The organism is Streptomyces sp. NPDC043876 (genome assembly GCF_056435825.1).
The window spans coordinates 1-113,585 of sequence record NZ_JBWKDV010000014.1 but is presented as its reverse complement, the minus strand read 5'-3'; the positions used below and the strand labels follow the sequence as shown (position 1 = coordinate 113,585).

Sequence of the window (113,585 nt, the reverse complement as noted above, 5' to 3'; positions counted from 1 at the left end):
AGGACGGTGAGCACGCGGGGCCCTCCGGAGGGGGTGAGGCGGGACCAGAGGTGTCCGGCCGCGTGCGCGAACGGCGGCTCCGGGCCCCCGTTCGCCGGGGTGCCGGTCGGCGGACGCCCCAAGATAACGACACCCCCGCCCTCACGGACGGAAGATCCCCGATGTGATCGGTCCCCCTCCGGATGTGGACGGCCCGGTCCCTGGGCGACGGGCGGTTCAGCCCGTACGCCAGGTGCCCGCCGGCCGGAACGCCCCCATCCTGGCGCGCCCCCAGCCGACGGGTTCGGCGCGCACCGCCTCCGCCTCGGCCGGCGCCCCCTGCCGTCCCGCCAGCAGTGCCAGCACCACGGCCACGGCCGCCGTCTCCGCCGCGTCGGGGCGGCCCTTGACCACCCGCCAGAGCGGGCTCCCCCGCTCCGCGCTCCCCTGCCCCCGGCTTCCCTGCTCCCCGGCGGTCATACCGGCGGGTTCCCGTGCTTGCGGGCGGGCAGGTCGGCGTACTTGGACCGGAGCATCGACAGCGATCGGATGAGGACGGCGCGGGTCTCCTGCGGGTTGATGACGTCGTCGACGAGGCCGCGTTCGGCCGCGTAGTACGGGTGCATCAGCTCGGTCGTGTACTCCTTGATCTTCTGCGCGCGCATCCCCGCCGGATCGTCGGCGGCCGCGATCTCGCGCCGGAAGATGACGTTGGCGGCGCCCTCGGCGCCCATCACCGCGATCTCGTTGGTGGGCCAGGCGAGCGCCAGGTCGGCGCCGATGGAGCGCGAGTCCATGACGATGTACGCGCCGCCGTAGGCCTTGCGCAGCACGAGCGAGATCCGGGGGACGGTGGCGTTGCAGTAGGCGTACAGGAGCTTGGCGCCGTGCCGGATGATGCCGTTGTGCTCCTGGTCGACGCCGGGCAGGAAGCCGGGCACGTCGACGAGGGTGACCAGCGGGATCGAGAACGCGTCGCAGAACTGCACGAAGCGCGCGGCCTTCTCGGAGGCGTGGATGTCCAGGACGCCGGCGAGGGCGGCGGGCTGGTTGGCGACGAAGCCGACGACGTGGCCGTCGAGCCGGGCGAGCGCGCAGACGATGTTCTGCGCCCAGGCGGGCTGGACCTCGAAGTACTCGCCGTGGTCGACGGTCTCCTCGATGACCTTGCGGATGTCGTACGCCTGCTGCGGGTTGGCCGGAACGATGTGCTCCAGCGCGTCGTTGGTCCGGTCGGCCGGGTCGTCGCAGGCCTCGCGGGGGGCGCTCTCGCGGTTGTTGGAGGGCAGCAGCGAGAGCAGGTGGCGCACGTCCTCCAGGCAGCCCTCCTCGTCGTCGTAGGCGAAGGCGGCCACGCCGGAGACGGAGGCGTGCACGTCGGCGCCGCCGAGGCCGTTCTGGGTGATCTCCTCGCCGGTGACCGCGCGGACCACGTCCGGGCCGGTGATGAACATCTGCGAGGTCTCGCGGACCATGAAGACGAAGTCGGTCAGGGCCGGGCTGTAGGCGGCGCCGCCCGCGCAGGGGCCGAGCATCACGGAGATCTGCGGGATCACGCCGGAGGCGCGGGTGTTGCGCTGGAAGATGCCGCCGTATCCGGCGAGCGCGCTGACGCCCTCCTGGATACGGGCCCCCGCGCCGTCGTTGAGCGAGACCAGCGGGGCTCCGGCCGCCTCGGCGAGGTCCATCACCTTGTGGATCTTCTCGGCGTGGGCCTCGCCCAGGGCGCCGCCGAAGACGCGGAAGTCGTGCGCGTAGACGAAGACGGTGCGTCCGTCGACCGTGCCCCAGCCGGTGATCACGCCGTCGCCGTAGGGCTTCTTGTCCTCCAGCCCGAACCCGGTCGCGCGGTGCCGCCGCAGGGCCTCGACCTCCTGGAAGGAACCCGGGTCGAGCAGCAGGTCGATGCGCTCGCGCGCGGTCAGCTTGCCCTTGGCGTGCTGGCGCTCGGTGGCCCGCTCGTCGGGCCCGGCGAAGGCCTGGGCTTTGATCTCGGCCAGTTCGGCGGCTCGGTCCAGAACCGGTATGGGCGGGGCTTCGGGAGCCATGGTCATGTGGATCCTCCAGGTCTGAAGGCCGGATCCAGCCACCGTCGCCCCGCCCCCTCAAGAGGTCTTGGAGACTTGCTGGAACCGTGGGCGGGAACCGGGGTCCCATGCGGGACCGGTGCGGGTTGCCGACGCCGTCTCCCGCGCGGGGAAGGGGAGTAGCGTTCTGGGTGTCCAGGCCAGAACGGAGTCCCGCATGCACGAGCAGCACGGCCCCGCACCCGACCGGCAGACACCCGCCCCTCAGACGTTCGCCCAGCGCGCCCGCACGGCCCGGGACCGGGCGGGTCTGACCAGACCCGTCGCGGGGGGCCTGGTGGGCCGCTCCCCGGAATGGATCAAAGGCATCGAGTCGGGCGCCATCGGGATGCCCCGGCTGCCCATGCTCATCCGCCTCGCCGCCCTCTACGAGTGCGATGTCGCCGACCTCAACGGTGACGACCGGATCGCCGCCGCCACGTACACGAAGTCCGCGCACGCCACACTGCCCGCCGTGAAGCGGGCGCTGACCACGTACCGGCTCACGCCCGCCGAAGCCGAGCCGCAGTCCGCCGAGATCCTGCACGCACGCGTGCGGCAGGCCTGGAAGCTGTGGCACGGCGAGGGCGACCACCGCTCCCGCGTCGCCGCCCTGCTGCCGGACCTGCTCTCCGACACCGGGCACGCGGCCCGGGCCCTCGAGGGCGTGCACCGTCGGCAAGCCCTCGTCGCTCAGGCCCAGACCTACCACCTGGCACAGCTCTTCCTCGCGTTCCAGCCGGCGCCGGAACTCGTCATGATGACCGGTGACCGGTCGATGACCGCCGCACAGGACGCCGACAGCCCGCGCGCCATCGCGGGCGCCGCCTGGTACATGAACCACTTCTACCGCGATGCCAACGACGCAGCCGATGCCCGCGTCGAACTCGCCGAGCAGGCCGCCTCGTTGCTCCGCCAGGACGATGAAGAGGAACTCGCCCGCTGGGGCCTTCTCCAGCTCGCCGTGGCCCTCAGCTTCGCGAAGGTCGGCCGCGCCGGGCTCGCCTGGCGCTACTGGGACCGTGCGAACGACGCCGCCGGACGCCTCGGCGAGGACTACGCACACCCGTGGCTGATCTTCGGCCGGGGCGTGGTGGACGCGTACGCCCTCACGATGCACAACGACCTGGTCCAGCCCGGCAAGGCCCTGGAGGTCGCGGCGGCCCTGGACCTCGGCACGCTCCCCTCCCGGACCCGCCGCTCCTACCACCTGATCGAGATGGCGCGGGCCCATGGCCTGCGCGGTGAGGGCGTGGCCGCCGTCGCCCTGTTGCAGAAGGCCAGCTCCACCTCGCCCGAGACGGTTCGCTTCAACATGCACGCGCGCATGGTCCTGCCCGAACTGGCCAGGACGGGCCCGCGCGCGGTCCGGGACGACGCCCGCTCCCTCGCCCGGGAACTGGGCATGGCCGGGTGAGCCGCCGGGGGGCAGGAACCCCGCCATGGAGCAGACGCACGACCCCGTACGGGCCGCCGCCGCGGAGCTGGTCGCCCGGGCTCTCGTTCCGTACGCGGAGCGGCCCTCGGCCGAGGAGGTGCGGCGGCTGCTGGAACAACTGACCCGTTACGGCTGGGCGTTGCACGGCGCGGTGCTCGCCGTCCCGGAGCCCCGGCGGTCCCTGCGGGCGACCGGCGGTCTCTCCGACTGGTCGTACCTCGTCACCGACCCGCCGCGCGGCATCACGGACAGCACCCGGTGGAGCTACTGCCGCGCCGTGGCCCGCGCCCTGCGCACCCTGCTCCGGGCGCTGGAGGAGCACGCACAGAGCCCGGCGGGGACCCGGTGACCGGCGCCCCCCTCTGCGCGAGGTGCGACCGTACGATCGAGGGGGCGGCCGAGACCGTCACGGTGGACGGCGGCTCCGGCGCCCGCCCCGATCAGCACACTCATCCCTACGGGGACCCGGCGTGCAGGCCGACGGACAGGGGCCGTGGGGAGCACCGGCTCGCGGCGGACGCCGCCCGCGTCCTCGCGACGGCGGCCGCGGCCGCGCGGTCGGCCCGTGGCCGGTCGAGGGGCGGGCGGTGACCGAGCGGCTGCGTCAGCTGCTGTTCGTGCTGATCGTGCTGATCGTGCTGAGAGCTCGTAACACGATCTTGTTGAAGCTTCCTGGTCGGGGTGACCAGTGTGGCGATTCGGCAGTTCGTTACGCTGGTGCCGTGATGATCAAGGGGGGCAGGATGGGGATAGCCGGACGGTGGTTCGTCGCTGTACTGGCCGCTTCTTCGGTACTCGTCTCAGGGTGTGCGAACTCGGTCGACCCCGACGAGCTTCCCGGCGTGTACCGCAATGGCAAGACCGGCGGCGAGATCACGCTCGATTCCGACGGCACATTCACCGCCACTGATCTGTCGACGGACGAGCACTCCGACCCCGCCGATTTCCACGGCCAATGGGAGTTCGTCGACAGCAGCGGCAGCGACTTCGTCTACCTGGACATCGAAGAGCGTGGCATCGGTGAGGTCTCCGGTGTCCAGCTCTACGCGCGCGGCGGAGGGAAGGTAGCGTTCAGCCTTCCGGATGGGTCGTGGTCCCTGGTGCTCACCAAGGTGTCCGCCCAGTAGATCAGTGTGCCCAGTCCGGCGTGTGGTGGCACCACACCCGGCAGCGGCCGATCCGGGAGCGGCAACTCCGGGTGGCGACCAATGCGTTGACGAATCTGCAAGGCTGCCTCGAGCTCCGAACTGCGTCGTGTGAGCCTGAAACACGATCATGGTTGGGGTTTCTTGATCCGGCGCCAGCAGATGAGGCTGCATGCCAACGCGATGAAGGCGTTGTGGAGTTCGAGGCGCCTTTCCCAGCGCACAGCAAGGCGTTTGAACTGGTGGAGCAGGGCGAAGTTCTGCTCCACGACGTAGCGGAGCTTGCCCAGGCCCTTGATGTTCGGGGCGCCCCTGCGGGAGATCACCGGCATGATGCGTCGGCGTCGCAGCTCGCGGCGCACAGCCGTCGAGTCGTACGCCTTGTCGCCCAGGACGGATTCGGGGCGCCGCCGCGGGTGTCCAGGCCGTCCGGCCACCGGCTGGATGCCGTCGACCAGGGCGAGGGTCTGGGTGATGTCGTTGACGTTCGCTGCGGTGGTGATGACGTGCAGTGGGGTGCCGCGTCCGTCGCAGATCAGGTGGTGTTTGCTGCCCGTCTTGCGCCGGTCGACTGGTGACGGACCGGTCGCGGCTCCCCCTTTTTCGCGCGGACATGGGAGCCGTCCATGCAGGCGCGTGACCAGTCGAGCTCGCCGGCCGCGTTCAATTCGGCGAGCAGCAGGCGGTGCAGCTGGTCGAAGACGCCGGCCTGCTGCCATCGCTCCAGCCGCCGCCAGCAGGTCTGTCCGGAGCCGAACCCCAGCTCCAGTGGCAGGAGTTGCCAGGCGATGTCCCGATGCAGGACGAACAGGATGCCCTGCAGACACCGCCGATCATCCACCGGCTTCGGGCCTGGCGACCGCTCCGGCCAGGGTGGCAGCAACGGTTCGATCAGCGCCCAAAAGTCGTCATCCACGATCCGCGGTCGAGTCGTCACACACCACGAACGGCCCGATCGTCACACAAGTCACGCCCCACCAGGACCGTTCAACAAGATCCTGTTACGAGCTCTGAGTGTCTTCGCCGTCCTGGCTTTCGGCTTCCGACCGGGCTGAATTCGTTATCGCATCATCACCCGCGGGCACTTCCGATATTGATGCTTTTGTGATATTGTGTCAAAATCTACCGGTACCGTCTGACCGCATGCAGAACCATGGACAGCCCAGCCCCACAGCCCTCATGGCGGCCGCGGCGCGTGCCGCGCATCTCCTCGTCGACGACGACCCGCCGGTCTTCGTCGATCCCCTGGCACTCACCCTCCTGGGGCAGCGCGCCGATGAACTCCTCGGCTACCACCGGTCCTACGGCGCCCACCCCGTCCTGGCCGGTGCGCGCACGACGGCCGTGGCGCGCGGCCGCTACACGGAGGACCTGCTGGCCCGGCTGGCCGAGGAGGGCGTCGACCAGTACGTGATCCTCGGCGCGGGGCTGGACTCGTTCGCCTACCGGTCGGAACTGGCCGCCCGCGTCGATGCGTACGAGGTCGACCTGCCCGCGACCCAGGAGTGGAAGCGGGAGCTGCTGGCCAGGGCGGGGATCAAGGTCCCCTCGTCCACGGCCTTCGTCCCGTTCGACTTCGAGCGGGAGTCCGCGCAGGCGCTGACCCACCACCTGGTGGCGGCGGGCTTCGACCTCGGCCGGCCCGCCCTGGTCAGCTGGCTCGGGGTGACGATGTACCTCACCCCGGAGGCGATCGGGCAGACGCTGGACGTCGTCAGCGGCTTCGCCCCCGGCACCGAGCTCGTCGTCGAGCACCTGCTGCCGACCGGCCTGCGCGATGAGGCGGGGCAGGCGTACGCGGAGGCGGTCATGGCGGCGGCGGCCGGACAGGGCGAGCCGTGGCGGACGTTCCTGAGCGTCGAGCAGATGGACGCCCTCCTGCGCGAGCACCGACTGGATCCGGTCGCGTCCGTCCAGCAGCGCGAGGTCATGGACCCGGCGGGGTGGGAACGCACCGACGCACTCCGTCCGTTCACCCTGTCCGTCCTCACCCGCGCGAACGTTCCCCCGCGCCCGGGGCAGCTGCCAGCGCCGCCGCCGTGTGCCAGGCGGTGATGACCGCCGCGCGGGCCTGGGCGGTGCGTTCCGTGACGTCGCCGGTCAGCTGCACGGGAGCGCCCACGTGCACGTGCAGCGACGGGCGGCGCAGGGGCGCGGTGGCCACTCCCGCCAGCTGCTTGGCGGTGCTGCCGGCCGAGAGCCGGCGCGAGCCCGCCTGACCGACCGGCACGACGAGGGCGCCGGTGCGTTCGGTCAGCCGGGCCAGTCCGCTGCGGAAGGGGCCGGGGGCCGATTCCGCAGCGTCCCGGCGCGCGGGCAGGCACCCCTCCGCGTACATCAGCAGCACCCGCCCCTGCGCGAGCGCTTCGGCGGCCGCGTCGAGGGCGGCCGAGGCGCGGGCCGTGCCGCGCGCGACCGGTATGTGTCCCTCCCCGGTGAGGGCGCGCCCGAGCCACGGCACGCGCCAGAGGCCCGCGGTCGCCATGACGACCGGACGGACCCCGAGGCGGTGCAGCGCGGCGAGCACCACGGCCGGGTCGGTGAGCGACGTGTGGTTGGCGACCAGGACCGTGCCGGGGCCTCCGGTGTGCGCGAGCGTCCCGGTCACGGACAGCCTGCCGAACACGGGGATCAGCGCTGCGGCGGTACGGCTGAGCAAGGGAGCCTCCGGGACGGGGTGCGGGGCGCGGGCGCGGGGCGCGGGCGCGTGATCACCATCGTCCGGTCGGCGCCACCACCCCGTCCTGAGTGATCGTGCTCATCTCGCTGGGGTCCCGTACCTGGTTTTCCCGGCAATCGATTGACAGTAAGCTGTCGAATTGACAGAATCCTGTCATAGGGACAACAGTCCGGCAGTGACCTGGAGGACGCCATGACCCGCACCGTGCACCTCGCCGTTTACGACACCCTCGCCGACTGGGAGACCGGGTACGCCACCGCCTGGCTGGCCCGCACCGGCCACGAGGTGCGGACGGTCGGCCTCTCCACGGACCCCGTCCGCAGCACCGGCGGCCTCCGCATCACCCCCGACCTCGCGCTCGACGACCTCCGCCCCGCCGACAGCGCCCTGCTCCTGCTGCCCGGAGCCGACCTCTGGGACGCGGGCGACGGACTGGCCGCCTTCGCCAAGGCCGCCCGGGCCTTCCTGAACGCGGGCGTCCCTGTCGCCGCCATCTGCGGAGCCACGGCGGGCCTCGCCCGCGAGGGGCTGCTCGACGACCGCGCCCACACCAGCGCCGCGCCCGAGTACCTCGCCGCGACCGGCTACCGGGGCGCCGCCCACTACGCCGACACCGACGCCGTCACCGCGGGCGACCTCGTCACCGCGGGACCGACCGAGCCGGTGGCCTTCGCCCGCGAGGTCCTCGGCAGGCTCGGCGCGTTCGAGGGCGCCCGGCTCGACGCCTGGTACCGGCTCTTCCACGACTCCGACCCGGCCGCGTACGCGGAGCTCAACGCGTGAGCCGGGCCGCGCAGGACGCCCTGTCGGGCACCGCGCTGTCGGTCTTCCGGCTGAACGGCCAGTTCCTCGCCGTCTCCGAGGAACTGGCCGCGCCCGTCGGACTCACCGCCTCCTGGTGGCAGGTGCTGGGCGCCGTGCTGCCCGAACCGCTGCCGGTCGCCGGGATCGCCCGGGCCATGGGCATCACCCGCCAGAGCGTCCAGCGCATCGCCGACCTCCTGGTCCGCCAGGGCCTCGCCGCGTACGCGCCCAACCCGGCGCACCGGCGCGCCAAACTCCTCTGCCCCACGGCCGAGGGGCGCGCGGCGATCGCCCGGATCCAACCGGGCCACGCGGACCTGGCGGCGCGGCTGCTGCACGAACTGGGCGGCCAGGACGCCTTCGACGAGACGGTACGGGTGCTACGACGCCTCAGCGCGGCGCTGGACGCGATCGCGGCGGACCCGGCGCCGTAACGGGCCGGCCCACCCGGCCACCCCATTAGGCTTCCCGCGGCACCACCCGGCACCGGCACCAGGAGCGCGCACCGTGTTCGACCCCGCAGCCCAGCACCCGTACCCCGACGCCCACCGGCCGGACGAGGCGCCCGCACCGCATCCGCTGCTGGGGCCGGTGCTCGGGCTGCTCGGGACCTGGTACGGACGGGGGCGCGGCGAATACCCCACGCTCGCCCAGGAGTTCACGTACGCGCAGGAGGTCTCCTTCAGCCACGACGGCCGGCCGTTCCTGCACTACGAGACCCGGGCCTGGCTGCTCGACGCCGACGACGCGCCGCTGCGGCCCTCCGCCCGAGAGAGCGGCTGGTGGCGGCTCCAGCCAGACGGCCGGGTGGAGGCGCTGATCACCCAGCCCACCGGCATCGCGGAGATCCTGGTCGGCCGGGCGGACGGCACGGCGGTCGACCTGGCCACCCACGAGGTGGCCCTCGCGCCCACGGCCAAGGAGGTGAGCGCCACCCGTCGGCGCTACACCCTGGCCGACGACGGCGCGCTCGCCTTCGTCCACGACCTCGCGGCGGTCGGACAGCCGCTCCAGCACCACCTCTCGGCGCGGCTGCGGCGCCGGGAGGCGTAAGCGTAAGCCGCTACAGCTCAGCCCGCGACGAGGGTCAGGTGGCCGCGGCGGGCCGGGGCGCGGCCCGGGGCGGCCGGGCCGGTGGAGACGGGGCCGAGCGTACGCACCGGGGCGGTCCGCTCGGCCGCGCGCCGTTCCGCGCGCAGTTCCGCGATCGCCTCGCGCAGGGCCTCGTCGAAGCGGGCGATGTCCTCGGGGGTGTTGTCGTAGTGGACGCTGGCCCGCAGGGCCGTGGTGACCTCCGGACGCGGCCGGTGGAGCGGAGTCTCCTGCGCCACCGTCTTGCGCACGACGACCCCGCGCCGCGCCAGGGCGCGCCGGACGAGCCCGGCGGGCAGGTCGGCGTGGCGGAAGGCGAGGATGCCGGACCGCTCCCGGGCCGGGGTGAGGACTTCGATGCCGGGCGTGCGCTCCAGGGCCGCGCGCAGCTCCGCCGTCAGGTCCCGGCGCGGGAGCCGCGCGGCCGCCGCGTGGTGGGCGAGGGCCGCGTTCAGCGCGGCGACGGCCGCCGGGTGGGGCAGCGGGTGCGCGCGGCCGGCGAGCGAAGCCCTCAGCGCGGGGGCGACGTACGCGAAGCCGATGGAGTCGGGGCCGCGCAGGAACCGCCAGCCGTCGGCGGTGAGCAGGTCGCAGCCGAGGGCCGCGGCGTCGACGGGCAGCCGTCCGACGGAGTGCGAGGCGTCGACGGCGTACCGGGCCCGGTGGCCGGCCAGCAGCCGGCCGACGGCCTCGACCGGGGTGACCGTGCCGAGGGTCGGGGCGACGTGGGTGACGGAGACCAGGGCCACGTCCTCGTCGAGGTGGGCGCTCATCCACTCCAGGTCGAGGCCGCCGTCCGCGCGCAGCGGGACGACCTCCAGCGTGCAGCGCGTACGGTCGCGCAGGTCGTGGAGGGTGCCGAGGCGGGCCACGCCCTCGTACGGAGTGGTCCAGACGCGGTCGTCGGGGGTGAGGTCGAGTCCCGAGACGCACGCCTCGAAGGCGGCGGCCGCGCCGGTGAACAGGACGGTGTCGGCGGCCGGGACACCGAGGAGGTCGCCGAGGCGGGCGTAGACCTCGGTGTGCAGGACGGCGCCGAGGCGCTCCTCCAGGTCGTAGGGGCCGTAGAGGTCGTCGCGGGTGGTGGCGTCGGCGAGTACGGCGCGCACGGCGGCCGGCATGCGGCCGGTGCCCGCCGTGTCGAGGTGAGCCGTGTTCATTTCAGGGGCCTCCCCCCACAGTTGGGGTGTACCAGGTCTTGCCAACTTGCTTGGCAATATGTTGCCCACCTCTGAAGCTGCCTGGCAATGCTTGGCAACGCCCGCTCAGGCGGGACTCTAGGCGGCAGACCCGGCAACCCCTTCCTGGCAAGACTTGGCAACATTCGCCGCCGCCTTGCCCGTTCTTGACTATCCGCAGGTCAAACGGCTGCACACGGGCAATGGCCGGGGCCTCCGAGGGCACATGCGGGCCCTTTTCCTCGGTTCTCCACTCCTTCTCCAGCGGATTCCGAGCGGATTTCCAGGGAGGGTTGCCAATCTTCTTGGCAGAGAGGTTGCCAAGCAGGATGAAACAATTGCCACGGAGGACACCATGAAGAACATCGCCCGCCTCATCGCCAGTGCCGCCCTCGTCAGCGCCGCGGTCCTCACCGTCGGCGGAGTCGCCCACGCCGACGGCGGCACCGACATCGGCTGGCCGGTGGCCCCGCCCACCGGCGTCACGGCCGTCGCCGACGGCGCCGCCACGGACATCGGCTGGCCGGTCGCCCCGCCCACCACCCCGGCGCCGACCCCGGCCCCCACCACCAACATCGGCTGGCCGTAACCTCCACGGCGGCTCTAGCCGGATGCGGCACGGTGCTGCGAGGAGCACCCGCACCGCCGCCCCGGAAGGAAGTCCCCGATGGCCAAGTCACCGATGGCCCACGCACCGTGGAACGCGAAGTTCGAGAACGTCCTGCGCCAGGGCCTGCCCGGGCTCGGCACGGACGGGAAGCCCGCGGCCGACGTCCCGATGGACGCGTACGGGCTGGACTCCATGGCCCTCATCGGCATCGTCAGCGGCCTGGAAAAGGCGTTCGGCACCACCCTCGCCGGACAGGTCGTCATCCCCGTGCACTCCCTCACGGCCGGCCAGCTGTGGGGCATACTCTCCACCGCGCTGCAGCCCTCCTGGGACCAGGAGCGCCCGCTCGCGGCAGGCCACCGCACCCGGGACCTCGGCCCCTGGGCCGTCGCCTGACCCACCCGACACACCCGCCACACCCGACCCATACCGCGAAGCCCCCGCCGGTCAGCCGACCGCGACGGGGGCTTCGGTCGTGCCCGGGACCCGGCGCGCGGGGCCTCCCGTAGGACCACTGCCGCTCAGGCCGTGCGCAGCACCGAGTAGATGAGCTGGTCGTGCCAGGCCCCCGCGCGCCACTGCGCCCGGCGGATGCGGCCCTCCAGCTCGAACCCGGCCTTCTCGGCGGCCCGTTGCTCGGCGATGTTGTCCGCGTCGGTGCACAGCTGGACCCGTTCCGCGCGGGTGTGCGCGAAGAGGTACTCCACGAGCTCTCGCTGCGCCCGGGTGCCGGTGCCCCGGCCGCGGTGCGCGGCGAACAGGCCGATCGCGATCTCCCAGCAGGACGAGGTGTCCGCCCGCCCCCAGGAGCGGCGCAGCCATTCGACGCGCCCGACGAGTGCGCCGCCCGCCGTGACGGACAGCATGTTCTCGTCCCCGCCCAGCAGGCCCCGTTCGGCGAGCGCCTGCCGCGCGCGCAGGGCCGGCGTGTGCCCGTACCACTGGTAGGGCCCGGGGCCCTCGGGGCCGGCGAACTCCGCCTCGAACCGGTCCAGGTCCGCGGCCGTCACCGGCCGCAGTGCCACCTCGTGGGCGTCCGACGCCCCGGCCCCCGCCCTCGTATCCGTCATCGGGGGATCGTACAAGATCACCGGCGCGCCGCTCCCGACCTGCGGTTCCACCAGTCTTCATGCGTTCTTGGACAGAGGCTCAGGATCCGCTTGCCAACATCAAGGCAAGGTTTTGCCAAGCCCCAGCCCGGTCGCCGCCAGCCCGGTCGCCGCTGTCGAAGGAGCTACCGCCTTGATGTCACTCTCCGGCCTCATCGAACAGCACGTGCTCGCGCGGCCCGAGGCGACCGCCGTCACCCACCCCGCCGGTGGGGGCGACGAAGTCTCGCTCTCCTACCGGGAGTTGAGCCGCGCGGCCAACCGCCTCGCCGCCCACCTCGGCGCGCACGGCGTACGTCCCGGTGACCGCGTGGTGACCGCCCTGCGGCCGGGGCCCGACCTGGTGACCGCCTTCCTCGCCGTCATCCGGGCGGGCGCGGCGTACGTCCCCGTCGACCCGGCGCACCCCGGCGAGCGGCGGCGGCTGATCGTCCGCGACAGCGCGGCCCGCGCCGTGGTCACCGAGGGCGCCTTCGCCGCCGACTACGCGGACCTGGGCGCCGCCGTGATCGCGGTGGACACCGACGCCACCCTGATCTCGGAGCGCCCCTCCGCGCTCGGCGCGCTGACCGCTCCCGTGCCGGGCCCCGAGGACACGGCGTACGTCTGCTACACCTCCGGAACCGGCGGCGCCCCCAAGGGGGTCGTCGTCCCGCACCGCGCGGTCCTCGATCTCGTCGACTCCGGGGATTTCCTGCGCCTGGGGCCCGACGACGTGGTCGCCCAGGCCGCCAGCCCCGCCTTCGACGCGGTCACCTTCGAGATCTGGTCCACCCTGGCCGCCGGGGCCCGCCTCGCCGGGCTGCCCCGGGACATCGTCACCGACCCGGCCCGTTTCGAGCGGGCGGTCCGCGACCAGGGCGTGACGGTCGCCTTCCTGACCACCCCGCTCTTCCACCGGATCGCCCGCGAACGCCCGGCCGCCTTCGCCCCGCTGCGCGCGCTCCTCTTCGGCGGCGAGCCGTGCGACCCGCGCCTGGTGCGCGAGGTGTTCCGGGCCGGGCCGCCGAACCGGCTGCTGCACATGTACGGGCCGACCGAGGCGACCGCCTTCGCCACCTGGCACGAGGTCACCGAACCGGCCGAGGACGCCCGGACGATCCCGATCGGGCGGCCCGTCGGCGCCACCGTCGCCGTGGTCGTCGGGCACGACGGCCTGCGGGTGGGCCCGGGCGGCTCCGGCGAACTGCTGCTGGGCGGCCCGGGACTGGCCACCGGCTACCTCGGCGCGAGCGAACCCGGCCCGCGGGGGCGGCTCACCGCGGAGCGGTTCGTCGAGGACCGCTTCACCCCCGGCGGCGGCACGCTCTACCGGACGGGCGACCGCGTACGGCTGCGCGAAGACGGCGAGCTGGAGTTCCTCGGCCGGGTCGACAAGCAGGTCACCTTGCGCGGCTTCCGGATCGAGCTGGGCGAGATCGAGGCGGTGCTCGGCGCGCATCCGGCCGTCGCCGAGTCCGTCGTGTCGGTGCACCGCACCACCGGGGGCGGCGATGGCGACGGCGGCGAGCGCCGGCTGGTCGCGCACGTCGTACCCGCCCCGCTCACGCCGCCCGCCGCCGACCCGGCCGGTCAGGTCACCGCCTGGCGGGAGATCTTCCAGACCCTCTACCAGGACGCCCGCGCCGGCGGCCTCGGCGAGGACTTCACCGGCTGGGACAGCGGTTACGACGCCCTGCCGCTGCCGCTGTCCCAGATGCGCGCCTGGCGCGCGGCCACCCTCGACCGGATCCGCGAGCTCGGCCAGCGCCGGATCCTGGAGATCGGGGTCGGCACCGGCCTGCTGATGGCCCCCCTCGCCCGGTCCGCGCGGTGCGAGGAGTACTGGGCCACCGACTTCTCCCCCGCCGTCATCGACACCCTGTACGCCCAGACCCGGGCGGACGGGCGACTGCGCGGCAAGGTACGGCTCGGCTGCCGGGAGGCCGAGGACACCGCCGGGCTGCCCACCGGCCACTTCGACACCGTCGTCCTCAACTCGGTGGCGCAGTACTTCCCCGACCTGGACCGGCTGCGCACCGTCATCGCCCGCGTCCTGCCCCTGCTCGCCCCCGGCGGCTCGATCCTGCTGGGCGACCTGCGCCACCTGGGTCTGGCCCGCCCCTTGCGGACCGGGATCGAGCTGGCCCACCGGGAGGGGCGCTCCGGCGACAGCGCCTCCGTGCTGCGCGCCGTCGAGCGGCGGGTGGCGCTGGAGACGGAACTGCTGCTGGATCCGGGCCTGTTCACGGCGCTGGCCGCGGAGTTCCCGCAGATCCGGGCGGTCGACGTACGGGCCAAGCGCGGCGCCGACCACAACGAGCTCACCCGCTACCGCTACGACGTCGTCCTCACCACCGCCGAGCCCGTCGCCGACCTCGCGGCGGTCCCCGCGCTGCCCTGGGGGCGCGAGGTGAACGGCGCCGCACCGCTGGCCGCCCACCTCGCGGAGCACCGCCCGGCGGCGCTGCGGCTGACCGGCATCCCGAACGCGCGGCTGCACGGCGAACTCGCGGCCCTGCGCACCCTGGAGGCGGCGGGCAGCGTGGCCGAAGCCCTGGAGCGGCTCACCGAGACGGGCGGTGCGCCCGATCCGGAGGAGCTGTGCGCGGCGGCGGAGGGCGCGGGCTACCGGGCCCTGCCGACCTGGTCGGCCGGGCCCGACGGGGCCCTGGACCTGCTCCTCCTGGACCCGGCGCGGATCCCGTACGGCCCGCTCACCTCGGTGTGCGCCGCCCCGGCGCCCACCGGCACGGGGGCCAACACCCCCACCGCCTTCGGCCACGGGGTGGACGTCGAGGTGGTGCTGCGCGCCCACCTCCAGGAGCGGCTGCCGGACTACATGGTCCCCTCCGCGCTGGTGGTCCTGGACGCGCTGCCGCTGACCCCCAGCGGCAAGCTCGACCGGGCGGCGCTGCCCGTCCCGGCCTTCGGCGGGGAGCGGCCGGGCACCCCGCCGGGCACGCCCGTGCAGGAGATCGTCCGCGACCTGTTCGCCGAGGTCCTCGGCCTGCCGCGGCGGGCGGTCAGCGCGGACTGCGACTTCTTCGCCCTGGGCGGCCACTCGCTGGCCTCGGCGCGGCTGCTGGCCCGGGCCCGGCACGCGCTCGGCGTCGACCCGGGCCCGCGCGCCCTGTACGACGCCCCGACCCCGGCGCTGTTCGCCGCGCTCGTCGGGGACAGCCCGGCCGGCGCCACCGGCCCGGGCGGCAGCGCCACCGCGAGCGCGGTGCTGCCGCTGCGGCTGCGGGGGGCGCTGAGCGTGCGCGCCCTGGAGGAGGCGCTGCGGGACCTGGGCGGGCGGCACGAGGCGCTGCGCAACAGCCGGCTGGGCTCGGCGGGCACCCGGCTGCGCGCCCTGGCCGCCGACGACCACGTGCTGGAGCTGACCCTGCCGGGCGAGTCGGTCGACCTGTGGTCGCACACGCCGCTGGCCGCCGAACTCGCCCTGGCCTACGGGGCCCGCGCCACCGGGGACTCCCCGCGCTGGCCGGCCCCGGCGCCGCAGGGCGCGCCCCGGGCGATGTACGGGGACCTGGCGCCGACCCCGGCGCCGGGCAGCGGTCCCGAGCGGCCCGATTCCACGCTGGGCTCCCTGACGGGCGAGCTGGGGCCCGTGCTGCACGAGCGGCTGTCCCTGCTGGCCGCCGAGCACGGGGCCACGCTGTTCATGGTGGTCCACACGGCGCTGGCGGCGCTGCTGACCCGGCTGGGCGCGCCGTCCCCGGTCACGGTGGCCGCTCCGGTGCCCGCCCGGGACAGTGCGGCGCTGCGGGGCGCGGTGGGTCCGTACGGGCGGGTGCTGGCCCTGTCGGTGGACACCTCGGGCGACCCGGCGTTCGCCGAACTCCTGGCGCGGGTGCGGACGGCGGACCTCGCGGCCTACCGGCGGGGGGACGCGGCCCTGGCGCTGCCGGGCGGGATCGCGCTCGCGCTGCTCCAGGAGACGGGCGGCGAGTTCGAGGGGGCCGGGCTCACCGTCTGCGCCGAGAACCCCGAACTACCGCAGATGGCGGCGGCGTTGGGGCTGACCCTGACCGAGCGGCAGGGCCCGGCCGGGGCGCCCGCCGGGCTGGCGCTGAGCGCCGCCTTCCAGCACGACGCGATCGGCGAGAGCGCCGCCGGCTACCTCGCGGGGCAGCTGCTCTCGCTCCTCGAAGCGGCGGTGGACGCGCCGCACACCGCGCTGAGCCGGCTGCGGCTGCTGCCGGGCGAGGTGTCGGCGGAGACCGTCGGCCCCTGGCTCGGGGAGCACCTGGAGCTGCCGGTGCGCAGCGCGGCCTCGCTGTTCGCGGCGCAGGTGGCCCGTGCGCCCGGCGCCCCGGCCCTGTCGGGCGGCGCGACGGCGGGCCCCGCGGGGCTGACGGACCTGAGCGGTCTCGCGCCGCTGGCCGGTCCGGCCGGGATCGCGGGGCTGGCGGGCCTCGCGGGCCTGACCGGCATCGGCGGCGCCGGGGGCGCGGGGTTGCCGGGCGCCCCGGGGATGCCGGGGGCGGCCCCCGTGGCCGGCATGGACTACGCCGAACTCGACGCCCGGTCCGATCTTTTGGCCCACGCCCTGATCGCCCACCAGGCGGGACCGGGCACCACGGTGGTCACCGCGATCGCCTCGCCGACCGGTTTCGCGGTGGCCGCGCTCGCCATCGCCAAGACGGGGGCCGCCTGCATGCCGGTGGATCCGCTGCGCGGGCTGCCCGCCGCCGTGTGGCCCGTCGTCCTGCTGCTGGACGAGGCCGCCGACCGGCTGCTGCCGCCGGTGGCGGGGGCGGCCCGGCTGGTGCGGGACCCGGCCGCCGACCTGCTGCCCGCCGACGGGAAGTGGCCGGTGCGCTCGGCCGACCGGACGGGCCCGCTCGACGCCGCGGCCCCCGTGGTGCTGGCGGGCACCGCGCACGCCACGGTCGCGATCGGCGCCGGGCCGCTGGCCGCCGCGAGCCTGGGGCGCGGCGAGCGGGCCGACGCCGCCTGGCTGGTGACCGGTTATCCGGACGCGGACGCGGCGGTCGGTCTGCTGGCCGCCTTCGTCTCCGGGGCCCGCGTGAACGTCCCCGACGCGGCCCTCGCCCATCTGGGCACCCCCGCCGAAGTGCTGGAATGGCTGCGCGAGCACGGCGCCCCGGCGGTCCTGGGCCGCGCGGACGACGCACTCGTCGCCCTGGCCCGGGCCGAGGGGACGGCCCTGACCTACAGCGCCGGGTGGGCCGAGGGCCGCCTGGTGATCGAGCAGGGCCCGGACGGGCGGACCCGGCCCGCGCCGGGCTACCGGGCGTACGTCCTGGACGCGCGGCTGCGGCCGGTGGCCACCGGGAGCACCGGTTCGCTGTACGTGGCGGGGGTCGGCGTGGCCCAGGGCTACCCGGGCCTGCCGGGCGCGGGCGGGGCGAGCTTCCTGCCCGACCCGCTGGCCGGCGGGCCGCAGGGGGCCACCGCCCGGATGTGGCGCACCGGCCACGCGGCCCGGGTGGACGCCGACGGGAGCCTGCAGGTCCTGGACCACCCGTGGGCGGACGACCCGTTCGCCGACGAGTTCGCGACCTTCGTCATCGTCGCGGACGGCGCCGGGCACCGCGCGCTGTGGCCCGCGGGGGCGCCCGTACCGCAGGGATGGCACCAGACGCACGCCGAGGACGTGTACGAGCTGTGCCTGGAGCACCTCGGCGACGCCCCCGCCGAGGACCGGGGCGAGAGCGCCGGCGACCTGGGCGACGTGAAGGGCAGCAACGGCTCCTCCGGCCCCACCGACCACTTCTAGAACGCTTCCCGCCCCTTCAACCCACCATCACCCCCAGGGAGACCGAGATGAACGCGATCCTGCTGGCCGAGAGCCCCCGCACCGCCTTCGCCGAGAGCGTCCTCGGGCGCGGCGAGGTGCGGGTCGTCCTGCTGCGCACGGCCGGGATGCCGCTGAGCCGGGCGTACCTGCGGCGCACCGCGCGGGTGCCCACCTTCACCCTCGACCCCGCGGCGGCGCCGATGGACGAGGCGGCCCGCTATCTGCGCTGGGTGAAGGGGACGAAGGGGCTGCCGCGCCCGTGGTTCGTCTCGGGCGGCGACGCGGAGGCGGGGGAGGTGGCCCGGCGGTTCGGGGCGCTGGTGGACCTGCCCGAGCTGACCCCCGAGCAGCTCGTACCGGCGCCCGGTCCGGTCCCGGCCTTGGCGCGGGAGCCGTGGTGGAGGGACGGTCGAGCCGTGCTGGAAGGGGACTTGAGCGATCCGGACAATTCCGCGAGGAGCCTTGCGCCGAGTGCTTGAATGATCCCGTCGGGGACGGATGTGATCATCAGGGGAGCGGGGCAGGGGCATGCGGAAGACGTTTCATGCGGCACACGTCTACATGATCGTCGGAGTGATCTCCGGCCTGTACTACCGGGAGATCACCAAGGCCAACGACTTCACCGGGGACACCCAGCTCGCGGTGGTGCACACGCACCTGCTCGCGCTCGGCATGCTGGGCCTGCTGATCGTCCTCGGCCTCGACAAGGTGTTCTCGCTGTCGGGGACGAAGCACTACGACTACTTCTTCTGGTTCTACAACGCGGGCATCGCCATCACCTGCGCGAGCATGACCTACCGCGGCACCCAGACCGTGCTCGGGCACCAGGTGCCCGAACTCTTCTCGCTGGTGGGCGGCCTGGGGCACATCATCCTGACGGTCGGCCTGATCCTGCTCTTCACGCTGCTGGGCAAGCGCGTGAAGGAGCACGTGGACGGACAGGCCGCGCAGGCGGCCCGGGCCGCGGTGCCGGGGCAGGCCGCGGGCGGCGCGGAGTCCGAGAAGGTGTCCGGCTGAGCACCTGAACCAGCAGGGCTTGCGGCCCGGCGGTCAGCCGACCCGGGCCGCCGGGCCGGTCAGGATGCCCGTCAGGGCGGCGAGCCGCTCCCGCGTCAGGTCCGGGCGCAGCCGCCCGCCCCGGGTGAGGGTGGCCAGGCCGTGCCAGGTGCTCCACAGCACCTCGGTCAGCAGCTCCGGATCGCGGCCCGCCGCCACCGGTTCGACGGCCAGCCGGATCTCCGCGAGGGCGTCGAGCAGCGGCTGCGGGGCGGCGCGTCCGGCATCCGCCGCGCCGTCAGCCGCCTCCGGGGCGCCCGCGGTACCGGGGTCGAGGGTGAGCATCGCCTGGTAGAGGACCGGCCCCTTGGCGGCGAAGTCCAGGTACGCGCGCGCGACCGCGTCCAGCGCCTCCAGCGGATCCGCCTCCGCGTGCCGTACGCGCGCGGCGTGCAGGGCGCCCGCGAGTTCGCCGAAGCCCTCCAGGGCCACCGCGTGCACGATCGCGTCCTTGTTCTTGAAGTGCTGGTAGAGCACCGGCTGGCTGTACTCGATGCGCTCCGCGAGACGCCGGGTGGTGACGAAGTCCCAGCCTTCGGCCTCGGCCATCTCGCGGGCCGAGGTGAGGATCAACTGGCGGCGCTGGCCCTGCTCACGAAGCCGTCGCTCTCGGGGAGTCATGGCGCTCACGGTACCACTTTCGGTGCAATTGAAGCGGTCAGTGATAGCGTTCCTGCCTTTGACAGCGGGTGCGGGCCCCGGCCCGGAACAGCCCCCTGACCTCATCGTCTAGTCGCCTTCGAGGCATGGTCGGCAGCATCGGGGTAAGTCCGCCCACAGAGAGGGCCACCCCATGCAGACCCCGACTCCCCTGGAGGAGCTGCTCGACCTCGCCGCGGACGTCCTGTGCCGCGACCGGCGCACGCTGCCGGCCGGGGCCTCGGGTTCGCCCTTCCTCACCCTGGGCGGTGGCCTCGGCCAGGCCCTTCGGCTCCAGGCGCGCGCCGACGAACAGCTCGGCCTGCTCCTGGACGTGGCCCAGCTGCTGGGCCCCGCCCCGCTGACCGACGTACTGGCCCGGGCCGTGGTCCCGGCGCCCGCGGCCGTGCGGCCTGCCCCGGCTCCCGGCCGGGGTGCGCGCGATCTCGCCCTGCTGCCCGGGCAGTCGGCTCCGCTCACCGCGCAGCGCTACGTCGGCCCCGGCGCGGTGCACCGGGTGCTGAGCGCCGAACTGGCGGGGCCGCTGGACCCCGCCGCGCTGCGGGCCGCGCTCGCCGGGCTGGGCGCGCGGCACGAGGGGCTGCGGACCGCGTTCCCGGTCTCGGCGGCCGGGCCCGTGCGGCGGGTGCTCGACGCGTACGCCCCGCCGCTGATCACGCTGCCCGAGCTGCCGGGCGCTCCGGCCGCGAGCCGCGGGGCGGCCGTCGACGCCGCCCACGCGCGGCTCGCGGACGAGGTGGAGCGGCTGATCGGGCATCCCGACCGGCCGCCCTTCGCCTTCGTCCTGACCCGGCTGGCGGCGGACCGGCACCTGCTGTCCTTCCTCTGCCACGACGCGGTGGCGGACGCCTGGTCGGCGGCGCTGGTCTGGCGGGAGCTGCTCGCCGACTACGCCCGCGCGGCGTCCGGGCAGCCACCGGCCGCCCGGTCGGCCGCGCCCGGGGTGGAGCCGACTACCGAGGCGGATCCGCTCCTTGGCGCGGGACCGCTCGCCGAACGGATCGACCGGATACGGGAGTTCCCCGCCGTCGTGGACCTGGTCCCGCCCGGCCGGCGGCCCGCCGTCTTCGACTTCCGGGGCGAGCGGCTGGCCGTCGCGCTGGACACGGAGCTGCGGGACGCGGTCGATGCCACGGCCGCGCGGGCCGGCGTACCGCACGGGACGGTGCTGCTCGCGGCCTGGGCGCTCGCCGTGGGGCGGCGCTCCGGGCACGAATGGCTGCTGGTGGGCGCCGAACTGCCGAGGCTCCGCGCCGGCGCGCCGCTGCGGACGGTCGCGCCGGGTTCGACGACCGTACCGGTGTGCTGCGAACTGGAGGGCGGCGTCGACTACTTCCTGCGCGGGGTCGCCTGCGCGTTCGGCGAGGCGCTCGCGTGCTCGGCGCTCGATACGGAGGCGCTCGTACGGGAACTCGGGCTGCGCGGGGACCGGTCGCGCACCCCGCTGACCCAGGTCGCCTTCGCGGACCACGACGGCCTGCTGCCCGCCCGCGCGGCGGCGGGCCCGCTGACGGCCCGTTTCCACCACGGCCACCTGGGCGGGGCCACGGCCGACGCGGCGCTGACGGTGCTGCGCTGGCGCGAAGAGCCGCTGCTGGCGCTGGACTTCGCCTCCTCGGTACTGGACCGCGCGCAGGCGGAGCAGCTGGCCCAGGAGCTGCGCGGCGCGCTGGCCGCGCTGGCCTCCGCCGGTGAGGCGGACCCGGTGGAGGACCTCCTGCCGCACACCCTGACGGCCTGCGCCACGCCGCTGACCGCCGCTCCCCTGTCCGCGGCGGCTTCGGCCTGACGTCGGCTTCGAACGGGCCGGTCCGAATCCGGTGAAAGATCCGGTGCGCGCGCCGCGCGGGGGAACGGAAGGCGCGCGCACCGGATTCGGGCCCGGGCAGCCGGAGGGGGGCCGGCGCCCGGGAGCACGGTGGGCCGATGGCCACGGCCATCGCCCCGGTCTGTGGTGACGGGCCCGCGCCCGGGCCGTGGAGGCCCGGGGCCCGGGGGCCCGTGACGCGGCGGGTCAGGCCAGGTCGGGGAGGCGCGCCGCGATGTCCTCCGGGGCGGGCATGGCGGCGATCTCGGCGGCGATCTTGCGGGCCGCGTCGCGGTAGCCGGGGTCGCCCAGGATCTTGCGGGCGTACTCGGTGACCGCCTCGGCGGTGAGGTCGAAGAGGACCTCGCCCGCGCCCGCGTCCCGTACGGCCTGGCCGTTGGCGGGACCGTCCGCGCCCTGCGGCACGATCAGCTGGGGCAGGCCCGCTTCGAGGGTGGCGAGCGTGGTCCCGCTGCCGCCGTGCTGGACGACGAGCGCGGCGTGCGCGAGGACGGCGGACTGCGGCAGCCACGGGGCCACGGTCACGTGCTCCGGCAGCTCCCCGAGGTCGGCGATCTGCACCCGGAAGCCGGCCGCGACCAGGACCGGCACGCCCAGCGGGGCGAGCCCGTCGATCACGGTGCGCAGGTTCTCGGCGGAGCCGAGCGCGGTGCCGAGGGTCAGGTAGACGAAGGGTTCGCCCGAGGTGGCGAGCCCCGCGGGCAGTTCGCCCGGCTCGACGAAGGCGACGGGCCGCTGCTCGATGCGCGCCTGGCCCGACTCGACGAAGGCCCGGTCCTGGAGGGACGGCGGGCAGATGTCGATGTAGGTGTTGCCGAGGGTGAGCGCCTGCCCGGCGGGCACGGTGACGCCCAGGTCGGCGGCGGTCGCGAGGATCTCCTGCTGGAGCCGCTCGGCCTCGTGGTCCTGCGAGAGCAGGCCGACGCCGTGCGCGAGGGCGGGTACGCCCGCCAGTTGGGCGGCGAACCCGGCGCCCGGGTTGAGCACTTCGTGCACGACGAGGTCGAAGCGCCGGCTCTCGAAGACCGGCGCCAGGTCGGCCGCGACCCAGCGCGGCAGGACCGAGCCGAACACCTTGATGTGCAGGTTCGCGAGGACCTCCGGCGGGACGTCCTGGGCGCCCACCTCGCCGCCGTGGGCCTCGAGGAAGGCTCGACCGCCCGCTGCTTCGATGAATGCCTCGGGCACGGACCGGCCTGCCGTCACCGGCTCGAAACCAGCCTCCCGGAGGGTCTGGTGGAACTGCTCACCCGTTGCGAACGCGACCTCGTGGCCGGCGGCTCGCGCCGCCCTCGCCAAGGGAAGCAAGGGAAAAATGTGCCCGAAGTTGCCCACGCTGGCAAAGAGGATTCTCATGAGGCCCAACCCTAGGGGCGCCGACCGCGATTGTCTAGTGTTGCTAGATATTCTAGCAATGAACGGATCGAGGTGAGTGCGATGGCCCCCGAGGATCTGGCGCGCCTTCAGTTCGGCCTCACCGTCGCCTCGCACTACCTCCTCGTCACCCTCACGCTGGGCCTGGTCGCCCTCGTGGCGGTCGCGCACACCCGCTGGGCGCGCACGGGCGACCCGGCGCTGCGGCGGATGACCACCTACTGGGGCACCCTCTACGTCATCAACTACGCGGTCGGCATCGCCACCGGCCTCGCCATGGAGTTCCAGCTCAGCGCCAACTGGACCGGCCTGGAATCCACGGCGGCGAGCGTCTTCGGCGCCCCCCTCGCGGTGGAGACGGTGGTCTCGTTCTTCGCCGAGTCGACCTTCCTCGCCCTGTGGATCTTCGGCTTCGACCGGCTGCCGAAGTACGTCCACCTCGCGTGCATCTGGATCGTGGCCGCCGCGGCCTACACCTCCGCGGTGTGGGCGCTGCTGGCGAACGGCTTCATGCAGAACCCGGTCGCCTACACGATGCGCGACGGGCACCTGGAACTGACCTCGTTCGGGGCGCTGTTCGCCAACGCCAACTCCTGGATCGCCATCTTCCACATCTTCGGCGGCGCGCTCGCGGTCGGCGGCTTCTTCGTGCTCGGCGTCAGCCTGCTGCTGCACCGGCGCGGCCGCGCGGACCGGGCGTTCGTCCGGCACTCGCTGAAGGCGGGCGCGCACGCCGGGACGTGGGGCGCCGCGCTCGTCGTCCTCAGCGGCACGGTCCAGCTCGGCAACACCAGGAAGGACCAGCCGCTCAAGGGCGCGGTCCTGGACGGGAACCAGGCCGAGGTGACGCGGCAGCTCCAGGAGCTGGCGAAGCGGTTCGGTCCGCTGGAGGGACCGCCGTCCGGGCCGGTACTGGGCGCCCTGACCCTGATGATGATGATCGGCGGGGTGCTGCTGGTCCTGGGCGTCTGGGCCCTCGTCTCGCTGCGCGAGCAGCGCCCGCAGGCCTTCCCCCCGCCCTACGCGCAGCCGTACCCGGTGCAGGGCCACCCCGGCCAGTGGCAGGCCGCGCCCGCGCCCGCCCGCGGCCAGGGCCGGGGCGGCCGCAAGGTGTACCCCGGCCAATGGCCCCCGGGCCAGGGCCCGCACGGCCCGACCGGCCAGGGCCGCCGCGTGTACCCCGGCCAGTGGCCGCAGGGCCGGGCACCGGGACCGGGCCCGCAGGGCCAGTACGGCTCGTACGGCCAGTACGGCTCGTACGGTCAACCCGGCCGCCCCGGCCCGTACGCCCAGCCCGGCCCCCACCCTCAGGTTTACGCCCACGCCCACGTCGGCCGCACCCCCTCCGGGGAGGGCGAGGTCATGCGGTCGGCCGTGCTGCGGCGGGTGCTGCCCTTCGCGATGGCGCTGCCGTTCCTCGCGAACCTCTGCGGCTGGGCCGTCCGCGAGGTCGGCCGCCAGCCGTTCGTCATCACCGGCATCCTGACCACCCGCCAGGCGATGACCCCCGGCCTCGGCGCGGGGCGGCTCACCGCCTCGCTCCTCGTCCTCGTCGTCCTCGTGGTCTCCCTGCTCGGCCTGGACTGGTGGCTGCTGGCCCGGGCCGCGATGCGCGGTCCGGGCGAGGGCGGCCTCGGCCGGGGCGCGGAGCCCGCCGCCGCATCCACCGCCTCCGCCGCCGCACCGGACTCCCTGGGCAGCGGCCTGGCCGGCGCCGCGCACGACCCGCGCGTGGATCCCCGTACGCACCCCCGCGCGCCGCAGGCGAGTCCGTACGGCGAGCGGTCCACCGGGGCCGCCGCATCCCCCGCGTCCCCGGCCTCCGCGTCCTCCCGGGAAGGAGCGCACCCGTCATGAGCCACCCGGCCGTCGCCCTCGTGGCGTTCATCGCCTTGTTCACCGGATACCTGGTCCTGGCCGGGATCGACTACGGCGTCGGGCTCACCCTCCCCCGCACCGGCTCCGACGCGCCCGGGCGGCGCGCCGTGCTGGGGGCGGTCGGGCCTCTGCTGCTCGGCAACGAAGCCTGGCTGCTGGTCTCCGTCGGCGCCCTCGCCGGCACCCTGCCGGGGCTGCGCGGCGCTCTGTTCGAGGGCGCCTATCCGTACGCGCTGATCGCCTTCGCGGGCGCGCTGGTGCTGAACGCGGGCGTCCAGCTGCGCGGCCGGCACCCCGGCGAACGGGTCCGGCGCGCCTTCGACCTGCTGATCTGCGCGGCCGGAGCCGCCGCCGCCTTCGGCTGGGGCTGCTTCCTCGCCGTGACCGCCGCCGGGGTCTCCCTCGGCAGCGACGGTCACGTGCGCGGCGTGGCCGCGCCCGACCCCTTCACCCTGCTGGGCGGCCTGACCATGGTCGCGCTGCTCGCCACGCACGGCAGCGCCTTCGTGGCCGCCCGGCTGACCGGTGACCCGGCCCGGCGGGCGGCCGCGCTCACCGTCGTCGGCGCGACCCTCGCCGCGGCGCTGCTCGCGGTCACCGCGCTGACGGGCTGGGTCGGCGGGAGCTTCGACGGCGGGGCGCTGCGCCACCCGGTCCTGGCGGCGCTGGCCGTCGTCCTCGCCGTGGCGGCGCTGTTCCTGACCCGGGCCCTGGCCGGCGGCGGCCGCGCCCGGCTCGCGCCCTGGGCGAGCACGGCCGCCGTGATCGCGGCGGCCTGCGCGGTCTTCGCGGGCAAGTACCCGGCCCTGCTGACCTCCACCGTCGCGGGCGTGCCCGCGCCGACGGTCGCACAACTGGCCACGGACGAGACCGCGTTGGCGGCGGTGCTCTGGACCTCCGGGCCGGTGCTGCTGCTCGTGGTCGCGGCGCAGGTCTACCTGTGGCTGGCCGTGTGGGCCCCGGCGCGCACCGCCGCCCCGGCGCCGGAGCCGCTCGAAGCCCCCGCCTTCTCCTGAAGAGGGGCCCCTCCCCGGGGCGCCCGCGGTTCCCGAGAGTCAGGACAGCGACCGATGGACCTCGCCCTGGTACGGAGTTCGCCCCTGCTCCGGCGGTTCCTGGTGCACCGCGCGCTGGGCGCGGTGGCGGAAGCCGTCCTGACCCTCTTGCAGTGCGTCCTGCTGGCCTCGGTGCTCGCGGCCGCCGTCGAGCGGGGCACGGGGGCCGCGCTGCACGCCGTACCGGTCCCGCTGCTGGCGGCCGTGATCGCCGGGCGGGCCGCGCACGCCTGGTGGGACCGCGCTTCGGCGGGCGCGGCCGCCGCCCGGTACAAGGAGGAGCTGCGGGCGGAGCTCACGGCGGCCGTGACCGCCGCGGCCGTCCGCGGCCGGGGTCCGCGGCCCGCCTCGGTGGTCGCGCTGCTCGGCCGCGGTATGGACGCGCTGGAGGACCACCTCACCGGCTCGCTCGCCCTGCTGCCGCAGGCGGTCGTCGTGCCGCTGGCCGTCACCGGCACCGTCTGGGCCGCGGACTGGGTCTCGGGCCTGGTCGTGCTGGTGACGCTGCCGCTGGTGCCGCTGCTGCTGGCGCTGGTCGGCCTGCACACCAAGGCCCGTACACAGGCGCAGTGGGCGGTGCTGCTGCGCCTGGGCGGGTACTTCCTCCAGGCGCTCGGCGGTCTGGCCACGCTCCGCGTGTTCGGGCAGGAGGGCCGGGCCGCGGAGAGCGTGCGCGCGCGGGCGGCGGAGCACCGGCGGGCGACGGTGCGCACCCTGCGCGTGGCGTTCCTGTCCACCTTCGTCATGGACACCCTGACGAGCCTGTCGGTGGCGCTGATCGCGGTCCCGGTCGGCTTCCGGCTGCTGGACGGGGCGATGCCGTTGTCGACGGGGCTGGCCGTCCTGCTGTTGGCCCCGGAGGCGTACCGGCCGCTGCGGCTGCTGGCCGGGCGCTTCCACGCGGCGCAGGAGGGGCGTACGGCCCTGGCCCAGGTCCGCGCCCTGCTCGACGGCGCGGCGGCCGGCCCCGCGCTCGTACGCGAACGGCCTTCCGGGCCGCGGCCGTTGCCCGACCCGGCGCGCTTCCCGCTCGTCCTGGACCGGCTCGACGTCGGCCACGCGCCCGGCGCGCCGGCCCTGACGGGGCTGTCCTGGCGGTTCGAGCCGGGGCGCAGCTGCGCGTTGACCGGGCCCAGCGGCGCGGGGAAGACGACCCTGCTGCGGACGGTCGCCGGGCTGCTGCCGCCGCTCGGTGGGGACCTGCGGGTGGGCGGCGTGTCGGTGGTCGCCCGCACGGCCGCCGACCGAGCGGCGTGGACCGACCGGATCGCGATGGTGGCGCAGCAGCCGCACCTGTTCGCGCTGTCGGTCGCGGACAACCTGCGGCTGGGGCGGCCCGGCGCGGGCATCGACGAGGTGTGGGACGCGCTGGAGGCGGCGGGCGCGGCCGACTTCGTACGCCGCCTGCCGGACGGACCGGCCACCCGGGTCGGCGAGGGCGGCGCCGGCCTGTCCGCCGGGGAGCGCCAGCGGCTCGCGCTGGCCCGCGCCCTGCTGCGCCGCCCGTCACTGCTGCTGCTGGACGAGCCGACGGCCCGCCTGGACGGCGGCACGGAGCAGCACGTGCTGCGCGCCCTGGAAGCGGTGGCGGGCCGCGCGACCCTCCTGGTAGCCACCCACCGCCCGGCGGTGGCCGAACACACGGACACGGTCCTCCACCTGGACTCCCTGCGCCCTGCCCCGGTACCCGCCCTTGAGGAGACCCGCCGATGAACCCGCGTCCGGGCACGGAACGGGCCCCGGCCCCTGGCCAAGCCCTCGGCCTGGCCGCAACCCCGGGACTGGCGCCTCGCGCCCAGGCCGCAGGCTCGGCTCCGGCCCCCGCCCCTCGCGCCCCGGCCGCGGGCCCGGCCGTGGAACCGGCCTCAGCCACGGCACTTGGCCGGCGCCCGGCAACGGCGCTCGGCCAGGGCCAGGGCGAGGGCCCGGCCGCAGGCCCGGGGCAAGCCGCGGCCGGCGAACCGGCCCCGACCCCTGCCCTCGCCCCGACCCCGGAGCTCAGCCCGCTTCCAGGCCTTGTCCCGACCCCGGGCCCCGCCCACCGCCCGGCCGCGGGCCCGGCCCCGGCGCATCGCGTTCCTGCCGCAGGCCAGGGCGAGGGCCCGGCCGCAGGCCGGGGGCAGGCCACGGCCAACGAACCGGCCCTCGCCGCACCGGCGGACACGGCACCGCGCGGGGCGCCGCCCCTCGGGGCGCGGGCCCCCGAGGAGCCGTCACCGGGGGCGCCGCCCCCCAGGGCACCGTCCCCCAGGGCACCGTCCCCCAGGGCACCGTCCCCCAGGGCACCGTCCCCCAGGGCGCTGTCCCGCAGGGACGTGGGGCGGCTCGGGGGCGCCGCGGTGGCGGCCGCGCTCGGGGAGGGCTGCGCCATCGCGTTGACCGCGAGCGCGGCGTGGCTGATCTGCCGGGCCTCGCAGCAGCCGCCGCTCGGTGCGCTGATGGTCGCGGTGGTCGCGGTGCGCGCCTTCGCCCTGGGCCGGGGCGCGCTGCGTTACGCCGAGCGGCTGTGGGGCCACGACGCCGCGCTGCGGATCATGGAGCGGGTCCGGGGGCGGCTGCTGACGCTGCTGGCCCCGCACGCGCCGTACGGGCTGCGGGCGTTCAGCCGTGGCGAGCTGCTGAACCGGCTCGTCGCCGACGCCGATGCCGTGCAGGACGCGCTGCTGCGGGTGGCCCTGCCGATGCTGACCGCGCTGCTGGTGGGGGCCGGGGTCACGGTGGGGAGCGCGCTGGTGCTGCCCGCCGCCGGGTGGGCGCTGGGGGCGGGGCTGCTGCTGGCCTGCGTGGCGCTGCCCGCGCTGGCCGCGGCCACCGGGCGCCGCTCGGCCGCCCGGCTGTCGGCGGCCCGCGCCGAACTGGCCGCGCGCACCGTGGACCTGGTCGAGGGGGCGGAGGACCTCGCGCTGTGCGGGGCGACGGCGCTGGTGGCGGAGCGCGAACGGGCCGCCTCCCGCGCGGTGGCCCGCCGCGAGCGGGCCGGGTCGGCCGCCGCGGCCGCGATCGCCGCGGCCGCGGTCCTGGTCCAGCTCGGCACCACGGCCGCGGTGGCCGTCCTGGCCCTGCGCGGCACCGGCCCGGTGACCGCCGCGGTACTGACCCTGACCGCGCTGGCCACCCTCGACCTCGCCACCCCCGTCCGCGCGGCCGCCGACCACCTCACCCGCCTCACCACCTCCCTCCACCGGCTGCGCGCCCTGCACGCTCTCCCGACGACCACGCCCGGCGCGACGCCCGGCACGACGACCTGCACGACGACCGGCACGACGGCCGACGCGCAGACCACCGCAATGACCACCCCGACGGCCCCCGCCGGTACCGCCCCCGCCCGCCGGGGCCCTCGCCTCCCCCACGGCTCGCTCACCCTGGAGTTCACCGGCGTCGGCGTCACCCACGCGGGGGCCACGCGCCCCGCCCTGGCCGGGATCGGGCTCGTCCTCGCCCCCGGGCGCCGGATCGCGCTCGTCGGCCCCAGCGGGTCCGGCAAGAGCACGGTCGCCGGGCTGGCCCTGGGGCTCCTGGAGCCCACCGCGGGCCGGGTCGCGCTGGGCGGCGTACCGCTCGCGGAGCTGCCGAAGGGCGCCCTGCGGCCACGGCTGGCCGCCGGGCTGACCCAGTACCACCACGTGTTCGCCGGCACCGTGCGCGAGCACCTGCTGCTGGCCCGCCCCGGCGCGGCCGAGGGCGCGCTGTGGGCGGCCCTCGCCCGGGCGGGGGCCGCGGACTGGGTGCGCGCGCTCCCCGGCGGGCTGGACGCCGAGGTCGGCGAGGACGCGGCCGCCTTCTCCGGCGGCGAGCGCCGCCGCCTGGGCCTGGCGGCCGCCCTGCTCGCCGATCCGGCGGTCCTGGTCCTGGACGAACCCACCGAGTCGCTGGCCCCCCGGGACGCCGACGCCGTCCTCGCGGCGGTCCTCGCGCCCCGCCCGGACCGCGCGGTGCTGCTGATCAGCCACCGCACCATCGGCCTGGAGGCGGTGGACGAGATCGTCGTCCTGGACGCCGGCCGCGTCGTCCAGCGCGGCACGCACGCCGAACTCCTCGCCGCGCCCGGCCACTACCGCGAGCGGCACCGCACGGAGCGGGCGGCGGAGGCCGCCGACCCGGGCCGCGCGCAGCCGGCGTACCCGCACCGCGCACGGCCCGCGCACCCGCACGACCCCCACGCCCTGGCCGCCGCCCCGTGACCGCCCGCCACTTGCGCCCCCGTACGCCCCACCTCAAGGCCCTCTCCAGCCACAGCCGATCGGGCTCCCCCATCGTCGTGGTGCGACCGGCTGCCCCTGGGCGCGCGGGACAAGGCGAAGGAGTCCACCGATGACCATCACCCAGGCAATGCCCCCGGGCGTCGTCACGAGCCTGGGGCGGCGGTTCACCCTGTCGGCCCAGGCCCTCGACAGCTCGGTGACCCCCAACCCGGTCTTCCGCGACTGGTTCGCCGAGCAGCGGCGCACCAACCGCTACGACGTGCGGCGCATCCCCTTCGCCGAGCTCGTCGGCTGGCACTTCGAGGACTCCACCGGCAACCTCGTGCACGACAGCGGCCGCTTCTTCTCCGTCGAGGGCCTGCACGTGCGCACCGACTGGGGCGGCCACGGCGCGTCCTGGTCCCAGCCGATCATCAACCAGCCGGAAGTCGGCATCCTCGGCATCGTCGTCAAGGAGTTCAACGGGGTCCTGCACTGCCTGATGCAGGCCAAGATGGAGCCCGGCAACCTCGACACGGTGCAGCTGTCCCCCACCGTGCAGGCGACCCGCAGCAACTACACCGGTGTGCACAAGGGCGCGTCCGTCCACTACATCGACTACTTCAAACCGCCCCGGGTCGGCTCGCGGGTGCTCTTCGACTCCCTCCAGTCGGAGCAGGGCTCCTGGTTCCTGCGCAAGCGGAACCGGAACATGGTGGTGGAGGCGCTGGGCGACGTGCCCGAGCACGAGGACTTCGTCTGGCTGACCCTCGGCCAGATTCACCAGCTGCTCTACGAGAACAACGTGATCAACATGGACGCCCGCACCGTCCTGTCCCTGATCCCGACCTTCGCCGACGAGGGCCCCTCGCTGCACACGACGGAACACGTCCTGTCCCGGCTCACCGAGATCAAGGCGACCCGCGAACTGGTGCAGAGCACCCTGCCGCTGCACGGCGTCCAGGGCTGGCACCGCACCGACTACGCGATCGCACACGACAGCGGCCACCACTTCAGCGTCATCGCCGCCTCCGTCTCCGCCGCCAACCGCGAGGTCCAGCGCTGGACCCAGCCGCTGCTCGCCCCCGCCGAGCAGGGCCTCGCCGCCTTCGTGGTCCGCCGGATCGGGGGCGTACCGCACCTGCTGGCGCAGGCCCGCTCCGAGGCCGGCGTCCTGGACGTCGCCGAGCTGGGCCCGACCGTGCAGTGCCAGCCGGGCCGCGCGCTGACCCTGCCCCGGGAGCGGCAGCCGCGCTACCTCGACATGGTGCTCTCCGCGCCGAAGTCGCGGCTGCTGTACGACACGGTGCAGTCCGAGGAGGGCGGCCGCTTCCACCACGCGGGCAACCGGTACGCGCTGGTGGAGGTCGGGGACGAGTTCCCCGTCGACGTACCGGAGGACTTCCTGTGGGTGACGGCCGGGCAGCTCGCCGGGCTCCTCAAACACAGCAACTACCTGAACATCGAGGCCCGGACGCTCCTGACCAGCCTGCGGGCGGCCTGGGCGCTGGGCGGAGCGTACGCGCTGTGAGCGGGCGGAAGGCTCTGCGCGTCGGCGTGCTGGGCTGCGCCGACATCGCCGAACGCCGCATGCTGCCCTCGATGCTGCGCCAGCCGCTCGTCGAGGTCACCGCGATCGCCAGCCGCACGATCGAGAAGGCACGGCACTTCACCGACCGCTTCGGCGGCGTCCCCCTCGCGGGCTACGAGAAGGTGCTGGAGCGCCCGGACGTGGACGCGGTGTACATCCCGCTGCCGCCCGAGATGCACGTCGAGTGGACGCTGCGGGCGCTCGCGGCGGGCAAGCACGTGCTGTGCGAGAAGCCGTTCGCGACCTCGCTGCCGGACGCCGAGAAGGCGGTCGCGGCGGCCCGCGGCAGCGGCCTGCTCCTCATGGAGAGCTTCATGTTCCTGCACCACTCGCAGCACGCGCGGGTGCGGCAGCTGGTGGCGGACGGCCTGATCGGCGAAGTCCAGCTCTTCACCTCGGAGTTCGGCATCCCGCTGCGCCCGGGCGGGCTGCGCGCGAGCACCCTGCCGGAGGTGGCGGCGTACCCGGTGCGCGCGGCCCAGCTGTTCCTGGGGCCGGACCTGCGGGTGGCGGGCGCGCAGGTCCGCCCGGACAGCGCGTACGGTCCCCAGCCCGCCGGGAGCGCCCTGCTGACCTCCCCCTCCGGCGCGGCCGCCCACCTCGCGTACGGCGTCGAGCACGCCTACCTCAGCGGCTACGGCCTCTGGGGCAGCGAGGGCCGCCTGCGCCTGGAACGCGCCTTCAGCACCCCGGACGACTTCACCCCGGTCCTGCGCGTGGACCGCGCGGACGGCACGCGGGAGATCCCCCTGTCCCCCGACCACCACTTCACGAACATCGCGGGCACCTTCGCGACCGCGGTCCTGGACGCCGAGGACTTCACCCCGCACGCGGAGGCGATCCTCACCCACGCCCGCCTGATGGAAACGATCGCCACGACGGCGGCGGACCACTGACCCAGCGGACTAGAAGTCGGTGCAGGGCGGGACCCTCACCGGGCTCCGCCAAGGGCGACACCGGCCTCGGCGGCGGCCGTGTCGAGGATCCGGCCGATCTCGGAGGCGATCGCCCGGGCCTCGTCCGGTTCGGTGACGTGAGCCGCGCGGTCTTCGAGCAGGCGCAGCCGGGCAGCCGTCCCTGGGTGGCGTTCGATCGCGACGTACAGGGCCCACTGGCGCAGGAAGCGGCGCACGGGCGCGGAGCTGTCCTGCTCCCGGGCGCGGGCACTGGTGAGGGCGACGGCGGTGGCGCGTTCGGCGTCGAACGTCGCTACCGCGCCGGGGGCGATCCGCACCAGGGCCGCGCGCAGCTCTTCCGCGGTCGCGCCCGACTGCGGCACGCTCCCGCCGCGGGGTCGCTCCGCCGCGGTGCTCATGTCTTCCATGCGCCCCAGCCTGCCCCATTGCGGGGTCGCGTACGGGGCGTAGCGCACGCCCCCGCTCAGGCGCGGAGGCAGTCTGCCGCCCGCGTCGTCACGACGCCGACGGACCACCGACCCGACGTTCGAGCCCCCGGAGCAGGCGGACGTACGGGCTCCAGCGGGCCGGACGGGCCACCGTGCCCGTGCAGGCGAGCTCGGCGCGGTCCAGGGCGTCCTCCAGGCAGGCGTCGTGCATCGAGCGGAAGGCCAGGGGCCAGGCCAGGCGCGCCAGTCCACCGGTCTTCATCGCGAGGGTGTGCCGCAGCACGGTGCGCTCCTCGTCCACGGGCAGCACCGCGAACTCGTGGAAGCCGTGGAATCCGCGCGGCGCGCTGAAGGTGAAGCGGACCCAGGTCCCGGGCACGTACGCGGTGACCGCGTAGCGGACCGGCCCGTGGCCACCGGTCGCGCCGACCGCCAGGGGGCGGTCGAATTCCAGCGCGGGCCACTTCCGGTGCGCCCACAGCCGGTCCGCCGCACCGCCGGACAGGCTGTCAACGAGCGCGCCCACCTCGCTCGCCTTGGCGGCCAGCAGCCGCTCGTGCACGTTGTAGACGCCCATGGCGTCCTCCCCTCCACATTATTAGAGAGCAGTCTCTAATAATGTGGAGGGTACTCTCTGATTCATGGCGCGACCACCCCGCTTCGACACCGACCAGATCCTCGACGCCGCGGTCCAACTGGCCGCCTCCGCCGGACCGGCGGGCGTGACCATGTCCGCCGTCGCCCAGGCGATCGGCGCGCCGAGCGGATCCATGTACCACCGCCTCCCCGGCCGTACGGCGCTGCTCGCCGAGGTCTGGCTGCGCACCGTGGAACGCTTCCAGGAGGGCTACTTCCTCGCCCTCGGCAGCGCCCCCGACCCCCACGGAGCCGCCCGCGCGGCCGCCCGGCACGTCGTCGCCTGGAGCCGCGCCCACCCGCGGGAGGCCTCGCTCCTGCTCTACGGCGCCGACCAGTTCGGCCGCGCCGACTGGTCCGAGGAGCACAGGCAGCGCGCGGACCGGGGCAACGCCCGCGTGTACGACTCCCTCCACCTCCTCGCCGACGTCCTGGGCGCGGCAGGCCCCCGGGACCACGACCGCGTCATCCTGGCCCTGATCGACCTGCCCCTGTCCCTGGTCCGCCGCCACCTGCGCGCCGGCCACCCCCTCCCCCCGCACGCGGAGGACCTGGCGGAGGAGTCCGCGGCAGCCCTGCTGACCGCCACCTGAACCGGAGAGAACCGGGTCACCGTGGTGCCGGCGAGGTCGACGCCGACGGTACGCGCACGTCGCACGCGGCCTCGTCCGGCTGCGCGGTCACGGACGTACCGGGCCCCAGGGGCGTCTTGAGGGTGAAGGACCAGCACCGGTACTCCGCCCTCGGGCCCAGGAACGACATGGCAACGCGGATTTCCCGTTCATCACGCCGAATGGTCCATGGACCCGGCGAGACGTCCTTCAGCTCGTCATCCGTCAGGGTTCCGTCCTGCGCACGGTGCTGGAGAGCTTGACCGGTCAATCGCGTGTCGGTCGCGAGCTGCTGTTCCATACGCCTGGCCTGGCCCTCAGGGAGACTCACCTCCAGCCACCAGAGGAAGATGCCGACCAACGCCAGCGCAAGAACGAACAGCAGGAGCAAGACGACCCCCACCGCCCTCATCGCCGTCCGGCGTGCCGACGTGGGGAGCCGGGAGCCAGGGGCTTCCAAGGGGTTCACGTGCAGGAGCCTGCCCTGTGGGCCACGGGCCCGTACAGCCGATCTGGCGGAGCCCCTTGGCCCGGGCGACAGGATCCTTCCGGGTCAGGCGCGGAGGTAGTCGGCCGCCCCGCGCCGGGGCAGGTGCGCCCAGGTCCGGTTCCCGCCGCCCGGTTCGCGGGACTCACCGAAGCCCCAGGCACCGCCGCACGACCGCACCACCGCGGCCATGAGCCGCAGCGCCGCCCGCCGCCGGGCCTCGCAGTGGGCGGCGATCCGGGGGTGGGCGTGGGGCGCGTGGCCGTCGTAGGCGGTCAGGCGGAGCGCGTCGTCGCGATGGCGGACGGACAGGTACAGGCTGCGCCCCGGGTCCAACTGCCAGGCGGCCGCGACCAGTTCCCCGGCCACTTGTACGACGGCGGGCACCAGCGGGTCGAGCCCGTACGCGTGCAGGATGGACCGTACGGCGGACCGCGCGACCTGCGCCCCGAGCGGCTCCCGGGGCACGGTGAAACTGAAGCTGAGCGTGTCGAGCGCGGGCGGCCCGTCCCCGAGGCGGACGGTCGGCACCGGAGGACAGGGGGTGGAGGGGTGGGTGGACATCGCGGGACTCCCTGGGTCGAAGGTGACTACGGCGAGTTCGGCGCGCACGAATGGCTGACGCGGACGGGGAGCGTGGCTCGTCGCCAAGGCCCGAGGCATGCTGCGGCGATGCACTTCAACGGCCGCAAGGTGGCGCGCGCACAGCTGGAGCACCTTGCCGACGCGGCCGAGCGGGAGAACGTCGTCCTGCGCGTCCTGACCTTCGAAGGGGGCGGCTTCCCCGGCGCCGGGCAGACGGTGAACTACCTGGAGGGTCCCGTCCTACGGCTGGACACCGTGCAGGTCGACAGCACGCACGGCCCCGACTTCCTGCACACGGAGGCCCAGTTGTCCAAGTACCGTGCCCAACTGGACTGGATGGAACGTCTCAGCCTGACGCCGGAAGCGTCCCGCGAGTTCATCCACCGACTGGCGCGTCAAATCTGAGAGGGAACCGATGGCCGACATCGTCTGGGAAGAAGCTTTCTGCGGCGAAGGGGCAAGCTGCTACCGGATCGGGGTGGACGGCGACGGCAACAGCTACATCGCCGTCGCCGGCGCGGAGGCCTCGTACCTCACCGACAGTACGGACGCCCTGCGCGAGCTGATCCGGGACATCAAGGCGGGCAAGGCCGACCACCTCCTGGCCGACTGAGCCAGCCATCGTGGTGGATTCCCGGGGGCCGGTCAGACCGTGCTCTATGCGGAGGGCCTCACCGCGCAGCTGGACACCGTGCAGGTCGACAACTCCCACGGACCCGACTTCCTCTACGCCGACGCACAACTTCAGAAATACCGGGCCCACTTCGACCTCATGGAAGAACTGGCCCTGTCCCCCGACGACTCGCGGGATTTCATCCGGACCATCGCAAACCAGCTGTGAGAGAGGACGCCATGCCTGCCGTGACCTGGGAAGAGCCGTTCTGTGGCGAGGGGAACTCCTGCTACCGGATCGGGGTGGACGGCGATGGCAACAGCTACATCGCCGTCGCCGGCGCGGAGGCCTCGTACCTCACCGACTCGACGGACGCCCTGCGCCAGCTGATCCGGGACATCAAGGCGGGCAAGGCCGACCACCTCCTGGCCGACTGAGCCCCGGCCGCCCCCGTCTGTCAAGCCCCGAAAGTCAGGGGCATGACGAGGCGCGCGCGTACGGGCCTAATCGAGTCATGGGACCACACGGACCGAACAGGTCTGTCTCACCGGAGGTGAATCACCATGACCCGCACATCCCGTCTACAGCGCATCGCCGTCCTCACGGCCTCGGCCGCCCTGGCCGCAGGGGGCGCGCTCCTGCCCTCCACCGCATCCGCCGCCCCGGCACCATCGGCGGCGCCCAGCCACAGCGGTCACGGTTACTGCTACGACTGGTACTGGTACTGGACCTGGGACTATTGCCACGGCTACGACCGCCACCACCACAAGCACGATCGCGACCACAACAGGGACCACGACCGGGACCACGATCGCGATCACCACGACCGCCACCACGACCGCTGAGGCATCAGTTCTCACCCAGCCGGCGGCCGCGATCGTCTTTCGCGGCCGCTTCGGGCCGCACCTGACGGCAACGGCCGTCACTTTCCCGGTGGAGCCGGGCCCGCGTCCGGGCTCGGCTCCACCACCGGAACCAGCCCGGGGCCCGGGCGTTCACGCTCCGTTCCCCATGAGCCCCGATGGCGCCCGAACGCGAACTGCTGAAGCCCACCGCAGGCCTTGACGGACGAGATCTGGCGGCGTGCCATGAGAGGACACACCGCGACGGGGGATGGCACGATGGCGGCAGAGGGACACGACGGAACCGGTGGCGAGCCCGAGAGCCACAACGAGGTCCCGCAGAGCAGCGCTCCGAAAAGCCCACCCGGCAATGACTTCGTCCATGTCGCGTGGATCATCCTGGCCATCATCATCTTAGGGATGATCTTGAGCGCGGCATCCGGCGACTGCTCTCCCCACTGCAACCCCAACTCGCCCTTGTGGCACTGATCACCGAGCTGCCAGCGAAGCCAGTGCTGTGACCGGAGAGGTTCACCGACAAGGTGATCCAGTACCGCCCGTAGGTGATCGACAGCTGCCTGACCGGAACCGCTAAGGCTTTCGGCGACCGACCGTGGAGAAGCGCGGGGTGAGGCTCTTGCGGAGCCGGCTGGCGGCGGCCGCGGCGGGCCAGAGGCGGGAGGCGGCATTTCGGACGGCGATGCCACGGCGGGTGGCGGGAACCATCAGGGCCGCGGCGATGGTGACGTTGTTCTGCCTCGGGTCGACGAGGGTGCGGTGCCTGGCTTCGTATCGGGCGTACGCCGCCTGCGGGTCGCTCGGGGTGGCGGCGAGTTCCTCAGCGAGGGTGTGCGCCCCGGCTATCGCGAGGGTGGAGCCGTCGCCGAACAGTGAGACCGAGGATGCGGCGTCGCCGAGGAGCGCGATGCGGCCGTCGGCCCACCGGTCGAGACGTACCTGGCTGACGGAGTCGAGCCACACGTCGTCGGCCGTGCGCACCTGGTCGAGCAGTTCGGGCACGCGCCAGCCGCTGCCGGCGTAGGCGTCCGTCAGGACCCGCTTGTGCTGCGTGAGGTCGCGGTGGTCGAAGGCGTCGACGGCCGGACTGCGGAAGATGAACGCGGCCAGGCCTCGGCCGCGGACCGGGTGCACGGATGCCATGCGTCCGGGGGTGTTGTGGATGACGACCTCTCGCGTGTTCTCGGCGGGGCCGTCGAGGTGCATCGTGGCGACGTACAGGCCCATGTGCCGGACGAATCGCGACTCGGGCCCGAACGCCAGCCGGCGCGTCGTCGAGTGCAGCCCGTCCGCACCGATGACCAGGTCGAACCGGCGCGGTGCGGCGTTCTCGAAGGTGACGTCGACACCGCCCACGTCCTGGTGCAGTGCGGTCATGGTGTCGCCGAACATGAACTCGGCGGAGTCCTTGCTCGCTTCATACAGGATCGCGGCCAGGTCGCTGCGGGTGACCTCGACGTCGCGGCTGCCCGATGCCCGTTGCAGGGAGCGCATATTGACGCGGCCGGTCTGGCGGCCGGAGGAGTTGACGAAGCTGAGCGCCGTCACGTCGGTCGCGGCCTCGCGAACGGTTGGCATGATGCCCATCCGCTCGGCGACTTCGATGGCAGGACCGCGCACGTCGATGGGGTTGCCGCTGGAGCGCAGCCCTGCGGACCGCTCCACGACGGTCGGGCGCAAGCCGTGCCGGGCAAGCCAGTACGCGAGCGTTGAGCCGCCGACACCGGCGCCGGAGATCAGTACGGTCGGGCGGATGTTGATGGTCATCCTGCACTCCTGGCGAGTAGGGCTCCTCGGTACGCCATGAATGTATGACCAAATTTCATATCCAGTCAAATGGTCAGGAAGATTTTGACCAGAATCGACATCTAGTCATAAGGTGTGAGCATGATTGCGCGGACAGGGAAGACCGACGACCAGCCGCCCAGGGCCGACCAGCGCGTCGAGCGCGCGACGCGGATTCTCGACGCCACGGCGGAACTGCTACTGCGGCACGGCTACCGCAAGGTGACCATCGACGACGTCGCTGTCGGCGCGGGCATCGGCAAGGGCACCGTCTACCTGCACTGGAAGACCCGCGACCAGCTGTTCAGCGCCACTTTCGACCGCGAAGTCCTGTACGCGATGGAGGAGTTGCGACAGGCACTGCGGCAGGACCCGCGGGTGTGCCTGCTGCACCGCTTCGCGCACACCTATTTCCTGGCCGTCATGAACCGGCCGCTGCTGCGCGGGTTCCTCCTGTCCGACCCCACGCTGCTCGGCAAGCTGACCGAGTCCCGTGACACCGCCCGCGACGACCGGCACGATGCGCTGGCCCGCGGCTACTTCGAACTCCTCTCAGAACACGGCCTGCTCCGCGACGACATGGGCACCGCCGAGCTCGGCTACGCGTACCAAGCGACCTTCGAGGGCTTCCTGCGCACCGCGGCGGCCGAGACCGTCGAGGGAGCCGACGGGACGGACCATGCGGAACGCCGTGCGGACCTGCTCGCGTGGACCGTCCAGCACGCGTTCGAGAACGATCAGGCGCCTTCGGACTCCATGCTGCGCGAACTGTCGGCCGTCCTGGCCAAAGCGCTCACCGACCTTGTCGCCGCCGACCGCGCCGCCTCCGGCATCCCCGACGCCTGAGGGAACGGCTCTGAGACCGCCCCCGTACCCGACGGTCAAGCAGAGCTTGCGGAGCGCCCGGTGCCCTGAAACAGACGCGTTGCGGTCGACGATGCGGTCGGCAGGCGATTTCGACACTCCGGAAGGCCCTGGGTAGATCAGGCCATGGACAGGCCGGTGGCCCGGTCGGCGGGTGCCGGCCGGGCTCTGCGGCTGCCGAGGAGCGGGTCCTCGGCCGAGCGGGTCCTCTGCGGAGCTGCTCCGCTACTCCCCCTGGAGCGCGTAGAAGTCCGCGCCCAGCTGGTGGAACATGCCCGCCACGTCCAGCTGGTCCCAGTGCTCCGCCAGCAGGCCGTTCTCGACGCGCCAGATGTCGATCGACTGGAAGTTCAGCGTGCGGCCGGTGGCCGGTATGCCGAAGAAGGGGCCCTGGTGGGTGCCCGAGTACTCGAAGCGGCCCGCGATGCGGTCGCCGTCGACGATCAGGTCGTGGGCGACCACCTTGACGTCCGGGAAGGCGTCGAAGATCGACTGGAAGAACGCCGTGTTCGCCTCGATGCCGTCCGCGACGATCGGGTTGTGGTCGATGTGGTCGGCGGCGGTGTGCTCCGCCATCGTGCTCACGTCGTGGCTGTTGATCATGTCCACGAAGCGCTGGACGAGGTCCCGGTGGTTCTCCGACATGGGTGTGTCTGCCTCTCTGTACGGCTCGCGTCACGCAGGAACCGGTCGCTGCACCCCGACCATCCGCACTCGCGGTGGAGCCGCCCTGGAGAACCGGTTCAGGGTGACCCCCGACCGGACCCCCCACCGAACCCCTCACCGCACCCCCCACCGAACCCCCACCCCGGCTCAAGTGGCCGCTTCTAGCCTCTGGTGCCATGAAGGCTCTCGTACTCTCCGGCGGGGCCGGAACCCGCCTGCGCCCCCTCACCCACACATCCGCCAAGCAGCTCGTGCCCGTGGCGAACAAGCCGGTGCTCTTCTACGGCCTGGAAGCGATCGCGGACGCAGGCATCACCGAGGTCGGGATCGTCGTCGGGGACACCGCCGACGAGATCCGCGAAGCCGTCGGCGACGGCTCCAAGTTCGGCATCGAGGTCACCTACATCCCGCAGACCGCGCCGCTGGGCCTCGCCCACGCCGTCGTGATCGCCCGGGAGTTCCTCGCCGACGAGGACTTCGTCATGTACCTCGGCGACAACTTCATCGTCGGCGGCATCTCCGACCTCGTGGACTCCTTCCGCGCGGAGCGCCCGACCGCGCAGATCCTGCTCACCCAGGTCTCGGACCCCAAGTCCTTCGGCGTGGCCGAGCTGGGCCCCGACGGCCGCGTGGTGGGCCTGGAGGAGAAGCCGGAGGTCCCCAAGAGCGACCTCGCGCTCGTCGGCGTCTACCTCTTCACCCCCGCCGTCCACGAGGCCGTGCGCGCCATCAAGCCCTCCTGGCGCGGCGAGCTGGAGATCACCCACGCCCTCCAGTGGCTGATCGACGCCGACCTCGACGTCCGGTCCACGACGATCTCCGGTTACTGGAAGGACACCGGGAACGTCAACGACATGCTGGAGGTCAACCGGTCCGTCCTGGAGCGCGCCGAACCGCGCATCGAGGGCCTGGTCGACGCCGGGAGTGAGATCATCGGCCGGGTGCAGATCGACGAAGGCGCCCAGGTCACGGACTCGCGCATCGTCGGCCCCGCCGTGATCGGCGCGGGCAGCGTGATCACCGGCTCGTACATCGGGCCGTTCACGTCGATCTCCCGCGACTGCACCATCACCGACAGCGAGATCGAGTTCTCCATCATCCTGGACGGCTCCTCGGTGCGCGGCGCGAGCCGCGTGGAAGCCTCGATCATCGGCCGCAACGTGGAGGTGACCCCCGCCCCCCGGGTCCCCGCGGCCCACCGTCTCATCCTCGGCGACCACAGCAAGGTGCAGATTTCCTCATGACCACAGACGCCACACGCATCCTCGTCACCGGCGGGGCGGGGTTCATCGGTTCGCACTACGTCCGTACGCTGCTCGGGCCCGCCGGCCCGGGGGACGTGGCGATCACCGTGCTCGACAAGCTCACCTACGCGGGCAATCCCGCGAACCTCGATCCGGTGCGCGCGCACCCCGGGTTCCGGTTCGTCCAGGGGGACATCTGCGACGTCGCGCTCGTCGCCGAGCTGGTGGCCGGGCACGACCAGGTCGTGCACTTCGCCGCCGAGTCGCACGTGGACCGCTCCATCCTGGGCGCGGCCGAGTTCATCACGACCAACGTGCTCGGGACGCAGACCCTGCTGGACGCGGCGCTGCGCCGCCCCGGCGGGCCCGTGCCCTTCCTCCACGTGTCCACCGACGAGGTGTACGGGTCGGTGGCCGAGGGGTCCTGGCCGGAGACCGATCCGCTGAGGCCGAATTCGCCGTACGCCGCCTCCAAGGCCTCCTCGGACCTGGTGGCGCTGTCGTACCACCGGACGCACGGCCTGGACGTGCGGGTGACGCGCTGCTCGAACAACTACGGGCACCACCACTTCCCGGAGAAGGTCATCCCGCTGTTCGTGACGAACCTGCTCGACGGGCTGCGCGTGCCGCTCTACGGCGAGGGGCTCAACGTCCGCGACTGGCTGCACATCGACGACCACGTCCAGGGCCTGGAGCTGGTGCGCACGGGCGGCCGCGCGGGCGAGGTGTACAACATCGGCGGCGGCACCGAGCTGAGCAACAAGGAGCTGACCACCCTGCTCCTGGACCTGGCGGGCGCGGGCTGGGACCGGGTCGAGCACGTCGCCGACCGGCTCGGGCACGACCTGCGCTACTCCGTGGACTGCACGAAGATCTCCACCGAGCTGGGCTACCGGCCCCGCAAGGACTTCGAGCAGGGTCTCGCCGAGACCTTCGCGTGGTACCGGGAGAACCGCGCCTGGTGGGAGCCGCTGAAGCAGAAGGCCGCCCTGTGAGCCAGTGGCTGGTCACGGGCGCGGACGGGCTGCTCGGCCGGGACCTGCGGGCGGCGCTGGAGGCGGCCGGGCAGCCGGCCGTGTGCCTGGGGCGCGCGGAGCTCGACGTGCGCGACCGGCGGGCGGTGCGCGCGGCGATCGCCGCGCACCGGCCGGTGGTGGTGGTCAACGCGGCGGCGTACACGGACGTCGACGCCGCGGAGACGCACGAGTCGCAGGCGCGGCACGTCAACGGCGCGGCGCCGCTGCACCTGGCGAGCGCGTGCGGGGAGTTCGGGGCGCTGCTGCTGCACGTGTCCACGGACTACGTGTTCTCCGGCGAGGCGCGCGCGCCGTACCCGGAGGACGCGCCGCCCGCGCCGCGGACCGCGTACGGGCGCAGCAAGCTGGAGGGTGAGCGGGCGGTGCTGCGGCTGCTGCCGTGGACCGGGTTCGTCGTGCGGACGGCCTGGCTCTACGGGGAGGGCGGCGACAACTTCGTCGCTGCGATGATCAGGCTGGAGCGGGAGCGGGAGTTCGTCGACGTCGTCGAGGACCAGCGGGGTCAGCCCACCTGGAGCGTGGACGTCGCCGACCGGCTGGTGTCGCTGGGCCGGGCGGCCCGGCTCGGCGTGGCGCCCGGCATCTACCACGCCACCAGCGGCGGCGACTGCACCCGGCTGGAGCTGGCGCGCGAGGTGTTCCGGCTGCTGGGCGCGGATCCGGGACGGGTCCGGCCCCTCGCCGGCCCCCTGCCGGGTGCGCGGCGGCCCGCGTACAGCGTGCTGGAGCGCGGCCGCTGGGAGGCTGCGGGCATCGAGGTGATCCGGGACTGGCGCGAGGCGCTGGCCGCGGCGATGCCGGCGCTGACCGGTGCGCGGGTGCTGGCGCCGACGTAGGGCGCGTGGTGACGCGGGGCGGCGGGGCCCTCCGGCCCGGCGGGGAGTCCGGATGCTCTCCCCACCGGGCCGAGGGCCCCGCACGCCTCAGCCGCGGGGGCGCGTGCGGGCGTTCACCGTCAGCAGGGGCTCACCCAGCCGACCCAGTCCCATGACGCGTTCGCGTCCTCGGAGTAACCACCGGGCGAGGTCCAGCCGAGCTTTCCGTCGTGGCCGTAGAACTTCACGCGGTAGTTGGAGGGCTGGTTGTTGATCCAGGAGCCCGTCCCGCTGTACCCGATGCCGACCTTGCCGCACTCGAACAGTTCCCACTTTTTGCCCCCGAAATCAGGCTGCGGGTACAGACACACGTGGTCCCGCCGGCAACCGGCGAACGCCCCCTCGGTCCCCCGCGCGTTCAGGTCCCGGGCGCGCTCCTCGCCGGGCAGGGGAAGGGTGAGGGTGCCCTTCCCACCGAGGTCGATCGTGTTCGCGGCCACCTGCCGGCCACCGGTGGCGGCCAGTTCGGTGTCGATCCGGCGCTGGAGTTCCGCCGCCCGGCCCTCGTCCAGACCGGCGGCCCGGGCCTGCGCCGAGAAGTCGGCGTGCGCGGAGGCGGAGGCAGGAGCAGGGGCAGGGGCCGCGGAGCGGATGCCGGCGTCCGCCGGGCCCGCGAGGGCCACCGCGCCGAGGAGCGCCAGACCGAGCGCCGTCAGCCGTGTACGAAACAAGGACACGAAGTCTCCCATCGTCATCGGGGCGGGCCGGCCGGTCCACGCAATCGTCCCCGTACGGACCGGCCGGCCCGGGAGCGGAGCACCGTCGGCACCGCTCGCCCCGAAGACTGGCGGCGGGCGCGCTTTGGCCGCCCGGTCCCGGAGGCGTTCGCGCAGGTGGCGGGCGGTGCGGTCGGCGGACAACGGGGTTGTCCGCCGGACAACGCGCTCAGTCCGCCGCGGTGATGGAGCCGGCCGTGAGGCCCAGCGGTGTCCACCCGGTCCCGCCGCCCGTCCAGCGGGAGACCTCCAGGCGGCCGTCGACGCGGTAGACGGAGTCGGGGCCCACCGCGAGGCCGACGCCCGCGCCGCCGATGGGGCTCCACACCCCCGGCGTCCCGCCGTACGCGAGGATCTGCCCGGTGGCGGCGTCGACGGCGAAGAGCCCGGCGCCGCCCGCGTACAGGTTCCGCGCCGGACCGCCGATCCGGCGCCAGTTGCTGCCCTTGGCATCGCCCTGCCAGATCTCCTGGCCGTCGGGAGAGATCCGGGCGACGAAGTCGGGTCCGACGGCGAAGTCGGAGCCGGGGCCGCCCGCCTCCAGCCACGCGTAGCCGTACCCGGAGTAGCGGAACAGGCCGCCCGTCTGCGGGTTGGTCGCGAAGAGGCCGGCGCCGCCCGCGTACAGCCGGGTGGCCGCGCCGCCGATCGGGATCCACTCCGCGCCCCGGCCGGTCCACCGCATCACCGCGTTGCGCTGCTCGGTGATCGCGTAGAGGGCCTCCCCCGCCACGACGAACTGCTCGCCGGGGTTTCCGATCTGGGACCAGGTGCTGGACGGCTCGTCGTACTTGAGGATCCGGCCGTCGCCGGCGCTGGTGGTGAAGACCCCGGCGGCCCCGGCGTAGACCTGGTCGGCCGCGGGGCCGATCACCTTCCAGGCGCCGTCCCGGGCGGTCCACCGCAGCACCGTGCGGTGGTCCGGCGATACGGCGTAGGCGCTGCCCGCGGACTGCCGCGCGGGCGGTGGCGCGACGGCGGTGGGAGCCGTGGTGGAACCCGCCGTGGCGGGCGGGGTCCGCGGCGGGGTCGGCGGTACGGGCGCGGGGGCGCGCGTCGGCATCGCGGACGGGGACGGCGTGGCGGACGCGGACGGTGTCGGGGCGGCGCTCGGGGCGAGGGGGCGCGAGTGGGGCCGCGCCTGCGGCGCGCCGTTCGCGGACACGGTGCGCTGGCGGCCGAGCAGGACCCCGGTGAGGGCCACCGCGGCGACGACGACGAGGACGGTACAGACCGCCAGCACCGCGAGCAGGGCCCCGTCGGCCGGTGGCCGCGGCGGCAGGGGGGCGGGGAGCGGGGCCCGTACGGGGACCACGGGAAGCCGGTCGACACGGTCGAGCGGGGCGGGTCCGAGGCGGTCCAGGCGGTCCAGGCGGTCCAGGCGGTCCAGGCGGTCCAGAACGACCCCCTCCACGGCGGCGGAACGCTCCCGGCCGGCCCGCGTGCGCTCCCAGAGCCAGTGCGCGTCCTCGCGCTGCTGGGCCACGAGGTGGTGCAGCCGGACCAGTTCGACGGACACGGCCCGGTGCGCGGTGGCCGGGAGCGGGGCGCGGCCACCACCGTCGGCCAACGGCGGCCGGTCCGCGGGCGGGAGAGCCGGGAGCATCCGGTCCGGCCGGGCGCCCTGGCCCGGCGCGCGGGCTTCGGCTTCGGCCACTGCCCGCCGTACGGCTTCCCCCGCCTCCCGCGCGGCGATCAGCTGGTCGAGCGCCTGCTCGGGCCGCACCCGCAGGGGCTCGGCGGCCGCAGCGGCGGAGGCGCCCCCGTCCTCCGGGCCGACCGGGTCGACCGGGTGGTCGGGCTCCGGCGGGGCGGCTTCGGCCTGGTCCCGGAGCGCCGTCATCAGCGCCAGCAGCCCCTCCACGAGGTGCCCGGACGCGGCGAGGTCGTCCTGCGCGCGGCGGAGCGCGTCCTCCAGCCCGGCCGGCACCGCGCCCTCGGCTCCCGCCCCCGCCTGCCCACCGGCTTCCGCACCCGCCTCCGCCTCCGCCTGCGCGGTCAGCGCCTGCCCGTGCAGCCGCCGGGCCCGGACCAGCAGCTCGCGGCCGCGGCCGGGATCACGGACGCGGTCCTCGACGACGATGCCGAGGCGGCCCAGCGGGATCACCCGGGCACCGGAGCGGTATTCGCTCCAGGCCGTCTTGCCGCCCCCGAAGCGCTGGGCGAGTTCCCGCACCGTCATGCCCCGTGTCACGTCCCGCAGCAGCCCGGCCAACTCGTTGGCCGCTTGCGAGCGGCCCCTCGGTGCCCCTTGCGGACGTCCTGTCCTCGCCATGCCCGTTCGCCCCCCCCTGCTCTCGGCGGGCACAGGGAACAGGACGGGGCCGCTCATGTCCATCGCACGGTGTCGCACCTGTCCGGTTTCCCCTCCCCCGGCGGGGAGCGAGCCGACGCCGTTCAGTGCGCGATGGAGAGGCCGAACGGGACGAAGCCGTGCCGGGTGATGAAGGGGCCTAGCATCAGAACGGTCCATTCCAGGGCCCGTGCGGTGTAGAGGCCGCCGAGGTCGAGGATCCATGCGCGCGGCCAGCCGAGGTCCCCGAGCAGCGCCGACAGTTCCTCCTTGGCGTGCGGGTCGTCGCCGGAGAGGAAGGCGGTGGCGGGGGCGGGCAGGATCCGCGGGGCGGTCATCACCGAGTGGTCCATGGTGTTGAGGGCCTTGACCACCCTCGTCCGGGGCAGGACCCGCTGGATCTCCTCCGCGAGGCTGCTGTCCGGGTAGAGGGGGGCGACGGGGAACCCCTCGGGGCTGCGTTCGGCGGCGTTGGACACGTCCACCAGGATCCGCCCGCGCAGGGCGGGTTCGAGGTCGCGCAGCAGGGCGACGGAGACCTCGCCGGGGGTGGTGTTGAAGACGATCCCGGCGTGCTCGGCCGCCTCGGCGTGGCCGGTGAAGCGGACGCCCGCGGCCAGCGCCGGGTCGTCGGCGGGGCGGGGGCGCTCCGGCCGGGTGGAGCCGGTCAGCACCCGGTGGCCGGCGGCGGCGAGCCCGGTGGCGAGGCTGGTGCCGACGGCCCCGGAGCCGAGGACGGCGATGTCCGTCACGGGCGGTGGCCGGGCCCGTAGGAGGCGACGGCCTGCTCGTACGTGGGCAGCAGGCCCAGCGCCACGGCCTCGGCCAGGGTCGGGGCGAGCGCGTCCTTCTCGGAGCGCACCAGCGGCTCGGAGGTGTTCCACGGGATGCCGAGGGCGGGGTCCAGGGCCTGGATGTCGACCATGGTGCCCGGTACGTACTCCTCGGAGCAGAGGTAGTTCATGCAGGTGTCGTCGGTGAGCGCGAGGAAGGCGTGGCCGAGGCCGTCGGCGAGGTAGACGCCGATGCCCGACTCGGCCTCCTGCACGGTGGTGTCGAACATGCCGAAGGTGGGCGAGCCGACGCGCAGGTCGACCACCACGTCCAGGGCGGCGCCGCGCACGCAGGTCACCAGCTTCGCCTGGCCCGGGGGCAGGGTGGTGCCGTGGATGCCCCGCAGGGTGTTCCGCGAGGAGACCGAGAAGTTGACCTGCTTGACGGTGAAGGGCTGGCCGCTCAGTTCGGTGAGTTCGCCGATCCGCCAGGCCTCGAAGAAGCGGCCACGGTTGTCGGTCAGCTGCGACGGCGTGATCCGGAAGGCGTCCCGGACCTTCATCTCCTCGATTGCCATGCTTCCTCGGTTCGTTGTCGGCGGCGTGAACAGCGGGCCGTCCGATCCTCGGGGCACCGGCTCCGGCCGCGCTCGAACCGGGGTGGAGCGCGCCGGGCACGGCCGATGGCCCCCGCGGTCGGACGCGGGGGCCATCGGGTCGTGCGGGAGCGGACCGGTCGTCAGCGCACCGACGCGGGGGCCGGCTTCTCCGCGGACTTCTTGCCGCCGGAGACGGCGGGCGCGGCCTGCGACGGCACCGCCGGCGCGGAGCGCTCGGCCACCGGCGCGGCGGCGGGCTGTACGCCCTTGCCCTTGCCGGGGGCGATCAGCATGGACAGGGTGGCCAGCGCCACCCCGATGGCGCCGACCCACATGGCGGGGACGAGCCCGTCCACGAAGTTCTGCGGGGAGGCGTAGCCGCCGTTGGCGCTGAAGATGGAGGCCAGCAGGGCCACGCCGAGCGCCGCGCCGACCTCACGGGTGGCGGCCGTGACACCGGAGGCGATGCCCTGTTCCTCTTCCTTGACGGAGCCCATGGTCAGGTTCATCAGCGGTGCGTAGAAGAGGGCCATGCCGGCGCCGCAGATCATCAGGGAGGGCAGCTGGGCGACGTAGGAGACGTTCGGTTCGAGGATGAAGGCCCAATAGACCATGCCGCCGGTCATCATCGCGAGGCCGAGGGTGACGACGGGCTTGCCGCCGATCTTGTCGGAGACCATGCCGCCGATCGGGGCGACGACCATCGGCATCGCGGTCCAGGCGAGCAGCCGGACGCCGGCTTCCATGGCGCTGTAGCCCTGGATGCTCTGGAGGAACTGGGTCATCAGGAAGATCGCGCCGAACATGCCGACCGACATCAGGGTGCCGGCCAGGTTGATCGCGGTGAAGGCCCGGATCTTGAAGAGGCGCATGGGGACCATCGGGTGGGCGGTCTTGTTCTCCCAGACCACGAAGACGCCCATGACCGCGACGCCGCCGATGAGGGAGGCGAGGACGACGGGCGAGGTCCAGCCGTCGCCGTGGCCCTTGATCAGGCCGAGGACGATGCCGAACAGGCCGATGCTGGCGAGGATCGTGCCGACCGCGTCGAGCCGCGAGTTCGCGACCTTGCTCTCGGCGAGCTTGCGCCAGGACATCGGGGCCAGGGCCAGGCCGATGGGCACGTTCAGCCAGAAGATCCACTGCCAGGAGATGTGCTCGACGATCGCACCGCCGACGAGCGGGCCGGCCGCGATGGACAGGCCGTTGACGGCGCCCCAGATGCCGAGCGCCGTACCGCGCTTCTCGGCGGGGACGGCGGCGGTCAGCAGGGTGACGGAGAGCGGCATGATGATGGCCGCGCCGGCGCCCTGGATGGCGCGGAAGGCGATGAGTTCGTTGATGCCGGGCGCGAGCGCCGCGGCGGCCGAGGCGCCCGTGAAGAGCAGCAGGCCGAGGACGAACATCCGGCGGCGGCCGAAGCGGTCACCGAGGGCGGCACCGAACATCATCAGGACCGCGAAGGACAGGGTGTAGGCGTTGACCGTCCATTCGAGATCGGTCAGGCTGCCGCCGAGTTTCTCCCGGATGGTGGGCAGCGCCGTGATGATCACGAGGTTGTCCAGCCCTGCCATGAAGGAGGCGAGGCTCGTGGTGAGGATGGCCCAGAAGACCACCCCCTTTGCTCCACCGGCCGAGGCTGGGGGGTTGACGGTGCTCATCCGAGCATCCTTTCTGGAGGCAATGTCAGTAGGAGATGCTCATAACTCATCCGTGACACAGGCCGTTTCGGCGCTCACGACGCTACGGAACCGGACTACAGCCCTCCTCGATTCGTGGTGGACCCGGGGACGCACGGAGCCACCCTCCCCGGAACGGGGAGGGTGGCTCGGGTCCGGCGCGTGCGGGGGAGGTCAGGCGAGCTGGCGCTGGAAGGTCGCCATGTCGAAGTACAGCGTCTCGTCGACCAGGACGTCCCCGTCGAAGTGGAAGAACACCGCGACGGGGGCGTCGATGGACTTGCCGAGGTTGGGTATGCCCCGGTAGTCCGCTTCCTGCTTGCCGCGGGCCTGGGCCTCCAGGATCACGGCGGTGGGGGTGTGGTGGACGTGGTGCAGGTCGTGCTCCAGGTTCGGGAAGGCCGCCTTGAGGTCGGCGAAGTAGCCCTTCTTGATGGCTTCTTCACCGATCAGCGGGCCCTCTTCGAAGGCCTGGATGCGGTAGATGCCGCCGCGCGGGAAGGTGGCCAGGACGCCGTCGATGTCCCAGGCGATCTCGGCGACCGTGTGCGCGAGGACGACGGCCTCGCGCCGCTTGCGCAGGTCGGCGTCGGGCTGCGGGAGATCCGCGCCGGGCAGGGTGAATTCGTGCTGTTCGGTGGCCATGACCGTTCCTCCGCGCGTCGACCGGCTTGATGTCGCAGACGCTAGGGCCGCGACCTCGTGTCCCGCTCGAACGCCAGGGCGGACGGGCCGGTCGGTCGGACGGGGGGGGTGGTCGGGGGGGCCGCTCGCGGACGGTCAGGCGTGGGCGCGGGCCGGCTCCGTGCGCTGCTGCTGCGGGGGCTTGTAGGAAGGGCGGTATCCGCAGGCCAGGCCGACCGGCGCGAGCAGGGTGCACAGCGCCATGTCGAGGGCGAAGGGCCGGCCGGTGACGACGCGGTACTCGTCACGGAAGCCGAGGGCGAGCAGCGGCATCTGCAGGGCGGGTCCGGAGGCGCTGAGCCGGCCTTCGTTGGCCAGGCCCCACAGCGTCTCGAAGACCTTCTCGGTCTGGTAGGCGGGGGTGGTGCGCCAGACCATCCGGGTGGTCTCGGGGCCCGGGTTCCACATGGAGTGGCGCACGCCCGGCGGGATGTAGAACTCGGCGCCCTCGGTGTACTCGTGTTCGACGCCGTCCAGCTGGAGGACGATCCGGCCGCCGCGGACCTGCATGACCTCGGTCTGCTTGGGGTGGTAATGGACGGGCGGCTTCAGGACGGCCGGGGCGTACTCGACCTCGACCTCGACGTAGGCGCCGTTGGTCTGGGAGGCGGTGGTGAGGAAGGTGAGCCGGTCTTTTCCGAGCTGCAGGGTGTCTCCGGGGCGTGCCATCGGATGCCTCTCCTTGGTGTCCGGGGGGGGTGGTCAGGGCGAGGGGGTCAGACGGTGGTGGTGCTCGGCGCGGCGGCGGCCGCCGTGCCGGCTTCGGCGGGAGCCCCGGCGGGCCGGGCGCGGCGCTTGCCGGGGAGTCCGAAGTAGGCGTTCAGCAGGTTGAGCACGCCGATGCCCACCGCGATCCAGAATCCCAGGTGCAGTCCGTCCACCCAGGCGATCGCGGGGATCCGCCCGTCGGCGAGTTCGCCGTTGGTGCGGGTCATGGCGCTGGTGGCCACGGTCGCCACGCCGAGCGAGGCGCCGACCTGGAAGGCGGCGACCAGGACGCCCGAGGCGATGCCCTGCTGCTCCTGCGGGATGTCGGACACCCCGTGGACGTTGACCGGGATGCCGCAGCACTGCATGGAGGCGCCGAGGATCAGCAGCGCGGGCAGCACGTCGAGGAGGTAGTTCCCGTCGTGCGGCGCCCGGGTCAGCAGGACCAGGCCGATCACGGAGCCGATGGCGCCGAAGAGGTAGACGGGGCGGGGCCCGGACCGGTGCATGATCCGGGTGGCCGGGGCGGTGATCAGGATGGCGATGACGCCGAGCGGCAGGAAGGCGAAGCCGGACTTCAGGGTGGAGTAGCCGAGGCTGCGCTGGAGGTAGTAGCTGCTCAGGAAGAGGACGGAGGCCTGGACCCCGCTGGTCAGGACGCGGCCGACGCCGGCGGTGACCAGGGAGCGGGTGGCGAAGAGCTGGAGCGGCATCAGCGGGTCGGCGACCTTGCGCTCGACCACGACGAAGGCGACCAGCAGGGCCACCGCGGCGACGGCCGGGACCAGCACGTACGGCACCGAACCCCAGCCCTTGTCCTGGATGTTGACGATGGCGTACACGAGGGAGGCCAGTCCGCCGGTGACGGCGACGGCGCCCAGCACGTCGGGTGTGGAGCGGCTCGTGGACTCGGTGCGGCCGCTCGCCAGGATCAGCACGCCGACGACGGCGACGACCCCGAAGGGGATGTTGATGTAGAAGATCCACCGCCAGTTGAGGCTGTCGGTGATCAGACCGCCCGCGATGACGCCGAGGGTGCCGCCGAGCCCGGCCAGCGCGGCCCAGATGGCGAGGGCGGTGGTGCGCTCCTTGCCCCGCGGGAACATCGTGGTGACCAGGGACATCGCCGCCGGGGACAGGAACGCCGCGCCACACCCCTGGAGGGCGCGCGCGGCGATGAGCAGGCCGGTGCCGTCGGCGAGGCCGCAGAGTAAGGAGGCCGCGGTGAACAGGACCGCGCCGAGCAGGAACGTACGGCGGCGCCCCCAGCGGTCGGCGGTGCGGCCGCCGAGCAGCATCAGGCCGCCGAAGCACAGGATGTAGCTGGTCAGCACCCATTCGATGCCGGTGGCGGTCGCCTTGAGGTCGGACTGGATGGCGGGCAGCGCGAGGTTCACCACGGTGGTGTCGAGGAGCACCATGAACTGGGCGAGGGCGACGAAGACGAGCAGGCGCCATCGCCGGGGGTCGGGCGGGGTGTCGGTTCCCGGTTCCCCGGGGGACGCGGCCGCTGCCTGGTCCTGGATACGGGGTGCGTTCTTCTCGGTGTTCATGGCTCCCTCTCGGGTGGGCCCGCCGCTCCCGGCCCCGCGGCCGGGAGCGGCGCAGTCCGGTCAGGCGGCAGTGGCCTCGATGTAGCTCAGGGCGTTGTAGATGGTCCGGTTCGGGTCGGTGATGGCGCGGCGGCCGTGCATGACCCGGGTGTTGTCGATGACGGCGGCGTCGCCGTCCCGCCATTCGAGGTTCTCGGTGATCCGTGCGGTCACGGACTCGACTTCGGCCAGCAGCTCTGCGGACAGCTCGGTCCCGTCGGCGAAGGTGATCGTCGGCTTCTCGTAGTTGAAGGAGGGGCCGAGGATGCTGTTCGCGAACGAGCGCCGCTCGCCGAAGACGGTGCTTCCGGCGGCGGGGGTGCGGAAAGCGTAGCGGATGCCGCCGTCCGCCTCGGCCTGGATTTCGGTGCCGGGCAACTGGCCGGCGAGGGCCAGGAGTTCCTCCACCTGGATGTCCTCGGCGGGCTTGGTCTTGCCGAGCAGGTGGTGGGCCATGGCGCGCCACTGCTGCTCGCCGACGTAGCGGCTGTAGACGATGTCCTGGGCGGCGAAGGCCTCGCGGGCCTCGGGGCTGAGGGCGTCCCAGACGCGGTAGCCGTCGCAGACGGTGGTCTGGGAGCCGGAGGAGGCGGCCTTCTCGCAGAAGAACCAGGCGACGTGGGCGCGGAAGGGGCTGTTGCCGTTCTCGGTGTGCAGGCCGACCTCGGCGAATCCGGCGTCGACCTTCTGGGCGACCTCCGAGTAGAAGTCGCGGGCCGGGTCCAGGGTGGTGGAGGTGGAGGTGGCCTGCACCAGGGCGGTGAAGGAGTCCATGTCGGAGGGGGTGAAGCCGCGCAGCAGCAGGAATCCCGCCTCGGCGAGCAGGGCGCGCAGGGTCGTGGGGTCGATGTCCGCGAGGCTGCCGCCGTCGACGGGCTCGACCAGCAGGCCGCTGCCGGTGCCGTAGGGGGTGGTCTTCACTGCGGTGCTCACTGCGGTTCTCACTGCCGTGCTCATGCCTTCTCCTCGGTCGTGTCCCCGGCCGGGGCGCTCTGGTGCCCTCGCAGCACGTGGGTGCGGATGACGTCACGGCGCGGGCGTCCGGTGACGGTGAAGCAGGTGGCGTACTCGGGGTCGTCCTCGGACATGAGGTGGACGACGGCGGCGCGTTCGATGCCGGAGAGGCGTTCGGTGCCGAAGGCGTCGATGCGCGCGCGGGCGGTGTCCTGGTCGAGGCCGGCCTCGATGACGAAGAGGCCGTGCACCTGGTCGAGCCCGTCGGCGACGATGGCGGCTTCGCGGACGAAGCCGAGCTCGCGGTAGCGCGCTTCCACCCATTCGGGGGACACGTTGCGGCCGCTGGAGGTGATCACCATGCTCTTCTTGCGGCCGGTGATGCGCAGGTAGCCGTCCTCGTCGATCTCGGCGAGGTCGCCGGTGTGCAGCCGTCCCTGCTCGTCGACGACCACGCTGGAGGGGTCCTCGCGGGTGTAACCGGCGAAGAGGGAGGTGCTGCGGATCAGCAGTTCGCCGTCTTCGGCGAGTTCCGCCTGGACGTGGTCCAGGGGGCGGCCGACGGTGCCGAAGCGGACCTGGCCGGGGAAGTTCCAGGAGACCACGGAGGAGTTCTCGCTGAGTCCGTACCCCTCGTGGACGGTGACCCCGTAGGCGTCGAGGCGCTGGAGGATCTCCGCGGGTACGGGCGCGCCGCCGCAGGCGATGAAGACGGAGCCCTCGTGCCCGAAGATGCGCCGGCGCCGCTCGGGGATGCTCTCGCCGGGCTGCTGGTCGCTGAGGGCGAGGAAGAGTCCGGCGACGGTGGGCGGGACGACCAGGGCGGTGGGGCGGGCCTGGCGCAGCAGGCTCAGCATCCGGGGGGCGGCGTCGGCGGCGGTGCCGACGAGCGCGGTGCCGGGCGGCAGGAAGGAGACCGAGCCGCCGGCCAGGAAGGGCATGTAGAGCCCGGCGACCTGTTCGATGAGCAGGCTCAGCGGGACGATCGAGAGGTAGCGCTCGAAGACGGCGCTCTCGGTGCGGGCCCGCAGGGAGGTCAGGAGCGCGTCCAGGCCGTGGCGGCGGATCTGGACGCCCTTGGGGGCGGAGGTGGTGCCGGAGGTGTGGATCACCTTGATGACGGCGTCCTCGGCGGGCACCGCCGGGTGGGGGATGCCGGCCGACGGGGTCTCGGCGAGCAGCGCCTTGATGTCGACGGCGGTCACCGGGCAGCTGTCGGGGAGGACGCCGGGCCCGCTGTCGGCGGCCCAGCGGGCCAGGGCGCGGGCGCCGCCGTCGTCGACGTAGCAGAGGTCCGCGGTGTCGAGGAGGGAGGCGGCCTGTTCGGCGGCGAAGGCGGTGGGGACCGGGACTTCGACGGCGGCGGCGAAGAGGGCGGCGAGGTCGGCGACGACCCACTCGGGGGAGTTCTCGGCGAGCAGCCCGACCTTGGCGGGGCGGCCGTGCGCGGCGGCCCAGCGTTCCAGGTGCCCGGCGAGGACCAGGGCCGCGCCGATGATCTCGCGGTAGCTCCAGGTGGTGCCCGTACCGCCCTCGCCGGACAGGACGCGGACCATGACGGCGTCGCTGCCGGCCCGGTCCAGGAGGCCCTGGGCGAGGGAGACGGGCTCGTTGTCATGCGGCACGGGAGAGCACCTTCGCCTGCGGGCGGTTGCTGAGCAGCCGCATGTCGACGGATTCGAAGCAGTAGCGGCCGATGGCGGCGAGCAGCAGGGTGCTCTGGTCGACCGCCTTGGCGTAGCCGACCATGGGCCGCGTGTCGTAGTACGAGCCCCAGGAGGCGACCTCCTCCGGCTCCAGCCGGTCGGGCGAGGCGTCCGCGAGGGGGTGGAAGACGCAGCCGAGGCGCTGCATGAGCTCGGCGAGCCGGCCGGTCATGGTCATCACCGCGTACGGGCGTCCGAGGCAGGCCATGACCAGGGGGATCGACTTGATGATCTCGCCGCCGGCGGAGGCGCGGATGGAGGCGATGTTGCCGATCTGGAGGACCTGGTGGCGGCCGACGGGGTCGCCCACCTCGGCCGCGATGACCTCTTCGATCGGGGCGTCGAGGTAGCGCTCCAGCAGGATCGGCTCGTCCTCGGGGAAGGAGAGGCCCGCGCAGGCGAGGACCTGTTCGCGGCCGTTCTCGTCCTCTTCGAAGAAGGCGAGGAAACCGTCGGGGTCCGGGTTGATGGTCGCCTGGTACTGCTTGGCGAACACCTCGCGGGCCATCTCCCTGGCGACCAGCCAGTCCGGGGTACCGCGCTCGGACAGCGTGATTCTCATGGGTGGTGCGCCCCCTTACAGGGTCGAGTTACAGGGTGGAGTGGGCCGAGAGGACGGACCGGCTCACCGCCTGGGCACCGGTCGGGCGGCGGCGCGTCACCGGCTGGGCCCGGACGGCGAGTTCGGCCGCGTGCAGGGCGCTGTTGATGGAGGTCTCGGCGAGGATGCCGGGGGCGGCGACGGCGTCGCCGATGAGGTAGACGCCGTCGCCGCGGTCGATGGCGGGGCGGTCGCGCCAGCTGAGGCCGGGCAGGTCGAGGGCGCCGGTGCGGCCGCGGGAGACTCCCTCGCGGCGCCACTGGATGCGGTCCTGCCAGCCGGGGGTGGTGAGGTCGAAGAGCTTCTCCAGGCGGGCCAGGGCCCCGGCCTTCGTCTCGCCCGGGCGGATGGGCATCTGGCCTTGGAAGAGGGCCTGCCCCTTGGGCGCGAGGGAGGGGTCGTGGTCGGAGTACTGGGAGGTGAAGCCGCCCTCGTCCATGTCGAAGGAGACGTTGCCGTCCTTCTTGGAGTGGGTGACGGCCATGTCGAGCAGGGCCGCGGTGCCGCTGGGCCAGTCGAGGGTGGGATCGCCCAGCAGGCCGCGGGAGGCGGCGAGCGAGGTGGCGACGATGACCGGGCCGTCGGTGGGCAGTTCGGTCAGGCGCGAGTTGGTCTCGATGACGACGCCGTGGGCCTTGGCCCGGCGTTCCATGCGGTCGATGACCGTGCCCCAGCCGCCGATGAAGTACCGGCTCGGGAGCGGGAAGCGGGGGGTGCCGACGCGCAGCAGCCGCTCCCAGACGAAGGCGGCGGAGAGCCGGCCGGGGTCGCCGTCGAAGAGGATCGGGCCGAGGAAGCCGAGGGCTTCGTTGACCGTCTGCTGCTCGAAGCGCTCACTGGCCCAGTCCTGGAAGGACCGGTCGATGGGGACCTCGATGTCCCGGTGCATCCAGGTCATCTTCATGTAGCCGCCGGGCAGCGTCATGCGCAGCTTGCCCTGGTGGCGGAAGCGCATGCGGGTCCACTCGTGGAAGGAGAGGCGGACGTAGTTGCCGGCGAGGCCGCGCTGGAGCAGCCAGTTCCAGCAGGGGCCGTTGTCGAAGAAGGTGTGGGGGCCGTCGTTGGTGACGTAGGGCCCGGTGGCGGAGCGGGAGCGGCCGCCCAGGTGGGCGTGCGCCTCGTGGACGGTGACGCGGGCGCCCTGCTCGGCGGCGGATATCGCCGCGGTCAGTCCGGCGAGGCCGCCGCCGATGATCGTGATGTTCGCCATGGTTATCGCACTCACTCACCTTTGGGATGCGCGGATTCGCGGGTTCGCGGGCCGTTGCTCGGCCGCCGGGCCGTCGCTCGGCCGGGCCGTTTCTCAGCCGTCGAGCGTGGCCATGGCGCCCGCGGGATAGCGGTCTCCCACCAGGCTGCCGTGGGGGGCGATCCGGTCGAGGGCCGCGAGGTCCTGCGCGTCGAGCGCGACGGCGGACGCGGCGATGTTCTCTTCCAGGTACGTGACCCGCTTGGTGCCGGGGATGGCCACGACGTCCTCGCCCTGGGCCAGCACCCAGGCCAGGGCGAGCTGGCCGGTGGTGACGCCCTTGGCGGTGGCGAGGGCTTCCAGCTGCTCGACGACGTGCAGGTTGGCGTCGAGGTTCTCCTTCTGGAAGCGCGGCGCGATCCGGCGGAAGTCGTGCTCGGCGAGGCCGTCGAGGGTGCGGATGCGCCCGGTGAGCAGGCCGCGGCCGAGCGGGCTGTAGCCGACGAAGCCGATGCCGAGTTCGCGGACGGTCTCCAGGACGCCGTTGGCCTCGACGTCGCGGGTGGCGAGCGAGTACTCGGTCTGGACGGCGCTCAGCGGGTGGACGGCGTGGGCGCGCCGGATGGTGGCGGCGGAGGCCTCGGAGATGCCGAGGTAGCCGACCTTTCCGGCGGCGACCAGGTCGGCGAGGGCGCCGAAGCTCTCCTCGACGGGCACGTCGGGGTCGACGCGGTGCAGGTAGTAGAGGTCGAGGCGGTCGGTGCCGAGCCGGCGCAGGCTGCCTTCGACGGTGGAACGGATGTATTCGGGGCGGCCGTTGAGCTTGCCGGTGATCTGCCCGTCGGGGCTGACCTCGTTGCCGACCTTGGAGGAGACGACGACCTCGTCCCGGCGGCCCGCGATGACCCGGGCGACGAACTCCTCGTTGGAGTGCGGTCCGTAGAAGTCCGCGGTGTCGAGGAGGTTCACGCCGAGTTCCAGGGCCCGGTGGGCCGTGCGCAGGGCTTCCTGGTCGTCGGCGGGCCCGTAGGCGAAGGTCATGCCCATGCATCCGAGCCCCTGCTCGGAGACCGCCAGCCCCTGGCTGCCGAGCTTTCGTTGCCGCATCATCCACGCCTTCCCCGGGTAGTTTTCATCCCTAGAAACTCTAGCAGCGATAGCTCTTGAGAACTAGCAATGAAAGAGTCAATACCTAAGCTAGACAGCCGACCTGACGAAGCGTCGGGTGCTCAGCCGCCCGCCACCAGTTCGGCGGTGACCGACGACCAGCCGTGCCCCTGCTCCGCGGCCCCGCCCTCGGCCAGCGCCGCGTACGGATCGCTCCCGAAGACCTCGCCCGTCTCCCCGCGCAGCCACACGTCGAAGGCGTTCCCGGACTCCCGCAGCCGCTTCGCCGCCCCGGCCGGATCGCGCGCCTCCAGCTGGAGGACCACCACGTCCCGGTCGCCCACCCGCTGCGCCGCGAAGGACTCCTGGAGGATCCCCGCCCGGCGCCGGGAGGCCTCGTACTCCCGCAGGCGCTCCCCGGAGAGCTGCGCCTGTACGTCCTTCCAGCGCGCCGCCCGCTCCGCCGGCAGCTCCAGCACCACGGTCGCCGGCTTCACCGTCCGCCGGGCCGCCGCCTTGGCCGCCCCGCGCGCGGCCGGGGCCAGGCGCCGCATGCCCAGCACCGAGAGCATGTTGGACTCCACGCCGATGCCCCAGCGCTCGGCGATCAGCCCGTTCTCCAGCAGCCGCCACACCACCACGCCGGTGAACTCGATGAACTGCCCCGTGGGCGGCATGCCCAGGAACTCGCCCGAGTGCGTGCCGCGCCAGGTGTTGTGGATGACCACGTGGTCCCCGGCGGCGCTCATGTCCTCGATGGTCACGTGCAGGTCGGGGAAGCCCTCGCGCAGACCCGCGATGGTGTACTTGACCCCCTCCAGCCCCTCGGGGGCGCCCGGCAGCGGCTGGTGGTCGATCATGTCGGGGCTGTAGATCCGGTCGACGATGGAGAAGTCGCCCCGGTTGACGAAGGTGTCGAAGACCGAGCGGATGGTCTTCTTGTTCCGCTCCTCGACGCTCTCCCCGACGCTCACTGCGGTAGCCACCTCGGTGCGCTCCGTCTCTTGTATCGACACGTCCGTCCGTCCTTACGTCGTCACTTGGCGGGGGTCGGGGCGTCCCAGGTGAGGGTGAGCCCCGCGTACAGGTAGCGGCTCGCCTCGATCGCGAGCAGCAGGACGGTGTCCCCGGGCGTGATCCGCCCGTCCACCCAGCCCGCGTCCAGGGCCAGCGGCACCGCGGCGGAACCGGTGGCCCCGACGTCGGTGAGGTTCTCCACGATGTTCTTGCTCAGCGTCGCCTGGTCCTCGGCGGACAGGCCCGCGGTGCCGTACTCGCTGGCGAAGTACTCGGCGTTGCCCTCGGGCAGCACGCACGCGTCGATGTCGGCGAGGGCGAGGCCGGAGCGGCGCAGCATGTCGTGGATGCCCTCGACGAAGACCCGCGGCCCGAACTTCGCGGTGCCGGGGATGTCGAGGCTGATGTCCATCAGCCGCTTGCGCTGCTGCTGCTCGTGCAGCGGCGCGTCCGTCCCGCCGCCGGTGATCAGCATGCCGGGCTTGCGCGCGCCGCCCATCGAGCGCGTGGCGAAGACCTGGCGGCTGCCCGCGTGCGCCGAGCCCTCCTCGCCCGCCTTGAGCACCAGCGCGCCCGCGCCGTCGCCGAAGGTGTAGACGGTGAGCCGGTCGCGCATCCGGACCTTGTACGGGTCCTTGCCGAGGAAGATCGGCGCGAGCAGCGGGGAGACCGCCTCCGAGCCGATGACCAGGGCCGTCCGGTAGGTGCCGTCGGCGAGCTGGCGGCGGGCGATGTCCAGGGCCTGCACGGCGCCGACGCAGCCGGCCCGGACCTCGATGACCGCGCAGTCCTGCAGGCCGAGCTGCTCCTGGACGTAGGTCGCCGCGACCGGCAGCAGGTAGTCGGGGCTGGCGGTGGACATCACGATCAGCTCGACCTCGGACGCCTCCATGCCCGCCCGCTCCAGGGCCTGGCGGGCGGCCGCGGTGGCCATGGCGGAGGTGGAGGTGGTGTGGGCGCCGGTGGCCGGGTCGATCAGCCAGTGTCTGCGCTCGACCTGGATGCCTTCCAGGACGTCGTCCGGGAGCGGTCCGCAGACCTTGGCCAGGGCGTCGTTGTCGAGGGGGGCGCCGGGCAGGTGGGCGCCGGTGGCGAGGATCGATACGTGGCGGGTGGGACCGGCGGAGGTGGCGCCGGCCGGTGCGGTACTGGCTGACATGGTCAGTTCTCCGTTGCGGGACGCAGGACGAGGCTGATGTGGGTACCGCCGAGGGAAGAGCTGTTGATGAGCACCGGCCCGCTGCGCAGACCGTTGTCCCAGCCGGTGACGGCGAGCAGGGCCGCCAGCTGCGCACCCGCGCCGACCGGCTCGCCCAGGACGCGCTTGGGGCTGTGCACGGGCGCTCCGCCCGCCGCGGCGAGGCGGCCGGTGGCCAGCGTCTCGGGGGCGTCGGCCCGCTCCAGTCCGGCCGCGTTGGCCCAGATCCCGGCCAGTTCGCCGGGCTCCACCCCGGCGTGGGCGAGCGCCTCGCGCATGGCCCGTTCCACGCCCTCGCCGTCCTCGTCCCAGCGGCCGATGCCCTGGGCGTCCGAGGCGGTGCCGTGGCCGGCGAACTCGGCGAGCACCTTCGCGCCACGGGCCCGCGCGGTGGACTCCCGCTCCAGCACGAGCGCGATGCCCGCCTCGGCCAGGGTGTAGCCGGATCCGGCGAACAGCGGCAGCTTGCGGTAGGCGTCCAGGACGCCCGGCGAGAGGTCCTCGACCGCGGGGCACAGGACCGCGTCGGCGCGGTGCTGGAGCAGCAGGTCGTGGGCGACGGTCAGGGCGGAGGCCCCGGCCGCGTGCCCGGTGGTCACGGTGGAGGTGGGGCCCTTGGCGCCGACGTTCATGGCGACCTGGCCCGCGGCCGCGTTGAAGACGGTGTTGGGGAAGACGGCCGGGCTGCCGTGCGAGGGGCAGCCGCCCAGCACCGGGAGCAGGAACTCCTCGATGCTGCGCATCGGGCCGAGCCCGGTGCCCAGGACCACGCCGACGCGCTCGTCGGCGGTCAGTCCCGCGTGGTCCAGGGCGCCCTGGCAGGAGGCCACGGCGAGCTGGCCGAGCCGGTCCATGCGGCGGGCGACGCGGCGGTCGATGTAGGCGTGCGGGTCGAAGTCGGCGCGGGCGACGTTCAGTCCGCCCTCGTCCACGCCCAGCGGGACGCCCTCGCTCCAGGCCCGCCACAGCGCGTCGGGGCCGTCCCCGGCGGAGGTGATCGCCGCGAAGCCGGTGATGACGATCTTCTCGGCGGCGGGCGGGGCCGGGACGGTGAAGCGGTGTCCGGAGGGCCAGCCGAAGGCGACGCAGGCGTTGGCCCCGGCGAAGGCGAAGTTGTTGGAGAGCGCGGCGTTCATGGCCAACGAGCGCCCGGGGTCGGGCACCGCGTCCAGGCCGCACTTGGGGTCGACGCCGGTGAAGTTGGCGGTGGGCGGCGCGATCTGCTCGACCAGGGCCTTGACGGTGACGATGGCCTCGACCGCCCCCGCGGCGCCGAGGAGGTGGCCGATCATCGACTTGGAGCTGCTGAGCGCGGTCTTCTCGGCGGCCTCGCCGAAGGCCGCGCGGACCGCGTTGGACTCGGCGGAGTCGTTCTTCGGGGTACCGGTGCCGTGCCCGTTGATGTAGGCGACGTCCTCGGGCGCGATGCCCGCGGAGGCCAGCGCGCCGCGGATCGCGCGCGCGGCGCCCTCGCCCTTGGGGTGCGGGGCGGTGGCGTGGTAGCCGTCGGCGGAGAGCCCGTAGCCGAGCACCTCGGCCAGGATCGGGGCGCCCGCGGCGCGCGCCACGGACTCCTCGGCCAGCACGAGCATGCCCGCGCCCTCGCCGAGCGAGAGGCCGTCGCGGTCCCGGGAGTAGGGCGCGGCGGGCTTGGTGGACAGGGACTGCAGACTGGTGAAGCCGGCGAACGCGGTCTCGGTGAAGGCGTCGGAGCCGCCGACCAGCATGGCGTCGGCGCGGCCCGCGGCGATCGCCTCGGTGGCGTGGGCGATGGCGTGGGCACCGGAGGCGCAGGCCGTGTTCACGGACAGGGAGGGGCCCTTGAGGCCGAAGGCGCTGCTGAGCGCCTCGGCTATGGCCTGCGGCGGAACCAGCAGGTAGTGCCGGCCGTCGTCCTCGGGGGCGGTGTCGTCCATCGCTCTGCGGGCGAGCAGCTCGGCGCTGCGCAGGCCGCCGTTGCAGGAGCCGAAGGCGACGCCCCAGCGGTCGGCGGGCAGCGCGCCCAGGCCCGCCTGCTCCATGGCCTCCTCCGCCGCGAGCAGCGCGAAGTCGGCGGCCGGTTCGCGGACCTGCCCGCCGAAGGCGGCCAGGTAGTCGTAGACGGGGCGGCGGTCGGTCAGGACCTCGCCGCCGATCTCGGTGTCGTAGCCCTCCATGGGCATGCCGCGGACCGGGCCGATGGCCGTGTGTCCGGTGCGGATGCCCTCCCACAGCGCCTCGGCGCCGTCGCCCTGTGCGGTCACGGCGCCGACTCCGCAGATGACCACGGTGCGGGTGCGGCCCGGGCCGTCCTGCGGGGTGGTGTGGTCGTAGACGTCGTCCGTCATGTCCGCGCTCCTTTCGGGTGTGCCGGTCATGAGACCCGCCTCAGCGCCACCGCCACCGCCTGGCCTTCCAGGCCGCGGGCGAGGGCGAGTGCGCTGTCGGGCCGGGTGTCGCGCGGGGTGAGCGGGACGTAGTCCAGGTCACACTCGGCGGCGGGGTGGTCCAGGTTCCTGGTCGCCGGGATGATCCCGGAGTCCAGGCTCAGTGCGGCCACGGCCGCGTTCAGCGCCCCGGCGCCGCCGACCAGGTGCCCGGTCTGCGGTTTGACGCTGCTGATCTGCGCCGCCTTGGCGGACGTACCGAGCGCGTCGTGCAGGGCGATGGTCTCGCTGGCGTCGCCCTGGACGGTGGCGCAGCCGTGCGCCGCGATGTAGCTGCCGTCGGGGAAGATGCCGCCCGCGTCGGTCAGGGCGCGGCCGATGGCGCGGGACAGGCCGCGCGCCCGGGCCTGCGGACTGGGCGGCCGTACGCAGTCGTTGCCCGCGCCGAAGCCGGTGACCTCGGCGTAGCAGTGGGCGCCGCGGGCGAGCGCGTGCTCGCGCTCCTCCAGGACGAGCAGGGCGGCGCCCTCGCCGAAGACGGAGCCGGAGCGGTCCCGGTCGAAGGGGCGGAAGGCCTTGTCGCCGAGTTCGGGGCGGGTGGTCAGGACGCCGAGGCCGTCCATCTTGGACATCGCCCACCAGCCGGTGGCGTCGTCGTAGCCGCCGGCGACGACGATGTCGGCCTCGCCGCGGCGCACGGTGCGCATCGCCCGGCCGATGGCCATGGCGCCGGAGTCGGCGGTCCCGGCGAAGTAGGCGTTGGCGCCGCGGATCCCGTACTTCTCGGAGATGTGGAAACCGGCGGCGGGCTGGAGGCCCTCGACGAAGAAGAGCGGCGCGACCACCGAGGAGGCTTCCTGGCCCAGCTTGTACAGGTCGGGGGTGCCGTCCTCGGCGCGCACGGCCTGGAGCTGGGTGATCAGCTCGTCCATGCGCGGCATTTCCTTGTTGCTGCCCAGGAAGAGGCCGGCCCGGTGCCCGAGGTCCTTCTCGCCGTCGAGGCCCGCGTCCCGCAGCGCCAGGGTGGCGCCCGCGAGGGCGAGCTGGTCGCCGCGGCACAGCATGCGCAGGGTGCGGCGGCTGGCCCAGTCGGTGGGCCGGAAGTCGGGGATCTCGGCGCCGATGCCGGTCTTCAGCGGGGCCGGGTCGTAGGCGCGCAGCGGGCCGATGCCGCTGCGGCCCTCCAGCAGGGCCTCCCAGGTCGGTGCGGCGCCCTGGCCGATCCCGGTCATCAGGCCGATGCCGGTCACCATCACGCGCCGCCTGTTGTCGCTCATGCTGTGCCCTCCCAGGGCTTCTCGGCGCTCACGAGGGTGAGGACGCGAGCGGCGGCGACCACACGGCCCTCGACCTCGGCGGTGGCCCTGACATCGGTGCTGTGCTCGGTGCGGCCGATCACCTCGACGGTGATCCGGACCTGGTCGCCGGGTCCGACGAAGTGCTTGAAGCGCACCCCGCGCACGCCGCCCAGGCGCCAGTCGGCGGCGCCGCCCGCGACCGCCTTGGCGAGGGTGGCCATGGACTCCAGGAGCAGGACGCCCGGCAGGATCGGGTGGCGGGGGAAGTGGTGGTCGAAGGCGGGCAGGGTGGCCGGCACGTTGCGGACGCCGACGCCCCGTTCGCCGGGCACCAGTTCCTCCAGCCGGTCGAAGCCCGGGACGGCGGGGGTGGCGAGCGAGGTGGTCACGCGTCCTCCCGCGGGGCCGTGATGACGAGGGCGGTGTTGCTGCCGCCGAAGGCGAAGGCGTTGATCAGGGCCGCGCCCACCGGCATGGGGCGCGCGGTGTGCGGTACGTAGTCCAGGTCGAGGCCGCGGTCGGGCTCGTCGAGGTTGACCGTGGGCGACACCAGGGAGTGCCGCATCGCGTTGACCGCGGCGAGGACGCCGAGGCCCAGGCTGGCCGAGGTCAGGTGTCCGGACATCGACTTGGGGGCGCTGACCACGATGCGGCCCGCGTCGGCGCCGAACACCTTCTTGATGGCGACCGTCTCGGACTGGTCGTTGCCGTGGGTGCTGGTGCCGTGCGCGACGACGTAGTCGATGCCGCCGGTGCCGAGGCCCGATTCCGCGAGGGCGCCCTCCATCGCCTGGATGGCGCCGGAGCCGTCCGGCGGGGAGTCGGTGATCCGCCACGCGTTGAGGGTGGAGGCGTAGCCGATGATCTCGGCGAGCACGGTGGCGCCGCGCGCACGGGCGCTGTCCAGGTCCTCCAGGACCACGGCGACGGCGCCCTCGCCGATGACGAAGCCGGAGCGGTCCGCGGCGAAGGGCCGCGAGGCGTGCGTCGGGTCGTCGTTGTAGCGGTCGGTGAGCGCGCCCAGCAGGCTGAAGCCGAGCAGGTCGAGCCAGGTGGTCAGCGAGTCGTAGCCGCCCGCGACCATCATCTTGGCGTCGCCCTCCTGGATGGCGCGGTACGCCTCCCCGATGGCGTGCCCGGATCCGGCGCAGGCGGTGCTGATGCCCATCATCGGGCCGGTGCCGCCGACCATCCGGGCCATGGCGGCCAGCGGGACGTTCTGGTCGTCGGTCAGGGTGACCGCCGGGGGCTGGCAGATGAAGGCGTCCGGCGCTCCGCTGGTGGCCCGCAGGTGGCCGATGTCGAGGAGGGCCTGGAGTTCGGGGCGGCCGACGCTGGCGCCCATGGCGACCCCGCGCTCGTCGGCCGGGTACACCTCCTCGGACACCTGGTCGATGCCCGCGTCGCGGACCGCCTCCCAGGCGGCGGCGACGCCGAACTGGCCGACCCGCGAGAGGTGCTTGCGGCCCACGTGCGCCGGGATGGCCTTGGCCGCGTCGAAGTCCTTGACCTCGGCCGCGATCCGTACGGGGAACCCGGTGGCGTCGAAGGTGGTCAGCGGGCCGATGCCGCTGCGCCCGGTGGCGAGTCCCTCCCAGGTGGTCCCGGCGTCGTTGCCGAGGGGGGTGACCGCCCCGATGCCCGTGATGGCCACGCGCTTGGTCTGGCTCGTACCGCTCATCCCACCGGCCCTCCGCCCTGTAGCTGTCGCGCCATGCGCGCCGTGTTCGCCGGGTCGTCGAGCCGCTCGGCGTCGATGAGCGCGCACAGGATGCCGCTCGCGTCCAGGACGGTCTCGCCGTCCACGGTGACCGTGCCGTCGAGGATCGCGGCCTCGTCGGTCATCGATTCGATCCTGGCCTCCATGCGGAGCACCTCACCGGGCCGTATCGCGCGGCTCGCGGTGGCCTCGCCGACGGCGAGGAGCGCGGCGCGCAGCCGGTGGTCGGTGCTGAGCATGATCAGCCAGGTGGCCGACTGGCACAGGGCTTCGAGGGCGAGCCCGAAGGGCATCGCGGGACCGCCGCCGGTGTGCTGCCAGTAGTCCTCGCCGACGGAGGTGACCTTGCGAGCGGTGATGTGCTCGCGGGGTGTCCAGGATTCGATCCTGTCGATCAGATGGAATCGCATCGTCGTCTCTTCTTCCGGTCCTTTCGATCCTCGCGGTCCGTCACGGACGGCCGATGCCGAGCTGGGCGGAGAACCCGCCGTCGACGCAGAGCAGTTCGCCGGTGGTGTAGCCGGAGTCGGGGCCCGCCAGGAAGACGGCGGCCGCGGCGACCTCCTCGACGGTGGCGAAGCGGCGCAGCGGGATCTGCTTCTTGATGGACCTGCCGCCGTCCTTCTCCATCACCTCGCCCACCAGTTCGGTCGGGGTGAAGCCCGCCAGGACCGCGTTGACGCGGACGCCGAAGCGGGCGAACTCGATGGCGGCGGCGCGGGTGAAGGAGTTCAGCGCGCCCTTGGAGGCGGAGTAGTTGGACTGGCCGATCCAGCCGGTCTCGCCCATGGCGGAGGAGATGTTGACGATGGTGGCGTTGCCCGTCGTCATGAACAGCTCGCTGACGGCGTGGGTGCAGTGGTAGGCGCCGCCGAAGTTGACCTTCATGACGTTCCACCAGGCGTCGGGCTTCGACTGGTAGATCAGCCCGTCGTCGCTGATGCCCGCGTTGTTGACCAGGATGTCCAGGGCGCCGAGCCGCTCCACGGCCTCCGCGACCAGGCGGGCCGCGTCCTCGGGGTCGGAGACGTCGGCGCCGATCGCCACGGCCCGGCCGCCCGCCGCCTCGATCTCCCCGACGACCGCCAGGGCTTCCTCCTGGCGCGAGCGGTAGTTGACTGCGACGGCCGCCCCCTGTTCGGCCAGGGCCAGGGCGATGGCCTTGCCGATGCCGCGCGAGGCACCGGTGACCAGGGCGGTGCGGTCCTTCAGCTTCATCTGTCTCTTCCCGTTTCTGCTGCGAGGCGGGCGGCCTGGGTCTCTGGTGGGGGAGGGAACGGCGGGGGGCTCCGGGGCACCGTCGACCCGGAGCCCCCGCCGGTCTCTGCGCTACGCGGCGGCGGCCGCCGCGCGGGCGCGCTCGGTCAGCAGGTCGGTCAGGTTCTGGACGGTGAACAGGCCCAGCACGCCCTCGGCCGTCAGCGGCTCGCTGAGCTGGCTGCGGTCGAACTGCGGCAGGACCTTCTCCAGGTGGGTCAGACCGGTGTCGTTGACGACCTCGTTCTCGTCGCCGAACTCCTCGTCCGGGATGCCGCCCTGGAGCAGGTTGGCGATGTCGGCCACGGTGATCTTCACCTTGGTGGCGCGCTCCACGCGGAAGAGGATGTCGAGCAGGTCGATCGACTCGGCGCCCAGCTGACCGAGCAGGGTCGCCTCGGGCACGGCCTCGGCCTCGTCGATGCCGAGCGCGTCGGCGATGGCGGCCTGGACCGCGGAGAGGTAGTCGGTCGAGATGGTGGCAAGGGTTTCGGGCACCGTGGGCTGCCTTTCAAGAGGGTGGGCAAGGCGGGTTGTCAGGGCTGGGGTGGGAAGGCGTACGGGTCGGGCCGCGGCTCAGGCAGCGGCCGCCGTGGCGGGCTCCGGCCTCAGGTCGCGGAGCAGGGTGGTGATGCGCCGCGCGTCGTTGGTGCTGCGGACGGGCGCGTCGGGCGCGACGCGGCCCGCGAAGCCGCTGAGCACCCGGCCGGGACCGGCCTCCAGGTAACCGCCCGCGCCGAGCGCGGACGCCGCCTCCAGGACGCCGACCCAGCGCACGGGGCCGGCCAGCTGGCGGCGCAGCAGGTCGCGGGCGTGCGCCCCGTCGCGGACGAGGCCGGCGGTCACCGAGCTGACGACGGGCACCCGGGGCGCGTGGAACGTGGCCCGCTCCAGCGCCTCGGCGAACTCGTCCTCGATGGCGCCCATCAGGGAGCAGTGGAAGGGGGCGGAGACCTTGAGCGGCACGGCGCGCTCCGCGCCGGCCTCCAGGGCGAGCCGGGCCGCCTCGGCAACCGCCGCGCTCTGCCCGGAGATCACCGTCTGGCCGGCCTCGTTGTAATTGGCGACCTCGACCACCCCGAGCGGGGCGGCCGCCGCGCAGACCTCCTCGATCCGCGCCGGGTCCAGGCCCAGCAGCGCGGTCATCGCGCCGGAGACCTTCCGCGAGACCCCGGCCATGAGCTGCCCGCGCACGCGCACCAGCCGCAGCGCGTCGTCCGCGTCCAGCACCCCGGCCGCGATCAGGGCCGTGTACTCGCCCAGGCTGTGCCCGGCGACCGCGCCCGGTACGAAGCCGGTCTCGGCGCGCAGGATCTCGTACACGGCGAGGCTGGTGGCGACGATGGCGGGCTGGGCGATCTCGGTCGGTGCCAGCGCCTCCTCGGGAGCCGTGGTGCACAGCTCGGTCAGCGGGAGGCCCGTCGCCTCCTCTGCCCGGGCCAGGACGCGTCCGGCCGTGCGGGGGTGTTCGCGAAGGAGATGCCCCGCCATGCCCGCGCGCTGCGAGCCCTGTCCGGGAAACATCGTGAATAGGTTGTCGATCATCCCCGTTCCTACCTCACTGACTTGTGGCCGATAGGTCATCGAGCCGTCGGCGACCGGTTTTCGACTCTGTGAATCTGGCACTCTGTTCTGGCGCATTCCTCGAATTGACCTCGACTGCCGCCGAAGGTCCCGCCATTGACGGGGAAATGCGCACCGCCACAAACTGGCCGGCATGGTGAGGATGAGCGCACAGGAGCGGCGCACGAGCGTGGTGGGGGCGGCGATGCTCGAATTCGCCCGGGGCGGGTACGCCGGCACCTCGACCGGGAGCATCGCCCGGCGCGCGGGGGTGTCCCAGCCGTACCTGTTCCGGCTCTTCCCCGGCAAGCGGGCGCTCTTCCTCGCGGCGGCGACGCGCTGCGTCGCGGACACGGCGGCCCTGTTCGCGGCGGCCGCGCGGGGCCTGACCGGGCAGGAGGCGCTGCGCGCGATGGCGAACGCCTACACCCGGGTCATCGTCGAGGAGCCGGACCGGCTCCGGCTCCAGATGCAGGTGTACGTCGCGGTGGCGGCCGCGGAGGCCGCGGGCGACGCCGCCTTCGGCGAGGCGGTCCGGGCCGAGTGGCTGGCGGTGTGGGACACGGTCCGGGCCGCGCTGAGCGCGGACCCGGACGGGACGACCCGGTTCATGGCGCACGGCATGCTGGTCAACGTGCTGGTCTGCATGGGCTTCCCGGCCGGCCACCCGCTGTGGACCCGGCTGCCGGCGGACGGTCCGGCGGTGCGCGCGCTGCCCGGGTGACGCGGCGCGGGGCCGCCCACCCGGGCTCGGCGGTGCGCAGGGCCGTACGGCGTGCGGCGCCCCCGGGCGTACGGGCCTACTCGGCGCCGGGGGCGGAACTGGCCGCCGGGGTCCGGTCCCGGGCAGGGGTCCGCTCCGGGGTGGCGGGGATCCGGTAGCGCCCGCTCTGCCGGGCCCAGCGGGACCCGTAGGCGACCTGGCCCTGCTCCGCCGCGGCGAAGGCCTTCGTGTTCCAGTTCTTGCGCATGAACGCTTCCCGCACCTTGATCAGCAGCGGGTTCGTCACGGCGCCCATCTTGCCGATCCGCCAGGCGATGTTCTGCAGCGGCGCGGTGCGCTCCCGGCGCTCGCTCTCGTAGCGGCGCAGCGCCTCGACCGGGTCGCCGCCCGCGGCGAGGTGCTCGGTCAGCACGAGGGCGTCCTCCAGGGCCTGGCAGGCGCCCTGTCCGATGTTGAAGGTGATGGGGTGCGCGGCGTCGCCGAGGAGGGTGACGCGGCCCCGGCCCCACTCGCGTTCGGGCTTGCGGCCCTCGACGTCACCGCGCAGGATCCACTCCTCGGGGGTGGCCTTCAGGATGTCCGCGACCGGTCCGCCCCAGCCCGCGTGGCGGCGCAGCAGCATGTCCCGCACGCCGGGCAGGTCACGTCCGCCGGGCGCGCCGTTGGCGACGCTCATCCAGTGGACGAGGCCCGGGGCGACGTCGTAGTAGGTGAAGCGGGTGCCCGGTCCGAACATGGCGTTGAAGGTGCCCGGGGGGATGTCGGCGTGCTCCATCGGTGCCCGGCCGCGCCAGGCGATGTAGCCGCTGTAGCGGTTGTGGGCGGGGCCGAACATGGCGTCCCGGACCGCTCCGTGGATGCCGTCGGCGCCGATCAGCAGGTCGCCGCGCTCGGTGGTGCCGTCGGCGAAGCGGACGGTGACCCCCTCGCTGTCCTGGTCGAAGCCGACGACGTGGGCGCCGGTGCGCACCACGTCGCCGTGGAGGGCGTCGCGCAGGATGCCGTGCAGGACGGAGCGCTCGACGGCGATGGTGGGCGCGCCGTAGCGGGCGACGAAGTCGCCCACGGGCCAGGCGCCGAGGACCTCGCCGCGCCAGGTGCTGAAGTGGGCGGTCTCCTGGGCGGGGGCGATCGCCAGGACCTCCTCGGCCACGCCGAGGTAGTCCAGTGCGAGGACGCCGTTGGTCCAGATGTGCAGACCGGCCCCGCCGTCGCGCAGTTCCTCGGCCCGCTCCAGGACGAGGGGCTCGAAACCGCGCTGCTGGAGGGCGAGGGCCGCGGCGAGGCCGCCGATCCCTCCGCCGGCGATGAGTATGCGACGGGCATGTCCTATGGCCATCTTGTGTGCTCTCCTCGTGGCTGCCCGGACCGGTCCGGGACCGGTCGTGAACTCCCTGGCGGACTAGTGGAGTTGTCAACGCTAGCATTCCAAGCGTCGAACTTGATAGTCTCGGCAGAACATCTAGCGTCGCTACAAAGGTGGTTGTGATGGAAGTCCTCCTGCAAACGCTGGCCGTGATCGCCACCATGGCCAACGCGGTGGTCTACGGCACCGACGTCTTCGGCGCACTCGTCCAGCGCCCGGCCCTCGCCCACGTCGACGACGCGACCCTCACCAGCGTCATGGGCCAGACCCACCGCTTCGGGGACGCCCGGATGGTCGTCCCCGGCGTCACCGGCCTGGTGTCCACGGTGGCCACCGCGGGGCTGGCCGGCTTCGAGGGCAAGCCCGTGGCGTCCATCGCCGCCGGCGTCTCGGCGCTGGCCCTGGTGATCTGGCTCGCCATCTACAACAAGGTGAGCGTGCCCGTGAACAAGGCGCTCACCAGCGCGGCCCTGGAGTGCAAGGTGGCCCCCGACGCCCGCGGCCTCCAGCGCACCTGGGACAGCGTCATCAACGTCCGCGTCCTGCTCCAGGCGGTGGCCCTCGGCGCGATGTGCGTGGTCCTCTCCACCACCTGAGATCCGCTCCGCGGCGCGTACCGGCCCGGTACGGGGGCACGCGAACGGCACGGCGAAGGGGGCCCACCGGCGGGTGGGCCCCCTTCGCCTTCGCCGTGCCGGCGCTCCTACTGGAGGGCGATGTTGCCGAGGACGTCCGCGTCCGTGCTCTCGTCGCCGGCCTCGGTGATCTCGCCGGCGGCGCCCGGGACCACTTCCGACTCGGAACCCGTCACATTCTTCTTCTTGCTCGCCACGATGATGTCTCCTTCAGACGCGGAACACGCACGAATACCCCTTTGAGATTCCCCAGGCCGTCCGGCCGCGTCAAGGCGCTTTCCGCCCGCCCCAGCGCAATTCCAGGGCCCCTCCAGGAAATTGCGGAAAAGTACCCTGGGACCGGGATCCGACACGGGGAGACGCCCATCATGACCACCGCCCCGCACACTCCCGCCGCCGACGTGCTCGCCGAACTCACCGCGGTGCTCGCGGGGATGACCGGCTCCGAGGTGCACGCCGTCGACGCCGAGCGGCCCTTCGGCTTCCTGGGGGTCGACTCCCTGCTGGGCACGCAGTTCCTCGGCGCGCTCGGGGCCCGCTACGGCATCCGGCTCGCGGCCGAAGCGCTGTACGAGCACCGGACCCCGGCGGCCCTCGCCCGGCACATCGCCGGGCTCCTGCACGCCCCGGCCGCCCCGGCGCCGGCCGCGCCCATGACGGCCTGGGCCCCGCTGCGGCCCGTACGGCGCCCGGCCGCGGTCGCCGTGGCCGCCGACCCCGCCGCCCTGACCGGCGTACTGCGCGACCAGCTCGCCCGGATCCTGCGCTGCGCGCCCGAGGACATCGACCCGGGGACCCCGTTCACGATGCTCGGCCTGGACTCCATCCTGGCGGCGGAGTTCGTCGCGGGCATCAACCGGACCTGGGACCTGACCGAACAGACGGCGCTGCTCTACGAACACCCCGACCTCGCGGCGATGGCGGCCTACGTCACCTCCCGCGTGAGCGGCACCCCCGCGCCCGCCCCGGCGCCCGCCGCGCCCGCACCCCCCGCCGCCCAGGGCCCGGGCCTCGACCTGGAAGCACTGCTGGACGCGGTACGGGACGACGTGCTCAGCATCGACGAGGCGGCGGCCCTCCTGGCCGCACGCTGACCCCCGCCGGGCGCCCGGGGGCAGGGGGCGGCGGCTTCCGCACGCCCCGGAACGACCGCACGCACACTCCCCAGGCCGCAGACGAAAGGCACGCCAGGAGATGGAAGACCGGGAAATCCTGACGCGGTTCAAGAGCGGCACCCTGGAGCGCCGACGCGCGGTGGCGCTGCTGACGGGCGGCCAGAGCGCCGCCCGCTCCCCGCAGCCCCGCCCCAGCGTCCCCGAACCGTGCGCGGTCATCGCCCTCCAGGGCCACTTCCCCGGCGCCCCCGACCTGACCGCGTTCTGGCACCGCACGCTGACCCCCACCCCACCCCCGACCCACCCCCCGCACCGGGGCCCCGCCCCGGCGGAGGGCACGGGCGCCGCCGAGGGCACGGGCCGCCAGGCTGAGGGCGCGGAAGCTGCCGAGGGCACGGGCCGCCAGGCCGAGGGCACGGGTGCCGCCGAGGCCACGGGTCCGGCTCGGCACCAGGCCGCTGCTGTTCCGGCCGAAGGCGCGGATCCGACCGAGGGCACGGCTGCCGCCGAGGCCGCGGGTCCGGCTCGGCGCCACGCCGCTGCTGTTCCGGCCGAAGGCGCGGACCCGGCCGAGGGCACCGACCCGGCCTGGCGCCGGGCAGAGGGCACGGGCCCCGCTTGGAGCGAGGCCGAGGGCACGGGCCGCGCCGAAACCCCGGCGCGCGGCACGGTCCCCGCCGCACGGACCGCGCCAGCCCCGGCGGCTCCGGGTGCGCCGGGCGTCCCCGGTGTGCCCGGGATGCCGACCCCGGAGCCCGCGGCCGCAGGCCGCCCCGCACCCCGCCCCGGCCCGCCCGTCGCGAGCGCGGCCCTGGCCGCGACGGGCCGGGTGACGGCCACGAGCCCCCCGCGCCTGGCCGCGGTCCCGGGCACGGACCAGCACCCGTACCCCACCCCGGGCGCAGCCACCGGCCCGGACCCGACCCCGGCCCGCACACCCGGCTCCTCCGGCCGGACCGCGCCTGACCCGGCCGGAGCCACCGGCCCCGCGCCCCACCCCGCCACGGCGGCAAACGCTCCGACCGAAGCCCCGGCAGCGGAACGGGCGGTGGCCGCCTGGACCCCGGCCCAGGACCCGACCCCGGGTCAGGACCCGGCCCCGGCGCAGGGCCCGACCTCCACCCCGGGCGCAGCCACCGGCCCGGACCCGACCCCGGACCAGGACCCGGCCCGGGGGGCCACCGCCCCCCTCGGGCACTTCCTCGACGGAGTCGACCGCTTCGACCCCGACCTCTTCGGCGTCGATCCCGCCACCGCGGCCCGGCTGGACCCCCAGGAGCGGCTGCTGCTGGAGCGGGCCCGGCAGGTGCTGGAGGGCGCCGGGTGCGCCGGGGCCCGGCTGGACGCCCTCGGGTCCCCCGACGGCGCGACCCCGGCCCGCAGCGTCGGCGTGTACACCGCCGTCACCTCCCACGACTACTCCCTGCTGGCCCCCGGCGGGACCCCGCACGGCGACCCGGCCGGCCGGCTCTCCCGGCTGCTGGACCTGCGCGGGCCGAGCCAGAACGTGGACACCGGCGCCTCCTCCTTCCTCACCGCCGTGCACCACGCCCTCGCCGCCCTGCGCGCGGGCGAATGCGCGGCCGCCCTGGTCGGCGCGGCCGAACTGCGGCTGCATCCGGGCCGGTTGGCCACCGGGGACGGTGAGGGCGTGGTGGCGGTGCTCCTCAAACCGCTGTCCGCCGCCCGCGCCGACGGCGACCGGGTCCAGGCCGTGATCCTGTCCAGCGCGGTCGGCCACCCGGGCGGCGGCCCGGCCGCCCCGCTGGGGGAGCGCCTCGTCCAGCGGGCCCTGGCCACCGCCCGGGTCCCCGCCGCCGACGTCGCCGTGACGGAGGACGCCCGCACCGCGGCGGCCTCCGTCGGCCGCGCCGGGGCCGCCACCGGCGCCGCCGCACTGGCCCGCGCGGTCCTCCAGCTCCGCCACGCCACCCTGCTCCCGACCCCACCTCCCGCCGGAGGCAGCGGCGGCCGCGCCCAGCCCGCCCCCTGGCCCGCCGGCCCGCCCCGCCGCGCCCTGGTCTGCGTACACGAGGACGGCGCACCGCAGGCCGTCCTGCTCCTGGAGCAGGCCCCCGCACCCGACCCCGCCCCGGCCCCCCGGACCGCGGACCCCGCCCCCGCCCCCCGGCTCGTCCTGCTGTCGGCGCCCACCCCGGCGCACCTCGGCGCCACCGCCGGGGACCTCGCCCAGTGGCTGACCTCCCCCGCCGGCGCGGCCCGCGGCGCGGTCTGCGGCCTCGACGCAGTGGCGGGCGAACTGCGCACCGGCCGGGCCCCGATGGACTGCCGGCTCGCCGTCGTCGCCACCGACGTGCCCGGCCTCGCCGCGGCCCTGGCCGCCTTCGCCGCGGCGAGCGGCCTCCCGGAAGAGGGCGCCCACCCGGAAGCGGGCGGCCCCCCGTCCGCACCCGCCGTCCGCAGCGCCGACCTGCGCGCCGCGGGCGCCCGCGACCCGCTGCTACTGGGCGCGCTGGACGAGACCCGGGACTACGTCCAGGCCCTCTGGCGGGGCGCCCGGCTCGAACAGCTGGCCCGGCTGTGGCTGGCCGGGGTCGACGTCCTGGTCGCCGACGAGGCCCCCGCGCCCGGCGCGCGCCCCGTCCGCGACCTGCCGCCGACCGCGGCCCGCCCCCGCCCCCACTGGTTCACCACCCCTTCGTATACCGGCGGCGACGAGCAGGGAGGCCTGCGGTGAGCGGCGGCACGAACCGGCAGCAGCTGGTCGAGGCGGCCGCCGCCCAGGGGCCCACCGCCGAGGCGGTCACCCTGTGGCTGTGCCCCAACGACGAGGTCAGTCCGGCCCTCGCGGGCCTGCTGGCCGGGCACTGGCTGGACGCCCACGAGCACAAGACCGCGGGCAAGTTCCTCTTCGAGCGGGACCGCAGCCAGTACCTCATCGCGCACACCCTGGTGCGCCGCGCCCTGTCCCTGGAGGCCGGCCTGGCCGAGGCAGAGCTGGTCATCTGGCGCTCCGCCCGCGGCCGCCCCTTCCTGCGGCCCTCCCCCGACGCCCTGCCGCGCGACGGCGCCCAGCTGGACTTCAACCTCTCCCACGCGGGCGGCTACAACCTGCTCGGCATCGTGCGCCACCAGCGCATCGGCGTGGACGTGGAGCGGATGGACGACCGTGACGCCCAGGCCATCACCACCATCGTGCGCACCTTCGCGCCCGAGGAGCGCGACTGGGTCGACGCACTGCCGCCGGGGCGCGAACGCGACCGGCGCGCGCTGCGCGTCTGGACGCTGAAGGAGGCGTACTCCAAGGCCCGCGGCCTGGGGCTCGGACTGCCCTTCGACAGCTTCGTGTTCACGATGGACGACGAGCGCGGCGTGCGCGCCTTCGCCCCGCCCGAGGACGACAGGGCCCGCCCCTGGTGGTTCATCGAACTGGAGCCGGTCCCCGGTGTGCTGGTCGCCGTCGCGGTACCCGCCGACCCGGGGCAGGACGCGGTGATCCAGCTCAACCACGGCTTCCCCTGGAGCCGCAGCGCCCCGCAGACTTTCCCGCTCCCGGAGCCCGTCGGCGGAATCCCGGCATCCGTTCCCGCGTAACACCCCTCGAATCCTTTGCCGATAATTTGGAAACATTCGCGGATCCTCTCGCACCCCGGAAAGTTGATCTATATCAGCCATCACTTTCCCCCCGAAGATCCGCCAGCAGCGGTATCCAGCCCGGGCTGACCTGCAAAAAGGCCGAATGCGGCCGAATCCTCACCTTTCCCGATCCCCTGCCATGGAAAGGCGCTCAAGGACCACTACAGGAAATAGAGAAAGACCTGCGGCCCCCGCTAGCGTGCCTGGAGCGGGGGCAGATTTCTGCCTACCGGATGGAAAAGACAAGGAACTCGACGAGTACGGAGGAGACCGTGAGGATTCAGGTTCTGGGTCCGTTGAGTGCCGAGGTCAACGGGGGATCCATCGTTCCGACCGCGGGTAAACCACGGCAGGTTCTGTCGCTGCTCGCGCTCTATCCGGGGCGCGTCATGCCGGTTCCCACCCTCATGGAGGAGATCTGGGGGACGCAGCCGCCGCAGAGCGCGCTGACCACCTTGCAGACGTACATCCTCCAGTTGCGCAGACGCCTCGGCACGGCGATGGGACCCGACGCGCCCGGCGGTGCCAAGGAGGTCCTGGCGACCCGGCACGGCGGCTACTTGCTGCAGATCCCGGAAGAGAGCGTCGACGTACACGATTACGAGCGCCTGATCCGCGAGGGCCAGGCGGCCTTCGAGACGGGCGACAGCCAGGTCTCGGCGGCCCGTTTCAAGGCCGCGCTGGACCTGTGGCGCGGACCGGCCCTGGTCGACGTGCGCGTCGGGCCGATCCTCGACATCGAGGTGATGCGCCTGGAGGAGAGCCGGCTCGTCACCGTGGAACGGCGGATCGACGCGGACCTGCGCCTCGGCCGGCACGCCGAACTGATCGCCGAACTGACCGAACTGACCGCGCGCCACCCCCAGCACGAGGGACTGCACTCCCAGGTGATGGTCGCGCTCTACCGCTCGGGCCGGCAGGCCTCGGCCCTGGAGGTGTACCGCAGGCTGCGCATGCGGCTGATCGAGGACCTGGGCGTGGAGCCCTCCCCGCAGTTGCAGCGCCTGCACCAGGCGATGCTGTCCGTGGACCCGCAGCTCGACGTCTTCGCCGGGCCCCGGCACACCTCCACCTTCGACCTCTTCGCGGCCTGAGAGCGCCGCCCCGGAGCCACAGGGGGTGTCCGCCCACCCGAGGCGGCCACCCTCTCGAAGGCCTCTCCAGCCCCGGTCCAGCCGCGACGCGGACAGTGATGGGTCATCACCGGACCGCCGCCTGGAGTGCCGTCCGGAGTCTGGAGGTCGCACGTGCCCGTCCTGAGGTACCTGGAGAACCCGCTCGACGACCTGCTGCGCCGGGCCGCCGCACGCGCCGGTGACGCACCGGCCGTCACCACCGCCCGCACCACCCTCACCTTCGCCGCGCTCGACCGGGAGGCGGACCGGATCGCGCACGCCGTACGCCGCCTCGCGCCCCGGCCCGGCACCGTGGTCGCGGCCGCCGCGAGCCTGGACGCGGTGTTCCCGGCCGTCTACTACGGCACGATCCGCGGCGGCCGTCCGCTGGCCCTGGTCGACCCGGCGGCCGGTCCGGCCGCCCTGCACGAGATCCTCACCACCACCGGGGCCGAAGTCGCCTTCGTGCCCACGGCGCTCGCCGAGCTGCTGGTCGAGCCGGCGGGGCGGCTGCCGCGGCTGCGGACGATCGTGGTGACGGACGCCGTCGGCGAGGCGGCCCCCGGCCCGGCGCTCGCCCTCTCCGCGGCGCTGACCGGAGTACCGGACACCCCCGTGCGGACCGGGCCGCCGGTCGACGTGGACGCCGTGGCCTGCTGGCAGTTCACCCCGCACGCCGGGCCGGGGGGCGGCGCGCTGCGGGCGGTCCCCTTCAGCCACCGCAACCTCATCGCGGGCGCGGCCCAGACCGCCATCGCGCAGGGCCTGGACGCCGCTTCGGTCACCCTGAACCACCTGCCGCACTACCACCCCGCCCACCTCGACGCCGCCGTGCACGCGGGCGCCCGGCAGGTGCTGTGCCAGGACCCGGCACCCTGGGCCGGGATCGCACTGGCCGCCCGGGTGGGCGCGAGCCACTACCACGGCCTCGCGAGCAGGCTGGCCCGGCTGGCCGCCGACCGGCGCTTCGCCCCCGGCCACCCGGACCTGCCCGGCCCGCACCTGCGCGCGGTGCTCTGCGGCGGCACGCCGCTGGAACCGGCGACCGCGCGACGGCTGCGCGACGTGCTGGGCGCGCCGGTCCTCCAGGGGTACGGCCTGAGCGAGGTCTGCACCCTCTCCCACCACCAGACCCCGGGCTCCCGCCCGGACCTGGGCGCGGTCGGCGTCCCCCTGCCGGGCACCGAGTGCCGCGTCGTGACCCCCGCGGGCCGCCGGCCGGTACCGGTGTGGTCGACGGGCGAGGTGGAGATCCGCGGCCCCCAACTCACCGCCGCCCACGCCCCGGACGGCTGGCTCCCCACGGGCGACGCAGGCTACCTGGACGAGGACGGCAGCCTGTACGTAGTAACCCGCCCCAGCCCCTCATCCCCCCACCCCTGACCGACCGCCCCACCAACGCGACCCCGCGAGCCACTCCAGCCCCACCACATCAAGCCCTACCGGAGGCACCCCACACCCCCAACACCCGCAGACACCCACCAACCCCCGCCCTCCCCAGCCCCGCTACACCCAGCACCCAGCACCCAGCACTCGCCACATCCAGCCTCGCCGGCGTTTGAGGCGCCGCCGGAGGCACCCCCACACCCCAACCCCCGCAGACGCACCCACCAACCCCCACCAAACTCAGCCCCGCTACACCCAACACCCAAAACCCAGCCCCCGCCACATCCAGCCCCGCCGGCGTTTGAGGCGCCGCCGGAGGCAACCCCCGCACCCCCAACACCCGCAGACACCCACCAACCCCCACCAAAGTCAGCCCCGCCGGCGTTTGAGGCGCCCCCGGAGGGAACAGGCCGAGAAACGGCCCGCACCCGTACCCGCACCCGCTACCGACTCGGCGCGGAAGCCGGATCCGAAGCCGAACCCGGCGCCGGAGCGGAACCCGAAGCCGAACCCGAAGCCGAACCCGGAGCGGAACCGGACCCCGCCCCCAGCACAAGCGCAAGCGCCCCGGCCGTCCCCTCCGCCCCCGCAACCCCCGTCATCACCACCGTCACCGCCAGATCCCGCACCGGCCCCCCGGCCAGCACCTCCCCCAGCCCCAGCGCCACCCCCGCCCCGGGACCACACCCGCACAGGAACACCCGCCGCCCGGGGGCAAGTACACCCACCAGCTCAGGCGGCACCCCAGCCACACCAGCCACACCAGCCCCCGCCACCCCCACCGGCATCCGCACCTCCACCACCCTCTCCACCCCCCGGTACTCCCGCAGGAACCGCTCACCCACCCCCGCCACCACCCCCGGCACCACCACCAGGCAGATCACGTCGGCCGACGCCCCGCCCGCCCGCAGGACCCGCACGCCGCCCCGCCGCGGCACCGGCGGAGGCGGAGCCACCGCCGGGACCTCGACGTGGGCCAGCAGCGCCAGCGCCTGCCCCACCGTCGTCCCCGGATCCCGATCCGGAGACGGCATCCGAGCCAGCGCACGCAGCAGACCCACGCACTGCCCGAGCGCCGCCGCCGCGTCCTCGTCGGCCAGCCGCGCCCGGTCGTACACCGCGCTGAGGGCCAGCCCCCCGCCCCGCTCGTGCCGCGCGCTCAGCGCGATCGGCAGGCTGGTCCCGCCGCCCGCGGCACGCGGCTCGTCCACGCCGATCCCCTGCGCCTCCAGCTCGGCCCGTACGCCCGGCGGCAGTTCGGGCCGGTGGTCGAAGGAGACGACGGTGTCGGTGAGCCGTTCGCCCTCGCCGCGCCCGATCCACGCCCGGATCCGGTCGCCGGACACCCACGGGTACGCCGCCAGGTCCAGCAGCGCGTCCCGCACCTGCTGGAGCAGCTCGGCCAGCGGCGCCGCCGGATCCACCCGCACCGTCATCGGCAGCGGATGCCCGAGCACCCCGGGGATCCCCGCCGCCCCGGGCAGCGCGATGTCCCGGGGCCCGAGCTGCACCCCGAAGCTCACCCGCCGCGGCCCCGCGGCCCCCGCCGCCCGGTAGAGCAGCAGCGCCCACACCACGTGCAGCGCGCTGCTCTCCCCCGCGCCCCGGGCCGCCGCCCAGGACCGCAGCCCCGAGCTGTAGGGCTCGGCCAGCCGCCCGCGCAGCCGTCCCACACCGCTCTGCCGGGTCTCGGCGCCCCGGCGGCCCACCGCGGTGGCCGCGTGGCGCGGGGGTGCGGTCCGCGTCCACAGTTCGCGCGCACCCTCGGCGCTCTGCCGGGCCAGCCAGCGGGCGTGGTCGCGCAGGTCCGGGCGGCGCTCCCCGCCGGGCAGCACCCCGCCGGCCAGGTAGGCGCGGTAGAACTCGCGCAGCAGGAGGTGGACGCCGCGCTCGTCGAGCAGCGCCCGGTGGTAGGTCAGCAGGACCCGTACGGGCTCCCCCGGCCGCCCGTGCAGCAGGGTGAGTCGCAGCAGCGGCGGCCGGTCCAGGGCGAATCCGTGCAGCCGGTCCGCGGCGAGGAGTTCGGGCCAGCCGCTCTCCCCGCGGGCCCGGTGGACGATGTCGACGTCGGCGCGCGGGTGGAGCACGAGCCGGGCCACCGCCGTCCAGTCGAAGGCGGCCCGCAGCACCGCCTCCCGGTCGGCCACCGACTGCCAGGACGCGGCGAAGCGCGCCCGCTCCAGCGGGCCCGACCAGTTCCAGTACAGCTGCTCGATGTGGGGGTCGGGCTCGCCCTGCCGGGTGACCGACTCCCGAAGCAGGTCCCGCTGGTACCCGGCCAGGGCGAGCGGTTCCCCCGGCCCCGGGTGCGGCCCGAGCAGATCGGCGAGCAGCTCGGCACCCGGCCCGCCACCGGCGTCCGTACCCGTACCCGTACCCGCTCCCGCGCCACCGTCCGCGCCCGTACCCGTACCCGCGCCCCCGCCCCCGCCCCCACTCGGCGCCAGGCGCAGCGTGTGCCGCCCCGGCCCGTGGCACTCCAACGTGACCCGGAACTCCCGGTGCCGCCCGGCGATCCGCGCGGCGAACAGTTCGGCGTCCGCGTCGTCGCGCAGCCCGTGCACGCCGAAGACGAGCGGGGCGCCGGGCTCCGCCCGACCCGCCTCGCGCACCACGACGAGGACCGGCGGCGGCCCCGCGGGGCACGGCACGCCGGTCATCCCCGTCCCGGCTTTCCCCCGGCCGCCACCGGGAGCGGGGGGAGACCCGGGCTATCCGACCCGACCGGCACGACGGCCCCCGACCCACGGACGGTGCGCGGGCTGTGCTTCGGCGAGTTCCCTTGCCTTCACGGCGTACGCCTTCCCTTGGCCCCGGCCGGAGGTTACCGGTCCAAAAAGCGTAGTGGGCCCAGCGGTTCGGGGACCCTTTCCTCGAGCGGACCTGCAGCGCCGCGCGAACCGGTGTCGACCGGCGGCGGCGCCTGCGGTGCCCGCGCCGCCGGGGCGGCCGGCACCCGCCGGTGCGCCTCGCTGACCAGGTAGCGGTCCTGGACGAGGTGCGTGGCGAAGCTCCAGTTCCCGTCCCCGCCCGACGGGCCGCCCGCGTCCCCGGCCGGCCCGTCGGCCAGTACGGGCCGCGTACCCGCCCCGCCGCCGCGCCCCGGCTCGTACCGGAACCCGAAGCCGGCGAAGCTCCGCCGCATCCCGTGCCCGAGCGCCTTGGTGTAGGCCTCCTTCAGCGTCCACATCCGCAGCAGCCGGATCCGGCGCTCCTCTTCGGGCAGGGCGGCCAGTTCCGCGTCCTCAGCCGGGGTGCAGACGTGCTCGCGCAGCAGCTCGAAGGAGACGTCCCGGTCCGCGGGTTCCGCGTCCACCCCGATCGGCCCGGTCCGGCTCACCCCGACCACGATCAGCTCGTCGGTGTGCGCCAGGCTCACCTCCAGCTCGCCGCCGAGCCCGCGCAGGACGGGCCGCCCGCCGGGGCGGTAGCCGAGGTCGAGGCTGCCCACGGGTACGTTCAGCGCGCTCGCGGCGGTGTACTTCACGACCAGCCGGGAGACCGCGAAGCGCATCCGCCCGGCGGCGGTCGGCCCCTGCCGGTAGCGCGGCCAGTCGTGCCCGAGCAGCGGCCGCAGTCCCGGATCGAGCAGCGCGGCCGTCAGCCACTGGCCCCAGGTGGTGCAGACGACCGCCCGGCCGTCGTCGTCGAGCCGGTCGCCCAGCTCGTCCCACGGCCCGTCCGGCCCGGCGACCGCGAGCGGCAGCTGGCCCGGTCCGTCGGCCGGCGTCACGGCGCTCACCACAGCACCCGGGTCGCGTAGAGGTCGCAGTCGACGCCGAGCCGGTCCCGGGCGTCGAGTTCCGCCCACACCCGCTGCTGCGCCTCGATGTCCGCGGGACCGCCCGGGCCGCCCGGGGCGATGCCCAGGCGCGCGGCGATCCGGGTGGCGGCGAGCAGCGACCAGTGTTCGCCGCCCAGGAACAGGCCCCGCCCGGCGGCGGCTCCCTGCACGCCGAGCACGGCGGCCGCCAGGAGCAGCATGGCCTGCCGGTCGGCCAGCGCCCGTACCGCCGGATCGGCGGGGCCCGCGTGCGCGGCCGCCAGGCACGGTCCGTGCAGCGCGCGCTGTTCGCTCACCAGCCGGCCCGCCACCCGGGCCAGCGCCGCCGTCACCGCCCCGCCGCCCGCGACGGCGGTGGAGAGCCGGGCCGCGGCGCCGGTGAGCGCGCCGACCAGGGTGTCGTCGCTGCCGGGCGCCGGGGGCACGCTGCGGGCGGGCATGGCCTCGCCGAGCCGCAAGAGCGCGGCGCCCGTGGTGTCCGCCCGCCGCTCGAAGGCACGGGCCAGCGCGGGCAGTTCCCGTACGAGGTCGCCCTGATGGGCGGCCACGTCGGCCGGCCCGAGCCCGGCCCGGGGGAGGTCCGCGGCCAGTGCGGTCACCAGCCGCCGCTCCAGGGACCCGGCAGGCCGGCCGCATTCACCGAGTACGAGGTCCAGCTCGTCCAGTACCCCGCCCACCACCAGCGCCGTCGCGTAGCCGGCGGCCGCGCGCACGGCCCGCCCGCCGCCGCCGGGCAGCGCGCTCGCCCGCAGCCCCACCGCCACCAGGCTCTCGCAGGCCAGCAGATCGGCGAAGGCCGCGGCCAGCGGGCCGCGCCACTGCCGCACCGCCGGATCGCGCCGGCCTCCTTCGGAGACCAGCCGCGCCGCCGCGCGCAGCACCGTGCCCGTGGCGGCGGTCAGCGCCGCCGGACCCAGCAGCGCGGCGAACTCCGCGGCCCCCGCTGGCACCGGCTCCTCCCGTTCCAGGGCGGCGGCCAGGGCCCGCGCGCCGTGCGCGTGGCCGAGCGCCAGGTCCCGGCGGAACAGCGGGCGCAGCACCCGCGCGAGGTCGTCGGCCGCGGTGAAGCGCCCGCCGTGCGCCGCCGGCAGGCGCTCGGCCCGCGCCGCGGCCTCCACCGCGGCGCGCTGCGCCCCGTCCCGGCCGCGGACACCCGCGCGCAGGCCGTGGAACCCGTACGGGTTCTCCTCGTCGTAGGGGTCGGAGAGCAGCGCCTCCAGCCGCACCGCGCGCAGCGCCACGTCCACGGTGGGCGCGAGGGCGGCGTAGGGGTGCGCGAGCGCGAAGTACCTTCGGCGGTGCGGGCGTTCGGCGAGCCGAGCACCGGCCGGCCCGGTCACGGGCTCCTCGGTCACCGGCGCCTCGGTCACCGCGTCGGTCACCGGCTCGGCGGACCGGGTGGGGGCCATCGGACTGCTCCTTGTCGTCGGTGAGGTCGTCATCGCAGCCTGCGTACGGCGCTCCGGGCGTGCCACGCGGCCAGCTCCAGCACCTCTTCGCTCGCCCGCCCCAGCCAGGCGCGCACGTGGCGGCGGGCCTCGGCGAGGCTCGTCCCCTCGCCCAGCACCCGCCCGACGGCCTCCTCGTCGAGCATCACCTGCTGCGCGCAGACCACGCGGACCCCGTCCTCGTCCGGTACCAGGGACCATTCGCCGCTGAGCGCGGCGATCGGTTCGGGGGTGACCAGCTCCTTGTGGACGATCCGGGCGGCCGAGGGGAAGCACAGCCGCACCGCCCGCGTGGAGACCGTCCGCCCGCCGGGTGCGGCGCAGGTGTCCAGGACCGCGACCTGCACGCCCGGCACGTCCTCGATGACGCTGGACCACTCCACGTGCGGGACGGATTCGCTCCAGTCCCCGATCCGGTAGAGGAAGTCGTAGACCAGCTCGGCGGAGCCGCGGACGTGGATGCTGTCCTCGAAGGAGAACAGCAGCTGGTCCAGCCGCTCCCAGCGTTCGGCGCACTGCTTGAGCTGCGCGAGCTGTGCGTCCAGTTCCGCGTCCCATTCCCGGTGGCTGCGCTCGCTCTCGGCGGCGGGCAGGCCCACGAGGGTGCGGCGCTGGCTCAGGGTCACCAGCGACCGCGTCTCGCCCTTCGGTTCGACCGTCCAGGTGCCGGACACGGGCACGCCGAGGCGGGCGGTGTCCTCCTGCTCGAAGTCGACCGCGCGGGCGTGGGGCCGCAGCACGCGCCGGACGTGGAAGGACCGGACGCGGTCGTCGGCGACGTCCCAGAGCCGCAGCCGTTCGCGCTCGCCGTCGAAGTCCATCCGCTCGACGTGCACGGGGGAGGGCAGCAGGAGGGGCCAGCGCACGGCGTCGGCCAGCAGGCCGTAGACCACGCCGGCCGGAGCGGCCACCCACGCCGTCCGCTCGCTCGCGTGCACACGCTGCGACGACATGAATGCCCCTTTCACCTCTGCGGGTGCCCTCCAGGATGCACACCGCCGCTCGAACCTCCCTCAAGCGGACGGACCGGAGCGCCCCGCCCGGGCGGAGGAGGGGCCCCGCGCACGGGGCCCGCTCAGGCGGAGGCGGCCCGCCCCACCCGGCCGCTCTCGGCCAGCGCATCGGCCAGCATCCGCCAGATCTCGGCGGCCAGGTCGATGTTGGCGTCCTCCTGGGCCTGCTGGGCCAGGGTGCGCAGGCCCTGGATGCCGGCCGGGTCCCCGCCGAGTATCAGCAGCTGGTGGCGGAGCATCTCCAGCCGGACCTGGTCGCGGTACGTCATCCTCGGCGCGTCCCCCGCCAGTTCGCCGAGGAGGGCGCGCGCGTCGTCGTAGCGGGCGGTGGCGAAGGCCAGGTCGGCCTTGAGCGCGGTCAGGTCCTGGCGCAGCGCGGGGGTGCCGACGAAGGCGAGGGCGGCCTCCGCCTCGGCGGCCCGGCGCTGGGCCTGCTCGGGGTCGGCGGGCAGCCGTTGCAGGTGGAGCCGGGCGGCGGCCAGGCGCAGCCGGAGCCACAGCACCAGGTCCTCCTGACTGCTGAAGCGTTCGAGCGCGTCCTCCAGGCAGGCCTGGGCGCCGGGGTAGTCGCCCTGGCGCATCCGGACGGCGGCGGCCGTCCACATGGCCTCCGCCCAGAGGGCGTCCGTACGTCCCTCCACCAGCGCGGTCAGTTCGTCGGCGTGCGCCCGCGCCTCGCCGATGCGGCCGGCCTCGGCCTGGACGGAGATCAGTGCGAGCAGGGCCGTGGCACGGTCCTCCACACCCAGTTTCTCGCCGAGCGCGAGGCGGTGGGCCTCGACGGCGGCGTCGAGGGCCGGGGTGATGTCGCCGAGGGACCGCAGGCAGCGGGCGAGCCGGGTCAGCCCGCGCACGCGCAGCTCGGTGACGCCGACCTCGTCGCCGAGGGCGACGAGCCGGCCGAGCCGTTCGCGCTCGCCGGCGTGGTCGCCCTGGAGCCGGTCGGCCTGGGCGAGCAGCCACAGCGCCTGCCAGCGCAGTACGGGATTCTCGTGGGCCTCGGCGGCCAGGGCCTGGCGCAGCTCCTCGATGGCGTCGCCGGACCCGGTGGAGGCGGCGAGGGTGAGCGCGTGGGCCAGGGATCCGGTGGCGGGTTCCTCGAAGTCCGCGGGTTCCAGGCCGAGTCGGCCCGCGAGGTAGGTGACGGCCCGCTCGGTGGGCTGGCGCGCGCCGGATTCGAGGCGGGAGAGGTAACCGGTGGACATGCCCTCCCCGGCGAGCGCCGTCTGGGACAGGCCCCGGGCCGTCCTCAGCTTCTTCAGGCGGTGTCCGAACGCGGGCTGTCGCAGCATGAGCATCCCTGGGGTGAGCGGGGCAGGAGAGTCGCCGGCAGAACCGCACCGAGCGTAGGCCGCCTGGCAACACGCGGGCAAACCTTTGCCACATCGGGGCGGCTTCTCTCGTCCCGACCTCTCCCGGAGGTCTTCCGTTCCTCGAGCGTTCCTCCAGCGGATCGAGGCAGACTCTCCAGAACCCGGCCCCGCACCCGGCCGGGACCTGCTCTTTTCCGACGCCTGGGGGTCGATGATGAGGCCATCGGTGTGCGCACCACGCGCGGCCGTTCCGGCTGCCGCCTTTCCGCACATCGCAGACGACCCCGTCGACCCGCCCCAGGACCTCCAGTCGGACGACGACATCGGCTGGCCCAAACGCTGACGCCGCACGGCCGGCGACGGAGACGCCGTGCCGCTGCTGATCCGAATCGCCGGAACCCGTGCGCAGCCGGAAGCCGCCGATCACGAAACAGCGCTCACGTCCGAGGACCGCCGCCTACTGAAGCAGCCAGTACAACCCTCGCCAAGCAGAACCAACAACTCCAGCCCCGCCGGCGTTTTTGGCCCCACCCACCCGCACCCCCTGAACGCCCCCCCCGGCCCCCGAACCCCAGGCCGACTCGACTCACCGAACTCCCTCGCACCCTCGGCCCCCCTCAAGCTTCCAGGGCCTCCCCAGCCCCAAACCCTCTCGGCCCCAGCCCCCGGGTCGCTCGGCCCAGCCCCCGAGCCGCTCGGCCGATGGGCCCCCAGGCCTTTCGGTTCAGCCGGGCCACCCGCCCCAGCGAGCCGTTCCAGCCCCGCCGGCGTTTGAGGCGCCGCCAGAGGCCCCACCAACCCGCACGCTCCTGAACAAACCCCCGAACCCCGAACCCCAGGGCCGACTCGGACTCACCGAACTCCCTCGCCCCCTCGGTCCCTCGGCCCCCCTCAACCCCCAGGGCCTCCCCAGCCCCCAAGTCTCTCGGCCCCCAGCCCCGGGCCGCTCGGCCCAACTCCCTGGCCGTTCGGCCGATGGGCCCCAGACCTTTCGGTTCAGACGAGCCACCCGCCCCAGCGAGCAATTCCAGCCCCGCCGGCGTTTGAGGCGCCGCCAGAGGCCCCACCAACCCGCACGCTCCTGAACGAACCCCCGACCCCCGAACCCCAGGGCCGACCGGGGCTCACCGAACTCCCTCGCCCCTCGGCCCCCCTCAAGCTCCCAGGGCCTCCCCAGCCCCAGGTCGTCCCCTCGGCCCAACTCCCGGGACGCTCGGCCGATGGGCCCCCAGGCCTTTCGGTCCAGCCGAGCCACCCGCGCCAGCAAGCAATTCCAGCCCCGCCGGCGTTTGAGGCGCCGCCAGAGGCCCCACCAACCCGCACCCCGCGCACCACCCTCACCGAACCACCAAACCCCGCCAGAATCACAGCCCCGCCGGCGTTTGAGGCGCCGCCGGAGGCAACACCACCGCCACCCCCAGCCCCCACCTCAAGCAATCCCCCAGCCCACCTGGACCCACTCCCAGCCTCCCACCCCGCCCCCCTTTGCCACCGACGACCACCTCACCCGACCCCCCGCACCCCACCCCTCGGCGAACCCCCGGAATCCCCGGAGCCCCCCGAAGCCCCGCGCCCCAAGCCCGGCACCGCCGCAACCGCACCCCCGGTACCCGCCCCGGCACCCACCTCCCCGACCCGACCCCCGCCAGCCACCACAGCCCCCGCCCCACCGGCCCCACCGGCACCGCCCCCACCCCCCAACACCCCCAGCGGAGCAACGGCCCCCGCCAACTCCCCCTCCGTCAGCTCACGCCCACCCCCCGCCGCATACCCGTCCGGCCGGACCAACAGCCAGCCCCCCGCCGCCAGCCCCAACGCCCCCCGCAACCCCCCACCGGGATCCACCAACACCCTCGGCCCGGGCCCCGACCCCAAACCCACCCGCCGCGCCACACCCACACCCACACCCACACCCCTCCCCACCCCCACCCCAACCCCCCGCGACCACCCCTCCCCCACCACAGCCCGCACCGACAACCACCCCGCATGCCGGGCCGCCGCCGCCCGCGCCACCTCCGCGGCCTCACCCGTGCCCTCCGGTACGTACAGCAACGACCACCGCACATCCCGCAGTTCCCCCCGAAGCCCCTCCGCGAAGACCCGCGCACCGCCGCCCAGCCCCCCGGGCCGCCCCCCATACGAAGGCCCAAGCCCCGCCACACCACCACTCACACCACCACCACTCACACCACCACCCACACCAGCGCCCCCCACACCACCACCCACCCCACCAAGGAGGCCCCCCACCAGCTCCCCCAGCACCCGCCGCCCAATAACCCGCTGCAACAACCCACCTCCACCCCCGCCCCCAACCCCCCGCACGGCACCCACACCCACACCCACAGCCACTGCACCCACGCCACCCACCACACCCACAACAGCCGGCAATGCCACCCCCGCCAAGGCATTCGTCACCTGCGCCAACGCCTCAGTCCGCCAAGCCGCAGTCCGCCAAGCCCCCGTCAGCCACGCCGCAGTCCGCCAACCCCCCGCCCGCCCCGCCACCCCGAGCAGCGCCCGCGCCACCGGCACCCGTTCCTCCTCGTACGTCCCCAGCAACTCCCGCCCCACCCACCCCTGTTCGACCATGGCTAGTTTCCAGGCCAGGTTGTACGCGTCCTGCACCCCGGTGTTCAGCCCGTGCCCGGACGCGGGCCCGTACACGTGCGCCGCGTCCCCCGCGACGAAGCACCGCCCCTGCCCCGTCCGCGTGGCGACCGACACCCGGAAGGTCTGCACGGCGCTCCACAGCGGCGCGCCCACCCGGACCTCGCGCCCCAGCCCGGCCGAGAGTTTCTCGGCCAGCCGCAGTTCCACCGGGCGCCCGTCCCGGGCCCGGTCGGCGGGCGCCGAGTCCAGCAGTCGCCAGTACCCGGCGCGCCGGTGGGGAAGCATCAGCAGCACCTGCCCCCCGGTGTGCACCCAGTGCACACCGTCCTGCTCCGGCCCGCCCCACCCGGCAGCCGCCGGCCCGCCCCCCAGCACCCGCACCGACCCCTCCGACTCCTCCTTCGACTCCCCCGCCGCGCCCGCGTCCCCGCCCCCCGCCCAGCACACCGCCGCGTCCGCCACCTCCCACGTCTCGTGCGCCCCGACCGCCTCCGGCAGCCGCAGCCGCGCCCGAACCGTGCTCCGCGCTCCGTCGCACCCGACCAGCCAGGGCACGGCGCAGACCTCCCGCCGCCCGCCCGGGTGCTCCAGGTACGCCCGTACGCCGTCCTCGTCCTGGTCGAAGGAGGTCAGCCGCACCCCCCACTCCACCCGCACCCCGAGCCGCGCGACGGCCTTGCGCAGCACGCCCTCGGTACGGGCCTGCTCGATGACGAGCGCACAGGGGTAGCGCGTGGGCGCCGAGGCGTGCGCGGCGTCGAGCCGCAGCGACCGGCCGCCGCCCGCGGTCATCGTGAACGCCCGGTTGCGGCGGCCCTGTTCCAGTAGGGGACCCACCATGCCCATCTGGTCGAAGACCTCCAGGGTCCGCGGATGCACCACGACCACCCCGGCCCCGGTCCCGACCCCCGTACCGCGCCCGCCGCCCCCCGCACGCCGCGGCCCGGGTGCCGCGTCGACCACCCGGACCGGAATTCCCCTGCGGGCCAGTTCGTGCGCGGCGGTCAGTCCCACCGGCCCGGCTCCGACGATCAGTACCCGTACGCCCACCCGTACGCCCACCCGTGCGCCCGTTCCACTGCTTCGCGGCATGACGCCGCCCCCTCCCCGTGGGCCGTCGACCCGCTTCCGCGTCGGTGGCGCACCCGGTCCGCGCGGGCGCACCAGTGCTGCGGGCGTATTCACGGCGTTCCATCCTCGACGCCGCCGCTCGCGAACCGCCGGACACCCCCTGGAGACCGCACCCCCACCGGCCCCCCAACAGCCGGCGCCAAACAGGCCGTCCCAACTCAACCAGCCCCCACCCTGCAGACACCCACGGGTCACCCACCCCCGCGGGTCGTCCCCCGCCACGCAGATGTGATCCCATGATCATATGAAGACGACCCCAAGGACCCTCTACCTCTTCTGCTCCGCCGCCCCGCCCGTCTTCGACGTGGCCCACGTGATCGAAGACGCGCAGGCGCGCGGCTGGGACGTGTGCCTCGGCCTGACCCCCACCGCCGCCCACTGGGTGGCCGGGAGCCTCGACGGGCTGGCGGCGCTGACCGGGCACGCCGTGCGCTGGCAGTACAAGCTGCCCGGCGAGCCGGACGTCTGGGCCGCCGCGGACGCCCTGCTCTTCGCCCCCGCCACCTTCAACTCGGTCAACGCCTGGGCCCTCGGCCTCACCGACCGTTTCGTGGCCGGTTCGGCCGCCGAGGCGGTCGGCCAGGGCAAGCCCGTCGTCGCCGTGCCGTGCCTGAACGCCGCCCTGGCCGCCCACCCGCAGTTCGACCAGAGCGTGGCCGTCCTGCGCGGAGCGGGCGTCGAATTCCTCTACGGGGAGGGCGGTTTCGTCCCCGGCCCGGCAGGCCCGGACGCCCCCGACCACTTCCCGTGGGCCGCGGCCCTGGACGCCGTGGACCGCCGCGTCGCCGCCCAAGGCGGCGCGGCCGCCTGAGGCCACCGCGCCTGGCACCCCCACCTGCCCCCGCCCCCGAATTCCCCCCGCTCCCCCTACTCCCCGGTCGCCCCGTCGATCGCCTCGCGCAGCAGGTCGGCGTGGCCGTTGTGGCGGGCGTACTCCTCGATCATGTGGGTCAGGACGTAGTGCAGGGAGTACGTCTCGTCGATCCCGCGCGCCTCGTCCACGTACCGGCCGGTGACGTCGAGGGACGCGGCCGCGTCGACGATCGCCCGGGAGAGTTCACACGTCCGTTCCCACGTCGCGAAGGCCTCCTGCGGGTCCGCGTCCGCGACCTCCCACTCCGTCGGCCGCCCGGCGGCGTCGCGCGGCCAGTAGCCCCGCACGTCCTCGCCGCCCACGACGTTGCGGAACCACCCCCGCTCGACCTCGGCCAGGTGCCGGACGAGCCCGAGCAGGGTGAGCGGGGTGCTCGGCAGGGCCTGGGCACGCAGCTGTTCGGCGGTCAGGCCCGCGCACTTCATCATCAGGGTGTCGCGCTGGTACTGGAGGATGCTGGTGAGCGTGGCGCGTTCGTCGCCCACCTGGACCGGAAGGGTTCGCTGTTCGTCGAGCATCGGATGATCATGCCGGTTACGCGAGCGCCCCCGCCCGGATTTCCACCTGCTGGACGCCGCCCCGTACGCCGGCCCCCGCCGCGGACCCGACCCCGGCCCCCGCCCCCGCCTCCACGCCCGCCGGCACGGCCCGCCACCCCCCGCGCCGCTGCCCGGGCACCACCCCGGACGCCGAACCACCCGCCCGCACAGAAACCGGATCCCCCACCCGCACCGACGCCGAACCCGCCCGCACGGACACCGCCCCAGCCACCACCCCGGCCACCACCCCGACCACCGGCGCCTTCCACGGCGAGGGCCGCACCCCCGCCACACCCTCCGGCGAGACCCCGCCGCGCGCCCGGTACCACCCCGCGGCCACCCCCAGCCGCCCCAGCGGCCCGGGGCCGGGATCGATCCCGGCCAGCTCCCAGGCCCGGTCACTGCGGTACCACATGTCCCCGGCCAGCAGCGAGAACTGGCGCTCGCTCACCCACCCCGGCCGCGCCCGCAGCCCCGCCAGGCAGTCCTCCCAGGCCAGCGACCCGCCCGCGTCCGGCGCGTGCGGCAGCACCCCGTACGCCGCCAGCGCCTCCATCAGCGCGCCGTTGCGCACCGGTTCGGGATGCCCGGCGTGCAGCACCCCGGCCGGCACCGCCCGCGGGGTCACCGCCAGGGCGGCCACCAAACGTGCCAGGTCCATGACATCCACGAACGAGGCGAGTCCGCTCCCCCCGCTCCAGCCCGCGGGCACCCGCCGGAAGGCGTCCACCAGCGCCGGCACCGCCCACCGGTCCCCGTATCCGGTCACCAGCGGAGCCCGCAGCACCGTTCCGCCCACCGCGAGCACCGAGGCCTCCCCCGCGAGCCGGCTGCGGCTGGCGGCCGACACGGGCGCGGGCGCCAACTCGCCCACGCCCGCGCCCCGGTGCGGCCCGGGCCCGTACACCGCACAAGTGGAGAGGTGCACGATGCGCGGCACTCCGGCCCGCCGCGCCTCCGCCATCAGGGCCGAGGTACCGCGGACGTTGACGGAGTCGCAGCGCCGCTCGTCCCCGCCGACGTACGAGGCGAGCGAGAGCAGGACCGTCGCTCCGTCGCACAGCCCCCGCAGGGAAGCCGGATCCCCCAGATCCCCGCACACCTCCCCCGCCCGCGCGCGCCCGCCGCGCGAGAGGACGCGCACCGGCGCCCCCTCGCCCCGGAGTCTGCGCACGACCGCCGAGCCCACGAACCCGGTTCCCCCGCTGATCACGATCATCACGCCACCCCCGACTGACCGACCGGCCGCGTCCCCAGAAAAAAAGAGAACGCCCTTTATGTTATGAGGGCGTCCTCCGTTCGCGCAGGCGTTCGGCAGGGTTGGCATATACCGCCTTCGGGCGTCGGCGCCCTACTCCGCGGCCCCCTCCCGGCCCGCCGCGCCGCGGGCCCCGCCCGGCCGGTCCCCCAACGCCCGGAAGAACGCCCGTACGTCCCCCACCAGCAAATCCGGCACCTCCATCGCCGGGAAGTGACCGCCCCGGTCGTAGGAGGTCCACCGCACGATGCGGTCCGTCCGCGCCGCGATGTGGCGCAAGGGAATGAAGTTGTCACGAGGGAAGTCGGCGAAGGCGGTCGGCGTCGCCGACGGCTCCGGGGGCTCGCCGTAGTACGCCGCGTGCGCCCGCTCGTAGTAGAGGCGGGCCGCCGACCCGGCGGTTCCGGTGAGCCAGTAGAGCATCACGTTCGTCAGCACCTGGTCCCGGTCCACCGGGCATCGCGGGTCCGTCCACTCGACGAACTTCTCGCCGATCCAGGCCAGCAGGCCCACCGGCGAATCGTTCAGCCCGTACGCCAGGGTCTGCGGTCGGGTCGCCTGGATGTCGGCGTACCCCTGCCGTTCCCGCGCCCACACCCGGTAGCGCTCCCAGGAGGCCACCGTCCGCTCCCGCTCGTCCGGGTCCAGCCCGGCCAGTTCGCCCTCCGTCGGCGCGGTGACGGCTCCCGCTCCGGGCAGCAGGTTCAGGTGGACGCCGATGACCCGCTCCGGCCGGATCCGGCCCAGCTCCCGGGAGATCGCGGCTCCCCAGTCGCCGCCCTGGACCCCGTACCGCGCGTACCCGAGCCGTTCCATCAGTACGGCGAACGCCCGCGCGACCCGCTTGAACTCCCACCCGGTCCCGGTCGTGGGCCCGGACAGCCCGAAGCCGGGAATGCTCGGCAGCACCAGGTGGAACGCGTCACGCGGATCCCCGCCGTGCGCCCGCGGATCGGTGAGCGGCCCGGCCACCCGCTCGAACTCGACGACCGACCCCGGCCAGCCGTGCGTCATCAGCAGCGGCGTCGCGTCCGGCTCGGGCGAGCGGATGTGGGCGAAGTGCACCCGCGCCCCGTCGATGACGGTGGTGAACTGCGGCCAAGCGTTCAGCCGGGCCTCGGCCGCCCGCCAGTCGTAGCCGTGGCGCCAGTACCCGGCCAGCTCCCGCAGGTGGTCCCCCGGAACCCCGTAGTCCCAGCCCACGCCCGGCAGTTCGCTGGGCCACCGGGTCCGGTCGAGGCGCTCCGCGAGGTCGTCCAGCTCCCGCTGCGGCACGTCCAGCCGGAACGGCCGCAGCCCGGCCCCGCCCGCGTCCCCGCCGCCGCCCGCGTCCGCGCCACTACCGGCCCCGGCGCTCGTAAGAAAATCATGGTCCATGCACCGGAATGCTAACCACCGGCCGGAAACGCCGACCCCGGCCCGCCGCCCCCACCCCCTGCGCACGCGGGCGCCCCGCCGCGCACCGCCTCAGGCGGCGTAGAGGTCGAAGGTCGACCCCCGCTTCGGCCCCGCCACCACGTCCAGCGCGGGATCCACCGTCAGCATCGCCTGGTGCAGCCGCTGCAACGGCGGCGACGGCTCCACGCCCAGGTCCTCTATCAGCCGGGTGCGCAGCCGCCGGTAGACGTCCAGCGCGCTCGCCTGCCGCCCCGACCGGTACAGCGCCACCATCGCCTGCGAGTGCAGCCCCTCGTGCTGCGGATGCCGGGCGATCATCTCCGCCAGCTCCGCGAGCAGTTCACCGTGCCGGCCGAGCCGCAGGTCGACGTCGATCCGCCGCTCCATGGTGACCAGCCGGGACTCCTCCAGCCGCATCACCTCGATCTCCAGGATCGGCCCCACCCGTACGTCGACCAGGGCCGGCCCCTGCCACAGCGCCAGCGCCTTGCGCAGCTGCGCCGCCGCGCTCTCGTCGTCCCCGGCCTCGAAGGCGGCGTGCCCTCCGGAGACCAGGTTCTCGTACTCGAACACGTCCACGCACTCCGGCGGTATCTGGAGCAGGTACCCCCCGTGCCGCGTGGCCAGAACGTCCTTGGCACCACCGCCCGCGCCGTCCGGCCCGCCCCCCGGCCCGCCGGGGCCGCCGGGGCCCATCGCGGTGCCGAGTCTTCGGCGCAGCTGGAGTATGTAGGTCTGCAGCGTGGTCAGCGCGCTCTGCGGCAGTTCCGTGCCCCAGATCTCCTCCATGAGGGTCGGGACCGGCATCACCCGCCCCGGATACAGGGCGAGGAGCGTCAGGATCTGCCGCGGTTTGCGCGCTGTCGGAACGATGGAGCCCCCGTTGACCTCGGCACTCAACGGACCCAGAACCCGAAACTTCACGGTCTCCTCCGCACGTCGTCGAGCTACCTCGTTTTCGGCCATCTTCCGGCCTTCGACTCCCGAAAGATAGCCGCGCCCCACGCGATGTCACCGCATCCTCAAGTCCCTTTCGAGGCCCTCTCCACGCGCGGTGCGCACAGCCTTTCGGACAGCTGCTAGATTCCGCTCGAAGGCGTACGAAATGACGTACGAAGGGGGATCGCCACCGTCATGGAATTCCTTCTCCTCGGCCCGGTGGAAGCACTCGATCCGCGAACGGGCGCCCGCAGCGCTCCCTCCGGAGCCAAACAGCGCGCGCTGCTGGGCGCGCTCGCCGTGCACCGCGGCCCGGTCCTCTCCGCCGACCGGCTCATCGACGAGCTGTGGGGCGACGCCCCGCCCGCGGCCGCCACCGGCGCCCTGCAGGCCCACATCGGCCGGCTCCGCCGCTCCCTGCACGCCGTCGACGGCCGCGACCACATCGCCACGGGCCCCGCGGGCTACCGGCTGCGCGGCACCGCCTGCGGCACCGACGCGGACACCTTCGAACGGCTCTCCGCCGAAGGCCGCGCGACCCTCCCCACCGACCCGGTACGCGCCGCCGACCTGCTACGCCGCTCCCTGGCCCGGTGGCGCGGCGCACCCCTGGAGGGCGCGTCCGGCGGCCGGCTCTGCGCGGCGGAAGCGGACCGCCTGGCCGAGCTGCGCGTGACCACGCAGGAAGCCCTGTACGAGGCCTGCCTGACCCGGCCGCAGGCGGACCACGGGGCGCTGGCCCGGGAGCTGGAGCGCCTCACTGCCGACCACCCGACCCGGGAACGGCTCTACGACCTGCTGATGGTGGCCCTGTGCCGCGGCGGCCGCCGGGCGGAGGCCCTGGGCGTCTACGACCGCGCGCGCCACCGGCTGCGCGCCGACCTGGGCGTGGAACCCGGCCCGGCCCTGCGCGCGCGGGTAGCGGAAATCCTCGAAGGCCCCGCCGCGAACCCCGCTTACGGCACGGCCGCGGCACTGCTCGACCTCGGCGGCGAAATAGCCCGGCTCAGCGTCCGCGTGGAGGAACTCACACGCCGCCTGAATTCCCCTGGAGCATTCGCCGGATAACCGCAGCCGGAAATCCAGGTGAACTCGGCGATCTCAGGACGATAAACCAGCGCCGGCACCGGCGCCCGCACCCGCACCCGCACCCGCACCCGCACCCGCACCCGACAAGGAATCGGCCACGGCCCCGGATCCGGCCTCCGCCCCTTCCGCCTCGGCCACCCCCTCCGCCTCGGACACCACCCCGGCCCACAGCGGCACGGCCGCCCGCGTCCGGTACTCCGCTTCGCGCCCGGCGGCCACCACGCTCGGCAGCAACAGCGCCCACAGCGCCGTCACCTTGCGCTGCAACTCCCCGTACGGCATGCCGGTTCCGGACATGCCCTCGATCCCGCACGCGGCCGCCGCCACCAGCGACTCCGCGCTCTCCCAGCGCCGTTCCGCGCACAGCTCGCCCGTGTCCCGGGCCTGCCGCAGCAGCGTGCACACCGAGGTCATCCACGTCCGCTGGAAGTCGATCACCGGCGGCTGCTGGCCCGCGCACTCCTTGGTGATCCGGAAGCTCGCCGGGATCGCCGGGTCCTCGTGCAGCATCCGGGCCATCCAGTGCGTGGTGTCGATCAGCGCCTGCAACGGCGAGGCCCCGCCCTCGCGCAGCGCGCGCACCGCGTCGTGCAGCAGCGCGCAGCCCCGCTGCTGGACCGCCTCCGCCAGTTCGTCCTTCGAGGCGAAGTGGAAGTACAGCGCCCCCTTGGTCACTCCCGCGGCGCCCGCGATGTCGCCCAGGGTCGCGTTCGCGTATCCATTGCGGTGGAACAATTCGGCCCCGGCGCCGACGAGCCGCCTGCGGGTCCGCTCCGACCTCTCCTGCACCGCGCCGTCCCCTCTCGTCCCGCGCAGCCGAGCCGCGGCACTCGCCCTCACGTCCTCGTGCCCACCGGTCCGGCCGCGCGCGGCCAGAGCCACACCCGCGTCCGCACCGGCACCCGCGTCCACACCGGCACCCGCACCCGGCATCACACGCGGACGAGCCGCTCGCCGCCGCCCGCGTCCGTCGCTTCCGCGAGGCTCTCGGGGCCGGCCATGAGGATGGAGCGCTGCAAGCGGCGCAGCGCGGCGGACGGTTCGAGCCCCAGTTCGCGCACGAGCATGCCGCGCAGCCGCTGGTAGACGTCCAGGGCCTCACCCCGCCGGCCGGAGCGGTGCAGGGCGAGCATGAACTGCCCGTGCAGGTTCTCGTGGGTGCGGTAGCGGCTCGCCAGCACCGTCAGTTCGGCCAGCAGTTCGCGGTGGCGCCCCAGCCGCAGGTCCGCCTCGATGCGCTGGTCCAGGGCGCACAGCCGGGTCTCCTCCAGCCGCCGCGTCTCCATGTCGAGCTGGACTCCGCCCTGTACGTCGGCGAAGGCGGGCCCGGACCACAGGGCGAGGGCCTCGCGCAGCAGCCGCGCCGCGCCGGGGAAGTCGCCGGCGTCCATCGCCCGGTAGCCGGTCCCGGCCAGCCGGTCGAACTCGCGGACGTCGCTGGTGCCGCCGTTGCTGTTGAGCAGGTAACCGCCGGGCAGCGTCACGAGGACGTCCTTCGCGGTCCGGCCCCCGGTGGCGCCCTCGGGGGCCCCGCCCGTGCCCGGGTCCCGCTCCAGCGCCGTCGCGATCAGTGCGCGTAACTGCAGGACGTACGTCTGCAGGGTGGTCCGTGCGCTGCGCGGCGGTTCGCCCGCCCACAGCTCCTCGATCAGCGCCGACACCGGCACGACCTGGTCGGCATGGAGCGCGAGGAGCGCGAGGACCTGCCGGGGCTTGGGGGCGGTCGGCGTGATGGAGATCCCGTTCTCCCGCACGGCCAGTGCGCCCAGTACATCGATATCCACGCCGTACTCCCCTGTCCTTGGATGAGTCGCATCCTCAGTAGAAAACAGGACCGACGGTTTGTCAATATCAAACCGGTTGCGCTGTTTTGCAGCCCAGCGCCGCTCTACTGTCACTCAAGAACCCTGTCTGAGCTGGGAAGTTGTACGTCGGCCACCGCACCGGGCGTTGTTCCGTGGCCCTAGGTCACCCCTCAACAGGGCCTACAAGCAGGCCATCTGACACCCCGAAGAAGACCAAGCGGTCTGCTTCAGCGGCTGCCGCCCGCACCACTGCCGGTGGCCGCGCCCCGTACCACCCGGCCCCCGGTCCCCTCGGCCACCAGCCGCCCCAGCACCCGACGCGCCGCGAGCCGCGGCAGCATCAGGCTCCAAAACCGGGTGAGGGTCCGGCGCGAGACCCAGTCGGGCTCGTCGGCGCCCAGCACTTCCAGGCCCACCGTCGAGGCCACCACCGCGCTCGCGGCGTCCTGCGGCAGCACCCCGTCGGCGAGCGCGCCCTGGCGGGCCGCGGACCGGAGCACCTCGTCCACCCACACGCGCCACTGGCGTCGCAGGTCCACTCCGCTGCCCCGCGAGACGTCCGCGCACAGACCGAATCCGGCCCGCACGACGATGTCCTCCGCGAGGAGGGCCATCAGCTCGTGCGTGGAATCCACCAGTACCTGAAGGGCGTTGTCGGCCACCGCCGCCGGGCCGCCCGGGCGCCCCGCCGTGATCCGCCGCAATGCCTCCACCGCGCGGTCCTCGACGGCCTGCGCCAGGGCGGTCTTGCTTTCGAAGTGGAAGTGCAGACCGCCGGCGCTCACCCCGGCCCGCTTGCTGATCGCGGAGATCGACGCGGTGACGAACCCCTCTTCGGCGAACACCTCCGCGGCGCAGCGCACCAGGGTTTCCCGCGTGCGCACGGCACGTTCCTGCTTGACCATGGAGTCTCCGCAAACCGCCCTCGCGGTTTGTCCAAGGGAGTAAAAGATCTTCAGCCGACACAGTCGGTGTCCCTGCTGGAGCGGCGCTCGCGCGCCGCCGGAGCCGAGGGCGAGCGGTGACCGCCCCGGGGTCGCCGCGCGGTCGGCCACGACCGCCGGCGGAGCGGCCCACCGCGATGTCCCGGCCTACCGCCTGCCCGGGAACCCGGCGCCCACACCCGCGGGCTCGGCCACCGACCGTACCTCCGGCTCGCCCGCCCCGGCGGACGCCCCCAGCTCCACTGCCACCCGGGCCCCGCGGTCCGGTGCGATGTCCAGCCGGGACAGCATCGCGGGCGTCGCGATGCTGGGGTAGATGTGCTGGTAGACCGAGGCCACCCGCTCCTCGATGTCGTCGCGGTCGTTCAGGGTCTGCGAGTAGATCTGCGCGCCCGTCCAGCAGGCCGACAGGATCCAGGCGGTCTCGGCGGGGTCCACGTGCGGCAGCAGTTCACCCTGCTGTTTCGCCTGGACCAGCAGGTCACGGGTGAACTCGATCCAGCCCGGCACCGATCCGCCGCCGAAGATCTCGCGCATGCCGGGGCCGAGCGAGAGCCTGGCCCCCGCGCTGAGCATCGGTTCGATCTTCATCCGGTGTGCCAGCAGCATCGCCACGTCGACGAGTTCTTGGAGCTTGCTCTCCCTGGACGGCACCCCGGCCTCGCCGAACTGCTCGTCGAGCACGCCCTGCGCCAACTCCTGTTTCGAGGCGAAGTGGAAGTACAGCGCCCCCTTGGTGACGCCCGCCCGCGCGAGGATGTCGGCGATGGTGGCCGCGTCGTAGCCGCGCTCGTCGAAGACGAAAGCGGCCGCCTCCAAGATCGCGCGACGCGTACGGACCGCACGTTCCTGTCGTGCCACGGTGCCTCCGTTGTTCAGGGTCGGTTCAGGCTGGTCCCGCGCTTAGGATCCACCACCCCCGCTAAAACCAACCAGAAGGTCCGTATTTTATCAAGCAGACGACCTCCCACCCTTGATCATCCGGGAGCGAGCTCCCCCGGCCCGCCGCGCCTTCCCCCTGTCGCCCGGGGAGTCACACCGCTCAACGACCCGGGCCGCTCCGTCCCGAAGGACGGAGGAGCCCGGCACGTCTATGTCAAGTCGGCCCGGTCGGCCCGACCCAGCCGGGCCGAGCCGCCCCGATCCGCGCCGGGCCCGGCTAGCGGGCCGTACCGAGCAGAACCGGAAGCTCCTGCAGCCCGTTGGAAATGAACGACTCGACTTTGCGCAGTTCCCCGGGCCGGACGGCCAGCGAGAGATCGGGGAACCGCGCGAAGAGCCGCTTCAACGCCACTTCGCATTCCAGCCGCGCCAGCGAGGCCCCCAGGCAGTAGTGCGTCCCGAACCCGAAGGACAGGTGCTCCCTGCGGGTGGCCCGGGTGATGTCGAACCGGTCGGCCCCCGGCCCGTGCACCTCGGGGTCCCGCCCGGCCGACGCGAACGAGATGACCAGCGGCGCGCCCTGGGGGATCACCACCCCGTCCTCCATCTCGATGTCCTCCACCGCGAACCTCATCAGGGCGTACGTCGCGGGCGGCTCCAGCCGCAGCGCTTCCTCGACCGCGTCCTCCCACGAGGCGCGTCCGGTCCGCAGGTGCTCCAACTGGTCCGGGTGGCGCAGCAGTTCGTACACCGCGGAGCAGATCAGGTTCACCGAGGTCTCGTACCCCGCCGTGAACAGCAGGATCAGGTTGTCGATCAGCTCCTTCTCGCTCAGCCGGGAGCCGTCGCCCTCGTCCCGGGTGTTGATCAGGGCCGTGGTCATGTCGTCACCGGGGTGCTCGCGCCGGTAGGCGAGCAGCTCGGCCATGGTGACGTAGAGCTGCTCGCCGTTCGCCTGGGCGTCCTCGATGGTGATCGTCGTGTCGAAGAAGCCCTTGATGATCTTGTGCAGCGGGGCCCACGACTGCTGCGGGATCCCGAACATCTCGAAGACGATCCGGGTCGGCAGGTCGTGCGCGAACGCGGACCGCAGGTCCACCGCCTCGCCCGGCGGCAGTTCGGCCAGCCGGTCGAGCAGCTCGTCGGCGACCTGCTCGATCCTCGGCTGCATCCGGGCCACCCGCCGCGCGGTGAAGGTGGCCACGACGGGCTTGCGCAGCCGGGTGTGCTCGGGCCCGTAAGCGGTGATCATGTTCTGCACGGACACCCAGATGGCCAGGGGCCACTCGGCGCCGACCTCTCCGTTGATCCAGGCCGGCCAATGCCGGTACGCGTCCTTGCTCACCCTCGGATCGACCAGCAGCCGTCGTATGGCCTCGCTCCCGCTGATCGCCCACCCTGTCACGCCGCCCGGCAGGGCGACCGGCGTGGCGGTCCCCCGCTGGTGCAGGTGCGCCGCCTCGGCGTGGATGGCCGCTCCGGACGGGTCGAGCACATAGGGGCACTGACGGTTCATGCGTTGCTCTCCAGATGGTTGGCGTTGGATCGGCCATGAGCTGACGACACATTGGCAACGGGGTGCGCAGGGTGCTCCATCCCCCGTATTCCAAACCGCCCATCCGGTTTCTAACTCTTCGGTGGCGGGGTCAAGTTTGGCACTCGGGTCAGCGCTGCGCCAGCACACCCGAGCCACTCGACCTACACTCGACGGTGGCTTGAATTCCCCTCAGGGGCCCGCACGTTCCAACACCCCTTCGGACCGGGGCATATGACCGGAACACCAGCTCTCACTTGGGGCGGAACCCAGCCGTCGTCAGCAGCCGTCTTCCGACTGGAACTTCGCTGGTGAGACCCGCCCGAAGGGCCGGTATGCCCCTCTTCCGAGATGTTGACATCGGTACACGAGCGACATGCGGTCACCTTAGGCACCTTGCAAACAAAACCGGAGAGTACGTATCTTGCGTCTCGCGTGCGTTGCCCATCCCATCCGTCGAAACGGCTCTGTGGAGAGGTCCATGACGATGCTGACGATCCGGAAGAACCCTCCGACCCGCCCACTGGAGCCGACGGGAGCACCGTGGACCCGCTGCAACGAGGCTCCGGCTCCCCAGCTGACCACCACGGTGCCCCGGGAGTACGTCCACCGCTCCTCGCTGGCCGAGGTGTTCCTGACCGGTTGCGACCTGATCGGCGCCGACACCTTCTCGCTCACCGGCCAGTGGCCCCGCGCCCACACCTTCTTCACCAGCGCCGACGGGACCAGACATGACCCCGTCCAGGCCGGTGAGACGATCCGCCAGGTCGGCCTCTACCTGTGCCACGCCGTCTACGGCGTCCCCCTCGGCCACAACGTGCTGCTCTGGAGCCTGGACTTCGCCTCCGACCCCGACCAGCTGCGCATCGGCCGCGGGCCCAGCGAGCTCGCGATGATCGCCACCTGCACGGACTTCGGCTGGCAGGGCAACCGTTTCAGCGGCTTCCTCCAGGTCGACATCCACCGCGCGGGCCGCCTCGCCGCCACCGGCACCGCCCGCTTCACCTGCGTCGCCCCCGCCACCTACCGCCGGCTGCGCGGCGACCGCGGCCGCACCGGACTGGCCCGGCCCCTGGAACGGCGTACGCCCATACCCGCCGCCACCGCCGGTCGGATGCTCCCCTTCGACGTGGTCCTCGCACCCACAGAGGACGCCGGCCGCTGGCTGCTCAGCCCCGACCTCGACCACCCGATCCTCTTCGAGCACGCGAACGACCACCACCCCGGCATGGTCCTCGTCGAGGCCGCCCGCCAGGCGGCCTGCGGGCTGCGTCCGCAGGACGGCTTCGTCCCGTCCGCGGTGTCCACCGAATTCGACCACTACGCCGAACTGGACACCCCCTGCTGGATCGAGGCATCTCCCCGCACTCCCACGGTCATCGACGTCACGGGCCACCAGGAAGGCCGGACGATCTTCCGCTCCACCGTCACCGGGTCCGCCGTCACCACGCGCGCCCTCGCCGGCTCCGCCGTCGCCGGTTCCGTCCTCTGACCCTTCCGTCACCATCGGCCCCGGACCCCAGGCACCCGAGCGTCATCGCAGCCCGCCGTCCAGCCTTCCCACCGCCTCTGAAAAGCCTTACGGGGACCATCACATCGTGTTACCGTCACGCTCGTGACGGTGGGTAACAGCTTGTTGCTGGCGGGGAAATCGGCGCTGATCACCGGCGCCAGCGCGGGCATCGGCGCGGCCGCGGCCCGGGTGTTCTGCCGGGAAGGCGCGGCCGTGACCCTGATCGCCCGGCGCGAACCCCAACTGGCCGCACTGACCGAGGAACTGCGCGGCGCCGGTCACCGGGCGCAGTACGTCGTCGGCGACGTGACCCGCATAGAGGACGTGGCCCGTGCGGTCTCCGCCGCGGTGACCGCACACGGTTCCCTGGACGCGGCGTTCAACAACGCGGGAACCGGCGCCGAACCCAAGCCCCTCCACCTCCTCGACGAGGAGGTCTACGACAGCGTCATGGACACCAACGTCCGGGGTGTCTGGAACTGCATGCGGCAGGAGATCCGCGCCATGCTCGCCGGCGGCACCGGCGGCACCATCGTGAACAACAGCAGCACCGCCGGTCTGGTCGCCACCCCCGTGACCGCCGCCTACATCGCGTCGAAGCACGCCGTGCTGGGCCTGACCAAGGCCGCCGCCGCCGAGTACGCCCCCCACGGCATCCGCGTCAACGCCATCGCCCCCGGCTCCACGCGCAGCGAGATGATCGACGCCTGGCTGAAGCAGAACCCCGCCATGGAGGAGATCCTCCTCCAGTCGGCTCCGCTCCCCCGCATCGCGGCCCCGCAAGAGATCGCCGAGTCCGCGGCCTGGCTCTGTAGCGACCGCGCATCCTTCGTCGTCGGCGCCACCCTCTCGGTCGACGGCGGCTGGACGACGCGCTGAGCGTTAACGGCGTTAACGCCGTCCCGCATTAACGCCGTTAACAACCGGAAGCACACTCCTCACTTAACGCCGTTAACAACCGGACGTGCTCCCTCCACTTAACGGCGTTAACACCCCAGCCCCCTCAGCCCGCTAAAAAGTACTGGTCGACTGGTTTTCTCAAGCCCCCTCCCGCTAGATTGACCCCGCACCATCACCCACCCCGACCGAGGAGACCGCACGTGGCGAGGGCCAGGCAGGAACGGGCCGAGATCACCCGCCAGGCGATCCTCGACGGAGCGGCCATCGCCTTCGACCACTCGGGCTTCGGCGCGACCAGCCTCAGCGACGTCGTCAAGCACGCCGGTGTCACCAAGGGCGCCCTGTACTTCCACTTCCCGTCCAAGGAAGCCCTCGCCCGCACCCTGATGGACGAGCAGTTCCAGGTCTCCGAGGCCGTTCCCGCCCTCGTCGACCCCGGCCTCCAGACCCTCATCGACCTGTCCCACCAGATGGCCCACGCACTGCGCACCAACGTCCGCATCCGCGCCGGCATCCGCCTGGTCATCGAGTTCGGCTCGTTCACCGACCCGGACCCGTCCCCGTACAACGCCTGGATCGACACCGCGTACCGCTGCCTGCGCCCCGCCCAGGACCACGGCGACGTCCTCCCGCACCTCGACGCCGGCGACGTCGCGACCTACCTCATCGGCTCGTTCACCGGCGTACAGGTCACCTCCCACGTCCGGACCGCGCGCGAGGACCTGCACGCCCGGGTCACCGACCTCTGGAACTTCCTCCTCCCGGGGATCACGCCCGCCGCGCGCGTCCCCCTCTTCGCCCCGGCGGGCTCACCCGAGTGCCGGGCCGCGCTAGGAGATGCCTGATGGGCCTCACGGCCCCCGACTCCCCGACGGTCCCCGTCGGCTGACGCCGCCTCCAGGGCGGTCTCGTACACGCCGTGGCGAACCACGGGGGTGCTCGCCACGGCGTGTACGAGACCGCCCTGTCGCGTTCCCCGCCACCGCGCCCGACCGTCCCGGCTCAGGAGGCCCCCCTCCCCGCCAGGGCACCGCCCTGCCCGAAATCGGTCTCGTACCGCGCTCTCGCCCCTTCCGTTAGCAAAACTCAAGCGTGGCGCCCACATCACCCCCTGAACGTTAGTAAAGTCCCTCTCATGACTTCGCCCTCATCACAGAACGACCGAGAGAAGGTCGTCTCCAAGCTGCCTCCGTGGCTGCGCCAGGAGTTGAAAATCCGCACGGCACAGCTGCGGGTGGACATCCAGGACGCCGTCCACCAAGGCATCTCCCACTGGAGCGCCCTCGCTTCCGGCCCCTCCCCCGTCGACACCTCCGGCGCCGAATCGTTCTCCACCTGGCTGCCCGCCGGCCAGTGGGAGTCGTTCCGCTCGACCGCCAAGGACCGCGGTGTCTCCCTCATCCAGGGACTCGCCCAATCCGTCGGGCTGTGGCTGGAGATGAACCCGGCCCCCACCGTCAAGCGTCCCTCCGTGGTCCGCCGCATCATCGTGTGCAACCAGAAGGGCGGAGTCGGCAAGACCGCCATCACCGCCGGTACCGCCGAAGCCCTCGCCGAGGACCCGGCGAGCCTCCACCCGGTCCGCATCGCCCGCCAACTGGCCCGCCTCGCGGCGGAAGAGCCCCTGCACGCCACCGAGCCGCACGCGGCACAGGCACCGGCCGACGCGCCCCTCCCCCACTCCCCCACGAACCCGTTCGACCTGGAGGACCTCCCGGGCCTCGGCATGCGCGTCCTGCTCGTCGACTTCGACCCCCAGGGCCACCTCACCAAGCAGCTCGGCCAACAACCGCTCCCCATCGGCGGCGACAGCCTCACCTGCCACATGGCAAGTGAAGCCAAGGGCCCCCTCGCGGACCTCATCGTCCCCATCGCCGACGACCGCTTCGGCGACCGGCTGCACATCCTCCCCGCCTGCACCGACGCCTTCCTCCTGGACGTCCGCCTCTCCACCGTCCGCGCCCGCGAGGCCGCCCTCGAACGCGCCCTCGCCCCCGTCGAGTCCGACTACGACGTGATCCTCGTGGACTGCCCCCCGAGCCTCGGCCTCAGCATGGACGCGGCCATCTACTACGGCCGCCGCCGCGACGCGGAACAGCCCGGCGCTTCGGGCGCGCTGATCGTCGTCCAGGCCGAGGACTCCTCCGCGGACGCCTACGATCTGCTCACCTCCCAGATCAACGACCTCCGCGACGACCTCAGTCTGGACATCGACTACCTCGGCCTCGTCGTGAACCTCTACGACGGCCGGCGCGGCTACATCGCGACCTCCTCGCTGCAGGCCTGGATGGACATAAAGGATCCGCGCGTCGTCGCCATCGTCCCGGACCTCAAGGAACAGCGTGAGGCCGTCCGCGTGAAGCAACCGCTGTTCGTCTACGCGCCCAAGGGCGACCAGGCCATCGCCTTCCGCGCACTCGCCAGGGAGATCTCATGAGCAAGGCCGACAAACTCGGGGTCTCGGCGTCCTTCGCCCGCGCCCAGCCCGTCGGGGTCAGCTCCCGGCGCGCGGCCATCGCCGAAGCCACCGGAGCGCCCACCTCCGGAGTGGTCCCGCCGTCCGAGGTGCCGATCGAAGCCCTCGCCCACAACCCGTTCAACCTCCGCGAGGACCTCACGGAAATCGACGAGCTCGCCCAGTCCCTGATTTCCCGGGGCCAGCTCCAACCTCTCGCCGTCGCCACCCGCATGGCCTTCATGGAGGCCCACCCGGGCCAGACCGACGGCCTGGGCCGGGCCCCGTACGTCGTCATCGACGGCAATCGCCGACTGGCCGCCGCTCAGCTCGCGGGCCTCAAGACGATGCACATCCACGTCAACGACGCCCTCTCGACCTCGGCCGCGGACATCCTGGAATCGGCCCTGATCGCCAACGTCCACCGCGTCGACGTGGCCCCGATGGACCAGGCCCGTGCCCTCCAGGAACTGGTCGACGTCCACGGCTCCCAGGCCCAGGTGGCCAAGCGCCTCGGCAAGACGCCCGCATGGGTCTCCCAGCGCCTCACCCTCCTGAACCTCACCCCGACCCTCCAGGAGAAGGTCGACACGGGCGAACTCAAGGTGGAACCGGCCCGCCGCATCGGCCGCCTCCCCCAGGAGTCCCAGGCCGCCGCGGCGGAGGAGACCATTAACGCCGTTAACCCTCCGCGCCAGCGCACCCGTCCGACCCCGCACACCGTTAACGGCGTTAACGCCGTTAACGCCCCGACGACCACGTCCCGCTCCGAAACCCCAGCCCCGGGCCCCGCCCCCGCGCCCGCCGCCCACCGCATCACCATCACGACGGAATCCCCGGAAACCATCGCCGACGCCCTGACCGCCCACCTCACCCCGGACGAGCTCAAGGCCGTCACCGAACTCCTCATGACACGCATCTGACGCGGGCAGCACACTCCCGGGGGCGCTGACGGCATTAACGCCGTTAACGCCCCCGCGTGCGTTTCGTGTGCGTTCAAACGTGCGACTGGACTAAGATCCGCTACGGAGGTAGGTACATGCCCGACGAACAAGAAAGCCTCTTCGCAGCGGTCGACGCCCTGCTGGAGGAAGCCGCCGCCCAGGACGCGCTCCCGCACCCGGACGAACGCAAGCGCCTGCGCGAAGCCGCGGGCCTCAGCCAGGACCAGATCGCCAAGGCCCTATCCGTCCGCCGCGAAACGGTGACCTCCTGGGAAACGGGCCGTACGGAACCCCGCCCCCCGAAGCGCGCGGCCTACACCCGCCTCCTCGACGGCCTGGCCACCCTCCACCCGCACCCCATTAACGCCGTTAACACCCCGGCCCCCCACCCGGCCTCGACCCCGCCAACCGTTAACGCCGTTAACACCCCCGCCCCGGCAACTCCCCCCACCGAGGCACCGGCCACCCCAGCGCCCACCATTAACGCCGTTAACACCCCGACACCGGCCACTCCCCCCACCGAGCCGGCAGCCCCCACCCCGCCCACCGTTAACGCCGTTAACACCCCGGTCCCCCACCCCGCCCCGACCGCGCCACCCGTTGACGCCGTTAACGCCGTTAACGCCGAACCCACCCCACCCCAAGCCCCGGCCGCTCACCCCCAGCCCCCCGCCACCCCGGCCGCACCCCGAGCCACCCCCCGCCGCACCCTTTCGCCCTCCTCCCCCACCTCCCCGTCCCACGCCCCTTACACCCCCCTGGCCGTCCTGGACGGCAACGCCCAGGCCCACACCACCGGCGGCCTCGTCCTCAGCCTCCCCCCCAAGGCCGCCACGGATCTCCCCGCCCTCATCACCTGGGCCCTCAGCGAAGAAGCCGGCCTCCGCTCCCCCCGCCTCCACCGCAATGGCAAGGACGGCGACCCCCTCCTCGTGCTCACCGCCGAGGCAACCGAAGCCCTCGGCCTCCCCCTCACCCTCGAAGACCGCCGCGGCCTCCGGCTCCCCGACGACCACCCCGTGGTCCGGCAGCTCGCCAAGAGCAAGTGGCAGCTGACCCGCCGCGGCTTCGGCCCCTGGGCCCGCGTCTACCGCCCGGCCTCCCCCACCGCCGGCCGCCAGTGCGTCCAGCTCGCCGTGCTCCCCTGGGCCGCCCTCGACCCCCGCGCCTGGGGCGAGGACACCGTGGACCTCCCGGCCCCCGAACTCGCCCTGCTCCTCACCACCTACGCCACCCGCGTCCTGACCCCCCGCGGTTCCACCGCCGTCACCGGCCTCGAACTCATGACGGCCCTGCGCCCGCCGACCCGCGCCGTCCGCAACCCCGAGACCAACGTCTGGGAGTCGGCCCCCGTCCCCGGTTCCCTCACCCGTCCCGTCGACCCGGCGCCGCCGGAGGCCCCCGACGAACACCCGGTCGTCGCCGCCCTCTACCCCCGGGCCCACCAGCGCACCCCGGACCAGGTCCTCGACGAAGAGGCGTACGACTGGATCCGCGACCCCGAACTCCTCACCGACGCCGAATGCGCCCGCACCCACGCGGTCGGCATCGACGTCAACATGGCCTTCGCCGCGGCCGCGAACCGCCTCACCGTCGGCCTCGGCCCGGCGGTCCACACCCCGGCCCCCCGCTTCGACCCGAAGATCCCCGGCTGCTGGCTCGCCGACCTCTCGGGCCTCTCCCTCGACCCCCGCCTGCCGAGCCCCTTCACCCCCCACGGCAAGCCCCCCACCGGCCCGGCCTGGTACGCGACCCCGACCCTGGCCTACGCGCAGGAGCTGGGCCACGCCGTCGCGCCCACGGAAGCGTGGCTCCGCCCGGACAACGGCGCGTACCTCGACGCCTGGTACGGCCGCCTGCGCGACGCCTACATGGCCACGATGGCCGACCTGGGCGTCACCTCCGGCGGCACCGACGAGGCCTTCCTCCACGCCATGTCGCTCCACAAGCAGAAGGATCCCGCCCTGGCCGCGGTCCTCTCCGCCATCAAGGCCACCGTCAAGGGCGGCATCGGCAAGCTCCGCGAACGCCCCCAGGGCGCCGGCTACCGCCCGGGCGAAGCCTGGCCCGCCCTCGAACGCCCCACCTGGCGCCCCGACATCCGCGCCGCCGTGATCTCCACGGCCCGGGTGAACATGCACCGCAAGATGCTGAAGCTCGCCACCGCCGCCGACCTCTACCCCATCGCGGTCCTCTCCGACTGCGCGGTGTACCTGTCGAACGGCCCCAGCCCCCTGGACTTCCTCCCCCGCACCCCCGACGGCAAGCCCGTGCCGGGCGGCTTCCGCCTCGGCGTCAGCCCCGGGATGGTCAAGCACGAGGGCACCCAACCGCTCCTCTGGGCCGTCGGCCTCCTCGACGAGGGCCACAACCCCGCCCGCCACATCAAGGGCCACGACGCCGCGTCCGACGGAGAATAAAGAGACATGTCAAGCAACATCGAAGACAGCCTCGCGCAAGCGGACGAACACAACTTCACACGACCGATCCCGAAGTCCCCCCAGGCCCGCATGAGGTTCCTGCTCAAAACCGAAAAGAACTCGACCAAAGCGGTCGCACAGCGTCTCGGCATCTCCCCCCGCACCGTCGAGCGCTACCTCAAGGGCCAGATCAAGACTCCCCGCCCCGAACTGGCGGCCCGTCTGGAAGCCGAGGTCCGCAAGAGCTGGCAGCCCCTGGTCCGCAAGCGCGCCCGGGCGAAAGCGGCCAAGTCCACCGGCCTCGTCGTGGAGACCCGCGCCCGCTTCGGCTTCACCGCCGCCCCCGGCACCACCGACGACGGCCGCATGCGCCGCATCACCCAGCACCTCCCCCCGGAGTACGCGGCCCGCCTTTTCGCGGCCCAGGAATCCGGCGCCACCGAAGCCGAACTCCGCCACATCACCGCCCAGGGCCTCCAGGACGTCTACTTCCGCGACCAGGGCTCCCGCGCCCCCGGCCTCCTGGTCGACTTCACCGACATCGACTACATCGACTTCGACTTCTGACCCGCCGCGTCCAAGACTGTGCGCAACAAGGCGGCCATCGATCGACCGGCCACCCGCAGCGGTTCCGGATCCCGGGCAGCCCGGCTGAGCATGAAGGCACCCTCCAACATCATGATCATCGAGTACGCGAGGGACCGCGCCGTCCTCGGCTCGGTCACCCGACGGCCGAACCACTGTGCCGCCGCGGCGACCCACTCCTCGAAAACCTCCGCCGTCGCGGTGCGCAACACCTCATTGCTGCTCGCGACCTCCAGGGCCACCGTCCCGATCGGGCACGCGTCGGCGTAGTCGGCCGCAGCAAGGTCATCTGCAGCAGCATCGAAGGCGCGCACGAGGGACTCCACCGGATCGGGCACGCTGTCCAGCAGCGCCAGGACCATCCGGCCGTACTCGGTTCCCGACACGCGGATCATGTCCTCGGCCAGCTCTTGCTTGCCCCCGGGGAAGAAGTGGTAGATCGAGCCGAACGGTGCGTCCGCCTCCGCCGCGATCCGCTTCAGGCCGGTGGCCGAGTAACCGTGTCGGCGGAACAGCACCGCGGCGGCCCGCTGAACTCTGGCTCGCGTGTTCGGCTCTCCCATTGCCCTCCACCCCACTTTCCCTTCAAGATTACAGTAGAACGATCTATCAAGTGAGGGGCTGGCATGCCGAGGATCGAGTTGTCGTCCGGACCGATCGACTACCAGGACACCGGTGGTGAAGGGCCCGTACTGGTCCTCGCCCACGGTTTACCCATGAACGAGACCCAGTGGCGCAAGGTGGTCCCCTTGCTGGACGGGTACCGCTGCGTCCTGCCCACGCTGCCCCTGGGCGGTCACCGTCAGCCGATGAAGCCGGATGCCGATTTGTCCCAGCGCGGTGTTGCCCTGCTCCTGGGCGAGTTCATCGAGGCGCTCGGTCTGGACCGGGTGACCCTCGTCCTCAATGACTGGGGCGGTGGTCAGTTCCTGGTGTCGGAAGGGCAGGACCAGCGCATCGCCCGCCTGGTGCTGGTGGCCTGCGAGGCATTCGACAACTTTCCCCCCGGGCCGGCCAAGGCCATGGCACAGGTCTGCAGGATTCCCGGCACCGTCTGGCTGCTGACGCGGCTCATGCGCGTTCCCGCCTTCCGCCACAGCCGGGGCGGATACGGCGGGATGAGCCTGCGCGGAGTGCCCGACGAGATCATGGACGACTGGTTCGCGCCCGCCACCCGCAACAGGGCCATCCGCAGGGACTTCGCCAAATTCGCCACCGGAGCACCCGGACGCAAAACCCTGCTCGCCTGGAGCGATCGACTGCGTGACTTCGACCGCCCGGTACTGGTCGTATGGGCGACCGAGGACCGCTTGATGCCACGTGAACACGGCCCCCGGCTGGCCGAGCTGTACCCCCAGGGCCAACTGGTCGAGATCGCCGACTCGTCCACCCTCATCCCCGAAGACCAACCCGAACGACTCGTCCAAGTACTCACCGACTTCCTGACCCAAACCGGAGCAGAACCGATCCGAAGGGTCTCCTGAACGCGGGGCGGCAGACGTGACAACCACCGCGCTTCGGCTCATCGGCGCCGTGGAAACCTCCGGGGGCAAAAGGGCCGGGCGCCCTCGGAGGCTGTTACCGAGCCCCCACGGAACCTGTCAACAGGTCACCACAGCCCACAGAGCCCCATCCAGACGCCCCGTCAAGCCCCTCCACGGCCCTTCTGAGCCTCTTTCTCTCACCCGTAGTGGCCAGATAGCCACCCACGCCCCACAAAGCCGAGAGGCGCCACCGAGCGGCATCAGCCACTCCGTAGCGTCTCATCACCGGCCAACGTCCCCCGGGCATCACCCGACAGCGTGCAAGGTTCGCCTCCGCTTGGCCTCGACGGCCTTCTTCGCGGCCGTCTGCGCGGCCCGCTTCTTCCGCTGCTCAGCGAGCTGGTCCTGATACTCCGCCACCGCACGGTGATAGCTGTCGACGTACCCGCGCGCGTCCAGCCGCTCGTCCATCGGCATCTCGTTCACTGCCGCGACAGCGTCCTCGAACGAGTTGTATCCGGCCAGCATCGGATTGATCTGGTAGACGCCGTTACGGACCTTGCGCACCAGCCGCGCCAGCTCCAGGCTCCGCAGCGCGGCGTTCACGCTCGGCCGGCTCAGGTCCAGCATCCCGGCGATGGAAGCCTGGTCGATGAGAATCCGCCCGCCGGGCTCACTCAGCGAACGCAGCTTCAGCAGCACCCGGTAGGCCGCGGGCGGGAGGTCCAGGTCAGAGAGAAGCCCGTCGGCGTTGACCGCGGCGAATCGCAAGGTGCTCACTGAGCTGTCCCTTCTTCCTTGCGCTGTCCTCGGCTAAGCCGACGCGCAGCGCGCTCTTTGGCCCGTTCGGCCCGCAGTTCCTCGATCGCCTGCCGCATGTGGTCCAGCGACGGGAACCGCACCAGATCCGGCAAGCTCGTGTCACTGCGAATCTGCGAGATGGTGCTGGACTGCTCCACCTTCACAAACTCACCCGTCGTCTCCGTACCCGGGATGAACTCGGCTACTCGGTAACTGTAGGGCGGGTTGAACTGATACACACCCCGCCTCACCTTGAAGACGATCCCATGAGACATCACCGTGTGGAGCGCCTCCGACGTCTTTGTCCGACTGACATCCAGGATCGTAGCCATCTCCTCCTGGGTCAGCGGAATCCGCCCCCCCGCTCGCTGACACGCGATGAGCAGCAGGATCAGGCGCAACGGCAGGGCTTCCCGGAAGTACTGCGCGATCACCAGGAAGAACTCGAGGCTGTCCATCGAGAACGCGTTGGGCTGGCTCTGGGTGCCGTAGAACTCCAGCGGCTTGCGCTCGCCGTCCAGGGTCAGCTTGCGGCTCGGGTAGCGCTTGGCCAGGCTGTCCAGATCCTTGACGGGCGCCAGCGGCTGACTCCACGCCGAGATCGCGTCATCAACGGGCAGATCAGGACGCGGCGCGCGCGACGGACTCGGCCGACGGCGCTGTGGCTCTGATGACACGAGGATGCTCTCCACTTCGTTGATCTGCGGAAAGCAGTATGTCAACAAGGGTGACACTAGTGTCACGCTCGTTGACGTTCGGCGTGTCTTACGTCCCCCCAGGGGGGACACATCTCGGCCACGCCCTCTCCGGAGCCCCCTCGGGCCCCCCTGGCTGAACCCCACCCCTCCCCCCGGCAGTTAGCCGACACATCTCCGCAAGAACGTCAGTTTCCCCGACGTTTTGGACCAAATACCGTCAGCCGCGCTGACGTTTTGTAGGCGTTGTGTCCCCCCACCAGCGACACAACGCCCGAGATATGTCCCTCCTGAGGGGACATATCTTTTCCCGCACACCCCATCTGACCTGCGGCGACGCATCTCCGTACCCTCTATAGGCCCGTGGTCGTCCCGCTGCGCGCACTCAGCGCCGTCTGTAAGGCACTTCTGCTCCGTGGTTTCTGACGGGTAATCAGGAGTTGTCGATCTTTCAAAGCTCCCGGACACCCTGTCCAGAACAGCCCCGAATCTGACTGATTCCCATTTCTATCCACAGTCCGTTTTGAATCAGAAACGCTCAGTCAGCGTTAACGGCGTTAACTCCCTTGGCCAAACAGTCATATCAGTCCTAACTATTCTCGACCGCATCTGATCAGCTCATCTTCATTCAACTCGCTACCTCAACACGTGCTCTCTACTGCCTCGCCGTATCGGCCCCATCCCCCTATGGGTTGAGCGAAGCCGAGCGCACGGCTTCCCAAGCACACTGCTCAGGGATGCCCTGGTCAAAGGCCAGGCCATTGGTGCGCGAAGCGGGCCAGCCCCCAACGCAGCAAGGGTCCTTCGCTTGTCGACCGAGCGAAGCGAGGTTGGTCCCTTCCCAGGCGCGCAGCGCATGGGAACCCGGGCCTCGGCCGAGGCCCGGGCCGGCCCCGAGCGCAGCGAGGGGGTCTCTCTTCTCTACCGAGCGAAGCGAAGTCGGTCCCGCCCCAGGCGCGCAGCGTCTGGGGTCCCTGGGCCGAAGGCCCAGGCCTTGGCCCACGAAGCGGGCTGGCCACCGAGCGCAGCGAGGTGGTCTCCCTTCTCGGCCGAGCGAAGCGAGGCCTGTCCCTTCCCAGGCGCGCAGCGCCTGGGGTCCCTGGGCCGAAGGCCCAGGCCTTGGCCCACGAAGCGGGCTGGCCACCGAGCGCAGCGAGGTGGTCTCCCTTCTCGGCCGAGCGAAGC

Annotated in this window: 103 protein-coding genes and 3 pseudogenes (1 of these 106 running past the window's edge); 48 read left to right on the top strand and 58 right to left on the bottom strand. The window is 73.6% G+C overall.

Annotation, left to right across the window (positions count from 1 at the left end; all coding sequences use genetic code 11):
• The 3 genes from AC0693_RS33705 to AC0693_RS33695 all read right to left on the bottom strand — a co-directional run.
• On the bottom strand, positions 1–14 hold the 5' end (the start) of the coding sequence (locus AC0693_RS33705) for an NAD-dependent epimerase/dehydratase family protein (RefSeq protein ID WP_478803881.1). Its footprint begins 913 nt before the window's first position; only the first 14 of its 927 coding nucleotides appear in the window; its start codon is at positions 12–14; its stop codon lies off the left edge, out of view.
• Positions 15–216: 202 nt separating this feature from the next.
• A complete protein-coding gene (locus AC0693_RS33700) occupies positions 217–459 on the bottom strand; it encodes an acyl-CoA carboxylase epsilon subunit (RefSeq protein ID WP_478742158.1) in 243 nt (80 codons plus the stop codon).
• Positions 456–2,033, bottom strand: a complete 1,578-nt coding sequence (locus AC0693_RS33695; protein ID WP_468470725.1) for an acyl-CoA carboxylase subunit beta — start codon at positions 2,031–2,033, stop codon at positions 456–458. Before AC0693_RS33695 ends, AC0693_RS33700 begins: the two co-directional genes overlap by 4 nt.
• A 190-nt stretch (positions 2,034–2,223) precedes the next feature.
• Here AC0693_RS33695 and AC0693_RS33690 point away from each other — a divergent pair, with 190 nt between their 5' ends.
• The 3 genes from AC0693_RS33690 to AC0693_RS33680 all read left to right on the top strand — a co-directional run bounded on the left by AC0693_RS33690 (position 2,224) and on the right by AC0693_RS33680 (position 4,610).
• Positions 2,224–3,462: a helix-turn-helix domain-containing protein gene (locus AC0693_RS33690; protein ID WP_478803880.1), complete on the top strand. Its 1,239-nt coding sequence runs from the start codon at positions 2,224–2,226 to the stop codon at positions 3,460–3,462.
• Between the two features lie 25 nt (positions 3,463–3,487).
• Entirely contained in the window at positions 3,488–3,832 is a 345-nt protein-coding gene (locus AC0693_RS33685) for a hypothetical protein (protein ID WP_478803879.1), read from the top strand.
• A 238-nt stretch (positions 3,833–4,070) separates the two neighbouring features.
• A complete protein-coding gene (locus AC0693_RS33680) occupies positions 4,071–4,610 on the top strand; it encodes a hypothetical protein (RefSeq protein ID WP_478803878.1) in 540 nt (179 codons plus the stop codon).
• A gap of 146 nt (positions 4,611–4,756) precedes the next feature.
• Here the strand turns inward: AC0693_RS33680 and AC0693_RS33675 are convergent.
• Positions 4,757–5,565 (bottom strand): IS5 family transposase gene (locus AC0693_RS33675; RefSeq protein ID WP_478803877.1). Its coding sequence is split into 2 segments (ribosomal slippage): positions 4,757–5,245 and positions 5,248–5,565, totalling 807 coding nucleotides; the frame shifts between segments, so codons are not numbered across the junction.
• Between the two features lie 206 nt (positions 5,566–5,771).
• On the opposite strand from AC0693_RS33675, the gene AC0693_RS33670 reads away from it, so the two are divergent.
• Positions 5,772–6,683, top strand: coding sequence for a class I SAM-dependent methyltransferase (locus AC0693_RS33670; RefSeq protein WP_478803876.1), 912 nt, complete (start codon positions 5,772–5,774; stop codon positions 6,681–6,683).
• Here the strand turns inward: AC0693_RS33670 and AC0693_RS33665 are convergent.
• Positions 6,616–7,287 carry a lysophospholipid acyltransferase family protein gene (locus AC0693_RS33665; protein WP_478803875.1) on the bottom strand — a complete coding sequence of 224 codons (672 nt, stop codon included), beginning with the start codon at positions 7,285–7,287 and terminating at the stop codon, positions 6,616–6,618. The two genes, AC0693_RS33670 and AC0693_RS33665, sit on opposite strands and share 68 nt — an antisense overlap.
• A 213-nt stretch (positions 7,288–7,500) precedes the next feature.
• Between AC0693_RS33665 and AC0693_RS33660 the strand changes: the two genes are divergently transcribed.
• The 3 genes from AC0693_RS33660 (at position 7,501) to AC0693_RS33650 (ending at position 9,165) form a co-directional block, all read left to right on the top strand.
• The gene (locus AC0693_RS33660; protein ID WP_478803874.1) at positions 7,501–8,091 is read left to right on the top strand and encodes a DJ-1/PfpI family protein; all 591 of its coding nucleotides are present in this window, start codon (positions 7,501–7,503) and stop codon (positions 8,089–8,091) included.
• Positions 8,088–8,546, top strand: a complete 459-nt coding sequence (locus AC0693_RS33655) for a MarR family winged helix-turn-helix transcriptional regulator (RefSeq protein WP_469337049.1) — start codon at positions 8,088–8,090, stop codon at positions 8,544–8,546. Before AC0693_RS33660 ends, AC0693_RS33655 begins: the two co-directional genes overlap by 4 nt.
• Before the next feature lie 73 nt (positions 8,547–8,619).
• Entirely contained in the window at positions 8,620–9,165 is a 546-nt protein-coding gene (locus AC0693_RS33650) for a nitrobindin family protein (RefSeq protein ID WP_478803873.1), read from the top strand.
• Positions 9,166–9,182: 17 nt separating this feature from the next.
• Here AC0693_RS33650 and AC0693_RS33645 read toward each other — a convergent pair whose 3' ends face one another.
• The gene (locus AC0693_RS33645) at positions 9,183–10,364 is read right to left on the bottom strand and encodes an aminotransferase class V-fold PLP-dependent enzyme (RefSeq protein WP_478803872.1); all 1,182 of its coding nucleotides are present in this window, start codon (positions 10,362–10,364) and stop codon (positions 9,183–9,185) included.
• 373 nt (positions 10,365–10,737) lie between these two features.
• On the opposite strand from AC0693_RS33645, the gene AC0693_RS33640 reads away from it, so the two are divergent.
• Together AC0693_RS33640 and AC0693_RS33635 are read left to right on the top strand one after the other, a co-directional pair.
• A complete protein-coding gene (locus tag AC0693_RS33640) occupies positions 10,738–10,971 on the top strand; it encodes a hypothetical protein (RefSeq protein ID WP_469319174.1) in 234 nt (77 codons plus the stop codon).
• Positions 10,972–11,049: 78 nt separating this feature from the next.
• On the top strand, positions 11,050–11,388 hold the full coding sequence (locus tag AC0693_RS33635; protein WP_468470740.1) for an acyl carrier protein: 339 nt from the start codon (positions 11,050–11,052) through the stop codon (positions 11,386–11,388).
• Positions 11,389–11,513: 125 nt separating this feature from the next.
• Here AC0693_RS33635 and AC0693_RS33630 read toward each other — a convergent pair whose 3' ends face one another.
• Complete coding sequence (locus tag AC0693_RS33630) at positions 11,514–12,062, bottom strand: GNAT family N-acetyltransferase (RefSeq protein ID WP_478803871.1); 549 nt, start codon at positions 12,060–12,062, stop codon at positions 11,514–11,516.
• A 175-nt stretch (positions 12,063–12,237) separates the two neighbouring features.
• Between AC0693_RS33630 and AC0693_RS33625 the strand changes: the two are divergent.
• The 5 genes and pseudogenes from AC0693_RS33625 to AC0693_RS33605 all read left to right on the top strand — a co-directional run.
• Positions 12,238–14,169 (top strand): annotated as a pseudogene (locus tag AC0693_RS33625) (amino acid adenylation domain-containing protein); the annotation flags it as partial.
• Positions 14,170–14,886: 717 nt separating this feature from the next.
• A pseudogene (locus AC0693_RS33620) lies at positions 14,887–15,249 on the top strand (phosphopantetheine-binding protein); the annotation flags it as partial.
• Positions 15,250–15,603: 354 nt separating this feature from the next.
• On the top strand, positions 15,604–17,832 hold the full coding sequence (locus tag AC0693_RS33615) for an AMP-binding protein (RefSeq protein ID WP_478803930.1): 2,229 nt from the start codon (positions 15,604–15,606) through the stop codon (positions 17,830–17,832).
• A 47-nt stretch (positions 17,833–17,879) separates the two neighbouring features.
• A complete protein-coding gene (locus AC0693_RS33610) occupies positions 17,880–18,332 on the top strand; it encodes a hypothetical protein (RefSeq protein WP_478803870.1) in 453 nt (150 codons plus the stop codon).
• A gap of 49 nt (positions 18,333–18,381) precedes the next feature.
• The gene (locus tag AC0693_RS33605) at positions 18,382–18,870 is read left to right on the top strand and encodes a DUF2871 domain-containing protein (protein WP_469337065.1); all 489 of its coding nucleotides are present in this window, start codon (positions 18,382–18,384) and stop codon (positions 18,868–18,870) included.
• A gap of 33 nt (positions 18,871–18,903) precedes the next feature.
• Here the strand turns inward: AC0693_RS33605 and AC0693_RS33600 are convergent, their stop codons facing one another.
• Complete coding sequence (locus tag AC0693_RS33600) at positions 18,904–19,530, bottom strand: TetR/AcrR family transcriptional regulator (protein WP_356407492.1); 627 nt, start codon at positions 19,528–19,530, stop codon at positions 18,904–18,906.
• A 172-nt stretch (positions 19,531–19,702) separates the two neighbouring features.
• Here AC0693_RS33600 and AC0693_RS33595 point away from each other — a divergent pair, with 172 nt between their 5' ends.
• A complete protein-coding gene (locus tag AC0693_RS33595) occupies positions 19,703–21,358 on the top strand; it encodes a condensation domain-containing protein (protein ID WP_478803869.1) in 1,656 nt (551 codons plus the stop codon).
• Positions 21,359–21,583: 225 nt separating this feature from the next.
• Here AC0693_RS33595 and AC0693_RS33590 read toward each other — a convergent pair whose 3' ends face one another.
• Positions 21,584–22,753 (bottom strand): glycosyltransferase, encoded by a 1,170-nt coding sequence (locus AC0693_RS33590; RefSeq protein ID WP_478803868.1) that lies wholly within the window; start codon positions 22,751–22,753, stop codon positions 21,584–21,586.
• 81 nt (positions 22,754–22,834) lie between these two features.
• Between AC0693_RS33590 and AC0693_RS33585 the strand changes: the two genes are divergently transcribed.
• The 6 genes from AC0693_RS33585 to AC0693_RS33560 all read left to right on the top strand — a co-directional run bounded on the left by AC0693_RS33585 (position 22,835) and on the right by AC0693_RS33560 (position 32,372).
• Positions 22,835–24,628, top strand: coding sequence for a cytochrome ubiquinol oxidase subunit I (locus AC0693_RS33585; protein WP_478803867.1), 1,794 nt, complete (start codon positions 22,835–22,837; stop codon positions 24,626–24,628).
• Entirely contained in the window at positions 24,625–25,665 is a 1,041-nt protein-coding gene (locus AC0693_RS33580) for a cytochrome d ubiquinol oxidase subunit II (RefSeq protein ID WP_478803866.1), read from the top strand. The genes AC0693_RS33585 and AC0693_RS33580 overlap by 4 nt, the downstream gene beginning before the upstream one ends.
• A gap of 54 nt (positions 25,666–25,719) precedes the next feature.
• Positions 25,720–27,417 carry a thiol reductant ABC exporter subunit CydD gene (gene cydD, locus AC0693_RS33575; RefSeq protein WP_478803865.1) on the top strand — a complete coding sequence of 566 codons (1,698 nt, stop codon included), beginning with the start codon at positions 25,720–25,722 and terminating at the stop codon, positions 27,415–27,417.
• 602 nt (positions 27,418–28,019) lie between these two features.
• Positions 28,020–29,885, top strand: a complete 1,866-nt coding sequence (gene cydC / locus AC0693_RS33570) for a thiol reductant ABC exporter subunit CydC (RefSeq protein ID WP_478803864.1) — start codon at positions 28,020–28,022, stop codon at positions 29,883–29,885.
• A 130-nt stretch (positions 29,886–30,015) separates the two neighbouring features.
• Positions 30,016–31,416 carry an NDP-hexose 2,3-dehydratase family protein gene (locus AC0693_RS33565; RefSeq protein WP_356407473.1) on the top strand — a complete coding sequence of 467 codons (1,401 nt, stop codon included), beginning with the start codon at positions 30,016–30,018 and terminating at the stop codon, positions 31,414–31,416.
• Complete coding sequence (locus AC0693_RS33560; RefSeq protein WP_478803863.1) at positions 31,413–32,372, top strand: Gfo/Idh/MocA family protein; 960 nt, start codon at positions 31,413–31,415, stop codon at positions 32,370–32,372. The genes AC0693_RS33565 and AC0693_RS33560 overlap by 4 nt, the downstream gene beginning before the upstream one ends.
• A gap of 35 nt (positions 32,373–32,407) precedes the next feature.
• On the opposite strand, the gene AC0693_RS33555 is transcribed toward AC0693_RS33560, so the two are convergent.
• Positions 32,408–32,800 (bottom strand): hypothetical protein, encoded by a 393-nt coding sequence (locus AC0693_RS33555; protein ID WP_478803862.1) that lies wholly within the window; start codon positions 32,798–32,800, stop codon positions 32,408–32,410.
• An 88-nt stretch (positions 32,801–32,888) separates the two neighbouring features.
• Positions 32,889–33,398 (bottom strand): SRPBCC family protein, encoded by a 510-nt coding sequence (locus tag AC0693_RS33550; protein WP_478803861.1) that lies wholly within the window; start codon positions 33,396–33,398, stop codon positions 32,889–32,891.
• 64 nt (positions 33,399–33,462) lie between these two features.
• On the opposite strand from AC0693_RS33550, the gene AC0693_RS33545 reads away from it, so the two are divergent.
• A complete protein-coding gene (locus AC0693_RS33545; RefSeq protein ID WP_469337085.1) occupies positions 33,463–34,050 on the top strand; it encodes a TetR family transcriptional regulator in 588 nt (195 codons plus the stop codon).
• Positions 34,051–34,066: 16 nt separating this feature from the next.
• On the opposite strand, the gene AC0693_RS33540 is transcribed toward AC0693_RS33545, so the two are convergent.
• A complete protein-coding gene (locus AC0693_RS33540; protein ID WP_478803860.1) occupies positions 34,067–34,459 on the bottom strand; it encodes a hypothetical protein in 393 nt (130 codons plus the stop codon).
• 162 nt (positions 34,460–34,621) lie between these two features.
• On the bottom strand, positions 34,622–35,119 hold the full coding sequence (locus AC0693_RS33535) for an ATP-binding protein (protein ID WP_478803859.1): 498 nt from the start codon (positions 35,117–35,119) through the stop codon (positions 34,622–34,624).
• A 108-nt stretch (positions 35,120–35,227) separates the two neighbouring features.
• Here AC0693_RS33535 and AC0693_RS33530 point away from each other — a divergent pair, with 108 nt between their 5' ends.
• From AC0693_RS33530 to AC0693_RS33510, 5 genes and pseudogenes are all read left to right on the top strand, one after another.
• Positions 35,228–35,545 carry a Scr1 family TA system antitoxin-like transcriptional regulator gene (locus AC0693_RS33530; RefSeq protein WP_478803858.1) on the top strand — a complete coding sequence of 106 codons (318 nt, stop codon included), beginning with the start codon at positions 35,228–35,230 and terminating at the stop codon, positions 35,543–35,545.
• Positions 35,546–35,555: 10 nt separating this feature from the next.
• Complete coding sequence (locus tag AC0693_RS33525; protein WP_478803857.1) at positions 35,556–35,753, top strand: hypothetical protein; 198 nt, start codon at positions 35,556–35,558, stop codon at positions 35,751–35,753.
• Between the two features lie 12 nt (positions 35,754–35,765).
• Positions 35,766–35,981: pseudogene (locus tag AC0693_RS33520) on the top strand (Scr1 family TA system antitoxin-like transcriptional regulator); the annotation flags it as partial.
• An 11-nt stretch (positions 35,982–35,992) separates the two neighbouring features.
• Entirely contained in the window at positions 35,993–36,190 is a 198-nt protein-coding gene (locus AC0693_RS33515; RefSeq protein WP_478803856.1) for a hypothetical protein, read from the top strand.
• Between the two features lie 126 nt (positions 36,191–36,316).
• Positions 36,317–36,598 (top strand): hypothetical protein, encoded by a 282-nt coding sequence (locus AC0693_RS33510; RefSeq protein WP_478803855.1) that lies wholly within the window; start codon positions 36,317–36,319, stop codon positions 36,596–36,598.
• A 588-nt stretch (positions 36,599–37,186) separates the two neighbouring features.
• Here the strand turns inward: AC0693_RS33510 and AC0693_RS33505 are convergent.
• Positions 37,187–38,380, bottom strand: coding sequence for an FAD-dependent monooxygenase (locus AC0693_RS33505; RefSeq protein ID WP_478803854.1), 1,194 nt, complete (start codon positions 38,378–38,380; stop codon positions 37,187–37,189).
• Positions 38,381–38,500: 120 nt separating this feature from the next.
• Here AC0693_RS33505 and AC0693_RS33500 point away from each other — a divergent pair, with 120 nt between their 5' ends.
• Positions 38,501–39,244, top strand: a complete 744-nt coding sequence (locus AC0693_RS33500) for a TetR/AcrR family transcriptional regulator (RefSeq protein ID WP_478803853.1) — start codon at positions 38,501–38,503, stop codon at positions 39,242–39,244.
• Positions 39,245–39,487: 243 nt separating this feature from the next.
• On the opposite strand, the gene AC0693_RS33495 is transcribed toward AC0693_RS33500, so the two are convergent.
• A complete protein-coding gene (locus AC0693_RS33495) occupies positions 39,488–39,907 on the bottom strand; it encodes an ester cyclase (RefSeq protein ID WP_356407450.1) in 420 nt (139 codons plus the stop codon).
• A gap of 197 nt (positions 39,908–40,104) precedes the next feature.
• On the opposite strand from AC0693_RS33495, the gene AC0693_RS33490 reads away from it, so the two are divergent.
• The 3 genes from AC0693_RS33490 to rfbD are packed head-to-tail and all read left to right on the top strand — an operon-like array spanning position 40,105 to position 43,045.
• The gene (locus AC0693_RS33490; protein WP_478803852.1) at positions 40,105–41,172 is read left to right on the top strand and encodes a glucose-1-phosphate thymidylyltransferase; all 1,068 of its coding nucleotides are present in this window, start codon (positions 40,105–40,107) and stop codon (positions 41,170–41,172) included.
• A complete protein-coding gene (rfbB, locus tag AC0693_RS33485; protein ID WP_478742182.1) occupies positions 41,169–42,167 on the top strand; it encodes a dTDP-glucose 4,6-dehydratase in 999 nt (332 codons plus the stop codon). The genes AC0693_RS33490 and rfbB overlap by 4 nt, the downstream gene beginning before the upstream one ends.
• Positions 42,164–43,045, top strand: coding sequence for a dTDP-4-dehydrorhamnose reductase (rfbD, locus tag AC0693_RS33480; RefSeq protein ID WP_478803851.1), 882 nt, complete (start codon positions 42,164–42,166; stop codon positions 43,043–43,045). Before rfbB ends, rfbD begins: the two co-directional genes overlap by 4 nt.
• Positions 43,046–43,164: 119 nt before the next feature.
• Here rfbD and AC0693_RS33475 read toward each other — a convergent pair whose 3' ends face one another.
• From AC0693_RS33475 to fabD, 23 genes are all read right to left on the bottom strand, one after another.
• Positions 43,165–43,761: a hypothetical protein gene (locus AC0693_RS33475; protein WP_478803850.1), complete on the bottom strand. Its 597-nt coding sequence runs from the start codon at positions 43,759–43,761 to the stop codon at positions 43,165–43,167.
• Positions 43,762–43,969: 208 nt separating this feature from the next.
• Positions 43,970–45,982 carry a hypothetical protein gene (locus tag AC0693_RS33470; protein WP_478803849.1) on the bottom strand — a complete coding sequence of 671 codons (2,013 nt, stop codon included), beginning with the start codon at positions 45,980–45,982 and terminating at the stop codon, positions 43,970–43,972.
• 215 nt (positions 45,983–46,197) lie between these two features.
• Positions 46,198–46,845 (bottom strand): NADPH-dependent F420 reductase, encoded by a 648-nt coding sequence (locus tag AC0693_RS33465; protein ID WP_469337105.1) that lies wholly within the window; start codon positions 46,843–46,845, stop codon positions 46,198–46,200.
• On the bottom strand, positions 46,842–47,444 hold the full coding sequence (locus AC0693_RS33460) for a dTDP-4-dehydrorhamnose 3,5-epimerase family protein (RefSeq protein ID WP_356407431.1): 603 nt from the start codon (positions 47,442–47,444) through the stop codon (positions 46,842–46,844). Before AC0693_RS33460 ends, AC0693_RS33465 begins: the two co-directional genes overlap by 4 nt.
• Positions 47,445–47,605: 161 nt before the next feature.
• On the bottom strand, positions 47,606–49,126 hold the full coding sequence (locus tag AC0693_RS33455; protein WP_469337107.1) for a DHA2 family efflux MFS transporter permease subunit: 1,521 nt from the start codon (positions 49,124–49,126) through the stop codon (positions 47,606–47,608).
• Between the two features lie 192 nt (positions 49,127–49,318).
• Entirely contained in the window at positions 49,319–49,789 is a 471-nt protein-coding gene (locus AC0693_RS33450) for an ester cyclase (protein WP_351051401.1), read from the bottom strand.
• 135 nt (positions 49,790–49,924) lie between these two features.
• Entirely contained in the window at positions 49,925–50,497 is a 573-nt protein-coding gene (locus tag AC0693_RS33445) for a cupin domain-containing protein (protein ID WP_356407425.1), read from the bottom strand.
• 47 nt (positions 50,498–50,544) lie between these two features.
• On the bottom strand, positions 50,545–52,089 hold the full coding sequence (locus AC0693_RS33440; protein ID WP_478803848.1) for an MFS transporter: 1,545 nt from the start codon (positions 52,087–52,089) through the stop codon (positions 50,545–50,547).
• Between the two features lie 60 nt (positions 52,090–52,149).
• The gene (locus AC0693_RS33435) at positions 52,150–53,085 is read right to left on the bottom strand and encodes a TauD/TfdA family dioxygenase (RefSeq protein ID WP_478742189.1); all 936 of its coding nucleotides are present in this window, start codon (positions 53,083–53,085) and stop codon (positions 52,150–52,152) included.
• A complete protein-coding gene (locus tag AC0693_RS33430) occupies positions 53,082–54,707 on the bottom strand; it encodes an AMP-binding protein (protein WP_478803847.1) in 1,626 nt (541 codons plus the stop codon). Before AC0693_RS33430 ends, AC0693_RS33435 begins: the two co-directional genes overlap by 4 nt.
• Positions 54,697–55,350, bottom strand: a complete 654-nt coding sequence (locus AC0693_RS33425; RefSeq protein ID WP_468470798.1) for a thermostable hemolysin — start codon at positions 55,348–55,350, stop codon at positions 54,697–54,699. The genes AC0693_RS33430 and AC0693_RS33425 overlap by 11 nt, the downstream gene beginning before the upstream one ends.
• 28 nt (positions 55,351–55,378) lie before the next feature.
• On the bottom strand, positions 55,379–56,599 hold the full coding sequence (locus AC0693_RS33420; RefSeq protein WP_356407411.1) for a phytoene desaturase family protein: 1,221 nt from the start codon (positions 56,597–56,599) through the stop codon (positions 55,379–55,381).
• 93 nt (positions 56,600–56,692) lie between these two features.
• Positions 56,693–57,685: an aldo/keto reductase gene (locus AC0693_RS33415; protein ID WP_478803929.1), complete on the bottom strand. Its 993-nt coding sequence runs from the start codon at positions 57,683–57,685 to the stop codon at positions 56,693–56,695.
• Positions 57,686–57,807: 122 nt separating this feature from the next.
• Positions 57,808–58,701 carry an ester cyclase gene (locus AC0693_RS33410; RefSeq protein WP_356407408.1) on the bottom strand — a complete coding sequence of 298 codons (894 nt, stop codon included), beginning with the start codon at positions 58,699–58,701 and terminating at the stop codon, positions 57,808–57,810.
• A gap of 20 nt (positions 58,702–58,721) precedes the next feature.
• Positions 58,722–59,861 carry a 3-oxoacyl-ACP synthase III family protein gene (locus tag AC0693_RS33405; RefSeq protein WP_356407405.1) on the bottom strand — a complete coding sequence of 380 codons (1,140 nt, stop codon included), beginning with the start codon at positions 59,859–59,861 and terminating at the stop codon, positions 58,722–58,724.
• 2 nt (positions 59,862–59,863) lie between these two features.
• Positions 59,864–62,227: a beta-ketoacyl synthase N-terminal-like domain-containing protein gene (locus AC0693_RS33400; RefSeq protein ID WP_478803846.1), complete on the bottom strand. Its 2,364-nt coding sequence runs from the start codon at positions 62,225–62,227 to the stop codon at positions 59,864–59,866.
• Between the two features lie 26 nt (positions 62,228–62,253).
• Positions 62,254–63,543: a beta-ketoacyl-[acyl-carrier-protein] synthase family protein gene (locus AC0693_RS33395; RefSeq protein ID WP_478803845.1), complete on the bottom strand. Its 1,290-nt coding sequence runs from the start codon at positions 63,541–63,543 to the stop codon at positions 62,254–62,256.
• Positions 63,540–63,953, bottom strand: coding sequence for a 3-hydroxyacyl-ACP dehydratase FabZ family protein (locus AC0693_RS33390; RefSeq protein ID WP_478803844.1), 414 nt, complete (start codon positions 63,951–63,953; stop codon positions 63,540–63,542). Before AC0693_RS33390 ends, AC0693_RS33395 begins: the two co-directional genes overlap by 4 nt.
• Positions 63,950–65,245 (bottom strand): beta-ketoacyl-[acyl-carrier-protein] synthase family protein, encoded by a 1,296-nt coding sequence (locus AC0693_RS33385; RefSeq protein WP_469339094.1) that lies wholly within the window; start codon positions 65,243–65,245, stop codon positions 63,950–63,952. Before AC0693_RS33385 ends, AC0693_RS33390 begins: the two co-directional genes overlap by 4 nt.
• The gene (locus AC0693_RS33380) at positions 65,242–65,694 is read right to left on the bottom strand and encodes a hotdog family protein (RefSeq protein WP_478742757.1); all 453 of its coding nucleotides are present in this window, start codon (positions 65,692–65,694) and stop codon (positions 65,242–65,244) included. Before AC0693_RS33380 ends, AC0693_RS33385 begins: the two co-directional genes overlap by 4 nt.
• Before the next feature lie 40 nt (positions 65,695–65,734).
• Positions 65,735–66,502 carry an SDR family NAD(P)-dependent oxidoreductase gene (locus AC0693_RS33375; RefSeq protein WP_356407388.1) on the bottom strand — a complete coding sequence of 256 codons (768 nt, stop codon included), beginning with the start codon at positions 66,500–66,502 and terminating at the stop codon, positions 65,735–65,737.
• 111 nt (positions 66,503–66,613) lie between these two features.
• Positions 66,614–67,039: an acyl carrier protein gene (locus AC0693_RS33370; protein ID WP_356407386.1), complete on the bottom strand. Its 426-nt coding sequence runs from the start codon at positions 67,037–67,039 to the stop codon at positions 66,614–66,616.
• A 78-nt stretch (positions 67,040–67,117) separates the two neighbouring features.
• Positions 67,118–68,086, bottom strand: coding sequence for an ACP S-malonyltransferase (gene fabD / locus AC0693_RS33365; protein WP_469320040.1), 969 nt, complete (start codon positions 68,084–68,086; stop codon positions 67,118–67,120).
• A 172-nt stretch (positions 68,087–68,258) separates the two neighbouring features.
• Between fabD and AC0693_RS33360 the strand changes: the two genes are divergently transcribed.
• A complete protein-coding gene (locus AC0693_RS33360) occupies positions 68,259–68,828 on the top strand; it encodes a TetR/AcrR family transcriptional regulator (protein ID WP_478803843.1) in 570 nt (189 codons plus the stop codon).
• 76 nt (positions 68,829–68,904) lie between these two features.
• Here AC0693_RS33360 and AC0693_RS33355 read toward each other — a convergent pair whose 3' ends face one another.
• Positions 68,905–70,167, bottom strand: coding sequence for an FAD-dependent monooxygenase (locus tag AC0693_RS33355; protein WP_478803842.1), 1,263 nt, complete (start codon positions 70,165–70,167; stop codon positions 68,905–68,907).
• A 149-nt stretch (positions 70,168–70,316) separates the two neighbouring features.
• On the opposite strand from AC0693_RS33355, the gene AC0693_RS33350 reads away from it, so the two are divergent.
• Complete coding sequence (locus AC0693_RS33350) at positions 70,317–70,790, top strand: DUF1772 domain-containing protein (protein ID WP_356407375.1); 474 nt, start codon at positions 70,317–70,319, stop codon at positions 70,788–70,790.
• Between the two features lie 107 nt (positions 70,791–70,897).
• Here AC0693_RS33350 and AC0693_RS33345 read toward each other — a convergent pair whose 3' ends face one another.
• Entirely contained in the window at positions 70,898–71,026 is a 129-nt protein-coding gene (locus AC0693_RS33345) for a hypothetical protein (protein ID WP_356407372.1), read from the bottom strand.
• A 171-nt stretch (positions 71,027–71,197) separates the two neighbouring features.
• On the opposite strand from AC0693_RS33345, the gene AC0693_RS33340 reads away from it, so the two are divergent.
• From AC0693_RS33340 to AC0693_RS33320, 5 genes are all read left to right on the top strand, one after another.
• Entirely contained in the window at positions 71,198–71,923 is a 726-nt protein-coding gene (locus tag AC0693_RS33340) for a phosphopantetheine-binding protein (protein ID WP_469320037.1), read from the top strand.
• 100 nt (positions 71,924–72,023) lie between these two features.
• Positions 72,024–74,642: a beta-ketoacyl synthase N-terminal-like domain-containing protein gene (locus AC0693_RS33335; protein ID WP_478803841.1), complete on the top strand. Its 2,619-nt coding sequence runs from the start codon at positions 72,024–72,026 to the stop codon at positions 74,640–74,642.
• Positions 74,639–75,499, top strand: a complete 861-nt coding sequence (locus tag AC0693_RS33330) for a 4'-phosphopantetheinyl transferase family protein (RefSeq protein WP_478803840.1) — start codon at positions 74,639–74,641, stop codon at positions 75,497–75,499. Before AC0693_RS33335 ends, AC0693_RS33330 begins: the two co-directional genes overlap by 4 nt.
• A 314-nt stretch (positions 75,500–75,813) precedes the next feature.
• The gene (locus AC0693_RS33325) at positions 75,814–76,635 is read left to right on the top strand and encodes an AfsR/SARP family transcriptional regulator (RefSeq protein ID WP_356407360.1); all 822 of its coding nucleotides are present in this window, start codon (positions 75,814–75,816) and stop codon (positions 76,633–76,635) included.
• A 153-nt stretch (positions 76,636–76,788) separates the two neighbouring features.
• Positions 76,789–78,039 (top strand): AMP-binding protein, encoded by a 1,251-nt coding sequence (locus AC0693_RS33320; RefSeq protein WP_478803839.1) that lies wholly within the window; start codon positions 76,789–76,791, stop codon positions 78,037–78,039.
• A 446-nt stretch (positions 78,040–78,485) separates the two neighbouring features.
• On the opposite strand, the gene AC0693_RS33315 is transcribed toward AC0693_RS33320, so the two are convergent.
• From AC0693_RS33315 to AC0693_RS33290, 6 genes are all read right to left on the bottom strand, one after another.
• Complete coding sequence (locus tag AC0693_RS33315; protein ID WP_478803838.1) at positions 78,486–80,702, bottom strand: condensation domain-containing protein; 2,217 nt, start codon at positions 80,700–80,702, stop codon at positions 78,486–78,488.
• 164 nt (positions 80,703–80,866) lie between these two features.
• On the bottom strand, positions 80,867–81,784 hold the full coding sequence (locus AC0693_RS33310; protein ID WP_478803837.1) for a 4'-phosphopantetheinyl transferase family protein: 918 nt from the start codon (positions 81,782–81,784) through the stop codon (positions 80,867–80,869).
• Positions 81,781–83,235: a hypothetical protein gene (locus tag AC0693_RS33305; protein WP_478803836.1), complete on the bottom strand. Its 1,455-nt coding sequence runs from the start codon at positions 83,233–83,235 to the stop codon at positions 81,781–81,783. Before AC0693_RS33305 ends, AC0693_RS33310 begins: the two co-directional genes overlap by 4 nt.
• A 29-nt stretch (positions 83,236–83,264) precedes the next feature.
• Positions 83,265–84,227 carry an aromatase/cyclase gene (locus AC0693_RS33300; protein ID WP_478803835.1) on the bottom strand — a complete coding sequence of 321 codons (963 nt, stop codon included), beginning with the start codon at positions 84,225–84,227 and terminating at the stop codon, positions 83,265–83,267.
• A 122-nt stretch (positions 84,228–84,349) separates the two neighbouring features.
• Positions 84,350–85,579, bottom strand: coding sequence for a helix-turn-helix domain-containing protein (locus tag AC0693_RS33295; RefSeq protein ID WP_478742775.1), 1,230 nt, complete (start codon positions 85,577–85,579; stop codon positions 84,350–84,352).
• A gap of 1,524 nt (positions 85,580–87,103) precedes the next feature.
• Complete coding sequence (locus tag AC0693_RS33290; RefSeq protein ID WP_478803834.1) at positions 87,104–89,302, bottom strand: FAD-dependent monooxygenase; 2,199 nt, start codon at positions 89,300–89,302, stop codon at positions 87,104–87,106.
• 283 nt (positions 89,303–89,585) lie between these two features.
• Here AC0693_RS33290 and AC0693_RS33285 point away from each other — a divergent pair, with 283 nt between their 5' ends.
• A complete protein-coding gene (locus AC0693_RS33285) occupies positions 89,586–90,152 on the top strand; it encodes a flavoprotein (protein ID WP_478803833.1) in 567 nt (188 codons plus the stop codon).
• A 56-nt stretch (positions 90,153–90,208) separates the two neighbouring features.
• Here AC0693_RS33285 and AC0693_RS33280 read toward each other — a convergent pair whose 3' ends face one another.
• From AC0693_RS33280 to AC0693_RS33265, 4 genes are all read right to left on the bottom strand, one after another.
• Positions 90,209–90,733: a DinB family protein gene (locus tag AC0693_RS33280; RefSeq protein ID WP_469320027.1), complete on the bottom strand. Its 525-nt coding sequence runs from the start codon at positions 90,731–90,733 to the stop codon at positions 90,209–90,211.
• A 16-nt stretch (positions 90,734–90,749) separates the two neighbouring features.
• Entirely contained in the window at positions 90,750–91,973 is a 1,224-nt protein-coding gene (locus AC0693_RS33275) for an NAD-dependent epimerase/dehydratase family protein (RefSeq protein ID WP_478803832.1), read from the bottom strand.
• Positions 91,974–92,105: 132 nt separating this feature from the next.
• The gene (locus tag AC0693_RS33270; RefSeq protein WP_478803831.1) at positions 92,106–93,389 is read right to left on the bottom strand and encodes an epoxide hydrolase family protein; all 1,284 of its coding nucleotides are present in this window, start codon (positions 93,387–93,389) and stop codon (positions 92,106–92,108) included.
• 90 nt (positions 93,390–93,479) lie between these two features.
• Complete coding sequence (locus tag AC0693_RS33265) at positions 93,480–94,334, bottom strand: AfsR/SARP family transcriptional regulator (protein ID WP_356407328.1); 855 nt, start codon at positions 94,332–94,334, stop codon at positions 93,480–93,482.
• Between the two features lie 210 nt (positions 94,335–94,544).
• Here AC0693_RS33265 and AC0693_RS33260 point away from each other — a divergent pair, with 210 nt between their 5' ends.
• Positions 94,545–95,417: an AfsR/SARP family transcriptional regulator gene (locus AC0693_RS33260; RefSeq protein ID WP_478803830.1), complete on the top strand. Its 873-nt coding sequence runs from the start codon at positions 94,545–94,547 to the stop codon at positions 95,415–95,417.
• A 33-nt stretch (positions 95,418–95,450) separates the two neighbouring features.
• Here AC0693_RS33260 and AC0693_RS33255 read toward each other — a convergent pair whose 3' ends face one another.
• The 5 genes from AC0693_RS33255 to AC0693_RS33235 form a co-directional block, all read right to left on the bottom strand.
• A complete protein-coding gene (locus AC0693_RS33255; protein ID WP_478803829.1) occupies positions 95,451–96,227 on the bottom strand; it encodes a ScbR family autoregulator-binding transcription factor in 777 nt (258 codons plus the stop codon).
• A gap of 143 nt (positions 96,228–96,370) precedes the next feature.
• Positions 96,371–97,222 (bottom strand): AfsR/SARP family transcriptional regulator, encoded by an 852-nt coding sequence (locus AC0693_RS33250; RefSeq protein ID WP_478803828.1) that lies wholly within the window; start codon positions 97,220–97,222, stop codon positions 96,371–96,373.
• A 248-nt stretch (positions 97,223–97,470) separates the two neighbouring features.
• Positions 97,471–98,127 carry a ScbR family autoregulator-binding transcription factor gene (locus tag AC0693_RS33245; protein WP_478742786.1) on the bottom strand — a complete coding sequence of 219 codons (657 nt, stop codon included), beginning with the start codon at positions 98,125–98,127 and terminating at the stop codon, positions 97,471–97,473.
• 207 nt (positions 98,128–98,334) lie between these two features.
• Positions 98,335–99,048 (bottom strand): ScbR family autoregulator-binding transcription factor, encoded by a 714-nt coding sequence (locus AC0693_RS33240; RefSeq protein ID WP_469320021.1) that lies wholly within the window; start codon positions 99,046–99,048, stop codon positions 98,335–98,337.
• Between the two features lie 298 nt (positions 99,049–99,346).
• Positions 99,347–100,585, bottom strand: coding sequence for a cytochrome P450 family protein (locus AC0693_RS33235; protein ID WP_478803827.1), 1,239 nt, complete (start codon positions 100,583–100,585; stop codon positions 99,347–99,349).
• A gap of 499 nt (positions 100,586–101,084) precedes the next feature.
• Between AC0693_RS33235 and AC0693_RS33230 the strand changes: the two genes are divergently transcribed.
• From AC0693_RS33230 to tpg, 7 genes are all read left to right on the top strand, one after another.
• Positions 101,085–102,095: a ScbA/BarX family gamma-butyrolactone biosynthesis protein gene (locus AC0693_RS33230; RefSeq protein ID WP_469320019.1), complete on the top strand. Its 1,011-nt coding sequence runs from the start codon at positions 101,085–101,087 to the stop codon at positions 102,093–102,095.
• Between the two features lie 123 nt (positions 102,096–102,218).
• Positions 102,219–102,995 (top strand): SDR family NAD(P)-dependent oxidoreductase, encoded by a 777-nt coding sequence (locus tag AC0693_RS33225; RefSeq protein ID WP_469320018.1) that lies wholly within the window; start codon positions 102,219–102,221, stop codon positions 102,993–102,995.
• A gap of 221 nt (positions 102,996–103,216) precedes the next feature.
• Positions 103,217–103,861, top strand: coding sequence for a ScbR family autoregulator-binding transcription factor (locus AC0693_RS33220; RefSeq protein WP_469320017.1), 645 nt, complete (start codon positions 103,217–103,219; stop codon positions 103,859–103,861).
• Positions 103,862–104,151: 290 nt separating this feature from the next.
• A complete protein-coding gene (locus tag AC0693_RS33215) occupies positions 104,152–105,453 on the top strand; it encodes a ParA family protein (RefSeq protein ID WP_469339162.1) in 1,302 nt (433 codons plus the stop codon).
• On the top strand, positions 105,450–106,394 hold the full coding sequence (locus AC0693_RS33210) for a ParB/RepB/Spo0J family partition protein (protein ID WP_478803826.1): 945 nt from the start codon (positions 105,450–105,452) through the stop codon (positions 106,392–106,394). The genes AC0693_RS33215 and AC0693_RS33210 overlap by 4 nt, the downstream gene beginning before the upstream one ends.
• A 116-nt stretch (positions 106,395–106,510) precedes the next feature.
• Positions 106,511–108,835 carry a telomere-associated protein Tap gene (gene tap, locus AC0693_RS33205; RefSeq protein WP_478803825.1) on the top strand — a complete coding sequence of 775 codons (2,325 nt, stop codon included), beginning with the start codon at positions 106,511–106,513 and terminating at the stop codon, positions 108,833–108,835.
• Between the two features lie 6 nt (positions 108,836–108,841).
• Positions 108,842–109,402 (top strand): telomere-protecting terminal protein Tpg, encoded by a 561-nt coding sequence (gene tpg, locus AC0693_RS33200; protein ID WP_356416910.1) that lies wholly within the window; start codon positions 108,842–108,844, stop codon positions 109,400–109,402.
• Here the strand turns inward: tpg and AC0693_RS33195 are convergent.
• Entirely contained in the window at positions 109,381–109,983 is a 603-nt protein-coding gene (locus AC0693_RS33195; protein WP_469320013.1) for a TetR/AcrR family transcriptional regulator, read from the bottom strand. The two genes, tpg and AC0693_RS33195, sit on opposite strands and share 22 nt — an antisense overlap.
• Before the next feature lie 63 nt (positions 109,984–110,046).
• On the opposite strand from AC0693_RS33195, the gene AC0693_RS33190 reads away from it, so the two are divergent.
• The gene (locus AC0693_RS33190) at positions 110,047–110,904 is read left to right on the top strand and encodes an alpha/beta fold hydrolase (RefSeq protein ID WP_478803824.1); all 858 of its coding nucleotides are present in this window, start codon (positions 110,047–110,049) and stop codon (positions 110,902–110,904) included.
• A gap of 306 nt (positions 110,905–111,210) precedes the next feature.
• Here AC0693_RS33190 and AC0693_RS33185 read toward each other — a convergent pair whose 3' ends face one another.
• Together AC0693_RS33185 and AC0693_RS33180 are read right to left on the bottom strand one after the other, a co-directional pair.
• Positions 111,211–111,684, bottom strand: a complete 474-nt coding sequence (locus AC0693_RS33185; protein WP_356416916.1) for a MarR family transcriptional regulator — start codon at positions 111,682–111,684, stop codon at positions 111,211–111,213.
• On the bottom strand, positions 111,681–112,397 hold the full coding sequence (locus AC0693_RS33180; protein WP_356416918.1) for a hypothetical protein: 717 nt from the start codon (positions 112,395–112,397) through the stop codon (positions 111,681–111,683). Before AC0693_RS33180 ends, AC0693_RS33185 begins: the two co-directional genes overlap by 4 nt.
• Between the last annotated feature and the right edge of the window lie 1,188 nt (positions 112,398–113,585).

Coding starts and splice junctions, on each gene's coding strand:
- fabD (WP_469320040.1), bottom strand. CDS start 68,086: ATGATCGACAACCTATTCACGATGTTTCCCGGACAGGGCTCGCAGCGC.
- AC0693_RS33375 (WP_356407388.1), bottom strand. CDS start 66,502: ATGAAGCTGAAGGACCGCACCGCCCTGGTCACCGGTGCCTCGCGCGGC.
- AC0693_RS33590 (WP_478803868.1), bottom strand. CDS start 22,753: ATGAGAATCCTCTTTGCCAGCGTGGGCAACTTCGGGCACATTTTTCCC.
- AC0693_RS33545 (WP_469337085.1), top strand. CDS start 33,463: ATGGCGCGACCACCCCGCTTCGACACCGACCAGATCCTCGACGCCGCG.
- AC0693_RS33420 (WP_356407411.1), bottom strand. CDS start 56,599: ATGGCGAACATCACGATCATCGGCGGCGGCCTCGCCGGACTGACCGCG.
- AC0693_RS33190 (WP_478803824.1), top strand. CDS start 110,047: ATGCCGAGGATCGAGTTGTCGTCCGGACCGATCGACTACCAGGACACC.
- AC0693_RS33515 (WP_478803856.1), top strand. CDS start 35,993: ATGCCTGCCGTGACCTGGGAAGAGCCGTTCTGTGGCGAGGGGAACTCC.
- AC0693_RS33440 (WP_478803848.1), bottom strand. CDS start 52,089: ATGAACACCGAGAAGAACGCACCCCGTATCCAGGACCAGGCAGCGGCC.
- cydD (WP_478803865.1), top strand. CDS start 25,720: ATGGACCTCGCCCTGGTACGGAGTTCGCCCCTGCTCCGGCGGTTCCTG.
- AC0693_RS33615 (WP_478803930.1), top strand. CDS start 15,604: ATGTACGGGGACCTGGCGCCGACCCCGGCGCCGGGCAGCGGTCCCGAG.
- tpg (WP_356416910.1), top strand. CDS start 108,842: ATGTCAAGCAACATCGAAGACAGCCTCGCGCAAGCGGACGAACACAAC.
- AC0693_RS33550 (WP_478803861.1), bottom strand. CDS start 33,398: ATGGGCGTCTACAACGTGCACGAGCGGCTGCTGGCCGCCAAGGCGAGC.
- AC0693_RS33350 (WP_356407375.1), top strand. CDS start 70,317: ATGGAAGTCCTCCTGCAAACGCTGGCCGTGATCGCCACCATGGCCAAC.
- AC0693_RS33630 (WP_478803871.1), bottom strand. CDS start 12,062: ATGACGGATACGAGGGCGGGGGCCGGGGCGTCGGACGCCCACGAGGTG.
- AC0693_RS33305 (WP_478803836.1), bottom strand. CDS start 83,235: ATGGCCCCCACCCGGTCCGCCGAGCCGGTGACCGACGCGGTGACCGAG.
- AC0693_RS33530 (WP_478803858.1), top strand. CDS start 35,228: ATGCACTTCAACGGCCGCAAGGTGGCGCGCGCACAGCTGGAGCACCTT.
- AC0693_RS33460 (WP_356407431.1), bottom strand. CDS start 47,444: ATGGCAATCGAGGAGATGAAGGTCCGGGACGCCTTCCGGATCACGCCG.
- AC0693_RS33605 (WP_469337065.1), top strand. CDS start 18,382: ATGCGGAAGACGTTTCATGCGGCACACGTCTACATGATCGTCGGAGTG.
- AC0693_RS33400 (WP_478803846.1), bottom strand. CDS start 62,227: ATGACGGACGACGTCTACGACCACACCACCCCGCAGGACGGCCCGGGC.
- rfbB (WP_478742182.1), top strand. CDS start 41,169: ATGACCACAGACGCCACACGCATCCTCGTCACCGGCGGGGCGGGGTTC.
- AC0693_RS33340 (WP_469320037.1), top strand. CDS start 71,198: ATGACCACCGCCCCGCACACTCCCGCCGCCGACGTGCTCGCCGAACTC.
- tap (WP_478803825.1), top strand. CDS start 106,511: ATGCCCGACGAACAAGAAAGCCTCTTCGCAGCGGTCGACGCCCTGCTG.
- AC0693_RS33360 (WP_478803843.1), top strand. CDS start 68,259: ATGGTGAGGATGAGCGCACAGGAGCGGCGCACGAGCGTGGTGGGGGCG.
- AC0693_RS33490 (WP_478803852.1), top strand. CDS start 40,105: ATGAAGGCTCTCGTACTCTCCGGCGGGGCCGGAACCCGCCTGCGCCCC.
- AC0693_RS33645 (WP_478803872.1), bottom strand. CDS start 10,364: ATGAACACGGCTCACCTCGACACGGCGGGCACCGGCCGCATGCCGGCC.
- AC0693_RS33635 (WP_468470740.1), top strand. CDS start 11,050: ATGGCCAAGTCACCGATGGCCCACGCACCGTGGAACGCGAAGTTCGAG.
- AC0693_RS33385 (WP_469339094.1), bottom strand. CDS start 65,245: ATGAGCGGTACGAGCCAGACCAAGCGCGTGGCCATCACGGGCATCGGG.
- AC0693_RS33275 (WP_478803832.1), bottom strand. CDS start 91,973: ATGATCGTGATCAGCGGGGGAACCGGGTTCGTGGGCTCGGCGGTCGTG.
- AC0693_RS33355 (WP_478803842.1), bottom strand. CDS start 70,167: ATGGCCATAGGACATGCCCGTCGCATACTCATCGCCGGCGGAGGGATC.
- AC0693_RS33405 (WP_356407405.1), bottom strand. CDS start 59,861: ATGTCAGCCAGTACCGCACCGGCCGGCGCCACCTCCGCCGGTCCCACC.
- AC0693_RS33285 (WP_478803833.1), top strand. CDS start 89,586: ATGAAGACGACCCCAAGGACCCTCTACCTCTTCTGCTCCGCCGCCCCG.
- AC0693_RS33685 (WP_478803879.1), top strand. CDS start 3,488: ATGGAGCAGACGCACGACCCCGTACGGGCCGCCGCCGCGGAGCTGGTC.
- AC0693_RS33335 (WP_478803841.1), top strand. CDS start 72,024: ATGGAAGACCGGGAAATCCTGACGCGGTTCAAGAGCGGCACCCTGGAG.
- AC0693_RS33695 (WP_468470725.1), bottom strand. CDS start 2,033: ATGACCATGGCTCCCGAAGCCCCGCCCATACCGGTTCTGGACCGAGCC.
- AC0693_RS33470 (WP_478803849.1), bottom strand. CDS start 45,982: ATGACGGTGCGGGAACTCGCCCAGCGCTTCGGGGGCGGCAAGACGGCC.
- AC0693_RS33510 (WP_478803855.1), top strand. CDS start 36,317: ATGACCCGCACATCCCGTCTACAGCGCATCGCCGTCCTCACGGCCTCG.
- AC0693_RS33455 (WP_469337107.1), bottom strand. CDS start 49,126: ATGAGCACCGTCAACCCCCCAGCCTCGGCCGGTGGAGCAAAGGGGGTG.
- AC0693_RS33555 (WP_478803862.1), bottom strand. CDS start 32,800: ATGGAAGACATGAGCACCGCGGCGGAGCGACCCCGCGGCGGGAGCGTG.
- AC0693_RS33210 (WP_478803826.1), top strand. CDS start 105,450: ATGAGCAAGGCCGACAAACTCGGGGTCTCGGCGTCCTTCGCCCGCGCC.
- AC0693_RS33595 (WP_478803869.1), top strand. CDS start 19,703: ATGCAGACCCCGACTCCCCTGGAGGAGCTGCTCGACCTCGCCGCGGAC.
- AC0693_RS33260 (WP_478803830.1), top strand. CDS start 94,545: ATGGAATTCCTTCTCCTCGGCCCGGTGGAAGCACTCGATCCGCGAACG.
- AC0693_RS33690 (WP_478803880.1), top strand. CDS start 2,224: ATGCACGAGCAGCACGGCCCCGCACCCGACCGGCAGACACCCGCCCCT.
- AC0693_RS33425 (WP_468470798.1), bottom strand. CDS start 55,350: ATGAGAATCACGCTGTCCGAGCGCGGTACCCCGGACTGGCTGGTCGCC.
- AC0693_RS33415 (WP_478803929.1), bottom strand. CDS start 57,685: ATGCGGCAACGAAAGCTCGGCAGCCAGGGGCTGGCGGTCTCCGAGCAG.
- AC0693_RS33700 (WP_478742158.1), bottom strand. CDS start 459: ATGACCGCCGGGGAGCAGGGAAGCCGGGGGCAGGGGAGCGCGGAGCGG.
- AC0693_RS33270 (WP_478803831.1), bottom strand. CDS start 93,389: ATGGACCATGATTTTCTTACGAGCGCCGGGGCCGGTAGTGGCGCGGAC.
- AC0693_RS33450 (WP_351051401.1), bottom strand. CDS start 49,789: ATGGCCACCGAACAGCACGAATTCACCCTGCCCGGCGCGGATCTCCCG.
- AC0693_RS33495 (WP_356407450.1), bottom strand. CDS start 39,907: ATGTCGGAGAACCACCGGGACCTCGTCCAGCGCTTCGTGGACATGATC.
- AC0693_RS33435 (WP_478742189.1), bottom strand. CDS start 53,085: ATGAGCACGGCAGTGAGAACCGCAGTGAGCACCGCAGTGAAGACCACC.
- AC0693_RS33500 (WP_478803853.1), top strand. CDS start 38,501: ATGATTGCGCGGACAGGGAAGACCGACGACCAGCCGCCCAGGGCCGAC.
- AC0693_RS33230 (WP_469320019.1), top strand. CDS start 101,085: ATGACGATGCTGACGATCCGGAAGAACCCTCCGACCCGCCCACTGGAG.
- AC0693_RS33280 (WP_469320027.1), bottom strand. CDS start 90,733: ATGCTCGACGAACAGCGAACCCTTCCGGTCCAGGTGGGCGACGAACGC.
- AC0693_RS33300 (WP_478803835.1), bottom strand. CDS start 84,227: ATGTCGTCGCAGCGTGTGCACGCGAGCGAGCGGACGGCGTGGGTGGCC.
- AC0693_RS33565 (WP_356407473.1), top strand. CDS start 30,016: ATGACCATCACCCAGGCAATGCCCCCGGGCGTCGTCACGAGCCTGGGG.
- AC0693_RS33195 (WP_469320013.1), bottom strand. CDS start 109,983: ATGGGAGAGCCGAACACGCGAGCCAGAGTTCAGCGGGCCGCCGCGGTG.
- AC0693_RS33640 (WP_469319174.1), top strand. CDS start 10,738: ATGAAGAACATCGCCCGCCTCATCGCCAGTGCCGCCCTCGTCAGCGCC.
- AC0693_RS33660 (WP_478803874.1), top strand. CDS start 7,501: ATGACCCGCACCGTGCACCTCGCCGTTTACGACACCCTCGCCGACTGG.
- AC0693_RS33585 (WP_478803867.1), top strand. CDS start 22,835: ATGGCCCCCGAGGATCTGGCGCGCCTTCAGTTCGGCCTCACCGTCGCC.
- AC0693_RS33535 (WP_478803859.1), bottom strand. CDS start 35,119: ATGTCCACCCACCCCTCCACCCCCTGTCCTCCGGTGCCGACCGTCCGC.
- AC0693_RS33445 (WP_356407425.1), bottom strand. CDS start 50,497: ATGGCACGCCCCGGAGACACCCTGCAGCTCGGAAAAGACCGGCTCACC.
- AC0693_RS33315 (WP_478803838.1), bottom strand. CDS start 80,702: ATGACCGGCGTGCCGTGCCCCGCGGGGCCGCCGCCGGTCCTCGTCGTG.
- AC0693_RS33525 (WP_478803857.1), top strand. CDS start 35,556: ATGGCCGACATCGTCTGGGAAGAAGCTTTCTGCGGCGAAGGGGCAAGC.
- AC0693_RS33395 (WP_478803845.1), bottom strand. CDS start 63,543: ATGAGCGACAACAGGCGGCGCGTGATGGTGACCGGCATCGGCCTGATG.
- AC0693_RS33600 (WP_356407492.1), bottom strand. CDS start 19,530: ATGACTCCCCGAGAGCGACGGCTTCGTGAGCAGGGCCAGCGCCGCCAG.
- AC0693_RS33290 (WP_478803834.1), bottom strand. CDS start 89,302: ATGCCGCGAAGCAGTGGAACGGGCGCACGGGTGGGCGTACGGGTGGGC.
- AC0693_RS33580 (WP_478803866.1), top strand. CDS start 24,625: ATGAGCCACCCGGCCGTCGCCCTCGTGGCGTTCATCGCCTTGTTCACC.
- AC0693_RS33610 (WP_478803870.1), top strand. CDS start 17,880: ATGAACGCGATCCTGCTGGCCGAGAGCCCCCGCACCGCCTTCGCCGAG.
- AC0693_RS33295 (WP_478742775.1), bottom strand. CDS start 85,579: ATGCTGCGACAGCCCGCGTTCGGACACCGCCTGAAGAAGCTGAGGACG.
- AC0693_RS33670 (WP_478803876.1), top strand. CDS start 5,772: ATGCAGAACCATGGACAGCCCAGCCCCACAGCCCTCATGGCGGCCGCG.
- AC0693_RS33505 (WP_478803854.1), bottom strand. CDS start 38,380: ATGACCATCAACATCCGCCCGACCGTACTGATCTCCGGCGCCGGTGTC.
- AC0693_RS33380 (WP_478742757.1), bottom strand. CDS start 65,694: ATGCGATTCCATCTGATCGACAGGATCGAATCCTGGACACCCCGCGAG.
- AC0693_RS33215 (WP_469339162.1), top strand. CDS start 104,152: ATGACTTCGCCCTCATCACAGAACGACCGAGAGAAGGTCGTCTCCAAG.
- AC0693_RS33235 (WP_478803827.1), bottom strand. CDS start 100,585: ATGAACCGTCAGTGCCCCTATGTGCTCGACCCGTCCGGAGCGGCCATC.